Raw genomic sequence first — 115343 nt, forward strand, 5'->3', positions numbered from 1 at the left:
CGTCGACCTTGCCGTTGCGGAAGGCGCGCAGCGCCTGCTCGCGGGCGCCCTGGCCGAGGTCGCCGTGGACCGCGCCGGAGGCGAAACCGCGCCGCTCCAGCTGCTCCGCGATGTCCGCGGCGGTCCGCTTGGTCCGGCAGAAGATCATCGCGAGGCCGCGGCCCTCCGCCTGGAGGATGCGCGAGACCATCTCGGGCTTGTCCATGGAGTGCGCGCGGTAGACGTGCTGCTCCGTGTTGGCGACGGTCTGCCCGGCGTCGTCGGGGGAAGTCGCGTTGATGTGCGTGGGCTGCGACATGTAGCGGCGGGCCAGGCCCACGACCGCGCCCGGCATGGTCGCCGAGAACAGCATCGTCTGGCGCTTGACCGGGAGCATGCCGATGATCTTCTCGACGTCCGGGAGGAAGCCGAGGTCGAGCATCTCGTCGGCCTCGTCGAGCACGAGGGCCCGTACGTGCGAGAGGTTCAGCTTCTTCTGGCCGGCGAGGTCGAGCAGGCGGCCCGGGGTGCCGACGACGACGTCGACGCCCTTCTTCAGGGCCTCGACCTGCGGTTCGTAGGCGCGGCCGCCGTATATGGCGAGGACCCGCACGTCGCGGGCCTTCCCGGCGGTCTGGAGATCGTTGGTGACCTGCGTGCACAGCTCGCGGGTCGGGACGACGATCAGCGCCTGCGGGGCCTCGGTCAGCTGCTCGGGCCGGGCGCGCCCGGCCTCGACGTCGGCGGCGGTGATGACGCGTTCCAGCAGCGGAAGACCGAAGCCGAGGGTCTTGCCGGTGCCGGTCTTGGCCTGGCCGATGACGTCGGAGCCGGCCAGGGCGACGGGGAGGGTCAGTTCCTGGATGGGAAAGGGGTGGACGATGCCGACGGCTTCGAGGGCCTCGGCCGTCTCGGGGAGAATCCCCAGATCCCGGAAAGTCTGCGTAGTCAGGGTGTTGCCTCTTCTGTGAGGCGGAACGAGGCGAACGCGGGGGTCTTGTTACCGTGCCACGAACCGCCGGCCGCTATACGGGGACGGGCCGGGTCGCGCGGGACCACTGCCGACGCTCAGAGCGCTCGTTACCGCTGAGGGCCCCTCCGCCGCCGCACGCGCTGGGCGCACCGCCGGGAGGGCTGTCGGGGGCGGAGCCGATCGGGCCACCGACCGGGCATCCTCATACGTACTCACAAGCGTACTCATCAGTACAGGCTCGCCGAATATTCGGCGGGCGCTTTACCACTGTACCCCCAAAACACCCAGCCGTGCCGGGTGAACGCCGGACGTCGTGGTCGTCACACTCTCCGGCGCGCTCGGCCCGGCCCTCTCCCAGCGGGCTATTGTGCGCTTCATGGAGACGCCTGACACCGCCGCCGCACCCACCACGATCGCCGCCCGGAACTGGGCCGACAGCTCGGCCGACCCCCGCTACCGGGACGCCGTCGTGGACCTCCTGGGCGCCCTCGCGTACGGGGAACTGGTCGCCTTCGAGCGGCTCGCGGAGGACGCCAAGCTCGCCCCCACCCTCAAGGGCAAGGCCGAGCTGGCGAACATGGCCACCGCCGAGTTCCACCACTTCGAGCAGTTGCGCGACCGGCTGTTCGCGATCGACGCGGTGCCCGAGGAGGCCATGCAGCCCTTCGCGACCGCGCTCGACGCCTTCCACCAGCAGACGGCCCCCTCGGACTGGCTGGAGGGCCTGGTCAAGGCGTACGTCGGGGACTCCATCGCGAGCGACTTCTACCGCGAGGTCGCCGTCCGGCTCGACAGCGACACCCGGGATCTGGTGCTGACCGTCCTCGCCGACACCGGACACGCCCACTTCGCGGTGGAGAACGTACGGGCCGCGATCGAGGCCGACCCCCGGGTGGGCGGCCGGCTCGCGCTGTGGGCCCGCCGGCTCATGGGCGAGGCGCTGTCGCAGGCCCAGCGGGTGGTGGCCGAGCGGGACGCGCTCTCGACGATGCTGGTGGGCGGGGTGGCCGACGGCTTCGACCTCGCCGAGGTCGGCCGCATGTTCTCCCGCATCACCGAGGCCCACACCAAGCGGATGGCCGCCCTGGGGCTGGCCTCCTGAGGCGGCTGAGGGCCGCGGTGCGGGCCGCTCGGCCCTGAGCGGAGCCCGGCCCCGCCCCGGCTCAGGCCGCCGAGGCCGAGCGCGGGTGCGGGCGGCGCCGGCGGGCCGGGCGCAGCAGCAGGGACAGCAGCGCCGCCGTGAAGGCGACCGCCCCCAGCAGCGTGAGCGTCACGTGGCCCGGACCCAGCGAGGTGTGCGTCACGAAGGCCCCGAAGGCGCCGCCGACGCCGCCGGTGGACAGCACGAGCGAGCGGTGCGGCAGCCGGTGTGCGAGCCGGTGCAGGGCGAGCCAGGCCAGTGCGAGACCGACTGCGACGGAGCCCAGCGTTTCCACGATCATGCGGTTTCCTCCCGGACGCCTGTAGAGGGGCAATTCGGTCGTAGCCGTCCTACCCGAGGCCAACGGGGAACAATCCTCCCCGGCCGGTGGATACGGACCGCTGACTACCGGCTGCCCCTTCAGCGTCGATTCATGATCGGAAGGGGTCGCGGATCGACCGTAAGCCGGGCCGCCGGAGCCCGCACGCGCACACGGCAGAAGGGGTGGTCCCGGCCGGGACCACCCCTTCTGTGCTGTTGCGCTGCCGGGCTCACCCGGCCGCCCGTCCTCTCAGAGGACGCCGAAACCGACCTTGCGGACGGTCGGCTCGCCGATCTCCACGTAGGCCAGCCGGTCGGCGGGGACCAGGACCTTGCGGCCATGGTCGTCCTCAAGGCTGAGCAGCGGGGCCTTGCCCGCCAGGGCCTCCGACACGGCCTGCTCGACCTCCGCGGCGGACTGCCCGCTCTCCAGAACGATCTCGCGAGGCGCGTGCTGCACGCCGATCTTGACCTCCACGGCTTTTGTCCCTCCGACGGTCACCGATGTGCGCGGCTGTGCGCGCCGTACACGCCACACATTAGCCCGGAGGGAGGTCACCCCGGCCGCGCCCTCCGCACGCCGTCAGCGAACACCGGCCCGCGGGGGTGGCGGGCTCAGGCGCTCTCGGCGCCGTGCAGCGGGAAACCGGCGATACCGCGCCAGGCCAGCGAGGTCAGCAACTGCACCGCGGTGTCCCTGGGCACGCTGCGGTCGCTGTGCAGCCAGGAGCGCGCCACGACCTGCGCGAGACCGCCCAGGCCCGAGGCCAGCAGCATCGACTCGTCGCGCGAGAGGCCGGTGTCCTCCGCGATCACCTCGCAGATCGCCTCCGCGCACTGGAAGGTGACCCGGTCCACGCGCTCGCGCACGGCCGGCTCGTTGGTCAGGTCCGACTCGAAGACCAGCCGGAAGGCGCCGCCGTCGTCCTCGACGTACCGGAAGTAGGCGTCCATCGTGGCCTCGACGCGCAGCTTGTTGTCCGTGGTCGAGGCGAGCGCCGCGCGCACGGCCTGGAGCAGCGCCTCGCAGTGCTGGTCGAGCAGGGCCAGATAGAGGTCGAGCTTGCCCGGGAAGTGCTGGTAGAGGACCGGCTTGCTGACACCGGCCCGCTCCGCGATGTCGTCCATCGCGGCCGCGTGGTACCCCTGCGCGACGAAGACCTCCTGCGCCGCGCCCAGCAGTTGGTTACGTCGTGCGCGGCGCGGCAGTCTGGTGCCCCGCGGGCGTGCTGCCTCTGTCTGCTCGATGGCGCTCACGCCGCCTCCCAGGATCGTTGCGAACGCGGGACGGTGCCCGCGCCCGCCATCGTACTTTTCGGTAACCGTGCCGTGCGCGGCGTGCGCGCTCAATTCACCGGCCGGACACGGGATAACCGCAGGTGAGAGGTGGTACGAGGGGCTACGGGAGTTTCAGCGGTATTCGTCTTCCTCCTCCTCCACGACGAGGGACTGCTCGGCCCGGTCCGCCTCGTCCGCGGGCTCGCCCTCGCGGCGGGCCAGCGGATCGGCGCTCTCGGCGGCCCCCTCGTCGATGTCCTGAAGGTCGTCGGGCTCCGGAGCCTCCGGATCGTAGGGGCCGCCCGGGTCCTCGAAGGTCTCGGGCTCCTCCGGGTCGACGCCGCTCCCGGCGCTCCCGGCGGGGCTGACGGTGGTGCGGGGCTGGATGTCACGGGGGTCGTTCGTCATGGAACTCGCCTTTCCCCGGCTGCCGCGTCCGACACGGGCGGGTGTGTGGTGGTCGGGCGGAAGGGCGCGGACGGGTGGTGCGGAGGCGGTGGGCGGCGCGCGGGCGACAGCGGGCCGACGCCCTCCGTCCGCGTGCTCCCTGTGCTCCCGAGCGTAGGAGCAAGCGGCCCGGACCGCTACGTGGTGCCCGCGGCGGCCGGGCGGCCGTATGGCGCTGTGACGGCCATTACACCGACCAGCGGTGTGATCGTCTCGTAACATTGCGACGTGTCCTCCGAACTGCCTCCCGTACCCGCCGCCGCCGAACCCAGGGTGAGCGCCGTCCGGGTCGCTCCGGGCGAGGAGCTGACCACGGTCGAACTGCCCGGCCGCACCCTCGTCGTGCGCTCCCGGCCCCCCGCCCGTGCCGGACTGCCGCCCGCGCTGTTCGTACACGGCCTCGGCGGTTCCTCGCAGAACTGGTCGGCGCTCATGCAGTCCCTCGCGAACGAGCTGGACGCGGAGGCCCTGGACCTGCCCGGTTTCGGCGAGTCCCCGCCGCCCGACGACGGGGACTACTCGATCACCGGTCAGGCCCGCACCGTCGTACGGCTCATCGAGGCGCGTGGCCGGGGCCCGGTGCACCTCGCGGGCAACTCGATGGGCGGCGCGGTCGCCACGCGGGTCGCGGCGGCCCGCCCCGACCTCGTGCGCTCCCTGACCCTGGTCTCGCCCGCGCTGCCCGAGATACGCATCCAGCGCACCGCCGTGCCCACCGGACTGCTCGCGCTGCCCGGAGTGGCCTCCCTGTTCTTCCGCATGACGAAGGGGTGGACGGCCGAGGACCGCACCCGGGGCGTCCTCTCCCTCACCTACGGCGACGCGCGCCGGGTCGACGAGGAGGGGTACCGGCACGCCGTCCACGAGATGGAACGCCGGCTCGCCCTCCCCTACTTCTGGGACGCGATGACCCGTTCGGCCCGGGGGATCGTCAACGCCTACACACTCGGCGGCCAGCAGGGCCTGTGGCGGCAGGCGGAACGCGTTCTGGCCCCTACCCTGTTGGTGTACGGCGGCCGGGACCGGCTGGTCTCCTTCCGCATGGCGCGCAAGGCGGCCACCGCCTTCCGGGAATCGCGGTTGCTGACCCTCCCGGACGCCGGACACGTCGCAATGATGGAATATCCGCATATCGTCGCCGACGCGGTCAGGGAACTGCTCGCACAGACCGCGGAACTCCCCGAAGGGGAGGGCAGGACCGTGACCGGGCCGCCCGGCCGGGAGACGCACACAGGAAGCTGAGGGGGCGCGTGGGACGTCACAGCCGTCCGTCGAGTCCGGGGGGACAGGAACAGGAGCGGCGCGCCGCCGCGCCCGAGGTGGCGGCTCGCCCCGCGCCCGGCGCGGCCGGCGCGCGGCCGACGCCTCCACCGGGGACGGGCCGGCGTCGCGCCCCCGATCCCGCCGGGGCCACCGCGCACGGTCGTGGGACCGCCCGGGTGACGGGGGCGGCCGGTGGCGCCCCGGGGGTCCGCGGTGGCCACCCGGAACACCCCGAACACCCGCGGCCCGGGGCCGTGTTGAGTGAGGAACCCGGTCACGAGGACGCCTTCCTGCCCTTCGGCCCGCTCGACGCGCGCGACTCCCGCTCCGCCTCTCCCGAGGCCCGCGGGCTGCGGGTACCGCACGCCGCGGAACAGCCGGAGAAGGCGGAGCGGCCGGTCCCTCGGGAACAGCGAGAACAGCGGGAGCAGCCGGACCGGCGGGAGCACGCGCCGGGGCGCAAGGAGCGGGAGCCCGGACGTTTCGTACGGGACACGACGGTCCCCGCCGCCCCGCGCGTCGCCGAGAAGGCCGCGACACCTCCCGTCGCGGCCGCCCGGCCGCCCGTGCGGGAGCCCGGGGCCGGGATGCCGGGGCCCCGGCACGAGTATCTGGCGGCCTTCGACGAGGAGCCCGCCGGTGCGCGGGGCACCACACCGCCGCCCCCGGCCGTCCGGGACCAAGGGGCCGAGGAGGGGGACGGGGACGGGGGCGACCTGTTCCGTCCCCGCGTCCCCCTCACGCGTGAACCGGAGCGGCGCTCCGCCCCCGACGCCGCCGGGGCCGACGCCGTCCCACCCGCCGGTCCGGGCGCGCCCGGGGGACCCGGCGGGCCGCACGGCACGGCCGCCTCCGGGGTTCCCCGGCGCCGCCGCCTGAGCCGGGCCGGACTCGTCACCGGGGCCTGTGCCGCCGCCGTCACTCTGGGCCTGGGCGTCGTGGTCTCCGGGCAGGGGACGGGGTCCGGCAAAGCCAAAATCATGGCCGGGCAGGACGGCTCCCCGAGGACGAAACTCGACGCGAAGCGGCCCACTCCGAGCGAGAAGCCCGCGCGCCCGAGACGGGCCACCTACGAGGAGTTGATGGGGCGTACCTATCCGCTCGCCGCCGACCTGCACGCCTCGGGCGCCTTCACCACGGTGCCCGGCTCGGCCGCCGCCCCGCGCTCCGGCAGGCAGCTGCTGCGCTACCGCGTCGACGTCGAACGCGGACTCGGCCTGGACGGGGCCCTGTTCGCGGACGCGGTACAGAAAACCCTGAACGACGACCGTAGTTGGGCGCACGGACAGGAACGCGCCTTCGAGCGGGTCTCGACCGCGCGGGCGGACTTCGTGGTGACGCTCGCGAGCCCGGGTACCACGGCCGACTGGTGCGCCAAATCGGGCCTCGACACGACCGTGGACAACGTGTCCTGCGACTCCGCCGCCACCGAGCGCGTCATGATCAACGCCTACCGCTGGGCGCAGGGTTCGGTGACCTACGGGGACGCGATCCACCCGTACCGGCAGATGCTGATCAACCACGAGGTCGGGCACCGGCTCGGGCACAACCACGTGAGCTGCGCGGTGGACGGCTCCCTGGCCCCGGTGATGCAGCAGCAGACCAAGTTCCTCGACCACGACGGCATCCACTGCCTGCCGAACGCCTGGCCGTTCCCCAAGGAGTGACCCTTCCGCCGGGGCGGTCCCGCCCGGGGACTGTCCCGCCGGGGCCGCGCGGCCCCGGCGTGCGCCGTGACCGCCCCGCTGTGCGATATGACCAGTTATGGGTGGTGGCTGATCCGCAACGCGTTGACAACGGTCCGGATATCGATCATATTTTCCCGCATGTCAACCCGTCGCGTACCGCCGCACGCCATTGAGCTCGCGCTCATCGGCGTGACCGCGCTGTGCGTGGCCGACATCATCTGTAGCTGAACCACCTCGCCCGCCCGGCCGTTCCAGGCCCCCGCGTGGCCCCCTTCCCCTTCCCGTCCGCGGTCCGGCACGCCCGGCTCCGGACGCGGCACCCTCCGCCCCGGCCCCGCGCACCCCGCGCGGCCCCGGGTCCGGACCCCCATGCAGCTCTCCGCCGCCCCCTGTCGGCGGCACGTCCAAGGGAACACCGCACATGCGCCGTCCATCGTCCTTCCCCACGCGCGGTCTCGCCGCGCTCACCGTGAGCCTCGTCCTGGCCGGTGGGCTCGCCGCCTGCGGCCCCGAGGACTCCGGTACGACGGCCTCCTCCGGCGACAAGGCCACGTCCGCCGCCTCCGGCGCCCCGCACAAGGGCGGCACCCTGACCGTGCTCAACGCCGAGCCGCTGCAGGACTTCGACCCCGGGCGGCTCTACACCTCCGGCGGCGGCAACATCCCCTCGCTCGTCTTCCGCACGCTCACCACCCGCGCCCGTCAGAGCGGCGCGGCCGGCGCCAAGGTCGTCCCCGACCTCGCGACCGACACCGGTACACCCAGCAAGAACGCCACGGTGTGGACGTACCACCTCAAGAAGGGCCTCGCCTACGAGGACGGCTCCCCGATCACCAGCGCCGACATCAAGTACGGCATCGAGCGCTCCTTCGCCGGTGAACTCTCCGGCGGTGCGCCCTACTTGCGGGACTGGCTGATCGGCGGCGCCGACTACCAGGGGCCGTTCAAGGACAAGGGCAAGGGGCTCGACTCCATCGAGACCCCCGACGAGTCCACGATCGTCTTCCATCTCAACAAGCCCGAGGGCGAGTTCCCCTTCCTCGCGACCCAGACCCAGTTCGCGCCCGTTCCCCAGGCCAAGGACACCGGCACCAAGTACGAGAAGCACCCGGTCTCCTCCGGCCCGTATCAGGTCGTCAGGAACGAGAACGACGGCGAGCGCGTCGTCCTCAAGCGCAACCCGCACTGGTCGGCGAAGACCGACGACCAGCGCAAGGCGTACCCGGACCGCATCGACGTGCGCTCCGGCCTCGACTCGGCCGTCATCAACCAGCGGCTGTCCGCGAGCGCCGGGGCCGACGCCGCCGCCGTCACCACCGACACCAACCTCGGCCCCTCCGAACTCGCCAAGGTCACCGGCGACAAGAAGCTCGCCGCGCGGGTGGGCACCGGGCACTTCGGCTACACCAACTACCTCGCGTTCAACCCGAAGGTGAAGCCCTTCGACAACCCCAAGGTGCGCGAGGCCGTCGCCTACGCCGTGGACCGCTCCTCGGTGATCAACGCGGCCGGCGGCTCCTCGCTCGCCGAGCCCGCCACCACCTTCCTGCCCAACCAGAAGTCCTTCGGCTACACCGGCGCCGACCCGTTCCCGGCCGGGGAGAGCGGCGATCCGGCCAAGGCGAGGAAGCTGCTCGCGCAGGCCGGGTACAAGAAGGGCCTCACCATCACGCTGACCCACAACAACGCGAAGAACTTCGCGACCAGCCCGGAGATCGCCACCGCGCTCCAGGACGCCCTGAAGAAGGCCGGGATCACGGTCAAGCTCAAGGGCATCGACCCGGGCAGCTACAGCGACACCGTGTACAACGTCAAGACGCAGCCGGGGGCCTTCCTCGCCGGCTGGGGCGCCGACTGGCCCTCCGGCGGTCCCTTCATCGGCCCCGTCTTCGACGGACGCCAGATCGTCAAGGACGGCTACAACTTCAACAGCGCGCGCCTGAACGACCCGGCCGTCAACAAGGAGATCGACGCGATCAACAAGGTCACCGACCTCGGCGAGGCCGCCAGGCGCTGGGGCGCCCTCGACGACAAGATCGGTGCGAAGGCCCTGGTCGTGCCGCTGTTCCACCCCGTCTACAAGCGGCTGGCCGGCACCGCCGTCAAGAACGTCGTCATCAGCGACTGGACCGGCGTCCTCGACGTCTCCCAGACCGCGGTCAAGTAACCATGTCCGAAGCACTGCTCGCCACCGAGACCGGGGCGGACGCGCTCGCGCCCGCCCCGGCCCCGGGGGCCCGGACCTTCTGGCGGCGGCTGCGCGCCCGCAGGAGCGCGCTCCTCGCCGCCGCCGTCGTCGCGCTGCTCGTGCTCGTCGCTCTCACCGCGCCGCTGCTCGCCGCCCTCGAAGGCCAGGACCCCAACACCTACCACCCGCACCTCGTCGACTCCGCCTCCGGCGGCGTCCCCCTCGGCTCCTTCGGCGGGATCAGCGGCAGCCACTGGCTGGGCGTCGAACCCCAGACCGGCCGCGACCTGTTCGCCCGGCTCGTCTACGGCGCCCGCGTCTCGCTCGGCATCGCCCTGTGCGCCACGCTCTTCCAGGTCGCCCTCGGCGTCGTCCTCGGCCTCGCCGCCGCCCTCGGCCACCGCCTGCTCGACCAGATCGTCGGGCGGCTCACCGACATCAACGTGGCCCTGCCCGTCAACATCCTGGCCCTCGCGCTGCTCGCGGTCGCGCCCGACTCGGTCCCGCGCCCCGTGCTGCTCGCCGTCATCATGGGCCTCATCGGCTGGGCCGGCACCTCCAAGCTCGTGCGGGCCCAGGCGCTGAGCCTCAAGGCCCTCGACCACGTCGCCGCCGCCCAGCTCAGCGGCTGGAGCACCTGGAACATCGCCCGCCGTGAACTGCTGCCCTCGCTCGCCGCGCCCGTCCTGACCTACGCGGCGCTGCTGTTCCCCTCCAACATCGGCACCGAGGCGGCCCTGTCCTTCCTCGGCGTCGGCATCAAACCGCCCACCCCGTCCTGGGGACAGATGATCACCGACGCCAACACGTGGTACCAGGCCGCGCCCACCTACCTGCTGCTGCCCGCCGGGCTGCTGTTCGTCACCGTGCTCTCCCTGACCGTCCTCGGCGAGGGCGTGCGCACCGCGCTCGACCCGCGCGCCGAGTCCCGTCTGAGCGCCGGCGTCCGCAGGGCCCGCAAGCGCCCGCGCCGGCCGGGGGCCGCCGTATGAGCGCCTTCCTGCTGCGCCGCCTCGGCGGCGCCCTCCTCGTGCTGTTCGCGCTGACCGTCCTGGTCTACGGGCTCTTCTACGTCATCCCCGCCGACGTCGCCCAGACCGTGTGCGGACCGCGCTGCTCGCCCGCCCAGGTCGCCCAGGTCCGCGACCAACTGCGCCTGGACGACCCGGTGTACGTCCAGTACGGGCACTTCCTCCAGGGCCTCGTCGCCGGACGGGACTTCTCGACCGGCACCGGCAGCGAGCACTGCGCGGCGCCCTGCCTCGGCGTCTCCTACCAGAGCGGCCAGCAGGTCACCACGCTGATCACGGGGAAGCTCCCGGTCTCCGCCTCGCTCCTGGCCGGCGCCTTCGTCCTGTGGCTGCTCATCGGGGTCGGCACCGGCATCCTGTCGGCCTGGCGGCGCGGCGGGCCCACCGAACAGCTCCTGACCGGGCTGACCCTGGCCGGCGTCGCGACCCCCGTGTTCGTGATCGGCCTGGTCCTGATCATCCTGTTCTGCTCGACCCTCCAGTGGCTGCCCTTCCCGACGTACGTGCCCTTCACCCAGGACCCCGAGCAGTGGGCCTGGAACCTCGTGCTGCCCTGGGTCTCGCTCGCCCTCATCGAGTCCGCCAAGTACGCGCGGCTCACCCGCAGTTCCATGCTGGAGACGCTCGCGGAGGACCACGTGCGCACCTTCCGCGCCTACGGCGTGTCCGAACGCTCCCTCGTCATGCGGCACGCCCTGCGCGGAGCCGTCGCCCCCGTCGTCGCGATGAGCGCGCTCGACGCCGGGACGGTGCTCGGCGGGGCCATGCTCACCGAGTCGCTGTTCGGCATCCCCGGCCTCGGCCGCGCCCTGGTGCAGAGCGTCCAGGTCTCCGACCTGCCGGTCGTCGTCGGCGTCGTCCTCGTGATGGGCTTCTTCGTCGTGCTGGCCAACGCCCTCGCGGACATCCTGTACGCGGTGGCCGACCGAAGGGTGGCGATCGCATGAGCCTGCTCGAAGTCACCGACCTGACCGTCGACTTCGGCTCCGTGCGAGCCGTGGACGGACTGTCCTTCTCACTGGAGGCCGGGGGCGCCCTCGGCATCGTCGGCGAGTCCGGCTCCGGCAAGAGCGCCACCGCCTACGCCCTGCTCGACCTGCACCGGGGCACCGGCGCCCGGGTCGGCGGCAGCGTGCGGATCGAGGGCACCGACGTGCTCACCGCCGAGGACCGCGCGCTGCGCCGCCTGCGCGGGGGCACCGTCGCGATGGTCTTCCAGGACCCGCTGTCCTCGCTCGACCCGTACTACGCGATCGGCGACCAGATCGCCGAGGTGCACCGGCTGCACAGCGGGGCCACCCGGCGCGCCGCCCGCGCCCGCGCCGTCGAGGTCCTCGACCGGGTGGGCATCCCCGACGCGGCCCGCCGCTCCCGCTCCCGCCCGCACGAGTTCAGCGGCGGCATGCGCCAGCGCGCCCTCATCGCCATGGCGCTGGCCTGCGAACCCGCGCTGCTCGTCGCCGACGAGCCCACCACCGCGCTCGACGTCACCGTGCAGGCCCAGATACTCGACCTCCTGCACGAACTGCGCGCCGACACCGGTCTCGGCCTGATCCTCGTCACCCACGACGTGGGCGTCGCCGCCGGAAGCGTCGACGAGATCCTCGTCATGCGGCACGGACGCGCCGTGGAGCGCGGACCGGTGGCCGAGGTGCTCGGCGGCCCGCGCGAGGACTACACCCGCGCGCTGCTCGCCGCCGTACCCCGCGTCGACGGCCCCCTGCGCCCGCCCGTCCCCACGACCGGGACCGTCCTCGAAGCGCGCGGTGTCACCAGGAAGTTCGGGCGCGGCGCGCGCGCCGTGACCGCCGTGTCCGAGGTCTCCCTCACCGTCCGGCGCGGGGAGACCCTCGGCATCGTCGGCGAGAGCGGGAGCGGGAAGACCACGCTCGGCCGGATGCTCGTCGGCCTGCTCGAACCGAGCGCGGGCAGCGTCGAGTTCGCCCCTTCCGCGCGGCGCCCGGACGGCCGGCCCGCCGTCCAGATGGTCTTCCAGGACCCCGCCTCCTCGCTCAACCCCCGGCGCACCGTCGGCGAGTCCGTCGCCGACCCGCTGCGCGCCCGGGGCGACCGCGACGAGAAGGCGATCCGGGCCCGCGTCGGGGAGCTGCTCGAACAGGTCGGGCTCGACCGGGAGTTCCAGGACCGCTATCCGCACGAGTTCAGTGGCGGACAGCGCCAGCGCGTCGGCATCGCCCGCGCCCTCGCCCCCGAACCCGCCGTCATCGTGTGCGACGAGGCGGTCTCCGCGCTCGACGTCACCACGCAGGCCCAAGTGGTCGAGTTGCTGGCCCGGTTGCAGCGCGACACCGGGATCGCCCTGGTCTTCGTCGCACACGATCTCGGCGTCGTACGGCAGGTGAGCGACCGCGTCCTCGTCATGCGCGGCGGACGGGTCGTCGAGGAGGGCACCGTCGAGGAGGTCTACGCGGCGCCCAGCGACCCGTACACCCGGGGGCTCCTCGCCGCCGTGCCCGTACTCGACCCCGAGACGGCGCGGCAGCGGCGCGCGCGGCGGACCGCGCTCCCCGGGGAGGCGCTCCCCGTGGCCTGAGCCCCGCCGACGACCGGGCACAGCACGTCAACCCCGCTACGTCGCGGTCAAACGTCCGCGCCACGGATTGGTTACGAGGCTTCACCCCTTCTGATGGCGCGACGGACAACCGTCCGTCGTGCGCCCCCTCACCCGCATACCTTCGTCCCGCTGCGGGTCGTCCTCGCCGAGGACGGCCCCGTCACCGGGAGATCGGGGGTGTGCTGTGCGCGTAGGACTGCTGACCGACGGCGGCTATCCGTACGTGAGCGGAGAGGCCGGACTCTGGTGCGACCGGCTCGTACGGGGCCTGGACCACCACGTGTTCGACGTCTACGCGCTCAGCCGCGGCGCGCACCAGGAACAGCGGGGCTGGGTCCCGCTTCCCGAGCACGTCGGCCGCGTGCGCACGGCGGCGCTGTGGGACGAGCCCGAGGAGGGCGAGCGGCTCGGCCGCCGCGCCCGGGGCGAGTTCCTCCGCCACTTCGAGGCGTTCGCGGCGGCCGTCTGCTCCGCCGACAACGCACGGGCCGGAGCGGGGGCGGGAGCCCGCGCGCGGACCCCGCGACCCGTGGCCGCCGTCCGCGCGCTGCCCGCCGCCGGCCCGGAGCGGAAGCCCGGCGCGCGCCCCGGCACCGGCGTCGGCGCGCTCCTGGGACTCACCGCGCTGGCCGGTATGACGGCCGGGGAGCCCGGGACCGGCGCCGCGCCCGGCCCCTCCCACTCCCACCGCGACGGACGGGCGCCAAGCCCCCTCGCCCCCGGGACCGGCGCCTTCGGGGCCGCCCTGCGCGGCCTCGCCGAACTCGCGCAGGAGACCGGCGGACTGCCGGGGGCGCTGCGCTCCGAGACCGCCGTACGCGTCCTGGAACGCGCCTGCCGGGACTCCGGCGCGCTGCCCGCCGCCCACCGCGCCCGGGTCAGCGACCTGCTGCTCCTCACCGACCTGCTGGAGCGCGCGCTGCGCCCGCTCTCCCTCGACTGGTACGCCGAGGACGGCCTCGGCGCCGTGGACCTGTGCCACGCCACCGCGGGCGGGCTCGCCGCGCTGCCCGGACTGCTCGCCCACCACTTCGGCGGCGTCCCGCTGCTCGTCACCGAGTACGGCGTACGGCTGCGATCGCTGTACCTCGGCGCGCACCCGGCGCCCGGCGCGGCGGACCCGGACGGGGCGGCGGCGGAGCGGCCCGCGCCCAGCGCCCCCGTACGCGCCGTGCTCGGCGGCTTCCACCGCGAACTCGCCGCCGAGGTCTACCGGGTGGCCGCCCTCGTCACCCCGGGCAACGCGCACGCCCGGCGCTGGCAGGAGCGGTGCGGGGCCGACCCCGCCAGACTCCGCACCGTCTACCCCGGCATGGACGCGACCCGCTTCGCCGAGGTGGGGGAGGCCGCCGCCGGGGCCTCCCTGTGCGGCCGCGCAGGCCGCGCAGGCCGTGCGGGCGGCGACGGCGCGGAGCGCGGCGGCTGGGACCTCGTGTGGGTCGGGCGGTTCGAGGAGGCCAAGGACCTCGCGAGCCTCCTGCGCGCCTTCGTGACCGTGCACGCCGCCGAACCCCGCGCCACCCTGCGCCTGTTCGGCGCCCCCGCGGCCGACGAGAGCGAGGCCGCCTACCGCGCGGACTGCGAGGAGCTGGCCGCCGCCCTCTTCCCGCCGGGGCCCGGGGGAGAGCCCCGCCCGGTCCGCTTCGAGCAGCCCGGCGCGCCGGACGCGCCGGGCCCGGAGCTCGCCGAGGTGTACGCGGACGCCGACGCCGTGGTCCTCTCCAGCGTCGTCGAGGGCTTCCCGGTCAGTCTGGTCGAGGCCATGTTCTGCGGCCGGGCCACCGTCTCCACCGACACGGGCGCCGTGGTCGAGGTGGTCGGTGGCACCGGGCTCGTCGTCCCGCCGCGCGATCCGCGGGCCCTGGCCGGGGCCTGCCTGGAGCTGCTGCGCGACCCGGAGCGCCGCCGAACGCTCGGCGCCGCCGCCCGGACCCGCGCCCTCGAACTCTTCACCGTCGAGCAGAACGTGGCCGCCTTCGGCGACATCTACCTCGACATCCTCACGCGCTGCCCGGTACCGCGCGAACCGCTCGACGACCGGGGGGAGCCGCTGCCCTTCGGCCGCCCCGCGGAGACGGTCCTGCCCACCGCTCCCGCTCCGGGCCCGGGTGGGGGCTCCGGGACGGCCGCGGCGCCCGCCTCGCACCGCCCCTTGGAGGCGGCCCGATGAGCCCCCGGCCCGCCCCGCACCGCGACACCCACGCCCACGCCCACACCCACGACTGCGACGACCGCAAGGAGGCGGCCCGATGAGCGCGTACACCCCCACCGGGCCCGGAGCCCGCCCGGAACCGGGCGGGGAGACCGGGGCCGACCCGGTCAAGGCCCTCATGGAGACCCACCACGACCTGTGCGCCCGAGCCGTGGACCCGCTGGAGATCGCGGCCGGGCTGGAGGCGCGCGGAGTCACCGACCGCACCGCCCGCCACTACCTGCACCGGGACGTCTTCGCGCTCGCCGAGGAGATGTTCGCGCGCGTGCCCCGGCACACCGACCGCGCCCGCGCCGAACTCCTCACCGACCGCGCCCCGTTCACGGCCGCCCCGGTGACCGGGCACCGCGGCCCGGGTGCCCTCCTCGTCCCGCTGCCCGGCGCCCTCGCCCTCGGCATCCTCCTCGCCCTGCCGCACACCGGCGGACACCCCCGCGCCGCGCTGCTGGGGACCGGCCTGCTCGCCCTCGCGCTGAGCCTGCGCGCCTGTCTGCGGCACGGCCCGCTCGGCAGCCGCGTCCCCGCCGCCCCCGGCACCACGCTGTACGTCCTGCTCCTGCTCGCCGGGGTGCTGTACGGCGACGGACTGCTCTCCCAGGCGCTGAGCGGCGGCCCCGACCACGGCTGGAGCCCGCACACCGCGCCCGCCCTCGCGCTGCTGTGCGCCCTCGTCCCCGGCGCCCTGTGCGCGCGGGCCTTCGCGTACGGGGCGCGGCGGCGCCTCGCGCTCAGCCGCTCCCTCGACGACTTCGTCCTCGCCGTCCGCCCCCTGCTGCTCGGCACGTTCCTGCTGTTCCTGTGCTGCCTGTGGACCCTGCTCGGACTCAGCGCGGCCGCGCTCCACCAGGCGAGCGGCGGGCTCTGCGCCGGGGCGCTGGGCGGGCTCCTGCTGCTGGCCCGGCTCATGATCCAGTACGGCTGCGCGCGGGCCGCGAGGACCGCCCTGCTCACCGCCTGCGGACTCCAGTTCGCCGCCCTGGCCGCCGTGTTCACCGCCCGGCTGCCCGGCGCCCGGTCCGTGTCCGCGCCCGTCGAGGCGCTCACCGCACTGGGCGGCACCGGGGCCGTCCCCGCGCTGGCCTGCGTCCTCACGGTGCTCACCCTGCTGGCCCGGGGCCTGCCCGTCCTCTCCCGCGCCTCGGCCCACGCGGCGCGGGCCGGCCTGACCTGACCCGGGGCCCCCGGTCACCCCGCCGTCGGGGCACCTGACACACCCCCTCCCGCGCAGCCGGCACCGCGCGGCACCACCTCCCGCGCGGCCGGCAGCGCGGGCCGCACCAGCGACCCACGGCACGACCCCCAGAAGGAGACACACGATGACCAGCCCCCGCCGCCCCTCGGCCCCCACCGGAGGTGCCCGATGAGGGTGCTGCTGATGGGAGCAGGCGGCTACCTCGGCCGCTTCGTCGCCGACCGGCTGCTCGCCGACCCCGCCGTCCAGCTCACCGTGCTGGGCCGGGGCGACGACGCCGATGTCCGCTTCGACCTCGCGGGCGGCTCACCCGGAGCGCTCACCCGGTTCTTCGACGCCGTCCACCCCGGCGTCGTCGTCAACTGCGCCGGTACCGTGCGCGGCGGGGCCCGGGACCTGACCCGGCACAACACCGTCGCCGTCGCCACGATCTGCGAGGCGCTGCGCCGCTCCGGCTGCGGGGCCCGCCTGGTCCAGCTCGGCTGCGGCGCCGAGTACGGGCCGAGCCAGCCCGGCTCCTCGACCGCCGAGGACGCCGTGCCCCGGCCCGGCGGACCGTACGGCGTCAGCAAACTCGCCGCGACCGAACTCGTCCTCGGCTCCGGGCTGGACGCCGTCGTCCTGCGGGTCTTCTCGCCCGTCGGGCCCGGCACCCCGGCCGGTTCCCCGCTCGGGCGGCTCGCCGAGGCCATGCGGCGCGCGATGCAGGCCGGGGACACCGAACTGAAACTGGGCGGACTCGGCGTGCAGCGCGACTTCGTCGACGTACGCGACGTGGCCCGCGCCGTGCACGCCGCCTCGCTGTCCGCCGCCCAGGGCGTCGTCAACATCGGCTCGGGCCGGGCGGTGCGGCTGCGCGAGGCGGCCGCCGTGCTCGCGCGGGTCGCCGGGTTCGGCGGGGCGCTGCACGAACTGGAGTCACCGCCCGGCTTCGGCCCCGGACTGCCCGTCCGCGACCCGCACCTCGGGCACGGGCTGCGCTCCACCATCGGGCACCCGCGCGGCGGCGACGGCGAGCACGTCCTCGCCGCGCCCGCCGCCTCCCACCCCTATCCGGACGGCTGCGGGACCTGGCAGCAGGCCGACGTGCGCACCGCGCGCGACCGGCTCGGCTGGCGCCCCCGCATCAACCTGGAGGAGTCCCTCGCCGACATCTGGATGGAGGCGGCGTGCCGCATGTGAACCACGGCGGCGGTGGTCCGGCCACGCGCGGCGGGGCCACCGCCGCCGTGGCCGCCCACGGAGCGGCCCCCCTCGGGCTGTCCGGCGGGCGGGCGGTACCGGGCCCGCCGCCCATCCCGGACCGCGCCGGGCTCGCGCTGCCGGGCCTCGCGCACCCGCTGCTCGCGCCCGGGGAGTGGGCGCAGCCGTTGCGCGCGGACGTCCCCGTCCACTGGACGGCCCTCTCGGTGGACGACGGGCCCGGCGTCCGGCCCGATCCGCGGTGCCTGGAGGCCGCGGGGCGGATCAAGAACGCCGGGCTGCGGGCCGCCCCCGGTCAGCCGCGCCCGGCGGGCCTCCTCCTCGGCCGCGTCGACCTCGGTCACGGCGCCCGCCCGGCGCGCGCCGTGCTCGACGAGGCCCGCCGCTACCGCGACTGGTACCGCGTGGACGGCTACCTGCTGCACCGCTGCCCCCGCGAACCGGCCGCGCTGCCGCACGTGGCCCGGCTCACCACCGCGCTGCGCGGACTGCTCGACGGCCCGGCCCACCTCGTCCTCGGACACGGCGCGCACCCGGACCCGGGCTACGCGCCGCTGGCCGAGCAGCTCATCACCTTCCTCGGCCCCTGGTCCCGCTACCGCTGGGCGCAGGCGCCCGAGTGGACCGCCGCGCTCCCGCCCGGACGCTTCTGCCACCTCGTGCACGGCGTCCCCCGCACCCACCTGGAGGAGGCGCTGCGGCTGGCCCGCTGGCAGGGCGCGGGCACCGTCCTGCTCACCGACAGGACCGCGCGGGCCCGCGACGGCGAGCGCGACGAGGACCCGACAGCCGTGCATTACCGGGCATTTGAGACACTGCCCGGCTACTGGGACGAAATCGTCTCGCGGATCGGACGCGGTGTCTCGGAATGAAAAGCGGCGTGGCAGTGTTACGGACAGAACCAGTCTTCCGAAGAACCGACCAACGGAGTTGCCGTGTCGCTGCCACCCCTGGTCGAGCCAGCAGCTGAGCTCACCGTCGACGAGGTCCGCAGGTACTCGCGCCACCTGATCATCCCGGACGTCGGGATGGACGGGCAGAAACGGCTGAAGAACGCCAAGGTGCTGTGTGTCGGCGCCGGCGGTCTGGGCTCGCCGGCCCTCATGTACCTGGCCGCCGCGGGCGTCGGCACGCTCGGCGTCGTCGAGTTCGACGAGGTCGACGAGTCCAACCTCCAGCGCCAGATCATCCACAGCCAGGCCGACATCGGCCGCTCCAAGGCCGAGTCCGCGCGGGACACGGTCAAGGGCATCAACCCGTACGTGAACGTGATCCTCCACGAAGAGCGGCTCGAAGCCGAGAACGTGATGGACATCTTCAGCCAGTACGACCTGATCGTGGACGGCACGGACAACTTCGCGACGCGCTACCTCGTCAACGACGCGTGCGTGCTGCTCGACAAGCCGTACATCTGGGGTTCCATCTACCGTTTCGACGGCCAGGCGTCCGTGTTCTGGTCCGAGCACGGCCCCTGCTACCGCTGCCTCTACCCGGAGCCCCCGCCCCCCGGCATGGTCCCCTCCTGCGCCGAGGGCGGCGTCCTCGGCGTGCTGTGCGCGTCGGTGGGCTCCATCCAGGTCACCGAGGCGATCAAGCTGCTCGCCGGCATCGGCGACCCGCTGGTCGGCCGCCTCATGATCTACGACGCGCTGGAGATGCAGTACCGCCAGGTCAAGGTCCGCAAGGACCCCGACTGCGCGGTGTGCGGCACGAACCCGACGGTCACCGAGCTGATCGACTACGAGGCGTTCTGCGGCGTCGTCTCCGAGGAGGCCCAGGAGGCCGCGGCCGGCTCCACGATCACTCCGAAGCAGCTCAAGGAGTGGATCGACGACGGCGAGAACATCGACATCATCGACGTCCGCGAGCCGAACGAGTACGAGATCGTCTCCATCCCGGGCGCCCGACTGATCCCGAAGAACGAGTTCCTGATGGGCAACGCGCTCCAGGACCTCCCGCAGGACAGGAAGATCGTCCTGCACTGCAAGACGGGCGTGCGCAGCGCCGAGGTGCTCGCCGTCCTGAAGTCCGCCGGTTTCTCGGACGCGGTGCACGTGGGCGGCGGCGTCATCGGCTGGGTCAACCAGATCGAGCCGTCGAAGCCGGTGTACTAGACCGGTACCGCTGAAGTCGTTCGCTCAGGCGCCGGACGCGCCGGGAGAGTCTCTCCCCGCGCGTCCGGCGCTTTCGCGTGGGCCGGGCGGGAGGGCCGGGCTCACGGCGCCGAAGCGGGACGGCGGAGTGCCGAAGGCCCGGGTGAAGGCGGCGGTGAAGGCCGCGGGGGAGGCGTAGCCCAGGCGGCCGGAGACCTCGGTGACCGAGCGGGTCCGCAGCAGCGGTACGGCCGCGAGCAGCCGCGCCCGCCCGCGCCAGACAGCGGGACTCTCCCCGGCCTCCGCGCGGAACCGCCGGGTGAAGGCCCGCTCGCTCATGGCCACCCGCCCTGCCCAGTCGGCGTTGCCGACCCCCGCGTCGGGACGGGCCAGGTAGTCGCGGCACAGCGCGGCGAGGTCCTCGGAGACCGGGATGCGCACATGGAACGGGAGCGGGACGCCGGCCGCCAGCTCGTAGATCTCGTGCAGTAGGAGGGTGGCGATGACGCCCTCCCGCCCGGACAGGTCGTAGTCGGCCCCGAAGTCGACGGCGGCGGCGAGCAGTTCGCGCAGCAACGGCGCGACGTCGACGACCGTGCAGGCGGCGGGCCACCAGGGGACCGCGTCCGGCTCGATGTACAGACTGTGGGTCCGCACGCCCAGCATGCGGACCCGGTGCCGGGTGACGGCCGGGATCAGGACGGCCCGCTCGGGCGGCACGGTCCAGTTGCCCCGGGCGGTGTCCACGATCATCACGCCGGTGGCCCCGTAGAGGAACTGCGCCCGCCGGTGCTCGTGCCAGTCGAGCAGCCGCCCCGGCGGGTAGTCGGTACCGATCGGCAGGACGGCCCGGCCGCTGCCGTCCACCTCGTCCAGGGAAACGTTCCGCACCGGACCACCGTACGACGGCGGTGGCCGGGACGCGAAGGAATCCAGCCGACCATCGCATGCCCGACACCCCCGGCGGCTGGTGAGCTGGGGGCATGGACGTGGTGACCCTGCTCGGGATCGGGCTGCTGACCGGGCTGACGACGGTGCTCTTCGGGTTCGGTGGCGGTTTCGTCACCGTGCCGGTCGTGGTGTGGGCCGACTCCGCCCTCGGCGCGGACGCGATGCGGGTGGCGACGGCCACCTCGGCCCTGGTCATGGTGGTCAACGCGGGCTTCGCGACCGCCGTCACCCCGCGCCGCACCCTCGCCGCCCTGCGCGGCAGCGTCCCCCTGGTCCTCCTGCTGGCGGCGGGGGCCTCGATCGGGGCGCTCGCCGCGGGGCTGACGCCGCCGGGCCCCGCGCACTGGGCCTTCGTCGCGTACACCGCTCTCACCGTCGTCGACGTGCTCCTGCGCCCCGGCTTCCTGCGCCCGCCGGACGAGACGGCCACCACCGCCCCGCGCCCCCTGCCGACCGTCTCCGGCGCGCCCATCGGCGCGCTCGCCGCCTTCCTCGGCGTGGGCGGCAGCGTCATGACGGTCCCCGCGATGCGCCGTGCCGGCCACCCGATGCGCGTGGCCACCGCCCTGGCCAACCCGCTGACCCTGGCCATCTCCCTGCCCGCGGCAGCTGTTTACCTGACCGGCCCGACCGTGGCTCACCCGAGGACACCATCCCTGGCGGGCCTGGCCGACCTCCGGGCCGCCGCGTTCCTCCTGGCCGGAGCCCTACCGGTGATCGCGCTCCTGCGACGCCGCCCGCCCCGCATCCCGGACCGTGTGCACGCCTGGGCGTACGTCGGCCTGCTCGCGGTGGTGACGGCGGCGATGGTCGTGCTGGGCGGGTAGGGGCCTGGACGGGGACCCGTGCGCACTGTCGTCCCTGGCACCGCATCGAGCGGCGCGGGGCGTTCCCTCGGCGGTCGAGATTCCCGTTCGTTCACTCCGGCCTCCCTCCCGAGCAGTCGTCCGCCTCCTGGTGGCGCCGCAGAAGTACGCGGCTGTCCGTCGCCCGCCTGGTACGCCGCCTGCCCGGCGATCAGCATCCCGGACTCGCGGGCCTCGACATCCGGCGCCGCCTCCGGCCTCGCGGGCGCGTCCTTCTTCGCGAGGGCGGGTGAGGACGGCGCCTCCCCGACCGGCCCCGCCTCGTTTCCCGAAAGGAGGCGTGAACCGGCCGTCCCGCACGGCGTTTTCCCGAAGGTTCCCGACCGGCCCGGATCGATAGCATGCGGCGCATGGCCATCAGACTTGAGAACGTCGGCATCGCCGTCCGCGACCTCGAAGCAACGATCTCCTTCTTCACCGACCTCGGCCTCACGGTCATCGGCCGTGACACGGTCAGCGGGGAGTGGACCGACACCGCCGTCGGCCTGGACGGCAACCACGCGAAGATCGCGATGCTCCAGACGCCGGACGGGCACGGTCGCCTGGAGCTCTTCGAGTACATCCACCCCGAGGCGATCGAGTCCGAGCCCACCCGCCCCCACGACATCGGCATGCACCGCGTCGCCTTCTCCGTCGACGACATCGACGCGGCCCTGGAGACGGCCGCGAAGCACGGATGCCTTCCGCTGCGCGGGGTGGCGACCTACGAGGACGTGTACAAGCTCACGTACCTCCGCGGCCCCAGCGGCATCCTCGTGATGCTCGCCGAGGAGCTGAAGAAGGACTGAGAGACGGCGCGAGGAGCCCCCCGCCCCGGCCGGGAGGGCGTCGCCTCACTGGCACACCTTCCCGCTCCGCGGCACCTTCCCGTCCAGCAGGTACGCGTTGACCGTGTCCTGGACGCAGGGGTCGCCGCTGTCGTACGAGCCGTGGCCCTGGCCCTTGTAGGTCAGTTCGACGCCCACGCCCTTGCCGAGGGCCGCCGCCATCCGGCCCGCCCCCGCGTAAGGGGTGGCGGGGTCGCCGGTGTTGCCGATGACCAGGATGGGGGCCGAGCCCTTCGCCGAGACGTCGGGGTGGTCGGCGGCGCCGGGGACGGGCCAGTCGGTGCAGCTCACCATCGACCAGGCCAGGAAGTCGCCGAAGACCGGGGACGCCTTCCGGAACCTCGGCAGCCGCTTCTGGATGTCGGCCATCGAGTAACGCGGCTTGTCGTCGGCGCAGTTGATCGCGACGTTCGCGGCCTGGATATTGCTGTACGTGCCGTTCTCGTTGCGGCCGTTCATCGCGTCGGCGAGCGCCATCAAAACCCGGCCGTCACCCTCGTACGCCTGGGACAGGCCCTCGCGCAGGTACGGCCAGTAGTCCTTCGAGTAGAGCGCCTGCGCGATGCCGCCGGTCGCCGCCGACTGGGTCAGCTCGCGCTCGCCCAGGCCGGGCAGCGGTTTGCCGTCGAGGCGCTTGAGGAACTGCGCGATGCGCCTCTCCACGTCCTTCGCGGAGCCGCCGATCGAGCACTGGTCCTTCTGCTTCACACAGTCCCGCGCGAAGTTGTCCAGCGCGAGCTGGAACCCCTTCGCCTGTCCCAGGGAGCCCTGCTCGGAGTCCTCCGTCGGGTCCACGACCGCGTCGAACACCGCGCGGCCCACCCGCTTCGGGAACAGGTGCGCGTACACGCCGCCCAGCTCCGTGCCGTAGGAGATGCCGAAGTAGTTCAGCTTCCTGTCGCCCAGCACCTGGCGCATGAGGTCCATGTCACGGGCGGCGTCGGTCGTCGAGACGTGCGGCAGGACCGCCCGCGCGTTCTTCTCGCAGGCCGCGTTGAAATTCTTCGTACCCGTCACGAACTCGTTGCGCTCGGCCTCGTCGTCCGGGGTGTTGTCCTGCTGGAAGTACTGGTCGAGCTGCTTGGCGCTCTCGCACTCGACGGGGGAGCTGCGGCCCACCCCGCGCGGGTCGAAGCTCACGAGGTCGTAGCGGGTGCGCAGCTTCTCGTAGTCGGTGCCGAAGGCCGGCAGGGTCGAGACGCCCGAGCCGCCCGGTCCGCCGAAGTTGAAGACCAGCGAACCGATCCGCTCGCCCTTGTCCTTCGCCGTCGCGCGGATCAGCGCGAGGTCGATCGTGCGGCCCTTCGGCTTGTCCCAGTCCAGCGGCGCCTTCATGGTGGCGCACTGCCACTTGGTCCCGCCCGGCAGCGGGGAGGGCTTGTCACCCGAGCCCTGCGTGTCGTTCGGGGCCGGGCAGTCCTTCCAGCTCAGCTTCTGGGCCTTGGGGTCGCCGCCACTCGGCGCCCCGGCGGCCGAGGAGCCGTCGTCCGAGGTGCACGCGGTGAGTGCGGCGGCCAGGGTCAGGGTGAGCAGGGCCGCGGCCCCGGTCCTCAGAGCCGCGCGGGGCTGGGCGGGAAATGACATGGTCCCATCCTCGTTGTGGGTGATCCGGGACGCTCGGGGCGGGGTCCGGTCGGGTGACTTCCCGCTCGCGTCGGCAGTACTCCTCCGGCGCCCGGAACCGCCGTCAGAGCGCCCCCTTTCTGGTGAGCTGGTTGAAGCACAGCCAGCCCGGCAGGACCGGCAGCCACAGCGTCAGCAGCCGGAAGAGCAGGACGGCGGGCGCCGCGACCTCCTTGGGCAGGCCCACCGCGATCAGGCCCAGCGTCAGCGTCGCCTCGACCGCCCCGACGCCGCCCGGGGTCGGCGCCGCCGAACCCAGCGCGTTGCCCGCGAGGAAGACCACCGCGACACTCGCCAGCGAGAGGTGCGCCGACTCGTCGCCGAAAGCCCGGATGGAGGCGTCCAGGCACATCACGAAACACGCCGTCAGCAGCAGCATCCCGCCGATGCCGGTCAGCAGCTTCTGCGGACGCTGCAACACGTCGAGCATGCGCGGGACCACCCCCGCGAACAGCGACCTGACCCGGGTGACCACGAACTTGCGCAGGAACGGGACGGCCGTCACCACGAGGACCAGTACCGCGACCGTCAGCAGACCCGCGATGACCGTCCTGGACGGCGAGAGCGAGGGCGTCTTCTCCGTCCCCGTCAGATAGCCGAAGGCCAGCAGCAGGACGACGTGCGAGGCCAGCCCGAACAACTGCGAGGCGCCCACACTCGCCACCGCGAGCCCCGGACGCACCCCCGAGCGCTGCAAAAACCGCGTGTTCAGCGCGACCCCGCCCACCGCGGGCGGCGCCACGACCTTCACGAAGGAGCCCGCGACCTGCGCCTGCACCGTACGGCGCAACGACACCCGTTCCGGTACGAAGCCCAGCAGGCTCATCGCGGCGGCCACGTAGCTCAGCGCGGAGAACGCGACGGCCGCGATCACCCAGCCCCACTGCGCCTGGTCGACCAGCTTGCCGAACTCGATGTGGGTCAGCTGCGTCAACAGGAAGTACGCGCCGATCGCGCCCGCGATGAAACTGATCAGGGTGCGTGGCCTGATCCGCTCCAGCCGGGCCGGTTCCACCGGGGCCTGCGGCCGGATGCGGAGCACCTGATGGCGGATCTGGGTCAGCAGATCGTCCTCGCGGGCCTCGTCCAGGGCTTCGTCGATGGCCCGTTTCTCGGCCTGCTTCTCGGCCCGCGCCGCCTTGCGGTCCAGCCCCGCCTCCCCGGCCGCCGCGCGCGCCCGCTTCGTCTCCCGGGACGCGTCGAGCACCGCCTCCCGCTCGCGCTGCGAACGCTCCCTGGCCAGCCGTCGCAAAGTCGCCCGGGTGGACCGGGTCAGCGCGATGGGCTGGAGCAGCGGCAGCGAGTCGGCGACCGCGTCCGGGCCCAGCACGTCCAGCGCGGCGTCCACCGCGCGCCGCGCGCCGACCCGCAGACCGAAGGTCGCGAGCAACTGGCTCACGTCCATGCGCAGCACGAGATCCCCGGCGGCGATCTCCCCGCCCCGCAGATCGGTCAGGATCACCGTGCCGGAACGATCCACCAGGATCGCGTCCCCCGCGAGCCTGCGGTGCGCGATCCGGCGCGACTGGAGCGCCTGGACCTGGCGCCAGGTGTCCCGCATCAGCGCGTCCGTGATCTCCTCGTCGGCCAGCGTGTCCAGCGAACGGCCCCCGGTGTGCTCGTACACCAGCATGACCGCGTCCGGGCCCAGCTCCGAGGTCGCGATCAGACGCGGGGCGTTCGCCCCCGCCGCGATCGCCGCGTACGCGAGCAGCGCCTCCTGCTCCAGCGCCTGCCGCAGCGACTGGAGACTCCGGCTCGTCGTGACCGAGCGCAGCGTCAGCCGCCGCCACACCCGGTAGAAGAAGCCGTGCGCCTGCTGCTCCCGGTCCACGACCGTCACGTCCAGCGGCGGACCGTCCTCCAGCGTCACGAAGTAGCGCCGGCCCCGGTCCGCGTGCTCCGGCGCGTCCGGTACGTCCTCGGCGCGGGCCGCCGACACCGGGTGGAAGCCGACGTGCCGCAGCCCCGCCAGCAGGGTGCGCCCGGTGGGCCGCACATTGGGGGAGCCGACCGCGTACAGCGTGCCGTAGGCCACGCTCCAGCCGATCAGCACGGTCAGCGCGATCGAGAAGGGGGTCGTGTAGCCGACGACGAGCATCGCGAAGGCGTCGAGCAGCAGCACCACCCACAGCACGACCCGCCAGCGCGGCCGGCGCGCCATCCCGACCGCCGTCATGTACGCGATGACCGGCGCGAGATAGCCGTGCACCGGGTCGGTCAGCGCGTGGACGTCGGAGGGCGAGGGCTGGGTCAGCGCGTCCTGGATCGAGTGCGGGGCCGACTTCGCGACCCACAGGTCCGTCGCGAGCGTCACCCCGTGCGCGAGGACGGCGGCCAGCACCCCGTCCGCGATCCGCAGACCGTCCCGCTTGATCAGCCGCTCGATCGCGAAGGCCACCGGGACCAGCAGGACCGCGATGCTGGAGGCCAGCCCCGCGAACTTGATCAACAGGTCGGGTGCGCGCCCCGTACCCTTGCTGATGTCCTGTTCGAGCCCCGAGGTCGTGCCGTGCGCGAAGGCCGCCACCGCGAGCAGTACGGCGATGGCGAGGACCCCGGCGAACAGGCGCACCAGATCGTAGGGACGGTGCACACGGGCCGGGAGCAAGGGCTCGTCGCCCTCGACCTGATCGGCGCGCACGACCCTCTCCTCGTCGTCCCGCACCCCGGCGCGGGAGACGGCGGTCGCGCCGGACAACTCCCCGGCCGCCTTCGCCCGCTCGGCGGCCGCGACCGAGGGGGCCTCGCCGGGGGCCGCGGCCGGGGGCGCCTCGCGGGGGGCTGCGGCCGGGGGCGCCTCGCGGGGGGCTGCGGCCGGGGGGCCCTCGTCGGGGGCCGTGGCCGCGGCGGACTTCGCCGGCCCACTCGTGCCCGCCGGCGTTTCCTCCGGTCTTCCGGCGGGCGTTCCGGCCGGTGTTCCGGCCGTTCCGGCCGGTGTTCCGGCCGGTGTCCCTTCCCGGGGGGCGGTGGTGGCGGGGGTGGGGGGCTTCTGCTGAGGCTCGGTGTTCTCGGGAGCGGGGGCCTTCTCCGGGGGCTGCTCGGTGCGCACGGAGTCGGGGGTCTTCTCCGAGGGCTCGGTGTTCTCAGGAGCGGGGGTCTTCTCCGGGGGCTCGGTGTTCCCCGGGGCGGGAGTCCTCTCCGGGGCCCCCGAGGGTTCCGAGGGCGGGGACGCGGGGGACGCGGGGGACGCGGACGGGCCGGAGCCCGGACGCGGGGGAGTGCCGGCAGAGCTGTCCGGCTCTTCGGAACGCACGCTCTGCCGCCTCGCTGTCTCAGGGAACTCTTGCTGTCGTCGGTCCCGCCTCACGCGTCACCGCCCGCACGATGGTGGCACGGCCCGGTTTCACCAAGGGGCATCAGGGTGCATTTCGGGAGCGTGTGGTCGGGGGGCGTGCGGTTCGGGGGCGTGGGGTTCGGCTGCGCGTGATCCGGGGGTGTGCTGTTCGGGGATGTGCCGTTCGGGGGTGCGCTGTTTCGGGGTGCGCTGTTCCGGGGTGTGCCGTTCGGGGGTGCGCGGAAGGACTCCCGCGCCCCCGAGCGCGCCCGAACACCCTGCGCCGAGGTGGCGGCGGACTGTCGGAGGCATGCGGCAGGATGGTCCGGATGAGCGAGTCGAGGGAGCAGCACCCCGGGCCGCCCGGTCGCCCCGGACCGCCCGAGTACGTCGAACGGGTCCTGGAGGCCGCCGAACTGATCCCGCCCGGCCGGGTCATGAGCTACGGGGACGTCGCCCGCCGCCTGGAGGAGGAGCGCCGGGAGCAGGAAGCCATCACCGGCCGGGGCACCGGCGGCAGCCGCGTCGGTCCCCGGCAGGTCGGCCGGGCCATGTCCCTGTACGGCGGGACGGTGCCGTGGTGGCGGGTGGTCCGCTCCGACGGCGTCCTGCTGCCCGGCCACGAACTGCGCGCCCTGGAGCGGTACCGCGCCGAGGGCACCCCGCTGCGCCCCGCCCCGCGCGCCGCCGAGGGCCACGTGCCCCGGCTCGACATGCGACGGGCGAGATGGCTGGGGGACGAGGGGCAGGAGGAGTCTCAGTCTCACATCTGACAGCTTCGGCCATCGGACACCGGCCCGTCGTCCGGAATACCGCGTGCGCGTCCGCGCCGGTGCGTGTTCCCCGGGGCGTCCGGCGCGCACCCGGCGGACGGACCGAGCGCCTGGCCGCCGCCCTTGGCGTACTCCTGACATGTGCCTTGTACGGGCAACGCTCACGGCGTGAGCACTGCTCTCGCTGTGGGGGCTGTGGGGCCGGTGGGGCCGGTGGTGGGCGTGAGGGCCATGAAGGCAGTCGGGGACATCGGGGACGTCGGGGACGTTGCAGGGGAGAGCGGTGCTCTCGGTGTTGGCGCGGTGCGCGGTGTCGCCACGGTGCTCGGTGTTGCCGTCACTGCGGCTGAGAGCGGTGCTCCCGGTGTCGCCACGGTGCTCGGTGTTGCCGTCGCCGCACCCGAGAGCACTGCTCTCCTCATCGGTCCCGTGCCAGGAGAGAGCGCCGCTCTCGTTGTGGATCTCCCCGTGGAGGGGGGCGCTGCTCACGCTCCCGCCGACACCGCCCGCGAGAGCAGTGCTCTCGCGGGCAGTGCGACCGAAAGGGCTGTTGGGTGGAGCGGTGCTCTCTCTTGGGGCGGGTGTGGCAACAAGAGCAGTGCTCTCTCCGGCAGGAGCAACGAGGGCGAGAGCAGTGCTCTCCTCCATGTTGGCGCCCACAACGAGAGCAGTGCTCTCCCCTGGGGCGTGTGCGACAACAGGGGCAGCACTCTCGCCGTCGGCCCCGTCCCAGCAGAGAGCACCGCTCTCGCCGCGCCCCCCGAGTCCTCCACGCCCCGCGCGCCCCGCGCGTGCGCAAGACCACACCCGGGAAGCCTCCGCTTCACTGGGGAACACACGCCCCGTCGGCGTAGCGTCGAAGGCCGTCGTACGAGTCGTACGAGTCGAACGAGTTGTTCGAGCGGCCCGGGACGGCGGCAGCCCCGGGCCCGGGGCCGGGCCGACCGGCCCGACGCTGCAGCCCGAGCCGCCCGCGCCACCCGAACCAGCCACCGCACCCCGCCCGTACTCGTTCCTCCGACCGTGACCCCACCCGCACCTCCACCAGGACCGGCGAACCACGTGAGCTCCTCCTCCACCACCGTCCCGCACGCCGCGCACCCCGGGGCGCGGCGAGGGACCGCGGGCGGCTACCGACTGGTGCGTACCCCCCAGTCCCGGCCGGGACCCCTCTCCCTGGACGCCGCCCAGCGTGCGGTGGTTGACCACCGCGGCGGTCCCCTCCTCGTCCTCGCGGGGCCCGGCACCGGCAAGACCACGACGCTCGTGGAGTCCGTGGCCGCCCGGATCGAGCGCGGGGCCGACCCCGAGCGTGTCCTCGTGCTCACGTTCAGCCGCAAGGCCGCCGTCGCCCTGCGCGACCGGATGGCGCTGCGCATCGGGCCCGCCGCCGCGCCCCGCGCCACCACCTTCCACTCGTACAGCTACGCCCTGGTCCGCGCCCACCAGGACGGCGAACTGTTCACCGAACCGGTCCGCCTGCTGTCCGGGCCCGAACAGGACCTCGCCGTACGTGAACTGCTGGAGGGGCAGATCGCGCTCGCCGAGGACGGCCGCACCCGCGCCCACTGGCCGCAGGAGCTGCGCGCCTGCCTCACCACGCGTGGTTTCGCCGACGAGGTGCGCGCCGTCCTCGCCCGCAGCCGTGAACTGGGCCTCGGCCCCGACGCGCTCGCCGCGTTCGCCCGGCGCACCGGACGGCCCGACTGGGGCGCGGCCGCCGCCTTCCTCGCCGAGTACCTCGACGTCCTCGACATGCAGGGCGCCATCGACTACGCGGAACTCGTCCACCGCGCCGTCCTGCTCGCGCGCCGCCCCGAGGCCGCCGCCCGGATCGCCGCGCAGTACGACGCCGTGTACGTCGACGAGTACCAGGACACCGACCCGGCGCAGGTGCGCCTGGTGCGGGCCCTCGCCGGGGACGGGCGCACCCTCGTCGCGTTCGGCGACCCCGACCAGTCGATCTACACCTTCCGGGGCGCCGACGTGAACGGCATCCTCGACTTCCCCGACGCCTTCCCCACCGCGCACGGCGCCCCGGCCCCCGTCGCCGTCGTGCCCACCGCGCGGCGCGGCGCCCAGCGCGTGCTGGCCGCGACCCGGCAGCTCACCCAGCGCATGCCGCTCACCCGGCTGCCCGCCGACAAGGTCCGCGCCCACCGCGAACAGCGGCCCACCCGCAGTGGCGGACGCGTCGAGGCGTACACGTACCCGACGGCGGGCGCCGAGGTCGACAACATCGCCGACATCCTGCGCCGCGCCCACCTCGAAGAGGGCGTGCCCTGGGGCGAGATGGGCGTCCTCGTGCGGGCCGGAGCCCGGCTGCCCGCCGTCCGCCGCTCCCTCACCGCCGCCGGGGTCCCGCTCGACATAGACGGTGACGACCTCCCGTTGCGCCACGAACCCGCCGTACAGCCCCTGCTCACCGCGTTGCGGGCGGTCGCGAGCGAGGCGGCGGCGGCGCCCGCCGGGGACCGGGCGCGGGAGGACGCCCCCGCGTGGCTCGGCACCGAGACCGCGCTCGACCTGCTCACCTCCCCGCTCGCCGGGATGGACGCCGCCGACCTGCGGCGCCTGGGCCGGGCCCTGCGCGCCGAGGAACGCGCGGCCGGCAACCCCGTGCCGCCGCCCTCCGACGTGCTCGTCGCCCGTGCCCTCGCCGAGCCCGAACGCCTCCTCGTCCACGAGGACCGCTACGCGCGCGCCGCCCGCGACCTCGGCCGGCTGCTCGGCGCCACCCGCGAACTGCTCGCCAAGGGCGGCACCGCCGAAGAGGCCCTGTGGCGGCTGTGGAACGGCACCGAGTGGCCGCGCCGCCTCGAACGCTCCGCCCGCCGGGGCGGCGCCGCCGGACGCAACGCCGACCGCGACCTCGACGCCGTGTGCGCCCTGTTCGCGACGGCCGCCCGCGCCGAGGAACGCACCGGAGGCCGGGGCGCCCTCAACTTCCTCGCCGAGACCGAGGCGCAGGACATCGCCGCCGACACCCTCAGTGGCCGCGCCGTACGCCCCGACGCGGTACGCCTCATGACCGCGCACCGCGCCAAGGGCCTGGAGTGGAGCCTCGTCGTGGTCGCCGGGGTCCAGGAAGGCGTGTGGCCCGACCTGCGCCGGCGCGGCTCACTCCTGGAGGCCGACCGCATCGGGCGCGACGGCCTCGCCGAACCCCTCACCCCCGGCGCCCTGCTCGCCGAGGAACGCCGCCTGTTCTACGTCGCCGCCACCCGGGCCCGCGACCGGCTCGTCGTCACCGCCGTGAAGGCCCCCGCTGAGGACGGCGACCAGCCCTCGCGCTTCCTCACGGAACTCGGCGTGCCCCCGCAGGACGTCACCGGACGCCCGCGCCGCCCGCTCGCCGTGCCCGCCCTGGTCGCCGAACTGCGCGCCACGACCGTCGACCCGCACGCCACGCCCGCGCTGCGCGAGGCCGCCGCCCGCCGGCTCGCCCGGCTCGCCGCGCTCACCGACGAGGACGGGCGTCCCCTCGTGCCCGCCGCGCACCCCGACCGCTGGTGGGGCCTCAACGAGACCACCGGCAACGACACCCCCGTACGTGATCCGCAGGCGCCCGTCGCGCTGTCCGGCAGCGCCCTCGACCAGCTCGTCAACGTGTGCGCCCTCCAGTGGTTCCTGGGCCGCGAGGTCAAGGCCGACGCCCCCGCCACCGCCGCGCAGGGCTTCGGTAACGTCGTGCACGTACTCGCCGACGAGGTCGCCTCCGGGCGCAGCCCCGCCGACCTCGACGTCCTCATGGAACGGCTCGACACCGTGTGGGACGGGCTGTCCTTCGACGCGCCCTGGAAGTCGCTCCAGGAGAAGGAGAACGCCCGCGCCGCCCTCGAACGCTTCCTGCGCTGGCACGTCCTGGACCGCTCCGGGCGCACCCCCGTCGCGAGCGAACAGCCCTTCGACGTGACGCTGGAGGCCGGGGGCCACGAGATCCGCGTCCGTGGCTCCATGGACCGCGTCGAGACCGACCCCCTCGGCCGCGCCTACGTCGTCGACTTCAAGACCGGCAAACACGCCCCCGCCTCCGCCGAGGTCGCCCACCACCCCCAGCTCGCCGTCTACCAGCTCGCCGTCCGGCAGGGCGCGCTGGACGAGGTCTTCGGCGGAGTGCGGCCCGAGGCGGGCGGCGCCGAACTCGTCCACCTGCGTCAGGGCGCGGCCAGGAAGGACGGCGGCGAGAGCCTCCCGAAGATCCAGGCCCAGGAGCCGCCCGAGGGAGACTGGCTCCCCGGACTGCTCGGCGAGGCCGCGGGCCGCGTCCTCAACGAGCGCTTCCTGCCCGCTCCCGGCGGCCACTGCGCGCACTGCTCCTTCCGCTCCTCGTGCAGCGCCCAGCCGGAGGGACGGCAGGTGGTCGAGTAGCGCCGCGCCCCGGTCGCGGCTCGTGAGTGACCCCGGGCCCGGCTTGTGCGTGCCGTCGGTCCCGGCTTGTGAGTGCCCCCGGCCCCGGTTCATCGGGCGTCCCGTCGCGGGCGTCCCGCCGCGGGCGTCCGGCGGCACTGTCCGAGCGCCCGGTTAACCTCGTCAAAGTGACCGCACGTCTCACCCACCCGGCCCAGCTCAACGACCTGCTGGGCATCCCCTTCACGCCGGAGCAGACGGCCTGCATCACCGCGCCGCCCGCTCCGCAGGTCGTCGTGGCCGGGGCCGGATCGGGCAAGACGACGGTCATGGCCGCCCGCGTCGTCTGGCTCGTCGGGACCGGAGCCGTCGCCCCCGAACAGGTCCTCGGGCTGACCTTCACCAACAAGGCCGCCGGGGAACTCGCCGAACGGGTGCGCGCCTCCCTCGTCAAGGCCGGGGTCATGGACCCCGACCCGGACCCGGCGAGCGCCGCCGAGCCGCCCGGCGAACCCGTCATCTCCACCTACCACGCCTTCGCCGGACGGCTGCTGACCGACCACGGGCTGCGCCTGGGCCTGGAGCCCTCCGCGCGGCTGCTCGCCGACGCGACCCGCTTCCAGCTCGCCGCCCAGGTGCTGCGCGAGGCCCCCGGCGCCTACCCGGCCCTCACCCGCGGCTTCCCCGATCTGGTGAGCGACCTGCTCGCGCTCGACTCCGAACTGTCCGAGCACCTCGTCGACCCGGCCGCGCTCACCACGTACGACAAGGACCTCCTCGACCGTCTCGAAGGTGTCCGGCTCAGCAACGCCGACCTGCGCAAAGTCCCCGAGACGGCAGCCGCGCGGCTCGCCCTCACCGGCCTCGTCCACCGCTACCGCGCCGCCAAACGCGAACGCGACCTCCTCGACTTCGGCGACCAGATCGCCCTGTCCGCCCGCCTCGCCCGCGAGCACCCCGAGGTCTCCGCCGCGCTGCGCACCGAGTTCCGCATCGTGCTGCTGGACGAGTACCAGGACACCTCCGTCGCCCAGCGCGTCCTGCTGTCCTCCCTGTTCGGGCGGGGCAGCGGCCACCCCGTGACCGCCGTCGGCGACCCCTGCCAGGCCATCTACGGCTGGCGCGGCGCCTCCGTCGCCAACCTCGACGACTTCCCCCAGCACTTCGCGCACGCCGACGGCCGCCCCGCCGACCGCTACGCGCTCAGCGAGAACCGGCGCAGCGGCGGCCGCCTGCTCGACCTCGCCAACACCCTCGCCGCACCGCTGCGCGCCCTGCACGCCGGGGTCGAGGCCCTGCAACCCCCGGCCGGGAAGGAACGCGAGGGCGCCGTGCGCTGCGCGCTCCTGCCCACCCACGCCGAGGAGATCGACTGGCTCGCCGACTCCGTCGCCCACTACGTCCGCACCGGCACCCCGCCGCAGCAGATCGCCGTCCTGTGCCGCACCGCGACCGACTTCGCCGAGATCCAGGGCGCCCTCGTCGCCCGTGACGTACCCGTCGAGGTCGTGGGCCTGTCCGGGCTGCTGCACCTGCCCGAGGTCGCCGACCTGCGCGCGACCTGCGAGGTGCTCCAGGACCCGGGCGCCAACGCCTCCCTCGTCCGCCTCCTCACCGGGCCCCGCTGGCGCATCGGCCCGCGCGACCTCGCCCTGCTCGGCCGCCGCGCCCGCCACCTCGTACGGGACCGGGGCGCCGGCTCCGAGGACCCGGACCGGCGGCTCGCGGAGGCCGTCGAGGGCGTCGACCCGGCCGAGGTCGTGTCCCTCGCCGACGCCGTCGACACCTTCGTCGGAGGCGAGGGCACCGCCGAGAGCGAGGACGGCCTCAGCTTCTCGCCCGAGGCCCGTATCCGCCTGGCCCACCTCGGCCGCGAACTGCGCGAACTGCGCCGCAGCCTCGCCGACCCCCTCATGGACGTCCTGCACCGCGTCCTCGCGGTGACCGGCCTCGAAGTCGAACTCTCCGCCTCCCCGCACGCGCTCGCCGCCCGCCGCCGCGAGACCCTCTCCCACTTCCTCGACGTCGCCGCCTCCTTCGCCGCCGCCGACCCCGGCGCCTCCCTGCTCGCCTTCCTCGGCTTCCTGCGCACCGCCGTCCAGTACGAGAAGGGCCTCGACACCGCGCTGCCCGGCGGCGAGAACACCGTCAAGGTGCTGACCGCGCACAAGTCCAAGGGGCTGGAGTGGGACATCGTGGCCGTCCCCGGCCTCGTCACCCGGCAGTTCCCCAGCGAACAGGGCCGCGAGAAGTGGACGGCCCAGCCCAAGGTCGTCCCGCACGCCCTGCGCGGCGACGCCGCGACCCTCCCCGACGTGGCCGACTGGGACGGCAAGTCCCTGCGCGCCTTCCAGGAGGACATGCGCGCCCACCAGCTCACCGAGGAACTGCGCCTGGGCTACGTGACCTTCACCCGCCCCCGCTCGATCCTCCTCGGCTCCGGCCACTGGTGGGGCCCCAGCCAGAAGAAGCCGCGCGGCCCCTCCGGCTTCCTCACCGCGCTGTACGAGCACTGCGTGCGCGGCAACGGCGAGATCGAGGTCTGGGCCGACCCGCCCGCCGAGGACGAGGAGAACCCGGCACTCGGCGAGGACCGCGCCGCCCACGCCTGGCCGCTCCCGCTCGACCCCGAGGCGATGCGCCGGCGCCGCACCGCGGCCGCCCGCGTCCGCGCCCTCCTCGACACCCCGGCACCCGCCGCCGCGCCGCCCGGCCCCGCCCCGCGGCCGTACGACCCGGACTGGCCGCCGCCCCCGGAGGACCTGGACATCGAGGACGGGAGAGGGGCGGAGGGGACCGACGCGGGCGGCCCCGGCTTCGACGAGGCCGAACACGACCTCGTGCTCGACTGGGAGGAGCTGCCGACCGAGCGGCCCGCCGCCCCGGCCCCCGGCGCCCGGCCGACGGGCACCCTCCCGCGGCAGACGCGCCCCGCGCCGCCCCCGGAAGAGGGACCTCGGCCCCCCGGGATCGACGAGGACCCCTTCGCGCCCGACGAGGACCCCCCCGGGCCCGACGAGGACCCCTTCGCGCCCGACGAGGAGCCGCTCAGCCCCGAGGAGGTCCGCGCCGTCGCCTCCTGGGACCGGGATCTCGACGCGCTCGCCGGGGAGCTGCGCCGGGCCGCGGCGACCGTCCGCGAGGTCCCCGTGCCCGCCTCGCTCACCGCGACCCAGCTGCTGCGCCTGGCCGCCGACCCCGACGGTTTCGCCCGCGAACTGGTCCGGCCCCTGCCGCAGCCGCCGAAACCGGCCGCCCGGCGCGGCGTCCGCTTCCACACCTGGCTGGAGACCCGGCTCGGCGCCGGCTTCGAGGAGACGCCCCTGCCCTTCCCCGACGAGCCCGACCCCGAGGACGACCCAGACCTCCACGCGGACCGGCCGGACGCGGACGGCATCACCGACGAGTACGACCTCGCCGGCCTCAAGGAGGCGTTCGAACGCACCCCGTACGCGCGCCGCACCCCGTACCGCGTCGAGGTCCCCTTCCAGATGAGCCTCGCCGGGCGCGTCGTCCGGGGCAGGATCGACGCCGTCTTCAAGGACGGCGAGGGCGCCGGTGCCACGTACGAGATCGTCGACTGGAAGACCGGCCGCGACGAGCGCGGCGCCGACCCGCTCCAGCTCGCCGTCTACCGCCTGGCCTGGGCGGAACGCCTCGGAGTCGACCCCGGGAAGGTCACCGCCACCTTCCTGTTCGTACGCACCGGCCGGGCCGTGCGCCCCGGGGGGCTGCCCGGCCGCCCCGAACTCGAACGACTGCTGCGGGAACCGGAGCCCGCCCCGCCCGCCGGCGAGGACGGCGAGAACGCCTCCGGGCGAGGTCAGGGCGGCGGGCCGATAGGCTCGGGGACATGAGCACGCCCCCCGGTGGTGCCGACAGCGAGGTCGGCGCCGTACGCACGTACGTCCACAGCCACAGCGCCGCCTTCCTCGGCGAACTCGCCGAATGGCTCCGCATCCCCTCGGTCTCCGCCCAGCCCGAACACGCCGACGACGTACGGCGCGGCGCCGACTGGCTGGCCGGGAAACTGCGCGACACCGGCTTCCCGGTCGTCGAGATCTGGGACACCCCCGGCGCGCCCGCCGTCTTCGCGCACTGGCCCGCCGAGGACCCCGCCGCCCCCACCGTCCTCGTCTACGGCCACCACGACGTGCAGCCCGCCGCCCTGGCCGACGGCTGGCACTCCGAGCCCTTCGCCCCCGAGATCCGCGACGGAAAGCTGTACGCGCGCGGCGCCGCCGACGACAAGGGCCAGGTGTTCTTCCACACACTCGGTCTGCGCGCCCACCTCGCCACCACCGGCCGCAGCGCCCCCGCCGTCCACCTCAAACTCCTCGTCGAAGGGGAGGAGGAGTCCGGCTCCCCGCACTTCCGCGCCCTCGTCGAGGACCGCGCCGACCGCCTCGCCGCCGACACCGTCGTCATCTCCGACACCGGCATGTGGGACGAGACGACGCCCACCGTGTGCACCGGCATGCGCGGCCTCGCCGAGTGCGAGCTCGTCCTGCACGGGCCCGAGCAGGACATCCACTCCGGCTCCTTCGGCGGCGCCGTGCCCAACCCGGCCACCGCCCTCGCCCGCGTCGTCGCGGCCCTCCACGACGAGGAGGGCCGCGTCACCGTCCCCGGCTTCTACGACGGGATCACCCCGCTCACCGAGTACGAACGGCGCCTCTTCGCGGAACTCCCCTTCGACGAGGAGGACTGGCTGCGCACCGCGAAATCCCGGGCCACCGCGGGTGAATCCGGTCACACCACACTGGAGCGCGTCTGGGCCAGGCCCACCGCCGAGGTCAACGGGATCGGCGGCGGCTACCAGGGCGAGGGCAGCAAGACGATCATCCCGTCCTCGGCCTTCGTGAAGCTCTCCTTCCGGCTCGTCGAGGGCCAGGAGCCGGAGCGGATCGAGCAGGCCGTACGGGACTGGGCGCTGGCCCGCGTCCCCGAGGGGCTGCGCGCCGAGATCTCCTTCGCCGCGTCCACCAGGCCCTGTCTGACGCCGCTGAGCCACCCCGCGCTCCAGTCCGTCGTCCGCTCCATGGAGAAGGCGTTCGGCCGGCCCGTCCGCTTCACCCGCGAGGGAGGCTCCGGCCCCGCCGCGGACCTGCGCGACGTCCTCGGCGCCCCCGTCCTCTTCCTCGGCGTCTCCGTCCCCTCCGACGGGTGGCACGCCCCCGACGAGAAGGTCGAACTCGACCTCCTCCTCAAGGGCGCCGAGGCCAGCGCCCATCTGTGGCAGGACCTCGCCGACCACTGGAGCGAGGCACACTGAGAGACGGAGCCCCACCGCCCCGCCGCCCGAACCGTGACCACCGCACCATCGCACCTTGGGGGAGTTGGAAGTACCTGTGACCACCCGGAACGACCGCACCACCGACACCACCGCCCGGCCCATCTCCCTCACCGCGCCCAGCGGCATCGACCGCGCCGCCCACCACCGTCTCGACGAGGCGTGGCTGGCGGCGGCCTGGAGCCACCCCAGCACCCGGGTCTTCGTCGTGTCGGGCGGCCAGGTGCTCCTGGACGAGACCGAGGACGGCCGCACCGAGATCGTCATGACGCCGAGCTTCGAGGCGCCCATGACCGAGGCACACCGCTACTTCCTGGGCACCGACGAGGACGGGGTCTGCTACTTCGCGCTCCAGAAGGACAGCCTGCCCGGCCGCATCGACCAGTCCGCCCGCGCGGCGGGACTGCGTGAGGCCGGGATGCTGCTGTCCGACCGCGAGGCCGGCCTCATGGTGCACGCCGTCGCCCTGGAGAACTGGCAGCGACTGCACCGCTTCTGCTCCCGCTGCGGCGAACGCACCGTCATCGCCGCCGCCGGGCACATCCGCCGCTGCCCCGCCTGCGGGGCCGAGCACTACCCGCGTACCGACCCGGCGGTGATCATGCTCGTCACCGACGAGGAGGACCGCGCCCTGCTCGGACGCCAGGTGCACTGGCCCGAGGGCCGCTTCTCGACCCTCGCCGGTTTCGTCGAACCCGGCGAGACCATCGAGGCCGCCGTACGCCGCGAGGTGTTCGAGGAGGCCGGAGTGACCGTGGGCCCCGTCGAGTACGTCGCGAGCCAGCCCTGGCCCTTCCCCTCCAGCCTCATGCTCGGCTTCATGGCCCACGCGACCTCCCCGGAGATCACCGTGGACGGCGAGGAGATCGAGGAGGCCCGCTGGTTCTCCCGGGAGGACCTGCGCTCCGCGATAGAGGCCGGAGAGGTCCTGCCGCCCTTCGGCGTCTCCATCGCCGCCCGCCTCGTCGAACTCTGGTACGGGAAGCCGCTGCCGAAGCCGCTCAACCGGGGCTGACGCGACCCCGGCCGCCCCTGCACCCGTACGGCGGCCCGGCCGGCGCGCGTGACCCGCGTGAGCGGCCCGGGACGCACGGAGCCCCCTGCCGGACGGATACTCCGGCAGGGGGCTTCGGTGTTCCCCGGTCGGGGCCGGCGCGCGGCGGCCCCGGGCCGTGGTCAGGCGCCGAGGGCCTGCTTGACCTGGGCCAGCGAGGGGTTGGTCATGACCGACTCGGTGCCGGACTCGGCCGTCACCAGCACGGTGGGCACGACCTGATTGCCGTCGTTCACCTTCTCCACGAACTCGGCCGACGCGGGGTCCTGCTCGATGTTGATCTCGCTGTACGCGATGCCCTCGCGGTCCAGCTGGCCCTTGAGCCGGCGGCAGTAGCCGCACCAAGTGGTGCTGTACATCGTCACGGTGCCCGGCATGTCTCTCGTACTCCTTCGCCCCTCGGGTCGCGGCCTCCCATGAGGTCGACGCACACAGTGAACGTAAGCCACGCCCCGGCCATTCCCGGGAGCGGGGCCGGGCACTCAGTCAGGTCGTACGACCGCGGAGGGTGGCCTGTGGACAAGGACGCCGCCCCCCGGGGCCGACCTGAGACCATGGCGGAGTGACAGCAGCACCGCAGGCATCCCTCTTCACCCCGGCCCCGCAGGTTCCCCAGGTCCCCGAAACCGCCGACGCCGTCCTCGAAGGGCTCGACCCCGAGCAGCGCGAGGTGGCGACGGCCCTCTCCGGCCCGGTGTGCGTCCTCGCGGGGGCCGGCACCGGCAAGACCAGGGCGCTGACCCACCGCATCGCCTACGGGGTCCGCACGGGCCGTTTCAAGCCGAGCACGGTGCTCGCCGTCACCTTCACCAACCGCGCCGCCGGAGAGATGCGCGGCCGGCTGCGCCAGCTCGGCGCCCAGGGCGTCCAGGCCCGCACCTTCCACTCGGCGGCGCTGCGCCAGCTCCAGTTCTTCTGGCCGCGCGCCGTCGGCGGAGACCTGCCCCGGCTCGTCGAACGCAAGGTCCAGCTCGTCGCCGAGGCGGCCGCCCACTGCGGAATCCGCCTCGACCGCAGCGAACTGCGCGACGTCACCGGCGAGATCGAGTGGGCCAAGGTCACCCGCACCGTCCCCGCCGACTACGCGGCCGCCGCCGCCAAGGCCGACCGCCGCCCGCCCCGCGACCCGGCCGAGATCGACCGTATCTACCGGCGCTACGAGGAGTTCAAGCGCGAACGCGTCCTCATCGACTTCGAGGACGTCCTGCTGCTGACCGTCGGCATCCTCCAGGACCACCCCGAGGTCGCCGTACAGGTCCGCTCCCAGTACCAGCACTTCGTGGTCGACGAGTACCAGGACGTCAGCCCCCTCCAGCAGCGCCTGCTCGACCTGTGGCTCGGCGAGCGCGACGACCTGTGCGTCGTCGGCGACGCCAGCCAGACGATCTACTCCTTCACCGGCGCCACCCCCGACCACCTGCTGAACTTCCGGGTCCGTCACCCCGAGGCCAAGGTCGTCAAACTCGTCCGCGACTACCGCTCGACCCCGCAGGTCGTGCACCTCGCCAACAACCTGCTCGCCCACGCCAGGGGCCGCGCCGCCGAGCACCGGCTCGAACTGGTCGCCCAGCGCCCCAAGGGCCCACGCCCGCTCAGCACCGAGTACGCCGACGAACCCGCCGAGGCCGAGGGCACCGCCCGCCGCGTCAAGGAACTCGTCGCCTCCGGGGTCCCGGCCGGGCAGATCGCCGTGCTCTTCCGCACCAACGGCCAGTCCAGCCTCTACGAGCAGGCCCTCGCCGACGCGCAGGTCCCCTACCAGCTGCGCGGAGCGGAGCGTTTCTTCGAACGCGCCGAGGTCCGTGAAGCGCTCACGGGCCTGCGCGCCGCCGCCCGCTTCGGCGGCAACGACAGCCGGCACGACGACACGGCCGGCCTGCCCTCCCAGGTCCGCGCCGTCCTCTCCGGCCGCAACTGGTCGCCCGTCCCGCCCGCCGGCTCCGGAGCGGTCCGCGACCGCTGGGAGTCCCTCGCCGCCCTCGTCCGTCTCGCCGAGGACCTGAGCGCCGCCCGTCCCGCCGCCGCCCTCGGCGACCTCGTCGCCGAACTCGACGAACGGGCCGCCGCCCAGCACGCCCCCACCGTCGAGGGCGTCACCCTCGCCTCGCTGCACGCCGCCAAGGGGCTCGAATGGGACGCCGTGTTCCTGGTCGGCCTCACCGAGGGCATGCTGCCCATCACCTACGCGAAGACCGACGAACAGATCGAGGAGGAACGCAGGCTGCTGTACGTCGGCATCACCCGCGCCCGCGTCCACCTCTCCCTGTCCTGGGCGCTCTCGCGCACCCCCGGCGGCTGGGGAGGCCGCCGCCCCAGCCGCTTCATCGAGACCCTGCGCTCCGGCGCGACGGCCGCCCCCCTCGGTTCCTCCGCCGGAGTCCCCGGAGCCACCGGCGGGCGACCCGACACGAAGGCGGGCGAGGATTCCGGGCAGGACGGCTTCCGGACCGCTCCCCGCCGACGGGCCCCCGCCCGTTGCCGGGTCTGCGGACGCACCCTCACCGAGGCCGGCGAGATGAAGCTGATGCGGTGTGAGACCTGCCCCTCGGACATGGACGAGGGCGTCTACCGCAGACTGCGGGACTGGCGGGAGACCCGGGCCCACCAGCTCGGACAGCCCGACTACTGCGTCTTCACGGACAAGACCCTCGTCGCCATCGCCGAGGCCGTCCCGGAGAGCGAGACGGACCTCGCGCGCATCCCCGGAGTCGGGGCCCGGAAATTCCGCGCCTACGGCACCGACGTCCTCGCCATCTGCGCAGGTGAGGACCGTGCGGTGGCCCAGGACGAGGGCGGAGCGAGGGCTGAGCGAAACTCGTCGGAAAAATAGTTTGCGCATGCCCGGCCACGCCCCATAGGTTCTTAGGCACGGGAACGGACGGCTTCTCCGAAGCCCCCGAACCGTGCTGTGCTCGAACAGTCGTAAACCGCAGGACAGGCCCCGTGCCGGTCCCCCGAGACGCCGAAGGGAGGCGATTGAAGTGATCAGCATTCCGAACACCACCAAAAAGACCGATCTCTCGGTCGTCGCCTCTCGTTCCCTCAGCGTCTCCGTCCTGGGCACCGGACTGTCCGGCGTCTCTGTCGCACGCATGGCCGGAGTCTCCTTCGTGGGCTCCCTCCCCGTGATCGAGCGTAATGAGCGACCGATCCAGGCACCGGCGGCAGCAGTAGCGAAGGCACAGGTCTCGGCCTATTCCTTCGCGGCGGCCGGTGCCGAAGGCCGGACGAAGCAGCACCAGCACCACACGATGTGGGCCTTCCGTGGGCTCGAACCCTGGAGCGATCCAGTCTGACCGGCAGTCAGACAGGCTCCTTCAGGGCCGCGGAACCCCACTCGGGTACCGCGGCCCTTTTGTTTTGCCCAGACACCTGAGGCAGAGCACGAAGGAGCCACGGGCCAGGCAACACCCGGTACCAGCCACCACCGGCCACCAGCCGGACTGACCAGACGAGGAACCAGCAACCGTGCACACCGAAACGCACGTCCCGTCCGTACCGCCCTCACCCGCCAGTCAGCCGCCCGGCTCCACGGAGGACTCCGCCTTGACCGCGCTCAGCCCGCTCACCCCGCTCACCGCTCTCGACGAGGCCATCGAGAACCTCGGCACCCCGGTGCCCTGCCGCGCCTACGACCCCGAGGTCTTCTTCGCGGAGTCCCCGGCCGACGTCGAGTACGCCAAGTCGCTCTGCCGCACCTGCCCGCTCGTGGAGGCCTGCCTCGCCGGCGCCAAGGAGCGCCGCGAGCCGTGGGGCGTCTGGGGTGGGGAGCTCTTCGTCCAGGGCGTCGTCGTCGCCCGCAAGCGGCCGCGTGGCCGCCCGCGCAAGAACCCGGTCGTGGCATGAACATCACCGGAACGATCGATCGACCTCGGACGCACAACCCCCAGAAGCAGGACCCGATGAAGTCCACCGCAGCGGAGCCCATGGGCATCGCCTTCGCAGAAGCCACTCGTACCGGCGAGACCGCCGGACCGCAGAACAGGACCCGAGAGATGCAACTCATCCCAGAAGCCATGGCACGTGCGCATATGCACGAACGCCTGCGCGAGGCGGAAGCGGCCCGTCCGGCCGCCCGCCTCCTGGCCGCCCGGCGCCTTCAACGCCGGGCCGAAAGAGCCTCGATGAGGGCCCGCCGCGCCCTCGCGCTGGCCGTCATGCAGTGACCGAGACCCCGTGACGTGAGACGGCGCCCCCCTCCCCGGGGCGCTGTCGGCCCGGTACGCGACCCGTGAAGTGATCATCGCGTCCCGCCGGAAGCATCCGGCGGGACGCCGTGCTTGTCAGAGGTGTTCTCGCCTGCCGCGGGGCCGCCGGGCCGGGGGCCGCCGGGCCGGACGCGGGGCCGTGGGGCTGGACGCGGGGCCGTGGGGCTGGACGCGGGGCCGTGGGGCTGGACGCGGGGCCGCCGGGGCTCAGCCTCCGGCGGTCTCCCGCTCTCATCCGGCCACGAGGACCTCGACGCCGAGGGCCCTGAGCCGCTCGACGGCCGGGTCGTGGGGATCGGCGTCGGTGATCAGGCCGGTGATCTTCTCCCACGGCAGGACGCGGTACTGCGAGGCCGTGCCGACCTTCTCGGAGGAGGCGAGGACGTAGGTGTCCCCGGCCCGCGCGGACAGGGCGCGTTTCATCGCCGCCTCGTCGGCGTCCGCCGTGGTCAGTCCGGCCTCGGGGTGCACTCCGGTGACGCCGAGCAGGCACAGTTCGGCGGAGACGTTCTGCGCCGCCTCGACCGCGGCGGCGCCGCTGGTGACCGCCGAGTGCTTGAAGACGCGCCCTCCGAGCAGGAAGATCTCCGCCCGCGGGTGGTCGATCAGGGCCGTGGCGATCGTCGGGCTGTGGGTGATCACCGTGCAGGCCAGATCCCCGGGGAGCGCCCGCGCCACGGCGAGGGCGGTGGTGCCGCCGTCGAGGATCACCGAACCGCCCGGCCGCACCAGGGTGGCGGCCACTGAGGCGACCCTCCGCTTGCCGTCCGGGGCCACCGCCCGCCGGGCGTCGTAGCCCACCACGGCGGGAGACGCGGGCAGCGCGCCGCCGTACACCCGCTGGCACAGCCCCTCTCCGGCGAGGTCCCGTAGATCCCGCCGCACGCTGTCCTCGGAAATCCCCAGGTCGGCGGCGACGTCCTTGGCCACGATCTTTCCCGTACGGGCGAGCAGTTCGAGCAGGTGCGCGCGCCGTTCAGCAGCCAGCATTCACGGTCCTTCCTGTTATTGCGCGTTTTTACATGGATCTTAGCCGTCCTGGACGACAGGTCCCCGCTCGTCCTGATCGCCGGCCCGTACCGTCCCGGCAGCGACGGCGAACGGCAGGACACCGCCACGAAGTTCGCCGGCCGCGAAGGCGCGGCCCGGCCCGTCATCGTCGCCGGACACTCACCGGACACCTTCCCGTGGCCGGCGAGTGAATCGCCCTGCCCGCCCTCGGGCCCGCCGACACGGGGCCCCACCGCAACGCCCCCTCGCCGGGCAAGTGCTCTGCCCGACCGCGACCGGCCGCTCACCCACGTCGACGCCCTGCCGCGCCTCCCGGGCGCGTCCGCCGGCGCCGACCAAGACGTCGCCACCGCCCGCCGCCGCGGTCTGCCCGTCCACCGCGACGCAGTCGAGATGCCCCGCCGCGCCCCGCTGGAGACCACCTCGGGAGGGCCGGGCGCGAGACATCGCAGGCCGGTGGTCCGTAGCCGGTGGCTGGTGGCCGGTGGCCGACGCCGGGCCGGTGGGCCGGGCGTCTCCAGGAGGCAGGAGCGGATCGCCGTGGGACCACGGCGAAGCCCGGTTCGACCGGGAGCGTTCGACCGGGAGCGAGGGAGCGAGGGAGCGAGGGAGCACCGGGAGAGTCGCCGCGGGTGTGGTCAGAGCCTGTGCGACACGCTCAGCTCGTTCAGGTACCGCTTGGTCACCCGGCCGCCGTACCGCCGCTCGATCAGGTCCGCGACGCAGCCCAGCAAACCGTTCCTGGCCGCTTCCGGGAGGGCGCGGTGGTTGGAGTACGTCCGCAGCAGGTCCAGGTACTCCGCGGTGGTGTAGGTGAGGTCCCGCTCGTAGCGGCGCAGGGCCGTCGGGCCGAACCGGCCGCCGCGCGCCACCTCCCTCGCGTGGTCCGAGCCGTCGACCTCGGCGGCCTTCGGAGGACGCTGTCCGGGCCGCGTGCTCGGGTCGAAGCGTTCGTAGCAGCGCTGCACCTCGACGAAGAACCCCTCGGTGCCGCCCCGCACATGCTGGGTCCGCACCACGGCGAGCGCCCCACCGGGGCGCAGCGCCTCAGCCGCCCTCGTCACCCGCACCGACGGGTCGATCCAGTGGAAGGCCGTCGCCGAGACGACCGCGTCGAAGGGCTCCGCGGGCAGCGGCCAGCTCTCGAAGCGTGCCGTCACCACCTCCACCCCGGGGGACCCGGCGAGCTTGCGGCGCGCGACCGCGGCCAGGTGCGCTCCCGCCTCCACGGCCGTGACCCGGTACCCCCGGCCGGCCAGCGGCCCCGTCGCCTGCCCGGTCCCGCAGCCCACTTCGAGTACGCGGCTGCCGGGGGAGGCGCCCGCGAGTTCCGCGAGGTCCTCGTACAGCCTCGGCGGATACCCGGGCCTGATCCGGTCGTACAACTCCGCGTCCTCGTCGAAGGTGCGGCTCAGATGCTCCCGCCGCGACTCCTCCGGCCTGTCGTCGCGCCGCGAAAACGTGGGGTCCTCCGGTGTCCGGTTCTCCGGTGTGCGGCCCTCCGGCGTGCTGTCCATCGGCGTGCTGTCCTCCGGGTGCTGTCCTCCGGGTGCTGTCCTCCGGCGTGAGGAGCGGGCTGACGGGACCGGCCGGGCTCCGACCGGCACCAGACCGGCACCGGGCAGGCACCGGACCGGAGCCGTCCCGGCGCCCGTCGGCACCGGCGACGGGGTGCGGGACCGCGCGGCCGGGTCGGCCGCGCTCAGGTGGCCGGCTCCTCCTCCCACACGAAGCCCGGGAGTTCACCGTCGCTCGCGAAGCCGGGGAGCCAGTTCTCCAGTTCCTCGCGCAGGCGGACATGGGCGTCCAACTGGCACAGCACACCTATCGTGCTCAGCGTCACGCGATGGATCAGGAGGTAGGACGGGGGCAGGTTCAGCTGCCGGCCGAGGTGGTGCGCGGGTGACCTCGGGTCCGCGAGCCTGGCCGCCTGGCCGCGCAACCAGCCGCGCGTGAAGGCGAACTCCTCGGCCCCGGCCGGTTCGATGATCGGCAGGAGGAAATCGAGGACGGCCTGCGCGTCCAGCTCCACGGACTCCCTGATGAAGCCCTCGGCGCGCAGCGACTCGTGGACCTTCTCCGCCTCGCCCTCCAGGCTCAGCCGCAGCGAACGGCCGATGATGTCCGGCAGCCCACCCGGAAGCCGGTCCACCGTCCCGAAGTCCAGGACGCCCAGCCGCCAGCTGCCCTCCCCGTCGGGGATCAGGCGGAAGTTCCCGGGGTGCGGATCGGCGTGCAGCAGCCCGGTACGGGCCGGTCCGCAGAACAGGAAGTGCGCGAGCAACTGCCCGGCCCGGTCCCGCTGTTCCGCCGTCCCGGAGGCGATCACCTCGGACAGCGGCACCCCCTCCAGCCACTCCGTCACCAGCACCTGTTCGCGCTGGTGCACCACGTCCGGCACGACCACGTCGGGGTCGCCCGCGAACTCCGCGGCGTGTGCGCGCTGGGAGTCCGCCTCCAGCGCGTAGTCCAGTTCCTCGGCGACCCGCGCGCGCAACTCCGCGATCAGCGGCTTGACGTCGATACCCGGCACCACCGGCCCCAGGAGCCTGGCGAAGACGGCCAGCTGGTTCAGGTCCGACAAGAGGGCCCGGCCCGCCCCCGGATACTGGACCTTCACCGCGACGGCCCGGCCGTCCCGCCACACCGCGCGGTGCACCTGACCGATCGAGGCGGCCGCCGCCGGCCGTTCGTCGAACTCCTGGAACAGCGCGCGCCAGTCCTCCCCGAGGCGTTCGGCGAGCACCGCGTGCACCGTACTCGTCGGCATCGGGGGAGCGGCCTCCTGGAGCTTCGTGAGCGCCGCCCGGTAGGGGCCCGCGACCTCCTCCGGCAGGGCCGACTCGAAGACGGACAGGGCCTGCCCGAACTTCATGGCCCCGCCCTTCAGCTCGCCCAGCACCTTGAAGAGCTGATCCGCGGTGCGCTGCTGCAGTTCACGGCCGACCAAGTCAGCGGAGACGCCGCCGATCCGCCGCCCCAGGCCCCAGGTGGCGCGACCGGCGAAACCGAGCGGCAGTGTGGCCAGTTTGGCGGTCCTGGTCACCGCCTTACGGGGAAGATCAGACATAAGCCCTCCATGTCCCAGCAGGCCGCGCCGCGAACGGCGCCTACCCGGCCATTGTGTCCCCTCGCACCCGCGACCCCGACGGCTCCTCCCTCCCACCCCGTTTCCGGCTCCCGAGACGTTCACCCGCACGGGCCGCGTGGACCGTCTGAGCCGCCTGGTCCCCGTGAGCCGCGCGAGCCGCCTGCTTCGTGTGGGGTGTGCGAGGCGCCTGGTCCGCGTGACCGGTGCGGGCCCTCCGGTCCGCCTCGGGCTCCTGATCCACCCGGGCCGCGCGATCCGCACCGCACCCGCACCGTGGATGAGGGGGCAGGGAACAGGAGCGCCAGTCGGCGCCCGGCAGCGCCGCCTCCCAGCGTGCTCCGGTGCTCGCCGGAAGGCGGCCGTCCAGGAAGCTCAGCGCGTGCGCCGCCGCGAGCCCCGCCGCGGCGGCGGCCAGCGTCACATCCGCGGCCTCGGCCCGGTGCGCCCGCCCCGAACGCCACTGGGCCAGCAGCCGGGGCCAGCCCGGATCGCGGTCCGCGCGCCCCAGATCCAGACACCGGGCACAGCCGGTCGCCCCCGGCAGTACCAGCGGCCCCACCACCGCGCTCGTCTCGATCACCCCGGCATACAGATGCGGGGTGCCGGACGCGAGGAAGGGCTGCGCCGTCGCCGGGTCGGGGGCGTGCACGGCCAGTCCGTCCCGAGGGGCGAGCACCACGAGGGAGTACCGATCGGGCTCCCGCAGCCCCGCGGCGCGACCGATGCCCGCGCCGTCCTGCGCGCCGCCCTGGCCGGGCACCCCTCCAACGGCCGGTCCGTCCGGCGGCGCCTGGCGTCTGCCGCGGGCCGGCCCCACCTCCCGTACGAGACGGCGGGCCGCCTCCGTGCGCCGCTGCCCCACCGCTGTGGACGGCAGCCCTCCGGGCGAGACGTCCCCCGGGTCGACCCGGCCCCCGTCCATCACCTCGACGCGGCCCACGCCCGCCCCGGAGAGCAGGGCCGCGACCGAGGCCCCCACCCTTCCCGCCCCGCGCACAAGGACGCGAGCGCGGGCACGCGCCTCCAACGCCTCCAAGGCCCCGCAGGGGCGCGGATCGAGCAGCGAGAGGGACGCCAGGTCGGGCCGCAGCCGCTCCACGAGCGCCGAGTCCTCCCGCAGCCGGGCGACGCCCTCCCCGCCGCCGGTCGCGTCCTCCAGAAGACCCGCCCGCACCAGGCCGTCCAGCAGCCGGTTCACGTACCCCTCGCTCAGCCCCGCCCGCGCCGCCTCCGCGTACAGGAGGGGCAGACCGCGTGTCCCGTCCAGGAGCCGCAAGAAGGCGCTGGTGGCAAGGTCCAGTGGACCCAGGAGCACCGCGCGGGCCTCGGTGACGCCGAACTGCGTGTTGTTCAGGTCCCGCCAGCCCTGCCGCAGCGCCGGTTTCAGCGCGGGGTGCCCGAAGGGCGCCGCCGCGCCCGCCGTGACCTCCACGCCCCGCGCTGGAGACGTCGTGACCTCACCGCCCCCCGCTCGCGACGAAGTCCCCCGCGTGCCCGCCGGTGCCCTCGTCCCGTCTCGTGCCGTCATCCCGTCCCCGCTTCCCGGCGCCGCCCGACCCTCGGCCCCGCCACACTCGCTCACCCTGCGTGATCGAGCGATGCCATCATGCGACGTCCGCTCGTCGCGTGCGGAAAGTTGTCCACAGCCCCTGGCGTTTGTCGTACGACTGCGGCGGACGGTGGTGCGGCTCGCCACAGAAGCTGTCCGGAGGCGGGACGTCCACCCCTGACAGCGGGTAACGTCGAGGAATGTCCGGCGACCCTCCGCACCGCCCGGCCGGCGCCGCGCGCCGTGCGACCAGCCCCCCGCAGAGCCCGGCACGCACCGGCCCGGTGGAAGTGCGCCGCAGCACCCGCCGGCGGCGGACGGTCTCCGCGTACCGCGAGGGCGACCGGACCATCGTGCTCATCCCGGCCCGCATGTCCGAGGCCGAGGAGCGGCGCTGGGTCAACGTGATGCTCGACAAGCTCGCCGCCCAGGAGAGCCGCAGACGCCCCGGCGACGCGGAGCTGACCGAGCGCGCGGCACGCCTGTCGGAGCAGTTCCTCGACGGGCGGGCGCGGCCCGCCACCGTACGCTGGGTCACCAACCAGAACACGCGCTGGGGCTCCTGCACCCCCGCCGAAGGCAGCATCCGCCTCTCCCACCGCCTCCAGGGCATGCCCGAGTACGTCGTCGACTACGTGCTCCTGCACGAACTGGCCCACCTGCTGGTCCCCGGCCACGGTCCCCGCTTCTGGGCGCTGCTCGACGCCTATCCGCGCACCGAGCGCGCCCGCGGCTACCTGGAAGGCGTCGTGTCCGCCCTGCCGTCGCGTCCGGGGACCGGCGACGGAGCCCGCCGCACCGGGGACGAGGCCGCCGACGCGGACGATGTGAATGAACCGGACGAAGCGGACGAAGCGGACGATCACGGTGGCCGGGACATCCACGACGAGCCGCGGGACCTCTTCGGCGACTGAGGCGGGGGCCGCTTGGGCGAGTGCGGCGCCGGGCCGCTTGGGCGACTGAGACGCCGGGCCTCCTCGGCGGCCGGGACGCCGGGCCTCTTCGAACTGCGCGAGGCCCAACCTCTCCGCACGCGGAGTGGGGCCTGCCCGAACTTGGCGCGGGACCTGTCCGAGGACGGAGCGGGCCGCGAACTCCGCAGGTCACCGATGTGACGGGCGGTCACACGTGCCCGTCCCGCATCGATTGTGCGGCAGCTCTGTACCAGCCCTCGGCCCGCCCCTCGCGAACCGTTAGCCTGGCGCGACACACTGCTGCCCGGCTGCTCCCGCGCGAGGCCCACGAGCTGACGGCGGGCGGGACGGCGTCGACGCCGTCAGCCGGACGGACAGCACGCAGGGACAGCACGGAGACGGAAATGGGGGGCGGTCGGCAGGCATGTCCAGGCAATTCCAGCGCGGCCACAAGGCAAAGATCAGTGACCTCACCGCCGGGACGGATCTGTACGTCGGAGTACAGATCGCGGGGCCCGGCCTCAGCTTCGACATCAGCTGCTTCGGCCTCGACGCCGAGGAGCGGCTGTCGGACGACCGGTACTTCGTCTTCTTCAACCAGCCGAAGTCTCCCGAGGAGTCCCTCCAGCTGCTCGGGCCGCAGGCGGGCGACACCGAGTCCTTCCGGGTGACGCTCGATCGCGTGCCCTCCCACGTCCAGCGGCTCTCCTTCACCGCGACGATCGACGGCGCGGGCCAGATGTCCCAGATCGGTCCGGGCTATCTGCGGATCGTCGCCGGGGGCGAGGAGGTCGCCCGCTACCCCTTCGACGGCTCGGAGTTCACCACCGAGCGGGCCGTCATGGTCGGCGACTTCTACCTCAAGGACGTGTGGCGCTTCGCCGCCGTCGGCCAGGGCTTCGACGGCGGACTGGAGGCCCTGCTGCGCCACTTCGGCGGCGAGGTCGCGGAAGAGGAGGCGCCGCCCGCCCCCGAGGCCGCGCCCGCCACGGCGGCCCCCGGTTTCGCACCCCCGGCCTTCGCCCCGCCCGCCACGCACACTCCGGCCCCGGCCCCGCAGGCCCCGGCCCCGCCCGCTCCCGCCCCGCCGCCCGCCGCCGTCCCGGCACCGCAGCAGGCTCCCGCCGCCGCGCCGCCCCCGGCTCCGGCCCCGCCGGACGTGCACGCCGCGCCCACGGTCGTGGCGCCGATGACCGCGCCGCCCGGAGTCCCGGGACCGCCACCGCCGCCCGGACACGTCCAGCCCGGCCCCGGCCAGGCGGGGGCCGGGCCCTACCTTCCCGGACAGCCGCAAGCCCCCGGCCAGACCCTCGCGGAGCCCTCGGCCCCGCCCCCGCCCGGTTACGCCCAGCCGCCCGGTGGCTACCAGCCACCGTCCTACGGCGCGACACCCCCACCGGCGGGCGGGCCGTCCGGGGCCGCAGCCCTCGGTGGCATCCCGCGGGGCGGCGGCACCCCGGGTGTCGCCGTGGCCTTCGAGAAGTACCGCGAGGCGCCGGGCGGGCGCCGCTGGACCCAGCAGAACGGGCAGCTCGTCCGCGTGGACCTCGGCGCCGAGAGCGCACCCGTCCTCGCCCGCCAGGGCAGCATGGTGCTCTACCAGGGCAAGGTCGACTTCGGGTACAAGGGCGCGGGCTTCGCCGGCCGCGTCGTCGGCAACGCCACCGGCCAGGAACTCCAGCTCATGCGCTGCACCGGCAAGGGCCAGGTGTTCCTCGCCGACGCCGGAGCGCACCTGCACCCCATCGAGCTGCAGGGCGACGCCATCTGCGTGTCGGCCGAGGCGGTCCTGGCCTTCGACGAGTCGTTGCAGCGCGAGGTCCGCCGGATCGACGGGCACGGCATCCCCGGCGGCTCGCTGTTCACGATGCAGTTCCAGGGCACCGGCACCGTCGTCGTCAAGACGCACGGCACCCCCGTGGTCCTGCCCGTCACGCCCACGACCTTCGCCGACTGCAACGCCGTCGTCGCCTGGTCCGCCGCCTCCCAGGTGATCATCTCCAGCCAGGTGCGGCTGCGCCGCAACGCCTACCCCGGCCACAGCGGGGAGACCGTGAACCTCCAGTTCAGGGGCGCCCCGGGCAATTTCGTCATCGTCCAGCCGTACGAGATCTGAGGGGCAGCGCAATGTTGCAGCAGCAGCTCGCGGGCTTCGCGGCGACCCCCGTCGCGGCCCGCATGGAGAACCACGGCCACCACATGGCCAAAGTCGCGATGAGCAGCGGCCGGGACCTGTACGCCCGCAAGGGCTCCATGGTCGCCTACGAGGGCTTCGTCCAGTACGAGGCCAACCCGCCGTCCCTGCGGCAGATGGCCGGCAGCTGGGCCACGGGAGAGGGCACGCCCCTCATGAAGTGCTCCGGCGACGGACTGCTCTACCTCGCGGACTACGGGGCCGACGTCGTCGTCATCAACCTCGGCGGCGACGCGCTCTCCGTCAACGGCACCAACCTGCTCGCGTTCGACGCCCACCTCCAGTGGGGCGTGGAACGGGTCAAGGGCCTCGCCAAGTTCGCCGGGCAGGGGCTGTTCAACGTCAAGGTCGCCGGAGACGGCTGGGTCGCGCTGACCTCCCGGGGCACGCCTGTCGTGGTCGACTGCGGACGGGGCGAGGACGAGACCTACGTCGACCCCGACGCCCTCGTCGCCTGGTCGCCGCACCTCAAGGTCAAGGGAAAACGCAGCTTCAAGGCCGGTGCGATGATCGGACGCGGCAGTGGTGAGGCGTACCAGATGGCCTTCTCCGGAGAGGGGATCGTCGTCGTCCAGCCCAGCGAGGACAGCACCGACCGGCTCAGGGCCCGGGGCTGAGGGGGAGCGAGACACATCATGCAGAGCCCGCTTTTCGCGTACACCGAACAGCAGACCCAGGAACGCTGGACCGTCCAGAACCCGCAACTGCTGCGAGTGGCCCTCCACGGCCACGAGGACGTCCTCGCCCGCAAGGGCGCCATGGTCGCCTACCAGGGCCTCGTCGAGTTCGACGGCGAGTACGTCTCCCCGGGGCAGCGGCACGCCCGCAGACGGACCGGCGAGGGCCTCGACCTCATGCGCTGCTCGGGGCAGGGCACCGTCTACCTCGCCAACCTCGCCCAGTACACCCACCTCGTCGACGTCGACCACGAGGGCCTCACCGTCGACAGCGCGTACGTCCTCGCCCTGGACTCCGCACTGCACACCGAGGTGATCGCCGTCGACAGCCAGTTCGGCATCTCCGGTTCCGGCAAGTACCAGCTCAACATCACCGGCCGGGGCAAGGCCGCCCTCATGACCTCCGGGCAGCCGCTCCTGCTCCAGGTCACCGGTGAGACGTACGTCAACGTGGACGCCGACGCCGTCGTCGCCTGGTCCTCCGGGCTGCGCGTCCAGATGCAGGCGCAGACCCACTCCAGCGGGGTGTGGCGGCGCCGAGGCGGCACGGGAGAGGGCTGGGAACTCAGCTTCCTCGGCCAGGGGCAGGTCCTCGTCCAGCCCAGCGAACTGCTGCCCCCGCAGGGCGCCGCCCCCTCCGGCCCGGCCGGCCAGTACGGGGTCGGCCAGAACCAGGGCAACGCCTGGCAGTGAGCGGGAGCCGGCGGTCCGGTGGCGATAGCCGGCGGTCCGGTGGCGACAGGGGCCGGCCGGGCACGACCGGCCCCTCACGACGCCGCGCGGGACCGCACCGCCGCATGGGAGACGGTAAGGGGCGCTCATCCAGATGAGCGCCCCTTACCGATGCCGTCTACTGACGCCGTCTACCGATGCCGCCCTTGACGGCGTCCGGCCGGCCCCTCACAGCGCCGCGCGCGCCGCCTCCACGAGACGGACGACCGAGGTGTCGCTCACTGAGGCGACCTCCTCGTACGGGAACCAGCGCAGGTCGAGGGACTCCTCACTGATCCGCTCGGCCGCGCCCGGCGGCGCCACCGCCACGTACTGCACGTCGAAGTGCTGGGTGCAGGGCCCCGGGATGGAGTGCCGGTCCAGCCGTACCGGCCCCACCGGCAGCAGGCTCAGTCCGGTGATCCCGGACTCCTCCTCGGCCTCCCGCAGGGCGGCCGCCGCCAGGGTGCGGTCCCCGGGCTCGCAGTGGCCTCCCGTCTGGAGCCACATCCGCAGCTTCCTGTGCAGGGTGAGCAGGACCCGGCCGCGCTCCGGGTCCACCACCAGGGCGCTGGCCGTCACATGACCGGCGCCGCACGCCTTCCCCATGCCGTCCGGATGCGCCCGGAGGTGATCCAGGTACACCTGGCACAGCTCGGGCTGGCGGTCGTAGCCCTTGAGGACCGCGACCGCGTCTTCGAGCAGACTCACGCGCCCTCTTCGCCCCTGTCCTTGCCGTCCTTGCCGCCCTTGCCGTCCCCGTCGTTCTCCTCGACGGAGCCGGAGCCGGAGCCGGTGCCGGTGCCCTCGGCGCCGGCCACGTCCTCGGCGTCCCTCTTCTTCAGGTCGGCCTTCCCGGCCGCCTCGCCGAGCATCTTGTCCAGTTCGGAGAAGTCCAGCTGCTCGCGGTGGACGAAACCGTCCGGATCGTCCAGGTCCTCGGCGGTGGGCAGCATGTCGGGGTGGGCCCACAGGCCGTCCCTGCCGTCCACGCCGCGTGCGTCGGTGAGCGAGGCCCACAGCCGCGAGGCGTCCCGCAGCCGGCGCGGGCGCAGCTCCAGGCCGATCAGAGTCGCGAAGGTCTGCTCGGCGGGACCGCCCGAGGCGCGACGACGGCGCAGCGTCTCGCGCAGCGCGTCAGCCGCCCCCAGACGCGGTTTGGCCGCCGTGTGCACGACCGCGTCGACCCAGCCCTCGACGAGCGCGAGCGCCGTCTCCAGACGCGCCAGCGCGGCCTTCTGCTGCGGGGTGTCCTCCGGCTGGAACATGCCCTGCTGAAGCGCGTCCTGAAGCTGTTCGGGGTTGGACGGGTCGAGCTGGCCGACCGCGTCCTCCAGCTTCGAGGTGTCCACCTTGATGCCGCGCGCGTAGCCCTCGACCGCGCCGAACAGGTGCGAGCGCAGCCACGGCACATGGGCGAAGAGCCGCTGGTGGGCGGCCTCGCGCAGCGCCAGGTACAGACGCACCTCGTCCTTCGGTACGCCCAGGTCCTTGCCGAACGCCTCGATGTTGACCGGCAGCAGCGCGGCCTTCCCGGCCGGGCCCAGCGGCAGCCCGATGTCGGTCGAGCCGACGACCTCGCCCGCGAGGGTGCCCACGGCCTGCCCGATCTGGGTGCCGAACATCGCGCCGCCCATGGACCGCATCATGCCGAGCAGCGGGCCCGCCATGGCCTGCATCTCCTCCGGCAGCACATCGCCCATGGCCGCACCGACCTGCTCGGCGACCGGGTCCACGAGGTCCTTCCACACCGGGATGGTCGCCTCGACCCACTCGGCGCGGCTCCACGCCACCGCCGAGCCGGCCCCGGAGGGCAGCGAGGTCGCGTCGTCCAGCCACAGATCCGCCAGCCGCACGGCCTCCTCGACGGCCGCACGCTCCGCCGGGCCGACGCTCGCGTCCTTCGCGCCGTCGGCGGTGCCCTGGGAGACCGTCTGCCGGGCGATCTGCTTGGCCATGTCCCAGTTCACCGGGCCGCCCTCGTACGAGAGCATCTGGCCGAGCTGCTGGAAAGCCGCCCCGAGGTCGTTGGGGTTGAGCGAGCCGAACATCGCGGCGAAGGGGTTGTCACCCCCGGCGCCGCCCGGTCCGCCCGGCCCGATGCCGAACGGGTTCCCCGGGCCGCCCCGGCCGAAGCCGGAGCCGGAGCCCTGGCCCCCACCGGGGGTGCCCTTCTTGTTGCCCTCGTCGCCGTCGTCCGGCTCCTCCGGCGGAAGGCCGAATCCGAATGGGGTGTCACTCACGGGTTTCCTCGGCTGGTAAGGCCGCCGGTCACGAAGCCGGCGGCGGCTGCCCTGCAACACCACCCAGCGTAGACACCGCAGCCGCGAAGGGGCTCGGTGCTCCGCCGACACGTGGCCTGCGGCAGGATGGACGCCACCTGGTACGTACGCGTGATTCCCGCACGTACTGAAGACAACCGCTGGAGACGCCTGGTGAGTTCCCCAGATCCGCAGGTTCGCGCAGCGCGAAACCCGTCCGCCGCCTCGCGCGGTCCCGTCGTCGCCGTGACCGGCGCGGCCTCGGGCCTCGGCGCCCTACTGGTCGAGCGACTGGTGGCCTCCGAGGAGATCAAGCAGGTCATCGCGCTGGACGAACGGCGCGGTGACTGTCCGCAGGCGCAGTGGCACACCCTGGACATCCGCGATCCGGCCGTCGCCGGGAAACTGCGCGGCGCCGACGTCGTCGTGCACCTCGCCTTCGACCTCGACCTGGAGACCGACCCGGCCGCCCGTACGGCCTACAACGTGCGCGGCACCCAGACGGTGCTGACCGCCGCCGCGGCGGCCGGGGTGCACCGCGTCGTGCTGTGCACCTCCGCCATGGTCTACGGGGCGCTGCCCGACAACGACCTGCCGCTGTCCGAGGACGCCGAGCTGAAGGCGACCGCCGAGGCCACCGGAGTCGGCGACCTCCTGGAGATCGAGAGGCTGGCCCGCCGCGCCCCGCGCGCCCACCCCGGGCTCAACGTCACGGTGCTGCGCCCCGCCCTCCTGGTCGGCGGCACCGACACCGCGCTGACCCGCTACTTCGAGTCGCCCCGGCTCCTCGTCGTGGCCGGCTCGCGGCCCGCTTGGCAGTTCTGCCACGTCGAGGATCTGGTCATCGCCCTGGAGTACGCGGTACTCGAGAAGGTCGAGGGGGAACTCGCGGTCGGCTGCGACGGCTGGCTGGAACAGGAGGAGATCGAGGAACTGAGCGGCATCCGCCGTATGGAGCTACCCTCCGCCGTCGCGCTCGGCGCCGCCGCCCGGCTGCACCGCATCGGTCTCACACCCTCCCCGGCCGGGGACCTCGCCTACACGATGAACCCCTGGGTGGTCAGCGTCAGCCGGCTGCACGACGCGGGCTGGCGTCCGCGGTGGACCAACGAGGAGGTGCTCGCGGAGCTGCTGGAGGAGGTGGCCGGGCGGCGCACCGTCGTCGGCCGCAGGCTCGGCCGCAAGGACGCGACGGCCGCCGGAGCGGCGGGCGCCACCGTCGCCCTGCTCGGTACGGCCGCGCTGGTGCGCCGGGCCCGCAAGGCGCGCCGCCGCATCTGAGACCGGGGGGCGGGCGTCCCGCCCGTGTCCCGTCCCCGCGCGGCGTGCGGCACCATGGGCGGCATGGCAACCACCTCTGAGCACCCGGGCGAGCGGCCGTCCCAGGACCCGGTGCGGCTGCTCGCGATCAGGCAGACCCCGCTCTCCGTCGACGAGGTCTTCGCGGCCGTCGGCGACGCGGCCGCCGGCGGTACCGCCCTGTTCGTCGGCACGGTGCGTGACCACGACGGCGGGGCCGGCGTCAGCGCGCTCGGCTACTCGTCCCACCCCACCGCCGAGACGGAGCTGCGCCGGGTCGCGGAGAAGGTCGCGGCGGACTACCCGGTGCGGGCCCTGGCCGCCGTGCACCGCGTGGGCGACCTGTCCGTCGGCGACCTCGCGGTGGTCGTCGCCGTCTCCTGCCCGCACCGCGCCGAGGCCTTCGCCGCCTGCCGCCGTCTCATCGACGACCTCAAGCACGAGGTGCCGATCTGGAAGCACCAGACCTTCTCGGACGGCACGGAGGAATGGGTGGGCGTGGGCGCCTAGCGTCCGCCGGGTGCCGGGTGCCGGGTGCCGGGTGCCGGGTGCCGGGTGCCGGGTGCCGGTGTCCGGGTGAGGCGGCGGCTCCAACCGTGGGAGAGGTGCTCCGGTTGCGTAACCGCACCCCGCCGGAGAGCGTTGCCTCAGCAGCTCGTTAATCTGCTGATCAGTCAGTCGGGGACACTCTCGGGGAGTCGGAGGTCGGCATGGCCGCTCTTGCGTGGTTGCTGATTCCGTTCACGGCCGCCGTCGGCGCGGGGCTCTGGGGTTCCTGGGCCGCGCGCAGCCGCCGTACGGGCGACGGGCCGGAGCTGGCGGGGTACGCCAGGTTCCGCGCCGCGATGGAGAAATCCGCCTCCGCCGCCGAGCGCTGAGACCCCCTCGGGCGCGGGCCCGGCCCGACCCCCGTACGGACCGGCCCCGAGGGTGCGTCCCCGTTCCCGTCCCGTACTGTCGTTCCATGCCACGCCGCACCGCGACGATGCTCGCCTCCACCCTGATGCTGATCGCGTTGTTGTGTGCCGGTGTGCTCATCTCGGTGCCGTACGCCGAGATGTCCCCGGGCCCGACGGTGAACACCCTCGACGAGCACGACGGCGAACCGGTGCTGCAGATCACGGGTCGCAGGACCTACGAGGCGAGCGGGCACCTCAACATGACGACGGTCCGGGTCACGAGCCCCGGCTTCACGATGAACCTGCCGCAGGCGGTCGTCGGCTGGCTCTCCCGGGACGCGATCGTGCTCCCGCACGACAACCTCTACCCGAAGGGGCAGACGGAGGAGGAGTCGACGCAGGAGAACGCGGAGGAGTTCAGCGAGTCCCAGGAGAGCGCGAAGGTCGCCGCCCTGAAGGAGCTGCACATCCCGGTCACCGCGCGCGTCGTCGTCGCCTCCGTCGGCAAGGGCACCCCGGCCGAGGGTGCCCTGCACGCCGGTGACGTGATCAAGTCCGTGGACGGTACGGCGGTCAGGGCCCGCGAGGACGTCGCCAAGCTCGTCACCCGGCACAAGACGGGCGACAAGGTCGTGTTCGCGGTCGTCCCGGCGAAGGAGGCCGCGGCGGCCGAGAAGGCCGGCAAGGACCCGATGAACACGCGGAACGTGGTCGTGGAGACCGTCGACTCCCCCAAGGGGGAGGGCGAGCGGCGGCCCGTCGTCGGCATCACGGCGGGGACCGACCACACCTTCCCGTTCTCGATCGACATCAAGCTCGCCGACGTGGGCGGCCCGAGCGCCGGGCTCATGTTCGCCCTCGGCATCGTCGACAAACTGACCCCCGGCGACATGACGGGCGGCAAGTTCGTGGCCGGCACCGGCACGATCGACGACGCAGGGAAGGTCGGCGCGATCGGCGGCATCGGGATGAAGACGGTGGCCGCGCGCGACGCGGGGGCCCGCTACTTCCTGACCCCCGCCGACAACTGCGCGACCGCCGCCCAGGACACCCCGGAGGGACTGCGGCTCGTCAAGGTCCGCACGATCGACGACGCGACGCGGGCCCTCAAGCACATCAAGGCCGGCCAGGACGACGCGCTGCCGAGCTGCTCGAAGGGCTGACGGTCCCCGCCGCGCGGGACGGACGGGCCCGGACGGACGGGCCACGAGGCCATGAGCGGACAAGCCCGGGACAGACGGGCCCGGGACAGACGGGCCCGGGACAGACGGGCCATGGACGGACCGGCCCGGGACGGACGGCCTCCACGGGCCTGAAGGCCCCGCCCGCCGCCCCGCGAACACCGGTCCGGCGGGGGCGGGGCCGCGGGCTCACTCCGCGAAGGTGGTGGCGAGCGCCTCGGCCAGACCCGGCACGAGACCGGCGCCCGTGAGCACCTCCACGGCCGAGTCCTTCTCGCGCAGCCGCAGCGCCGACTCCCGGGTGCCGTCGCGCAGCACCGCGACCGTCATCCGGACCTCCTGACGCTCCGGGTGCTTGGCCACCCACTTGTTCAGGGCCGCCTCGTCGAGCCCCTCCGGCACGCTCGCCTCGGCGCCCGCGGGCAGCATCAGCCGCTCCACGGTCAGCGCGCAGCCGGCGACCGAACCCGGCCAGGCGATCGTGGCGAGGAACTCGTCGAGCGGGTTCCCGGCCGGGATCTCCTCCTGCTCGATCGGGGTGAGGGAACCGGCCGGCTGCTCGGAGTCGAGACCGAGACGGCGGGCCAGGGAGGGCTCCTCCTCCTGTAGACGTCCGGTGTCCACGAGGGCGAAGAGACGGGCGGGCTGATCCCAGCCCAGGCCACCGACGTACTCGTCGATCTCCAGTACGGCACGGGTGAGCGGGGTCGCGGCGGGCGGGGGGCTGGCGGGGGAATCTTGGGACATGGGCAATATCCTGCCTGGTTCAGGGCCCCGGACGGGAACTGAGTAAAGCTTCAGTAAGTTGCATGAGTGGGCCCTACGATCGCTGGGCCCGCACATTCACATCAAAAACACCGAACTTCGAGGTGCGCACCTTGGCTTTCCAGATGCCGGACCGCGGCGGAGGCCCGACGGGGCCACGGATCAGAGTGGGCCGTCCCTCCCGGCGTGTCCGCACCCTGCTCATGACACTGGGCGTGCTGGCCGTACTGGTCATGGCCTTCGTCATGTTCTCAGGGTTCTGGACGGACTGGCTCTGGTACCGCTCGGTCGACTACTCCTCCGTCTTCACCAAGACCCTCTGGACGAAGATCGGGCTGTTCTTCGTCTTCGGCCTGCTCATGGCGGCCGCCGTCGGCGTGAACATCTGGCTGGCGCACCGTCTGCGCCCGCCGCTGAGCGCCATGTCGATGGAGCAGCAGAACCTCGACCGGTACCGCATGGGCATCGCGCCCTACAAGAAGTGGCTCCTGTTCGGGATCGTCGCCCTCGTCGGCCTGATCTCGGGCGCCTCCGCGGCCGGACAGTGGCGCACCTGGCTCATGTGGGTCAACGGGCAGCCCTTCCACCAGACGGACCCGCAGTTCCACCTCGACGTGTCCTTCTACGCCTTCGACCTGCCCTGGTACCGCTTCCTGCTCGGCTTCGGCTTCGCCGCCGTCGTGCTGTGCGTGATCGCGAGCCTGCTCACGCACTACCTGTACGGCGGCCTGCGGATCACCAGCCCCGGGGCGCGCGCCACCAAGGCCGCCACGGGCCACCTGTCGGTGCTGCTCGGCGTCTTCGTCTCGCTCAAGGCGGTGGCCTACTGGCTGGACCGGTACGGGCTCGCGGTCAAGTCCAGCGACTTCAAGGCCACCGGCAACTGGACCGGTCTGCGGTACGTCGACGCCAACGCCTACCTGCCGGCCAAAACGATCCTCTTCTGCATCGCGGTCATCTGCGCGCTGCTCTTCTTCGCGACGCTGTGGCGGCGCACCTGGCAGCTGCCCGTCATCGGCTTCGGCCTCATGGTGCTCTCCGCGATCCTCATCGGCGGGCTGTACCCGGCCATCGTGCAGAAGTTCCAGGTCCAGCCCAACGAGCAGGCCAAGGAAGCCCCGTACGTCGAGAAGAACCTCAAGGCGACCCGCGAGGCGTACGGGATCGACGACACGAAGGTCAAGGAGTACCCGGGCAAGAGCGAGACGGACGACAAGGCCAAACTGCGCGCCGACGCCAACGAGGCGGCCAGTATCCGGCTCATCGACCCGAACGTGGTCTCCCCGACCTTCCAGCAGCTCCAGCAGATGAGGAACTACTACGCGTTCCCGTCCAACCTGGACGTCGACCGCTACAAGGACAAGGACGGCAACGACCAGGACACCGTCATCGGCCTGCGCGAGCTGGACCTGAACGGCATCCCGAAGAACAACTGGATCAACGACCACTTCCGCTACACCCACGGCTACGGGGTGGTCGCCGCCAAGGGCGACGACGCGGCCTCCGGCGGCAGCCCGGTGTTCACCGAGTCCGACCTGCCCTCCCAGGGCGAGCTGGGCAAGTACAACCAGCGCATCTACTACGGCGAGAAGACGACGCAGTACTCGATCGTCGGCGGTCCCCAGAAGGAGATCGACTACGCCAACGACGACGGCGAGAAGACGACGAGCTACCAGGGCAAGAGCGGCGTCAACCTCTCGAACCCGCTCAACCGCGCCGCCTACGCCGTGTCCTTCGGCGAGCCGCAGATCCTCTACTCCGGAGCCATCGGCGACGGTTCGCGCATCCTGTACAACCGCACCCCGAAGGACCGCGTCGAGGCCGTCGCGCCCTGGCTGACGATCGACGGCGACTCCTACCCGGCGGTCGTGGACGGCCACATCCAGTGGATCGTCGACGCCTACACGACCACCAACGGCTATCCGTACGCCTCGCGCACCACGCTCGGGGACACGACGGCCGACTCGCTCACCGCGGCCAACAACCAGCGGGCGGTGGTGGCCCAGCAGAATCAGGTCAACTACATCCGCAACTCGGTCAAGGCCACCGTCGACGCGTACACCGGCGAGGTCAAGCTCTACCAGTGGGACACGAAGGACCCGGTCCTCAAGACCTGGATGAAGGCCTTCCCGGACACGGTCGAGAAGCGCTCGACGATCAGCCCCGAGCTGATGGCCCACCTGCGCTACCCGCAGGACCTGTTCAAGGTCCAGCGCGAGCTGCTGACCCGCTACCACGTGAAGACCGCGCAGACCTTCCTGAGCGGCAGCGAGGTGTGGCAGGTCCCGGACGACCCGACCAACAAGTCGGGCAACGCGATCCCGCCGTACTACCTGAGCATGAAGATGCCGGACTCCAAGGAGCAGGACTTCTCGCTCACCACGACGTTCACGCCGAACGGCCGTGACAACCTGAGCGCCTTCATGGCGGTCAACGCCGAGGCCGGGACCCCCGACTACGGCAAGATCGACATCCTGAAGATGCCGTCCGCCGAGACCATCGACGGACCCAAACAGGTGCAGAGCAAGTTCAACTCCAACGAGACCATCGCCGAGAAGATCCGGCTGCTGCGTGGTGGTGACTCGGAAGTCGAGTACGGCAACCTGCTGACCGTCCCGCTCGACGGCGAGCTGCTGTACGCCGAACCGGTCTACGTACGCGGTGGCGGCCTCAAGTACCCGCTGCTCAAGCGGGTGCTGGTCACCTACGCCGGGAAGACGGCCTTCGAGGAGACGCTGGACAAGGCGCTCAACGTGGTCTTCGGCGCGGAGGACGAGACGCCGCCGGGCGACAGCGACGACACCACCAAGCCGCCGCCCGCCACCGGGAACAACAGTCTGCAAGGAGCCCTGGACGACGCCGAGAAGGCGTTCAAGGACGGCCAGTCCGCCCTGAAGGACGGCGACTGGGAGGCGTACGGCAAGGCGCAGAGCGCCCTGCAGGACGCCCTCCAGCGCGCCGCCGACGCCCAGGACGCCGCGAAGAAGAAGCAGGGCGACGACGGGAAGGCCGGCGACAAGCCGCGGGCCGGAGGGAGCGCCACCCCGAAGGACGCGGCCGCCGACGAGGGCTGAGCGGGCCCACCCCGCGCCGTGATACATTGTGATCACAACGGCGCGGGGTGGAGCAGCTCGGTAGCTCGCTGGGCTCATAACCCAGAGGTCGCAGGTTCAAATCCTGTCCCCGCTACTGATCGAAGAGGCCCGGGTCCCGAAAGGGACCCGGGCCTCTTCGTGTGCGCCGTGCCGTCGCGCACCCCCGCCCTCACGGCGTCGCTCATCCGGGGCGAACTGAGTACGGCTACTCACCCGTTCCGGGGGCAGCCTGATAGAGGCTGGAAGCGGCCGGCGGACGGCGGAATCGAGGAGATCCTCGGGTCTCCCGTGTGTCGGCTGTACCGGGCGGACCGGATCGGACAGCCTCCGGATGTGAAATGTGTTCGGTCCGGGGGTAGTTGAGCATGGCAAGTTTGATGTGTCTCTCTGTGGGCATGTCGATAAAACGCTGTAGAGACCTCATTTGACTGCCGGTTACGAGGTGTACCCGGGTTGCGGGTGGTGCGACGATGGACGTTATGGGGGACAAGGCGACTCTGCGTGAGTCCGGGAGGCGTGCGCGGTCCGGTGCGCACGACCTGAGTGCGGAGACGACCGGTGCACTCGCCGGCGCGCGCGCGGCCCGGGAATTCCACGCCGAGGCGCGGTCCGGCTCCGGGCGGCTGCCGCTCCAGCCCGGCCGGGGCACCCTGTCCGCCGTCCCCGGATACGTCGGCGTCGGCCCCGAGGACGCCCCGGCCCCGTCCGCTCCCCGCACCCCCGGGGGGACGGGCGCCGAGCCGGGCGCCGCCACCGAGGCCCGGCTGCGCGCCGCGGCCGAGGGGGACATCGCCGCGATGAGCGAGCTGGGCGCGATGCTGCTGCGCCGCGGAGAACTCGACGAGGCCGAACCGCACCTGCGCGCCGCCACCGGCGCGGGCGACCGGGCCGCCGCCAACAACCTCGGCGTCCTGCTGCACCAGCGCGGCTACCCCGAGGAAGCGGCCGGCTGGTGGCGGGTCGCCGCCGTCGCGGGCTCCGCGGCCGCCGCGCACGCCCTCGGCCGCCACCACCGTGAGCGCGGCGACGAACCGGCCGCCGACTACTGGCTGCGGCAGTCCGCGGAGCAGGGCCACGTGCTGGGCGCCTACGCCCTCGCCGACCTGCTGGAACACCGGGGCGAGCCCGAGGCCGAGCGCTGGATGCGCAGCGCAGCCGAGCGCGGCCACCGCGAGGCCGCCTACCGCACCGCCCGCATGCTGGAGCAGCGGGTGGCCGACGAGGCGCGCCGCGAGCGCGGTCCCGTCCTGCCTGGTCCGCGCCGCGCCGGCCGCGCGGCCGCGGCCCCGGCGCTGTCCATCCCCGGCCCGCGCGACGGCGCGGCCCCCCTGGCCGCCGCGCGGCGGCAGCCCGCCGAGCCCGCGAAGAGCGGCCCGCGGGCGGACGGGCTCACCCCCGCCCAGGAGGCCGAGCAGTGGTACCGGCAGGCGGCCGCGCGCGGACACCGCAAGGCGGCGCTGCACCTCGGCGCGATCCTGGAGCAGCGCGGTGAGCTGAAGGAGGCCGGGCGCTGGTACCTGACCTCCGCCAAGGACGGCGAGGCGCGGGCGGCCTGCGCCCTCGGCTTCCTGCTGCGTGACGCCGGAGACCAGGAGAGCGCCGCCGTGTGGTGGCTCAAGGCCGCCCAGGAGGGCGACGGCAACGCGGCCAACGCGCTCGGCGCCCTGCACGCGGAGCGTGAGGAGCCGCAGACCGCCGAGCGCTGGTACCGGGCCGCGATGGACGCGGGCGACGACAACGGCGCGTACAACCTCGCGCTGCTCTGCGCCGAGCAGGGCCGTACCGCCCAGGCCGAGCAGTGGTACCGCACCGCGGCCTACGCGGGGCACCGCGAGGCGGCGAACGCGCTGGCCGTCCTGCTGCTCCAGGCCGGGGACGCCGCCGGGGCGGAGCCCTGGTTCTCCAAGGCCGCCGAGGGCGGCAGCGTGGACGCCGCCTTCAACCTGGGCATCCTGCACAGCGGGCGGGGCGACGAGGAGGGCGCCCTGCGCTGGTACGAGCGCGCGGCGGCGGCCGGGCACACCGAAGCGGCCCTCCAGGTCGGCATGGCCCTGCTGCGCGAGGGCGACGAGCAGTCCGCCGAGCGGCACCTGCGCTGCGCGGCGGGCGGCGGCAGCGCGGAGGCCGCCTACCGGCTCGCCTCCGTACTGGACGCCAGACGCCCCCCGCAGGGCCCGCCGGTGCTCGGCGAGAGCGTCCTGAGCGAACGTGACGAGTGCGAGGAGTGGTACGAGCGCGCCGCCGACCAGGGGCACCGGCGCGCCCAGGTGCGGGCCGGGATGCTCGCCGCGGCGCGCGGCGACATAGTCCTCGCGGCGCGCAGATACCGGGAGGCGGCCGAGGCCGGGAGCAGCAACGGCGCCTTCAACCTCGGCCTCCTGCTGGCCAGGGAGGGCAGCGAGCCGGAGGCCGCCCTGTGGTGGCGGCGCGCGGCGGAGGCCGGTCACGGCCGCGCCGCACTGCGGCTCGCGCTGCTGTTCGCCCGCAGGGGCGAGCTGGTCGAGAGCCAGGAGTGGTGCGACAAGGCCGTGCAGGCGGGCCCGGCCGAGGTCGCCGAGCGCGCCGCCCGGCTGCGGGACGCGCTCCAGCAGGAACTGAGCGCCTGAGCGGCAGCACGCCCGAGCGGCGCGGGGCCCGGCCGGCACGGAGCCCTGTGCGGCACGGAGTCCCGTGCGCTGCGCGGACCGAGCGGTACACGGCCCCTGAGCGGCGCGGAGGGACGTGTAGGTTGAGCCGCTCCGTTAGCAGTGGGTACTGCTGAAACTACGGATTCCATGGTGCGTCAGCAGTGGGCCGATCGGCTGATCTTGAGCAATCGTGTGGCCCGCCGGGACGGACCGTTGGACTGAGGTCCGGTGCAACAAGCCGGAGAACTCTCCCCGCTCCCCGGCGGGTGTCGCCGAGCTCATCAGTCTCCTCATGCTCGGCGACACCCAGCGTTTGCGGTGGTCAGGCCCGGGAGCGGGTCGCGGTGATCACGACGGACGTGTAGGGCATGGTGGCGTGGCCGCCGAGTTTGTCGATCGCGGTCCCGGCGCTGTCCAGGACCTCCGCCATTTTGTCTGCGGGGAGTTGGGTGAGGCCGCCGAAAGTGGGGAGCTGGTCGAGCCACTCCTCTCGGGAGTAGGTGCGCTCCCAGGCGAAGCGCCACTGTTCCGGCTCGCTGAAGCTGCCGGTCTGCCGGATCCCGTCGGCGATCTTCGCGAACAGCGGCTGGTAGGCGTCCACGGACGAGCCCCTGAGCAGGCCGGGGTTGAACGGGGAATCGGGAGCGACTCGTTGGAGTGCTTCGGCGAGGGCGTCGATCACCTCGGCCGGGAGCTGGGGGACGTGGTGGAAGGGGGCGAGTCGGCCGCCGGGCCTGAGCACCTGGGCCGCCTTGGCCGCGCCGGCGACGGGGTCCACCCAGTGCCAGGCGGTTCCGGCGATGACCGCGTCGAACTGCCGCCCGGCCGGCTGCCAGTCCTCGAACCTGGCGACCTCGACCTCGATACGGCCGCGTTGCGCGAAGGTGGCCATCCGCTCGTCGGGCTCGACGGCGAGCACCGTGCAGCCGGCCGCCTGGAACTGCCGGGCCTCGATGCCGGTTCCGGCTCCGACGTCGAGGATGTGCCGGCCGGGGCTTGCCGCGACGATCCTGTCCACCAGGGCCTGGGGATACGGCGGTCGGGCGCGGTCGTAGCGTTCGGCGTCCACTCCGAACGACTCGGCTGTCTGCCGGTGGCGGTGGGGCTCGGGGCCGGACGTGTCCGGCTGTCCCTGCGATAAAGTGGGCATGCGCCCACACTAATGGGCGGTTGCCCACTCGTTAAGGCGGGGCGGCGCGGAAGGGGAGATGATGCCGTCAGGGGTGCACATCCACAACGTGCGCGGCCAGTTGTTCGAAGCCGCCGAGCGTGTCCTGCTTCGGGACGGGCCCGACGCGTTGACCAGCCGGGCGATCACGGAGGAGGCGAACTGCGCGAAGGGGGTGCTGCACCGGCACTTCACCGACTTCGACGCTTTCCTGGCGGAACTGGTCCTCGATCGCGTCCGCGGCATCGAGGACCGGACCACGACTCTGCGCGCGGCCGTCGGGACCGGGAGCGTGGTGGACAACCTCACAGACGCGCTGCGGGACCTGTTCGGTCCGGTCACGGTGGCGATCGTCGCGCTCATCACCTTCCGCGACGGCCTCCGCGCCCGGCTGCGCGAGGCCGGTCTGACCGGCATCCCACTCGCCATGCAGGGCACTGCCATGATCGCCGCATACCTCACCGCCGAGCGGGAGTGGGGGCGTCTGGCCGGTGACGCCGACATCGACACGCTCGCCCCCACCCTCGTCGGGGCCGGGCACCTGCTGTTCGCCGACCGGACAAGCGCCCCACCGCAGCCCGACGCCGTCCGCAAGATGGTGACCACCGTCATCGCCGGCGCCTTGCGACCACCCCAGTCGTAGGCCGGGCCGCTGGTCAGGTGACGGAGGATTGCGCTGCGTCCAAGAGGCTGAGCAGGTGCTCTGCTTCGTGGATGAGAGCGGTGCCCGCGGGAGTGGCTGCGAGGGGGCTGGTCCGTTCGATCAACGGAACGCCCGCGGCCTTTTCCAGGGCATGCAGCTGATGCGTGAGCGTCGCCGGTAGCGTTCCGAGGCTTCTGGCGGCCGCGCAGAGGTTCCGTTGGCCGGGCAGTCGGACCAGGCGTCTGAGGCGTTCGGCGCAGTCGCGGACGTTGCTGACGGCTGCCATCGACGCGGACAGGGCCGGTGCGCCCGGCAGGAGCGCGAACGGGTTGCTGGTGGCGCTGTTCGGGCGGATCTCAATGCCCCACTTCTTGGCCGGCAGGTTGAGGCGGTGTGATGCTTATGGCCCTTCGCCGGCCTGACCCGCCGCCACGGCACGGACCCGTCGAAATTGCCCCGGCGCAGCTGGCTGAACTCCACGCTGCGTACCGAGTCGTCCTCGTACCGGATCGAAGCCCTCGCGGACTCCTGACTGCCGGCCCTCACGCTTGTACGCTTGGTGACCATGAGCCGACCGTAGGAAACCGCCCAGGACCAAGAGGCCGGATGACCGAGAAGTTCCCGGGACTGACCACCACCGGCCACAGGTGCCGCTAACGCGACCCGGAAGATTGCCAGCCGACTGCTGGAGATCGACCGACACTGCTGACGCGGACCCGGAACCTATCAGGACGCGAGAGAACCGATTTGCATGTGCGGCGCCCGGCCCCGTACAGTCGAGACATCGACGCGGGGTGGAGCAGCTCGGTAGCTCGCTGGGCTCATAACCCAGAGGTCGCAGGTTCAAATCCTGTCCCCGCTACTGAAGACCGAAGGCCCGGATTCCTCAAGGAATCCGGGCCTTCGGTGTATGCCGCCGGTACGGCTCCTGGGGCCGCCCCGCGCGCGGCGCGGGGCGGGGGTCAGGTGCCCGCGCAGTCCGGGCACAGGCCCCGGTAGGTGATCTCGACGTCGGAGACGGTGTAGCCGAAGCGTTCCGCCACCGGCAAGTCGGACAGCGGGTTCCCGGAGGGGCGGACGTCCTTGATCGCCCCGCAGCGCGCGCACACGAGGTGCTGGTGCGGGTGGTGGGCGTTGGGGTCGTAGCGCTTGGCCCGGTGGTCGGTCGCGACCTCCAGGATCTCGCCGAGCGAGACCATCTCACCGAGCGTGTTGTAGACCGTGGCCCGGGAGATCTCCGGCAGTCGCTCGACGGCGCGCGCGTGCACCTCGTCGGCGGTCAGGTGCATGTGGTCCCCGTCGAGGACCTCGGCCACGACGCGTCGCTGCGCAGTCATCCGCCAACCGCGTCCACGCAGACGTTCCAAAAGGTCGCTCATGTCCTCAAGCCTAACAGTCAGGGGCACTAGACCCGAACGTGTGTGAGGTTGGATGGTCGCTTGACTTAGACAATGTCCATTGTAGGATCGGGCTTGTCGCTCGCCAAGGGGAAGTCGTCAGGTCACACACCGGCGGCCGGGCGCGGCGGCTTCTTACTTCAGGGCCACTTTTCGCACCAGGGGCCGGGAACGACGCAGGAGGCGCACGTGACGCAGGGACCGCTCACCACGGAGGCCGGGGCTCCGGTCGCCGACAACCAGAACAGCGAGACCGCGGGCGTCGGCGGCCCGGTTCTGGTGCAGGACCAGGCGCTGCTGGAGAAGCTCGCCCACTTCAACCGCGAGCGCATCCCGGAGCGCGTCGTGCACGCCCGCGGCGCCGGCGCCTACGGGACCTTCACGCTGACCCGCGACGTCAGCCAGTGGACCCGCGCCAGGTTCCTCTCCGAGGTCGGCAAGCAGACCGAGACCTTCCTGCGCTTCTCCACCGTGGCCGGCAACCTCGGCGCGGCCGACGCCGTGCGCGACCCGCGCGGCTTCGCGCTGAAGTTCTACACCGAGGACGGCAACTACGACCTCGTCGGGAACAACACCCCGGTGTTCTTCGTCAAGGACGCCATCAAGTTCCCCGACTTCATCCACACCCAGAAGCGCGACCCGTACACCGGCTCCCAGGAGGCGGACAACGTCTGGGACTTCTGGGGCCTCTCGCCCGAGTCCACGCATCAGGTGACCTGGCTGTTCGGCGACCGCGGCATCCCCGCCTCGTACCGCCACATGAACGGCTACGGCTCGCACACCTACCAGTGGAACAACGCCGCCGGCGAGGTCTTCTGGGTCAAGTACCATTTCAAGACCGACCAGGGCATCAAGACGCTGACGACCTCCGAGGCCGCCGAGACCTCCGGCCTCGACCCCGACTCGCACCAGCGCGACCTGCGCGAGGCCATCGAGCGCGGCGACTTCCCGTCCTGGACCGTGCAGGTGCAGATCATGCCGGAGGCCGAGGCGGCCACGTACCGCTTCAACCCCTTCGACCTGACCAAGGTGTGGCCGCACGAGGACTACCCGCCGATCGAGATCGGCAAGCTGGAGCTGAACCGCAACCCGGAGAACATCTTCGCCGAGGTAGAGCAGTCCATCTTCAGCCCCGCCCACTTCGTGCCCGGCATCGGCCCGTCCCCCGACAAGATGCTCCAGGGACGGCTGTTCGCCTACGGCGACGCGCACCGCTACCGCGTCGGCATCAACGCCGACCACCTGCCGGTCAACCGTCCGCACGCCACGGAGGCGCGTACCAACAGCCGGGACGGCTACCTCTACGACGGCCGCCACAAGGGCACCAAGAACTACGAGCCCAACAGCTTCGGCGGCGCGGTCGAGACCGGGCAGCCGCTGTGGCAGCCCACCCCGGTGTCCGGGACGACCGGCAACCACGTGGCGCCCTCGCACGCCGAGGACAACGACTTCGTGCAGGCCGGCAACCTCTACCGGCTCCTGCCGGAGGACGCGAAGGAGCGCCTGATCGAGAACCTGGCGCAGAACATCTCGGGCGTCACCCGCGAGGACATCGCCGTGCGGGCCGTCAACAACTTCCGTCAGGCCGACCCCGACTTCGGCAAGCGGCTGGAGGCCGCGGTCCAGGCCCTTCGCGGCTGACCCCTCCGCTCACCGAACGCCGGACGCCCGGCCCCCGCAGCAGGGGGCCGGGCGTTCCGGCGTCCTCGGGGCGCGCGATTCAGTACCGCTGGTTCAGGTAGCTCAGCAACTCGTCGTGGAGCAGCCCGTTGGAGGCCGCCGCGTTGCCGCCGTGCACCCCGGCTCGTCCGTCCAGACCGGTGAAACTGCCGCCCGCCTCGGTCACCACGATCGCGTTGGCCGCCATGTCCCACAGCGACAGCTCGGGCTCCGCGCAGATGTCCACCGAACCCTCCGCGACCATCATGTACGGCCAGAAGTCGCCGTAGCCCCGGGTGCGCCACACCGCGCGGCTCAGGTCCAGCAGGCCGCCCAGCCGCCCCTGTTCCTCCCAGCCCGTCAGTGAGGAGTACGCGAAGGAGGCGTCGGCCATCCGGGACACCCCGGAGACCTTCAGGCGGCTCGCCGAGGTCAGGCTGCGGCCGGTGAAGGCGCCGTGGCCCTTCGCCGCCCACCAGCGCCGTTGCAGGGCCGGCGCGGAGACCACGCCGACCACCGGCTGCCAGGTGCCTTGCTCGCCGTCCTGGCCCGGCACGACCTCCATGAGCGAGATGAGGGTGGCCCACACCGGCACCCCGCGCACGTAGTTCTTCGTCCCGTCGATCGGGTCGATCACCCAGCGGCGCGGACCGGTACCGCGCAGCCCGTACTCCTCGCCGAGGATCGCGTCCCGGGGCCGGGCGCGCTGGAGGTGGCTGCGGATCAGTTCCTCGGCGCCCTTGTCGGCCTCGCTCACCGGCGTCATGTCCGGTTTCGTCTCGACCTTGAGGTCCAGGGCCTTGAACCGCTCCATCGTCGTCGCGTCGGCCGCGTCGGCCAGCACATGGGCAAGACGCAGATCATCGTGATAGTCGGCCATGGCGGAACAGTATCGATCCGCTTCGTCCCCGGGCCAGCGGGCGCGGCGCGCGCCGGGCCGCGGCCGGCGGGTGGGCGGGGCCCGCCCGCCGGGGACCGCGTCCGGGGGGCGCCCTCAGCGCTTCAGGAACTCCAGGAGGTCCTTGCCGAACCTCTCCTTGTCCCCGGGGACGAGCGCGATGCCGTGCGAGCCGCCCTCGTAGACCTTCAGCTCGGCGCCCGGCACGAGCTTCGCGGTCTTGCGGCCGGTCGCGTCGACCGGGACGATCTGGTCGTCGTCGCCGTGCACCACGAGGGTGGGGACGTCGAACCTCCTGAGATCCTCGTGGAAGTCGGTGGCCGCGAAGGCGTCCACACAGGCCACTCCGCCCTGGATCGTCTCCTCCATCGCCATGTACCAGAAGGCGTCCTTGTTGCCCTGGGTGACCTTGTTGCCCTCACGGTTCGCGGAGAAGAACCCGACCGCGGTGTCCTTCCAGAACTGGGAGCGCTCGGCGAGGATGCCCTTCTTGATGTCGTCGAACACGCTCTGCGGCACGCCCTCGGGGTTGTCCGGCCCCTGGAGCATGAGCGGGGTGATCGCCGACAGCAGGACGACGGACCTGACGCGGTCCGTGCCGTGCCGGCCGATGTAGCGGGCGAGTTCGCCGCCCCCCATCGAGTGCGCGACGAGCGTGACGTCCCGCAGGTCGAGCCGGGTGAGGAGGTCGTCGAGATCGTCGGCGAAGGTGTCGAAGTCGTAGCCGTCCCACACCGGGGTGGAACGGCCGTGGCCGCGCCGGTCGTGGGCGATACCGCGGAAACCGGCGTCCGCCACGGCCTTGAGCTGGTCCTGCCAGGCGTCCCCGTTCAGCGGCCAGCCGTGGATGAAGACGACCGGGCGTCCCTCGCCCCAGTCCTTGTAGAAGATCTCTACACCGTCGCGCGTGGTCACGATGGGCATACGTGTTCCTCTCGTGCGCCCCTGAGAGGCAGCGGGAGGGCGGACGGCGCACAGCGCACCCGTCCACCGGCGTTATGACCATTAGGGCATACGGGGAATTCCGCGGCGACCGGTCGGGGCGGGCGAGGAGGGCGGAGAGCGGGAACACGGCTCGTCCCTGTCCGACGCGGCCCACCCCTTCGCCCCGGGGGGCGGGTCACCCGTTCAGTGCGCCGACCCCGAGAGCTGGAGGCCGATGACCCCGGCGATGACGAGGGAGATCGAGACGATCTTCAGGACCGACACCATGTCGCCGAGGAAGGCCATGCCGTAGATCGCCGTCCCCGCCGCGCCGATCCCGGTCCACACCGCGTAGGCCGGGCCGATGTCGAGCTTCCTGAGCGCCAGCGTCAGCAGGCCGAAGCTGCCGAGGGCGAAGGAGGCGAAGGCGATCGTCGGCCAGATCCGGGTGAACCCGTGCGACAGCTTCAGGCAGACCGCGAAGCCCGTCTCCAGCAGCCCGGCCACGATGACCAGCAGCCACGCCATATGTGTTGCCTCCCCTTGCGTCCCGCGTGTCTCCCGCGTCCCGGGCCGTGGCGCGTGCCACCACCCCGCGCCCGGTGCGCCCGTGACGGGCCGTCGGCCGGGGGCCTGCCGCGATTATGCCTTTACCTTTTCTTTGGCGGGCACAAACCCCGGGGGATCAGTCGCCCTCGCGTCGCTCCCGGGTGGCGAGCAGCCGGCGCAGGGAGTACAGCCGGGACGGGTCGGCGTGCCCCTCGGCGACCCACGCGTCCAGCGCGCACTCCGGTTCGTCGTGCGAGCAGCCGCGCGGGCAGTTCGCCGTACCCGGCTCCAGATCGGGGAAGGCGAGCACGACCCGTGAGGGGTCCACGTGGTGCAGCCCGAAGGAGCGCACACCGGGAGTGTCCACGACCCAGCCGCCGCCCTCGGCGAGCGGCAGCGCGAGCGCGGAGGTCGTGGTGTGCCGGCCGCGACCGGTGACCGCGTTGACCACGCCCGTCGTACGCTGCCGGTCCGCGGCCACCAGGGCGTTGACCAGCGTCGTCTTGCCGACGCCCGAGTGCCCGACGAAGGCCGTGACCTTCCCCTCCAGCAGCGCGCGCACCCGCTGCGCCGCGTCCCCGTCGTACAGCTCCTCGCGGCTCGTGACGACGTAGGGCACGCCGAGCGGGGCGTAGGTCTCCAGGAGCGAGTCGGCCGAGGCGAGATCGGACTTGGTCAGTACGAGCAGCGGGGACAGGCCGCCGTCGTAGGCCGCGACCAGGCAGCGGTCGATCATGCGCGGACGCGGCTCGGGGTCGGCGAGCGCGGTGACGACGGCGAGCTGGTCGGCGTTGGCGACGACCACCCGTTCGTAGGGGTCGTCGTCGTCCGCCGTGCGGCGCAGGACCGAGGAACGCCCCTCGATCCGCACGATCCTGGCCAGGGTGTCCTTGGCCCCCGACAGGTCCCCGACCAGCGCCACCCGGTCACCGACCACGGCGGCCTTGCGGCCCAGCTCCCGGGCCTTCATGGCGAGCACCACCCGGTCCTCGACCAGGCAGGTGATGCGGCCCCGGTCCACGGTCAGCACCATGCCGCCCGCGGCGTCCTCGTGCTTGGGCCTGATGTGGGTACGCGGGCGGCTGCCCCGGCGGCCGGGGCGTACGCGGATGTCGTCCTCGTCGGGGTTCTTCCCGTAGCGGCGCATGAGAGTCCCGGCCGTCAGTTCCCGAGCATCCCGGTCCACAGATCGGGGAAGTCGGGCAGCGTCTTCGCGGTGGTCCCCACATTCTCGATCTCGACACCGGGAACCGCGAGGCCGAGGATCGCCCCGGCGGTGGCCATGCGGTGGTCGTCGTAGGTGTGGAAGACGCCGCCGCGCAGCGGGCGGGGCCGGATCACCAGGCCGTCGGCGGTCTCCGTGACGTCACCGCCCAGCTCGTTGATCTCCTTGGTGAGCGCCGCCAGCCGGTCCGTCTCGTGCAGCCGCAGGTGGGCGATGCCGCGCAGGGTGGACGGGGAGTCGGCGAGCGCCGCGACCGCCGCGAGACCGGGGGTCAGCTCCCCGACGTCGCTCAGGTCCACGTCGATGCCGTGCACCCGGCCGGAGCCGGTCAGGGCGAGGCCCTGCTCCGTCAGCTCGCAGGAACCACCCATCTCGGTGAAGATCTCCCGCAGCCGGTCACCGGGCTGCGTCGTGCGCAGCGGCCAGTCCGGGACCAGGACCCGGCCGCCCGTCACGAGGGCCGCCGCGAGGAAGGGCTGGGCGTTCGACAGGTCGGGCTCGACGGTCAGGTCGCGGCCCAGCAGGGCGCTCGGCGAGACCCGCCACACGTTCGCCTCGCCGCCCGTCTCCGGCTCGTCGACCTGCGCGCCGACACAGCGCAACATGTCGACGGTCATCCGGATGTGCGGCAGCGAGGGCAGCGAGGGGCCCGTGTGCCGGACCTCGACGCCCTGGTTGAAGCGCGGCGCCGACAGCAGCAGCGCGCTCACGAACTGGGAGGAACTGGAGGCGTCGATGTCGACCTTGCCGCCGTCGAGCGCGCCGCCGCCGTGCACGGTCAGCGGGAGCGCGCCGCGGCCCTCGTCCTCGATCCGGGCGCCGAGCGCGCGCAGCGCGTCGATCACGCCGTGCAGCGGCCGCTCGTAGGAGCGCGGGTCGCCGTCGAAGTGGACGGTGCCGTCGGCGAGCGTCGCGACCGGCGGGAGGAAACGCATGACCGTGCCCGCGTTGCCGACGTCCACCGTGGCGGGGCCGTGCAGGCCGGCCGGGATGATCCGCCAGGCCTCACCGCCGGCCGCCGGGTCCCCGGTCGCCGAGGAGCTGGAGGAGACCGTCTCCTCGATCTTGACGCCCATGGCGCGCAGCGCGCCCGCCATCAGGAGCGTGTCCCGGGAGCGCAGCGGGCGGCGCAGCCAGCCGGGCTCGGCGGCGAGCGCGGCGAGCACCAGCCCCCGGTTGGTGACCGACTTGGAGCCGGGCACCTGCACCGTCGCGTTGACGGGCCCGTCCGCGAGCGGGGCGGGCCAGAGGTCGGTAAGTGCTGGGGTCTCGGTCATGTCTTCACTTTAGTGGCTCCGGGTGAACCATCATCCTGATCAAAAGTGCTGAAACCGGACCGAAACAGAGAGATGGTAAGGGCATCCATCCTCCGCCGGCCCAGTCGTCGCCCCGTCCGCCCCGTCCGCCCCTGCCGTCCACCCGCCCGGCCGGGGCGGCGGCGGTTCCCGGGCCTCACAGATCCAGCAGCCAGCGCCCGCCGGCGACCAGGCAGCCGAGCGACACCGCGTGGAACAGCAGCAACCACAGCCCGGCCGGTACGTGGGTCAGTCGCGCGAGCTGGTCCGCGTCCGACTCCGGGGCCCCGCCGCCGCGCCGTTTCGCCTGGAGCTCGAAGGCCGGGCGCACCCCGCCCAGCAGCAGGAACCACACCGCCGCGTACGCGAAGAAGGACTGCACCTCCGGCTCGGTCAGCCAGGACACCAGGAGGAAGGCGCCGCCCGTGACGAACACCGTCAGCACCCCGTACGCGTTGCGGATCATCACCAGCATGAGCAGCAGCAGCGCGGTCGCCGCCCACAGCAGCAGCGTGATGTGGTGCGCGGCCAGCAGCCAGGCGCCGCCGAGTCCGAGCAGCGGGGGAGCGGTGTAGCCGGCCGCCGCCGTCAGGATCATGCCGATCCCGGTGGGCCGGCCCCGGCTCACCGTCAGGCCGGAGGTGTCCGAGTGCAGCCGGATGCCGTCCAGCCGGCGGCCGCTGAGCAGGGCGACCAGTCCGTGCCCGCCCTCGTGCGCGATCGTCACCGCGTTGCGGGACAGGCGCCATATCAGGCGCGGGCCCACCGCGAACAGGGCGAACAGCAGCGTCGTCAGGACGAGCCAGCGGGCGGGTTCCGGCTGGCTGCCGAACAGCCCGTCGGAGCCGTCCCAGAGTCCGGCGAGAGAGGTGGTGTGCATGGGGCGGAAGGCTCCTCGTGGCGCGCGCGGGCATGGCAGGCTGGCAGCTATGTGTGGACGGTATGCGGCCAGTCGTGGCCCCGAGGATCTCGCAGCCCTGTTCGAGGTGGAGAAGTGGGAGCCGGCCGAGACGCTCGCCCCGGACTGGAACGTCGCCCCGACCAAACAGGTCCCCGCGGTCCTCGCCCGCCCCCTGAAAGAGGAGGACGCCGATCCGCGCCGTCCGGTTCGCCAGCTGCGCCCCCTGAAGTGGGGGCTGGTGCCCTCGTGGTCCAAGACCCCGGAGGGCGGTGCCCGGATGATCAACGCCCGCGCCGAGACGGTGCACGAGAAGCCCTCCTACCGCCGGGCCTTCGCGGCCCGCCGCTGCCTCCTGCCCGCCGACGGCTACTACGAGTGGGTCACCGGCGCCGAGGAGCGGCAGCTGGAGGAGCGGGGGCGCAGGAAGCGGCCGCGGAAGCAGCCCTACTTCGTGACCCCCGCCGACGGCTCCGTCTTCGCGATGGCCGGGCTCTACGAGTTCTGGCGCGACCGGACCCTGCCCGACGACCACCCGGGCGCCTGGTGGGTCACCTGCACGGTGATCACGACCGAGGCCGAGACCGCGCCGCTCGCCGTCCCGCCCGCCGAGGGCCCCCGCTCGCTCGCCGACATCCACCCCCGTATGCCGCTCATGCTCACGCCCGACCGGTGGGAGGCGTGGCTGGACCCCGCCCGCACGGACGTCGACGGACTGCGGGAACTGCTCGCCCCGCCGCCCGAGGGCCTCATGCGGGCCTTCCCGGTCTCCACCGCCGTCAGCAACGTGCGCAACAACGGGCCGGAACTGCTCAAGGAACTGGAGGGACCGGAGGAGGAGACGCTGTTCTGACCCGCTCCTGACCCGCTTCTGAGTAGTTATGAGCGGTTCTGGGCCTCTCCGAGCCGCTCCGGGCCTTACAGGGTGGGGCCGCGCGGCCACGACCCACGTGCCGAGGAGGACCGCCGCGACCAGAGCCGGAGCGCGCCGGACACGACAATGGCGGGATGCACGAGGAAACCGTTCAGGCCCCCGCCGGGCCCGCCCGCGTCACCTGGCATCCCGCGCCGCGCCCCCGGCTCGTCCTCGCCCTCGGGCACGGGGCGGGCGGCGGTATCGAGGCACGCGATCTGCGGGCGCTGGCCGGGGCCCTTCCCCCGGACGGCGTCACCGTCGCCCTGGTGGAGCAGCCCTGGCGGGTGGCGGGGAAGAAGGTGGCGCCCGCGCCGAAGACCCTCGACGCGGGCTGGCACGCGGTGTGGCCGGCGCTCGCCGCGCCCGGACTGCCCGTCGTCGCCGGAGGGCGCAGCGCCGGGGCCAGGGTCGCCTGCCGGACGGCCGCCGCGCTGGGCGCCGCGGCCGTCCTCGCGCTGAGCTTCCCGCTGCACCCGCCGGGGCGCCCCGAGCGGAGCCGGGCGGAGGAACTGCTGGGCACCGGAGTGCCCACCCTCGTCGTGCAGGGCGGCAACGACCCCTTCGGGAAACCCGCCGAGTTCCCGCGCGGCGCGTACGAACTGGCCGGCATCCCGAACGGGGACCACGGCTTCGCCGTACCGAAGCGGGCGCCGCTGGGCCAGGAGGAGGCCGTGAGCCTGCTCACCCGCTCCGTCCGTCACTGGATCTCCGGCCTCGGTCGCGAGGCGTAGGGGCGGTCCCCGCGAGCACCCCCCGTGGGGCGGCGGAATAGTACGGGGACGACTCCTGTTGTGCCAGGCGTAGTTGCAGCCAAGCACGAGAGGAAGACCGCCGCATGGGATCCACCCTTTGCCCCAGTCGTAGGTCCACAGCCCTGGACTGGTCGGTCCTGCCCGCGGCGAAGACGACCCCTTTCAGCGGGCCGAGTGGCGTGGATCGTCCGGCCCCCCGGGCCGAAGGTCGACTATTCTCCGACACGAGCGCGCGGCCACTGAGGGGCGCCGCCACGGTGTCGGAGGAGGTGGGTCGGGTCACTGGGACCGACGCAGGGACGGAAGACGGCCAGGTGCGGCAGCCCGAGGAGTCGGCCGCCGAGCGCAGCGCGCGCTTCGAGCGGGACGCGCTCACGTTCCTCGACCAGATGTACTCGGCGGCGCTGCGCATGACGCGCAACCCCGCGGACGCCGAGGATCTGGTCCAGGAGACGTACGCGAAGGCGTACGGGTCGTTCCACCAGTTCCGCGAGGGCACCAACCTCAAGGCGTGGCTGTACCGCATCCTGACCAACACGTTCATCAACTCGTACCGCAAGAAGCAGCGTGAGCCGCAGCGCAGCGCCGCCGAGGAGATCGAGGACTGGCAGCTCGCGCGCGCCGAGTCGCACATGTCGACCGGGCTGCGCTCCGCCGAGTCGCAGGCGCTCGACCACCTGCCCGACTCCGACGTGAAGCGCGCGCTCCAGGCGATCCCCGAGGAATTCCGCATCGCGGTCTACCTCGCCGATGTAGAGGGCTTTGCCTACAAGGAGATCGCGGACATCATGGGGACACCCATCGGTACGGTGATGTCCCGGCTGCACCGAGGCCGCCGCCAGCTCCGCGGAATGCTGGAGGACTACGCCCGCGACCGCGGACTGGTCCCGGCCGGCGCCGGACAGCCGGACGACCTGAAAGGCTCGGGCTCATGAGCTGCGGAGAGCCGCACGAGACGGATTGCAGTGAGGTCCTCGACCACCTCTACGAGATCCTGGACCACGAGATCCCCGACGCCGAGTGCGTCAAGTACGAGGACCACTTCCAGGAGTGCAACCCCTGCCTGGAGAAGTACGGACTCGAACAGGCGGTCAAGCAGCTCGTCAAGCGCTGCTGCGGCCAGGACGACGTCCCCTCCGACCTGCGCGCCAAGGTCCTGGGCCGGATCGACCTGATCCGCTCCGGGCAGGCCGTGCCAGACCAGGACATCACGGCCTCCGTGGCCGACGTCCCGGGAACGGTCAAGGAGTCCTGAACCGTCGGCCGGGAGCGGACGGGCCGAGAAGGGCCGTGACCTCATGGGTCACGGCCCTTCCGCGCGTTCCGGACGGCCGCGCTCCCGCAGCCGCGGCGCGCCGGCGCCCCTCCCTCGCCTCCCCACACCGCGCGCCCGCGCACCCGGCATATGCCCGAGTGCGGCCGTACGCCCCCCGCTTCACCCGAACGCGTTAATCCCGGGCCGGGGAACGGGGGGAAGTCGCCGAAGCCGTCCTGAGCGTCCCGTCGCGCCCCTATTCTCCCCATCCTGTGGCCGGTGCGGGGCCGTCCCCCACCGGCCGGGGGCCGACGCGAGTTCGGCCCGGGGACCGGAGGGACCGGGCCCGCCGGGGGAGGCGCCATGAGGATGCTCACACCGTCCGCGCGGGTCCTCTCCCCGTCCGCGCGCGCCCTCGGCCTGGGCACCGCCCTGGCCGGTCTCGGCTGCGTCCTGCCCCTGCTCGCGACGCCGCTCGCGGTACGTCTGCCCTATCCGCAGGAACCCCCGTACTGGGGACGGATCGCGGTCCTCCTCGTGCTCCACGCGCTGTGCGAGCGGATTCCGCGCTGCCCCGTCCTCGGCAGCCGCGTGCCCCGGGGCATGGGCACCTTCTACCCCGTGCCGCTGTCCGGGGCGCTGCTGCTGCCCCCGGCGCAGGCCGCGCTGGTCGTCGTCCCCGGGGCGCTGCTCGCCGGGGCGGAGGGCCGGCCGGTGGCCGCGCGGAGGCTGTGGCGGCCCGCGCGGCTCGCCGTGGCCTGCGCGGCGGGCTCCTGCGCGCACCACCTGCTCGGCGGCCCCGGGGCCCTGTCGCGCGCCAGGCCGGACCTGCTGCTGCCCGCACTCGCCGCCGTCCTCGCCTTCTGGGCGGTCCTCGCCCTGCTCGACGGCGCGCTGCGCCGCAGCACGGACCGGCGGCCGGCGGCGGAAGCGGCCGCGCGGCGGGACGGGGCCGCGCTGCGCTCCCTCGCGGCCGTCCTCGTGCACGGCTGCGCAGCCCTCACCATGGCGCTGCTGTGGCTCAGCTCCTACGGACCACCGGCCGCGCTGCCCGCGCTGCTGCCCATGTACCTGTCCTGCTGGGTCTTCGCCCTCTACCACCAGGAACGCGCCGCGCACGAGGCCACGCTGCGCGCCCTCGTCCAGGCCGTCGACCTCAAGGACCGCTACACCCGGGGCCACGGACAGCGGGTGGGCCAGGCCGCCGCGATGATCGCGAGGGAGCTGGGCATGGACCCCGCGCGCGCCGAGGAACTGCGCCTCGCGGGCCTCCTGCACGACCTCGGCAAGCTCGCCGTGCCCACCCGCGTGCTGCGCAAGGACGGGCCGCTCACCGAGGAGGAGCGGGACCTGATCCGCCTGCACCCCGAGTACGGCCACGAGATGGTGCGCGACATCCGCTTCCTCGACGAGGCGCGGGCCGCGATCCTGCACCACCACGAGCGCTACGACGGCACCGGCTACCCGCACCGCCTCGGCGGCACCGGCATCCCCGAGGCCGCCCGGGTCGTGGCCGTCGCCGACGCCTTCGACGCGATGACCTCGACCCGCTCCTACAGCAGGGCCCGGCCCGTCGAGGTGGCCGTCGCCGAACTCGAACGCTGCGCGGGCAGCCACTTCGACCCGCGCGTGGTCGCCGCCTTCGTCCGCGCCCTGGCGAAGGAGGGCTGGCAGCCGGTCGTGCACGTCGGGCCGCAGACCCTCCCGCCGCCGCCGGGCGGGCCGGACCCGGCCGCCACCGAGGTACCGGCGGCCCGCCGCGACGGGCTCACCAGGAAGGGCGAGGCATGAACACGGCCGTGCCGCGCTCCGCGCCCCGCGCCCTGCTCCTGGTGTACGGCGCGGTGCTGGTCCTGGGCGCCACGGCCTGCGCCGGGACGGCGGCGGCCGGCGTCGACCGTCCGGGCACCGCGCTCGGCTTCGCGCTGCTGGTCGCCGTGGGCCAGGCCACCCGGCGCGAGAACGCCGAGGAGAGCGAACCGGCGCCGCTGGCCTCCGCCGCCGCCCTCGGCTACGGACTGCTCGCCACCGTCGCCGGGGCGCCGGCGCGGCACGGCGTGCTCCAGGTGATGGCCGTGGCCGTGACCGGGGCGCTGGCCGGCAGTCTCCCGCTGCTCGCGCTCGGCCGGGACCCCGGGCCCGAACGGCTCGCCCGCCGCCTGCTGACCCTCGCCTTCGTGGCGCTGCTGTGCCGCCCGCTGTACGCCGCGGGCGCCGCGCACGGGTACGAGATCGGCGGCGGTCCGCTGTTCGTGGCCTGGATCGTCCTCGTCGTCCTGCTCGCCGTCCTGTGCGACGCCACGCTCGCGGCCCTCCTGGAGCACGGCCGCACCCGCTGGCCGTACGGCGGACTGCTGCGCGAGGAGCTGCGCGCCCGGTGGGGCATCGGCTCCGCGGTGTGCGTGGCGGGCGCCGCGGCGGCCCTCGCGGTGGGCGTCGCCGGGGTGTGGGTGCTGCCGCTGATCGCCGTACCGATGTTCCTGGCACAGTTCTCCTTCGCGCGGTACGCCGCGGTGCGCGGGGTCTACCGGCAGACCATCGCCGCGCTGGCCCGCTCCACCGAGATCGCCGGGCACACCCCGCCGGGCCACGCCGCCCGGGTCGCCGCGCTGAGCCGGGCGATGGGCCGCGAGCTGGGACTGAGCGAGCGGCGGCTGACCGTCCTGGAGTACGCGGCGCTCATGCACGACATCGGGCAGCTGTCCCTGGTGGACCCGGTGCCGGGGGGCGCCACGAGCGGGCTGCCGGCCGCCCAGCAGCGCCGGATCGCCGTCCTGGGCGCCGAGGTGGCCCGGCAGGCCGGTGTCCCGGCCGAGGTCGCCGTCGTCGTGGAGCGGCAGGCCGACCCCTGTTACCGGCAGCCGCTGGGCGCGCGTATCGTGCGGGCCGCGAACGCGTACGACGAACTGGCCGCCGCCGAGCCCGGCGCGACCGGCGGGGCGGACGGGCCGGCCGGGTGCCCGCGGGCGCTGGAGCGGCTGCGCCGGGCCGCGGGGACCCAGTACGAGCCCGCCGTCGTCGAATGTCTGGCGAGGGTCGTGTCCCGAGGTGGCCTTAGCGGGCCCCGCACTGGGTAACCCATGGGTAATGAGCGGGCGTACGGCCGTCCGTGGTTGGATGCGAAGACAGGCGCCCGGGGGTGTTTGAGACCCCCTCGGACGCCGGACGTGCGGGAACAGGACCGTACGGAACCGGCCGGGAGAGCCCCGGGCGGCGAGGCCGGCCGGCCCGGGGGAACACGGGGGCGGCCGCCGGGAAGTCAACGGCAGCGGGGATGCAGGCGGGAATCGTGAGGATCTTCGGCAAGGGACGGCACAGGCCCTCCGCCTCCTGGCGGCAGGCCACGGACCGCGCGTTCACGCTGATCGGTGACGGCCGCTACGAGGACGCGGGAGCGCTGCTGACCCGCGCCGCCGACCTGGAGCCCTGGCTCTCGGAGTCGTGGTTCAACCTGGCGCTGCTGCACAAGTTCCGCCACGACTGGGAGCAGGCGAGGACCGCCGGGCTGCGCGCGGTGGCGCTGCTGGACCGTTCGGGCGGCGCCCCGGACTGGTGGAACGTGGGGATCGCCGCGACCGCCCTCCAGGACTGGCCGCTGGCCCGCCGGGCCTGGCAGGCGTACGGGCTGCGGATGCCGGCGAGCGCCGCCGCCGCGCCCGGTGAGCCGCCGACGGGGATGGACCTGGGCAGCGCCGCCGTGCGGCTGTCGCCCGAGGGCGAGGCCGAGGTGGTGTGGGGCAACCGTGTCGACCCGGCCCGGATCGAGGTGCTGTCGGTGCCGCTGCCCTCCTCGGGCCGCCGCTGGGGCGAGGTCGTGCTGCACGACGGGGTCCCCAACGGGGAGCGGACCACCGCGGGAGGCGAGTCCTTCCCGGTGTTCGACGAGATCGAGCTGTGGGCACCCTCCCCCGTGCCGACCTGGGTGGTGCTGCTCGAGGCGGCCACCGAGGAGGACCGGGACGCGCTGGAGAAGCTCGCCGCCGACGCCGGTTTCGCCGCCGAGGACTGGTCCTCCTCGGTACGGCTGCTGTGCCGCTCCTGTTCGGAGAGCCGGATGCCCAGCGAGGCGGGCGAGGGCGACCGCCAGGACCCGCACGACCACAGTGAGCCCGGTCACCCCGGGCCCCTCGGCCACCACAACCCGGGGGCCCGCTGGGCGCCCGAGCGGGAGTGCGGGATCGCCGCCCCCCGCGAGCTGGTGCGCGGGCTGCTGGACGGCTGGATCGCGGACAGCCCGGACTCCCGGGGCTGGCGCGATCTGGAAGAGGTCTGCTGAGGGCCGCACCGGGGCCGTAGGCTGTGCGGGCAGCAGAAGAGGGCTTGCGGGGCCGAGGCGGCCCGCGCGGCCCCGGGTTTCCAGGAAGGCAAAGCGGCGGACATGGCGCAGCAGGACACTGAGCAGGAGCAGGCGGAGCGGGGACAGGCGGGGGTGCTCCCGGTCGACGAGGAGGGCTTCGTCGTCGACACGGAGGACGCCGAGGAGCGCGAGGAGGCGCACCGCGCGCGCGGGACGGCCCGCCCGATCACCGTCGTCGGCAACCCGGTCCTGCACAAGGAGTGCCGGGACGTCACGGAGTTCGGCCCGGAGCTGGCCGCCCTCGTGGACGACATGTTCGCGAGCCAGCGGGCCGCCGAGGGGGTCGGCCTCGCGGCCAACCAGATCGGCGTCGACCTCAAGGTGTTCGTCTACGACTGCCAGGACGACGACGGGGTCCGCCACGTCGGCGTGGTCTGCAACCCGGTCCTGACGGAGCTGCCCGCCGAGCGCCGCCGGCTCGACGACTCGAACGAGGGCTGCCTCTCGGTGCCCACGGCCTACGCGGCGACCCCGCGTACCGACTACGCCGAGGTGACCGGGCAGGACGAGCAGGGGCACCCGGTCAAGGTGCGCGGCACCGGCTACTTCGCGCGCTGCCTCCAGCACGAGACCGACCACCTGTACGGCTACCTGTACATCGACCGGCTCTCGAAGCGGGACCGCAAGGACGCGCTGCGGCAGATGGCCGAGGGCACACCCCGCTACGAGACCGTGCCCAACGACTGACCGGTCGCGCCCGCGAGTGCGGCGCGCCCCTGACGAAGCGCCCGGCCGGGCCTTGCCTCCGGCCGGGCGCTTTGTCATATGCCGATAGTTCCTTTGGGGTTTACGAGGCGGAAGGAGGCGTGGAACTACCGATTCCGGTCAGTCCGGGGCGTGTTCCCGGCACCCGGAGATGATTCCTGGCCCAAATCTGTTCCCTTTCGGGTCAGTTGTAGGGCTGAATGGAAAGCGCTGTGTTTTACGACGGCCCGGACCGGGGACGGGGACCCGGTCCGAGCCGTCCGGCGCCCGAAAGGGGTTCGCTCGTGCCTGCTTTCCCGTCCAGTACTTCACCGACTCCGGCGGCGACGGTCCCTGCGGCCTTCCGGATCGCCGCGGTGGAAAGGGACTTCACTCGCCGTCTCCACGAGTATTGGCCAAAGCTTCAGGAGAAGTCGAGGCTCTGGGTCGTGGAAAAACGGCTCATGGACCCGGTCCGGGCCGAGGCCCACGTCGACGGGCTGCGCTACACCGACCTCGTGGCCGGCTACTACCTCGGCGCCTCCGAGGCGACGCTCAGCGCCATCGCGGACTTCAGCATCTGGTTCTTCGCGTGGGACGACCGGCACGACCGCGACGCGGTACACGGCCGGGACGCCGCCTGGAGCGCCCTGTGCGAGGACCTGCACCGCTCGCTCGACGCGCCCGCCTCCCACCTGCACCACGCCGACCCGCTGGTCGCGGCCTTCGCGGACTGCGTCCTGCGCATGGGCGCGTCGGCCGGGCCGGGCTGGCGTACCCGCTTCGCCCGCCACTTCCACCCGGTGATCGACGCCTACGACCGGGAGTTCGGCAACCGCACCGGGGCCACCGTGCCCACCGTGGACGAGTACGTGGCGCTGCGCCGGCTCACCTTCGGCCACGAGATCTGGCTCGACCTGCTGGAGGTGGTGGCCGGGGCCGAACTGCCCTGCGAGGTCCGCCACCACCCCGCCTACCGGGCCGCCGGTCTCGCCTGCCAGGACTTCTCGGCCTGGTACAACGACCTGTGTTCGCTGCCGAAGGAAATAGCGGGGGACGAGGTGCACAATCTCGGGATAAGTCTCATACGGCACGAGGAGCTGACCCTCGAAACAGCCGTCGCCGAAGTACGGAAAAGAGTCGAGGGCCGCGTCTCGGCATTCCTGGAAGCGGAAAGGGAGGTGACGGAGTTCGCGGAAACCCTCGCGGCCGGGGACGCCGGGGGCGGGGAACGGGGGGACGGTCTCCGCAATGCCGTTCTGTCATGCGTCGGGAATATGCGGAACTGGTTTCCGGCCGTCTACTGGTTCCACCACGAATCCGGACGCTACCGCGTGGACCACTGGAGCGATCCCGCCCTGCCGCCCTATGTGAACGACGACGACGGCCGCCCCGCCGCCCCGCGCCCGCCGGAAGGGGACCGCTGATGAACGACCGCCCCGTGCCCCTCGTCGGCGGCCGGCTCCCCGTGCTCGGCCACGCCCTGACGCTCGCCCGCGGACCGCTCGGCTTCCTCGCCGGACTGCGCGAGCACGGCGAAGTCGTCCGTATCGCGCTCGGCCCCAAGCAGGTCTACGCGGTGTGCGCCCCCGAACTGGTCGGCACCCTGCTCAGAAGCCCCGACTACGCGGTCGGCGGCCCCCTGTGGGACACCCTGGAGATCCTCCTCGGCAAGGGCGTCGCCACGAGCAACGGGGCGCTGCACCGCCGTCAGCGCCGTACGATCCAGCCCGCGTTCCGGCCCGACCGGATCGCCGCCTACGCCTCGGTCATGACCGAGGAGGCCGTCCGCACCGCCGAGGGCTGGCAGGAGGGTTCGGTCGTGGACATGGGCGCCGAGATGTTCCGCACCGGCGTCCGCATCGTCTCCCGCTCCCTCCTGGAGGTCGACGCGAGCGGCGAGCGCTCCGACCGGATCGCGGAGGCCCTGCACACCGTCTTCAGCGGCCTGTACCAGCGCATGGTCCTCTCCTTCGGACCGCTGCACCGGCTGCCGACCCCCGCCGCCCGGCGCTTCAACCGGGCCCTTACGGAACTGCACTCGCTGGTCGGCCAGATCATCGCGGACGGCAGGCGCGCGCACGAGGGCGGGGCCGAGGGCGACGGGGAGGACCTGCTCGCCGTCCTGCTGAGCGCCAGGGACGAGACGGGGGTCCCGCTGGCCGACCGGGAGATCCACGACAACGTCGTCTCGCTCGTCGTGGCCGCCGCCGAGAACGTCGCCGCGACCCTCGCCTGGACCTTCCTGCTGCTGACCGAACACCCCGAGTGGGAACGGCGGATAAGGGAGGAGGTGGATACCGTCGCACCGCGCCGCCCGGTGGATTTCGAGGATCTGCCCAAGCTCACGGCCACCCGGAATCTGCTGACCGAATCCATGCGGCTGCGCCCGGCCGCCTGGATATTCACCCGCAGAACAGTGGCGGAGACGGAACTGGGCGGCTACCGCATTCCGGCCGGAGCCGATGTGCTCTACTGCCCCTACGCCCTCCAGCGCGATCCGCGTTCCTTCGGGAATGCCACCGGCTTCGACCCGGACCGCTGGCTTCCCGAACGGGCCGCGCGGGTGCCGAAATACGCGATGATGCCCTTCGGGACCGGCAACCGGAAGTGCCCGGGAGACCACTACAGCCTCACCGAGACGGCGCTGGTCCTCGCCAACACCGTCCGCGACTGGCACGTCGAGACCGTCCCCGGGACGGTCAACGAGCCGAGGATCGGCATCACCCTCCAGCCCAAACGCGCCCTGCTGCGCCTGACCCGCCCCTGACCCGGCGAAGAGGAGCACGCGAAAGGCCCGTTCCCCCCGGGGGGAACGGGCCTTTCGCGGATCAGGAGGCGCCGGGCACGACGCGTACCCGGCCCGCCCGGAACCCGACTAGAAGTCGTCGTCGAAGGAGACCGAACCCTCGACCGCCACCTGATACGCCGAGGCGCGGCGCTCGAAGAAGTTGGTCAGCTCCTGCACGCCCTGGAGCTCCATGAAGGAGAAGGGGTTGCGCGAACCGTAGACCGGGGCGAAACCGAGCCGCTGAAGGCGCTGGTCGGCCACGCACTCCAGGTACTCCCGCATCGACTCCGTGTTCATGCCGGGCAGCCCCTCGCCGCACAGGTCACGGGCGAACTGCAGCTCCGCCTCCACGGCCTCGGCGAGCATGTCCTTGACCTCCTGCTCCAGGCGGTCGTCGAACAGCTCCGGCTCCTCCTTGCGGACGGTGTCCACGACGTCGAAGGCGAAGCTCATGTGCATCGTCTCGTCCCGGAACACCCAGTTGGTGCCGGTGGCCAGACCGTGCAGCAGTCCGCGCGAGCGGAACCAGTACACGTACGCGAAGGCGCCGTAGAAGAAGAGGCCCTCGATGCAGGCCGCGAAGCAGATCAGGTTGAGCAGGAAGCGCCGGCGGTCCGACCGGGACTGAAGCCGGTCGAGCTTCTCGACCTCGTCGATCCACTTGAAGCAGAACTCCGCCTTCTCACGGATCGACGGGATGTTCTCCACCGCCGCGAAGGCCGCCGCCCGGTCGTCCGGATCGGGCAGGTAGGTGTCGAGCAGCGTCAGGTAGAACTGGACGTGCACGGCCTCCTCGAACAGCTGACGGCTCAGGTACAGCCGCGCCTCCGGGGAGTTGATGTGCTTGTACAGCGTCAGCACCAGATTGTTGGCGACGATCGAGTCACCGGTGGCGAAGAAGGCCACCAGCCGGCCGATCAGGTGCTGCTCCATCGGCGAGAGCTTCGCGAGGTCGCTCACGTCCGAGTGGAGGTCCACCTCCTCGACGGTCCAGGTGTTCTTGATCGCGTCCCGGTAGCGCTCGTAGAAGTCCGGGTAGCGCATCGGACGCAGGGTCAGTTCGAAGCCCGGGTCGAGCAGGTTCTTCACGGCCTTGGCGCCGGGGGCGGCGGCCGCGGTGTTCTCTTCCGTGGGAGTGGTGGTCATTACTGGCAGGCCTCGCAGGACTCGGGGTTTTCCAGGGAGCAGGCGATCGCGTCCGCGTCGGGCACGGACTGCTGGGCGGGGACCGAGGCGGTGGCGGCCCCGGAACCGGCCGCGCGCGCGATCCGGGTCGCCGGACGCGAACGCAGGTAGTACGTGGTCTTGATGCCCTTCTTCCAGGCGTGCGCGTACATCGAGGACAGCTTCCCGATGGTCGGCGTCTCCATGAAGAGGTTGAGCGACTGCGACTGGTCGAGGAAGGCGGTCCGCTCGGCGGCCATGTCGATCAGCCCGCGCTGCGGAAGCTCCCAGGCGGTGCGGTACAGCTCGCGTACGTCCTCGGGAATCCAGTGGAAGCCGGCCACCGAGCCGTTCGCCTCGCGCAGCGCCTCACGGGTGCGCTCGTCCCACACGCCGAGCTTCTTGAGGTCGTTGACCAGATAGCCGTTGACCTGGAGGAACTCCCCGCTCAGCGTCTCGCGCTTGAACAGGTTGGAGACCTGCGGCTCGATGCACTCGTAGACACCGGCGATCGAGGCGATCGTCGCGGTCGGGGCGATCGCGAGCAGCAGCGAGTTGCGCATCCCGGTCCGCGCGATCCGCGCGCGCAGCGCCTCCCAGCGCTCCGGCCAGGTCCGCTCGACGTCGTAGTGGTCGGGGTGCAGCACCCCGCGCGCCGTGCGGGTCTTCTCCCACGCGGGCACCGGTCCGTGCTTCTCGGCGAGGTCGGCGGACGCCTCGTAGGCCGCGAGCATGATCCGCTCGGCGATCCGGGTGGACAGCGCCTTCGCCTGCGGGGAGCCGAAGGGCAGCCGCAGCTTGAAGAACACGTCCTGCAGGCCCATCGCGCCCAGACCCACCGGACGCCAGCGGGAGTTGGAGGTGGCGGCCTGGTCGGTCGGGTAGAAGTTGATGTCCACGACCCGGTCGAGGAAGGTCACGGCGGTGCGGACGGTCTCGTCCAGCCGCTCCCAGTCGATGTCCCCGTTCTCGACGAAGGCGCCCAGGTTCACCGAACCCAGGTTGCACACGGCCGTCTCGCCGTCGTCGGTGACCTCGATGATCTCCGTGCACAGGTTCGAGGAGTGCACGGTGTGACCGGGCTCGGCGGTCTGGTTCGCGGTGCGGTTGGAGTGGTCCTTGAAGGTGATCCAGCCCTGGCCGGTCTGCGCGAGGGTGCGCATCATGCGCCCGTACAGCTCGCGGGCCGGCAGCGTCCTGCGCGCCAGCCCGGCCGCCTCCGCCTCGCGGTACGCGGTCTCGAACTCCTCGCCCCACAGGTCGGTCAGCCCGGGGACGTCGGCCGGGGAGAACAGCGACCACTCGGAGTCCTCGGCGACCCGGCGCATGAACTCGTCCGGGACCCAGTGCGCGAGGTTGAGGTGGTGGGTGCGGCGCTGGTCCTCGCCCGTGTTGTCGCGCAGCTCCAGGAACTCCTCGATGTCGGAGTGCCAGGTCTCCAGGTACACCGCCGCGGCGCCCTTGCGCCGGCCGCCCTGGTTGACCGCCGCGACCGAGGAGTCCAGCGTCTTCAGGAAGGGCACGATGCCGTTCGAGTGGCCGTTGGTGCCCCGGATCAGCGAACCGCGGCCGCGGATACGGGAGTACGCGATGCCGATCCCACCCGCGTGCTTGGACAGCCGGGCCACCTGGAGGTAGCGCTCGTAGATCGAGTCCAGCTCGTCCTTCGGCGAGTCCAGCAGGTAGCACGAGGACATCTGCGGGTGCTGCGTACCGGAGTTGAACAGCGTGGGGGAGGAGGGCAGGTAGTCGAGGCGGCTCATCAGCCGGTACAGCGAGGCCACCTCGTCCACCGCGGCCGCCGACTCGTCCGCCGCCAGGCCCGAGGCCACGCGCAGCATGAAGAACTGCGGAGTCTCGATCACCTTGCGGGTGATCGGGTGGCGCAGCAGGTAGCGGCTGTAGAGGGTGCGCAGGCCGAAGTAGCCGAAGCGGTCGTCGCCCTCCAGGTCGATCAGCGCGTCGAGCCGCTCGGCGTGCAGTGCGCAGAAGCGGGCCGTGCTGTCACCGATCAGGCCCTCGCGGTGGCCGACGGCGACCGACTCGGCATAGGTGTGCGCGCCCTGGCTGCGGGCCTCCTCGGTGATGCCGAGGGTCAGCAGCCGGGCGGCGAGCCGCGAGTAGGCGGGGTCCTCCGAGATGAGACCGGCGGCGGCCTCGGTCGCCAGTTCGCGCAGCTCCGCCTCGTCGGCGTGGGCGCTGCGGCCGCGCAGGGCGGCGGCGGCGACCCGGCCGGGGTCGGTGTCGGGGAGATCGGCGGTGAGATTCGTCAGGGTCCGCAACAGGGCGGTTCCCGGAAGATCCTGTTCGGCCGTGACCGCTGAAGCGGGATCTGCTGGCGCGATGGTCACTGTGTGGCTCTCCCTCGCTCGGCTGTGGGCCGGCGGGAGGCAGCGGGGAGCGGCGCACGGGCCCGGGGCAGGGCGGGGCGACACATCCACCGGCCCACTCCGCGAGGCCCGGACGTCTGGGCGCCAGGGCCGGTCGGTCCTTGGCGCGCTGTCGGCAGGACCTCGGACTCGGGCGTGCAAAAGGCGCACCACACACCGTTGCGGGACAGTTCCGGATTCGCACCGGATTCCCCTGCGACGACAGCGAGACTGAGCATACATGTGGGGTGGGTGGGCTGAGGGAGACCCCAGATGTTGTGTCGAGGCGGGCGAAGGTCACGTACCGGCCAAGCCTTGTGGAGTGCCGACAAGGGGGCGTTCCCCGGCCCGCGCAGCGGCCCGACCCGAGGCCGCCGCGCGGTGTGCGGGCTCCACAAGCGGCCCCCGTCCCCGTCCGCGAAAACTCGGATCGCGGGAGGTGCGGGGCCGGGCCCGGCGGCCCGCGCGGACACCGGACGGGCCCGGAGGAGGAAGCCCGCGCCCCTCCTCCGGGCCCGTCCGTGAGGCCCTCCGGATCCCTGTGCCGGGGCGTCAGTGACCGGCCGGGGCTCCCGCCGTCGCGGGCGGCAGCTCCTCCCGCACGCCCGGGTCGCCCGCGTCCACGACGTAGTCCGAGGGAACCGTCTCGTCGACGCCGTCAGGGGCCTTCAGGGCCCGCAGGACGACCGTGAGGACCAGCGTGACGACCAGATTCAGCACGATGGCCGTCATGCCGATGTAGCCGATCTCTCCGAGCCCGGGAATCTCCTTCGAGGAGCCCCCGAAGTGGTCCTGGGTGGGGCTGGCCACGGTCCAGGCCGCCCACGTCCCGTAGGCCATGCCGACCGCCCAGCCCGTGAGCAGCGCCCAGCGGTGGAACCAGCGGGTGAACAGGCCGCCCACGAGCGAGGGCAGGGTCTGCAGAATCCAGATGCCGCCCAGCAGCTGGAAGTTGATCGCCACCGTCTTGTCCATACCGAGGACGAAGATCAGCGCGCCCACCTTGACCAGCAGCGAGACCAGCTTGGAGACCTTGGCCTCCTGGGCCGGGGTCGCGTCCGGCTTCAGGAAGTCCTTGTAGATGTTGCGGGTGAACAGGTTCGCGGCCGCGATCGACATGATGGCCGCGGGCACCAGCGCCCCGATTCCGATGGCCGCGAAGGCGACCCCGGTGAACCAGTCCGGGAACATGTCCTCGAACAGCTGCGGGATGGCGAGCTGCCCGTTGTCGACCTTCACGCCCGCCGCGATCGCCATGAAGCCCAGCAGGGCGAGCAGCCCCAGCATGAGCGAGTACAGCGGCAGGATCGTCGTGTTGCGCCGGATCACGTTCCGCTTGCTGCTGGAGAGCGTCGCGGTGATCGAGTGCGGGTACATGAACAGCGCTAGCGCCGAGCCGAGCGCCAGGGTCGCGTACCCCCACTGCCCCTTCTCCCCGGGGAAGAGCGCGCCCTTGGGCTGTCCGGTCGCCGGGTTCTTCTGGGAGAGCGCGTCGCCGGCCTTCGCGAAGACGTCGTCGAAACCGCCGAGCTTGACCGGGATGTAGATGATCGCGACCGCGATCACGAGGTAGATCAGCCCGTCCTTGACGAAGGCGATCAGCGCGGGCGCCCGCAGCCCCGAGGAGTACGTGTACGCCGCGAGAACGGCGAAAGCGATCAAAAGTGGCAGGTCCTTGACAAACCAGTTCGTGTCCTCCCCGCCGCCCACGCCCATGACGTCCAGGACCGCCTGGATGCCGACGAGTTGCAGGGCGATGTACGGCATCGTGGCGAGGATGCCGGTCAGCGCCACCGCGAGCGAGAGCCCCTTCGAGCCGAAGCGCCCGCGCACGAAGTCGGAGGTGGTGACGTAGCCGTGGCGGTGCGAGACCGACCACAGCCGCGGCAGGAAGGTGAAGATCAGCGGATAGACCAGGATGGTGTACGGCACGGCGTAGAAGCCGGCCGCCCCGCCCGCGTAGATCGCCGCGGGCACCGCGACGAAGGTGTACGCGGTGTAGAGGTCGCCGCCGAGCAGGAACCATGTCACCCAGGTCCCGAAGGACCGGCCGCCCAGGCCCCATTCGTCGAGGCTCTCGGTACTGGCCCGCCGCCAGCGCGCCGCCATGAAGCCCATGACGGTGACCGCGACGAAGAAGAGGATGAAGATCGTCAGAGCGACCCCGTTGACGCCGTCCTTCATCGGGGCTCACCTCCGCGAGCGGCACGCCGGGTGCGCTGGTCGTGCTGCCAGAGTTTGTAGGCCAGCAGGGTCAGCGCGCTGGAGACGAACACCCAGAGCATCTGGTACCAGTAGAAGAAGGGGATGCCGATGAAGGCCGGGTCGATCCTCGCGTACGAACCCACCCACAACATCGCCACGAACGGCGCGAGCAGGCACAGTCCGACCACGACTCTCAGCGGGGTCACGACGGGCTGCCGCACGCCACCTCCCCCCGGGTTCGGCTTTGTCTCCACTTCCCGCGCCATGTCCTGCTCCGTCCCCTCCGTCGCCCGCGCGCACTCCGCTGTGCGCCGGGTCGCCCCCGTCGATCAGGGCGCGACGGGCGAAATCTAGGCGACGTAAAGGCGTTGTGAAACCCCCGTACCGCATAACGGACGCCGCGCCGGGGGCGCCGGCGGGGGCGCCCGTGACGGGAGAGGGCGGGGCGGGCGGCGAGGGGGACCCGCCGGACCTCAGTCCGGGCGCTTGAGCCGGGCCACGAACTTGTAGCGGTCGCCCCGGTACACCGAGCGCACCCACTCCACCGGCTCGCCGCGTCCGTCCACCGAGTGGCGCGAGAGCAGGAGCATCGGCAGGCCCACGTCGGTGCCCAGCAGCCCGGCCTCGCGCGGGGTGGCCAGCGAGGTCTCGATGGTCTCCTCGGCCTCGGCGAGCCGCACGTCGTACACCTCGGCGAGGGCGGTGTAGAGCGAGGTGTACTTGACGAGCGAACGGCGCAGCGCGGGAAAGCGCTTGGCCGACAGGTGGGTGGTCTCGATCGCCATCGGCTCGCCGCTCGCCAGCCGCAGCCGTTCGATGCGCAGGATGCGCCCGCCGCTGGTGATGTCCAGCAGTCCGGCCAGGGTGTCGTCGGCCGTGACGTAGCCGATGTCGAGCAACTGCGAGGTGGGTTCGAGTCCTTGGGCCCGCATGTCCTCGGTGTACGAGGTGAGCTGGAGGGCCTGCGAGACCTTCGGCTTGGCGACGAAGGTGCCCTTGCCCTGGATGCGCTCCAGGCGCCCCTCGACGACGAGTTCCTGCAGCGCCTGACGGACCGTCGTGCGCGAGGTGTCGAACTCGGCGGCCAGGGTGCGCTCGGGCGGGACCGGGGTGCCGGGCGGCAGGGTCCGGGTCATCTCCTGCAAGTGCCGTTTGAGGTGGTAGTACTTGGGGACGCGAGCGGTCCTCGTCGCGGCCGTCGGCTCAGCCGCGCCCGGGAAAGTCGCCCTCGCTCCGGTCCTGCCCCCGTCGGTGCCCATCGTCTGCCTCTCCGGCCGCTGTCCACTGCCGCTCGCGAATCCCGCCCGCCGCGGGCCCCATCGTGGCACGATCCTGGGAGACCGCGTCCGCCGAGGGCGGCCCGGACCGTCTCCCCACTCCCGCGGTGACGGCCCGGGGCCCGGGTCCCGGACCGTCGGGCCGGGGGTGTGCGAGGCGGGTCCGCCCCGGGCAAGGTGTCGGTCCCATAACAGAGACCGCAGCCCCTCTTATACACCCTTGACACCCCTAAAGGTCTAGGCCAAGCTCCCGGTACTGGTCTACACCATTAATGATCAGGTCCCAGTCCCGCGAGCCGTACATGTCGTATGCCGTCGCAGTGGGTGGGGGGTTGAAGGCATCCCTGAGGAGGGTGGCGTGAAGCGCAAGCTCATCGCGGCGATAGGCGTCGCGGGCATGTTGGTCTCGATCGCGGCGTGCGGAAGCGACGACGGCGGGGACGGGGACAGCGGCAAGAAGGCCGGCGCCGAGGGCTACAAGGGTCAGACGCTGACCGTGTGGGCCATGGACGGCTCCTCGCCCGACGGCTGGCAGAAGGACCTCAAGGCCGCCTTCGAGAAGAAGACCAAGGCGAAGCTCAAGTTCGAGGTCCAGCAGTGGAACGGTATTCAGCAGAAGCTGACCACCGCCCTGTCGGAGGACAACCCGCCGGACGTCTTCGAGATCGGCAACACCCAGACCGCGTCCTACGCCGAGAGCGGCGGCCTGGCCGACCTGAGCGACCTCAAGTCCTCGATCGGCTCCGACTGGACTGAGTCGCTCAACAAGTCGGCCGTGGTGGACGGCAAGCAGTACGCCGCCCCGTGGTACATCGTCAACCGCGTGGTCCTCTACAACAAGAAGGTCTGGGCGGACGCCGGCCTCAAGGACACCCCCAAGACGCGGGACGAGTTCTACAAGGACCTCAAGCAGATCGGTGAGAAGACCGACGCCGAGCCGATCTACCTGCCCGGCCAGAACTGGTACCACTTCGTCGGCCTGACCGTCGGCGAGGGCGCCGAGCTGGTCAAGAAGGACGGCGACAAGTACGTCTCCAACCTGGCCGACCCCAAGGTCGCCGCCGCCATGGAGACCTACAAGAAGTTCCAGGCGCTCTCCAAGGCCCCCAAGGACAAGGACGAGGCCACCCCGCAGCAGGGTGAGGTCTTCGCCAAGGGCAAGACCGGCGCGTTCATCGGCATGGGCTGGGAGGCCGGTATCGCCATCAAGGCGAACCCGGCCATCGAGAAGGAGATCGGCTACTTCACGATCCCCGGTGCCACCGCCGACAAGCCCGAGGGCGTCTTCCTGGGCGGCTCCAACCTGGCCGTGGCCGAGGGCAGCAAGAAGAAGGAGCTCGCCAAGGAGTTCCTGAAGCTCGCGCTCTCCGACAAGTTCGAGGGACAGCTCGCCAAGGAAGGCGGCGTCATCCCGAACAAGACCTCGCTGGAGTCCAACCTCAAGGGCAACGCGGCCGCCGAGGCCGCCGCCCCGGCCGCCCCGGGCGGCGGCACCACGCCGCTGATCCCGGAGTGGGCCCCGGTCGAGAACGCGCCGAACCCGATCAAGACCTACATGACGGCCGTGCTCAAGGGGAAGTCCCCGGCCGCCGCCGCCAAGCAGGTCGAGGGCGAGTTCAACAAGCGCCTCTCGCAGGCGCAGTAACAAGGCCCCCGGCCGGGGGCGGGGAGGACCGGGTCCGGTACCCGGCGCGGTGACCACCGCGCCGGGTACCGGACCGGGCACGTGGCCGTGCCGCTCCCCGCCCCCGGCGCACCCATGCGCGGGGCGGTAGGCCCAGAAAAGAGATGGCGAGCATGACCGTGCAGACCCAACAGCCGGCCCCCGGTCCGGCGCAGGTCGTCAAGGAGTCCGGCGCCGGACCGGACCGGACGGGCGCCTCGGCACTGCGGCGCCGCAAGGGGATCACCCCCTATCTGCTGCTGCTTCCGGCAGTGCTGGCGACCGTGGTCTTCCTCGGCTGGCCGGTCGTCAAGAACGTGATGCTGTCGTTCCAGAACCTCAACATGAGGCAGTTCATCCAGCGCCTCACCGAGTGGAACGGCACCCACAACTACAAGGAGGTCCTCGGCAACGAGGACTTCTGGCGCGTGACCCTGCGCTCCCTGCTGTTCACCGCGACCAACGTCGTGCTGATCATGGTCCTGGGCGCGCTGGTCGGCCTCCTGCTGGCCCGCCTCGGCCGCCGGATGCGCACCCTGCTGTTGGTGGGGCTGGTCCTCGCCTGGGCCATGCCGGTCATCGCCGCGACCACCGTCTACCAGTGGCTGTTCGCCACCCGCTTCGGCGTCGTGAACTACGTCCTGGACAAGCTCGGCTTCCACTCGATGGCCGACTACAGCTGGACGGGGAGCCAGCTGTCGACCTTCTTCGTCGTCGTGGTCCTCATCGTCTGGCAGTCGATCCCCTTCGTGGCGATCAACCTGTACGCCGCGACCACGACCATCCCCAAGGAGCTGTACGAGGCCGCCTCCCTCGACGGCGCCGGGGTCTGGAAGTCCTTCCGGAACGTCACCTTCCCGTTCCTCAAGCCCTTCCTGCTCGCCACGACCTTCCTTGAGGTCATCTGGGTCTTCAAGGCCTTCGCGCAGGTCTTCGCCTTCAACGAGGGCGGCCCGGACCGGCTCACCGAGATCCTCCCGGTCTACGCCTACATCGAGGGCGTCGGCAACCAGCACTTCGGGATGGGCGCCGCGATCTCGGTGCTCACCATCCTCATCCTGCTGGGCATCACCTCGTACTACCTCCGGATCGTTCTGAAGCAAGGGGAGGACGAACTGTGAAGCGCTCATCGTTCGGCCGCATCTGGCCCAATGTCGTCGCCGTCCTCCTGTTCCTCGGCTTCGTCTTCCCCGTCTACTGGATGTTCTCGACGGCCTTCAAGCCGACCGGCGACATCATCAGCGAGTCCCCCGTCTGGTTCCCGACCGACGCCACCCTGGAGCACTTCAGGACCGCGCTCGGGGCGGACCACTTCTGGCGGCTGGTCGGCAACTCGCTGACCGTCACGGTCCTCGCCGTCGTCTTCTCGCTGATCCTCGCGCTCTCCGCCTCCTTCGCCCTGTCCCGGATGCGGTTCAAGGGCCGGCGCGGATTCGTCATCGGCTTCATGGTCGCCCAGATGGCGCCCTGGGAAGTCATGGTCATCGCGATCTACATGCTGGTGCGCGACGCGGACCTGCTCAACAGCCTGGTCCCGCTGACCCTGTTCTATCTGGTCATGATCCTGCCCTTCACGCTGCTGACGCTGCGCGGCTTCGTCGGCGCGATACCGGCCGAGCTGGAGGAGTCGGCCATGGTGGACGGCTGCACACGGCCCCAGGCCTTCCGCAAGATCATCCTGCCGCTGCTCGCCCCCGGGCTCATGTCCACCTCCATGTTCGGCTTCATCACCGCCTGGAACGAGTTCCCGCTGGTCCTGGTCCTCAACAAGGACCCCGAGGCGCAGACCCTCCCGCTGTGGCTCTCCCAGTTCCAGACCAACTTCGGGGACGACTGGGGGGCCACGATGGCGGCCTCCTCGATGTTCGCCGTGCCGATCCTGGTCCTCTTCGTCTTCCTCCAGCGCCGGGCCGTCTCCGGTCTCACCGACGGCGCCGTGAAGGGATAACCGCCCCATGACCACACTCACCCGACCCGCGGACACCCTGACCCGCGACGCCCTCACCGTGCTCCAGCCCGGGTTCACCGGGACCACCGCGCCCGACTGGCTGCTGCGCAGGATCGGCGAGGGACTCGCCTCCGTCGGCCTGTTCGGCCGCAACATCGCCGGGCCCGAGCAGCTCGCCGCGCTCACCGCCCAGCTGCGGGCCGAACGCGCGGACATCCTCGTCGCGATCGACGAGGAGGGCGGCGACGTCACACGCCTGGAGGTCGCGGAGGGCTCCTCCTTCCCCGGCAACCACGCCCTGGGCGCGGTCGACGACCCCGAGCTGACCTACGGGGTCGCCCGTGAGCTGGGCCGCCGGCTCGCCGAGTGCGGGGTCAACTTCAACTGGGCGCCCTCCGGGGACGTCAACTCCGACCCGGGCAACCCGGTCATCGGGGTGCGCTCCTTCGGCGCCGACCCGGCGCTGGTCTCCCGGCACACCGCCGCCTACGTCGAGGGGCTCCAGTCCGTCGGCGTCGCCGCCTGCACGAAGCACTTCCCCGGGCACGGCGACACCAACGTCGACTCGCACCTCGCGCTGCCCGCGATCGGCGCGCCCGCCGAACTGCTGCGCTCCCGTGAACTCGCCCCGTTCCTCGCGGCGATCGCGGCCGGCAGCCGCGCCCTGATGAGCGCCCACATCCTGGTGCCCGCCCTGGACCCGGAGCTGCCCGCGACCCTCAGCCGCCGCATCCTCACCGGGCTGCTGCGCGAGGAGCTGGGCTACACCGGGCTCATCGTGACCGACGGCATGGAGATGCAGGCCATCGCCTCGACATACGGCATCGAGCGCGGCAGCGTTCTCGCCGTCGCGGCCGGGGCCGACGCGATCTGCGTGGGCGGCGGACTCGCCGACGAGGCGACCGTGCTGTCCCTGCGCGACGCGCTCGTCGAGGCCGTGCGCGGTGGGGAGCTGTCCGAGGAGCGCCTGGCCGACGCCGCGGAGCGGGTGCGTGAACTCGCCCGCTGGACGAGCGCCGCGGCCCGCCCCGAACAGGCCCCGGCCCCGGAGATCGGTCTCGCGGCGGCCCGTCGCGCGGTGACCGTCACCCCCGCCGAGGGCTTCGCCCCGCTCACCGGGACCCCGTACACGGCCGTCTTCAACCCGGTCGCCAACATCGCGGTCGGCACCGAGACCCCGTGGGGGGTGGCCGGCGAACTGGCGCGGCTGCTCCCGGGCAGCGCGAGCGACACGTACGGAGCGGACGACGCGAGCGACGGACGGGCGCTGGCGGCCCGGGTGCTCGCGACGGCGGGGGAGCGGCGCGTGGTCGCCGTGGTCCGCGACGCGCACCGGCACACGTGGATGGCCGAGGCGCTGACCGCGCTGCTCGCCGCCCGTCCTGACACCGTTGTCGTCGAGATGGGCGTACCGCAGTCGGCCCCGGCCGGCGCCCCCTACCTCGCGACCCACGGCGCGGCCCGCGTGTGCGGGATCGCCGCGGCCGAGGTGCTCACCGGCGTACGCGCCTGAGAGCGGCCGGTCACGGGCCGGCCCACGACGAAGCGCGGGTGCCGGGTTCCCCACGGGGGGAGGAACCCGGCACCCGCGCTCCTGTCCGGCGCGGGGAGCGGTCTACAGCCCCTGCCAGTCCGGCTTCGCCGCCCAGGTCGCGCGGAAGTAGTCGGCGAGCTTGAGCTTGGAGGCCGCCGCCTCGTCCACGACGACCGTCGCGTGCGGGTGCAGCTGGAGCGCGGAGGCCGGGACCACGGCGGCCACCGGGCCCTCCACGGTCTGCGCGACCGCCTCGGCCTTGCCCTCGCCGGTGGCCAGCAGCACGAGGTGCCGGGCCTCCAGGATGGTGCCGATGCCCTGCGTGATGACGTGGTGCGGGACCTGCTCGATGTCGCCGCCGAAGAAGCGGGCGTTGTCCACCCGGGTCTGCTCGGTGAGCGTCTTGATCCGGGTGCGCGAGGCCAGCGAGGAGCACGGCTCGTTGAAGCCGATGTGCCCGTCGGTGCCGATGCCGAGGATCTGGAGGTCGACGCCGCCCGCGTCCCTGAGCGCCTGGTCGTAGGCGAGGCAGGCCGCCCGCACGTCCTCGGCGGAGCCGTCCGGCCCCAGGAAGGCGGCCGGGTCCAGGCCCAGCGGCTCCACGACCTCGCGCAGGACCGTGGAGCGGTAGGACTCGGGGTGCCCGGCCGGCAGGCCCACGTACTCGTCGAGCTGGCACACCCGGGCTCGCGAGACGTCGGCCGCGCCCGAGCGGACGAGACCGGTCAGGGCCTGGTAGACGGGCAGCGGGGTGGAGCCGGTGGCCACGCCGAGAAGCGCCTCGGGCTTGGCGCGCAACAGCTTCGCGATGGCGTCCGCGACGAGTGCGCCGCCCGCTGGGGCGTCCGGGACTATGACAACTTCCACGCTGGGCCTGCCGATCAGAGGAGTGACATGTGGTATAGACCAATTTAGCAGAGAGTGGCCTCCCTGCCGAGGGGCCTTCCGCCAGGTGGGACGGTGAGATCCCCCGCCCGCCCGCGCCCCCTCCCCTTCCAGCTAAACGCTCCCGCGACCCGAGGACCAGCCCACCCGGCCGAGGGCTCGGGTCGCCCCCCGGTCCGTCACGGAGCGATCACACCGAGCCGCCCGTGACGTCGATCCAGGCCCCCGTGACCCACCGGCTGTCGTCCGAGGCGAGGAAGGCCACGACGTCGGCGACGTCGGCCGGCTCGCCCACCCGGCCGAGGGCGGACAGGCCGGCGGCCTCGGCCCGCCCCTCGGCGGAGGCCAGGATTCCGGCCGTGTTGTCGGTCGCGATGATCCCCGGGGCCACCGCGTTGACCGTGATCCCGCGCGGGCCGACCGTGCGCGACAGATCCCGCGTGAAGACCTCCAGGGCGGCCTTCGTCATCGAGTACGTGACCAGATCCGGCATCACGGCGGAGTGGGTCAGTCCGGTCGAGACGTTCACGATCCGGCCCGTGTCCCGCATCCGGTCCAGGCCCAGGCGGGTCACGAAGAACGGCGCCCGGGTGTTCACCGCGAACAGTTTGTCGTAGTCCGCCTCGTCGATCTCCGCGTACGTGCCCGAGGTCCCGATCCCCGCGTTGTTGACCAGGATGTCCAGCTCCCCGGCCTCCCGGTCGAAGTTCTCCCACAGCCGCCGCGCGTCGCCGGGCGTGCCCAGCTCCGCGTGCACGAGGAAGGCGGAGCCGCCCGCCGCCCCGATCGCCGCGACCGTCTCCTTCGCCGAGGTCTTGTCGTGCCCGTAGTGCACCCCCACCCGGGCCCCCTCCCGGCCCAGCCGCTCGGCGATGCCCCGGCCGATGCCCCGGCCGCCCCCGGTCACCAGCGCGGTCCTGCCCACGAGCCTGCCCGTGTGAACGCCCATGACGCCGCCCCCTCCGTCCGCGGACGCACGGGTGTCCCGTGCCTCCGGTCAATGTGTAGCGGTCGCTACAGAAAGAGACCGTAGCCGCGCCCGGCCGATTTATCTAGTGACCGCTATAGAATCCCGTCATGGCCACCACCCAGCGCGGGCGCCCGCGCGCCTTCGACCGCGAACAGGCCCTCGAACGCGCCCTGCGCACCTTCTGGGAGCACGGCTACGAGGCCACCTCGGTCGCCGGGCTCACCCGCGCGATGGGCATCAGCCCGCCCAGCCTCTACGCCGCCTTCGGTGACAAGCGCGCCCTGTTCGAGGAGGTGCTGGAGGTCTACGGCCAGACCTACGGCGCCTTCACCGGCCGCGCCCTCGCCGAGGAGCCCACCGGCCGGGGAGCCGTCGCGCGCCTGCTGCGCGAGGCGGCCGCCGAGTACACCGTCGGCGGCCGGCCCGCGGGCTGCCTCGTCATCGCGGCGGCGGTCAACTGCACGAGCCCCGAGGTCGAGGAGGACCTGCGCGCGCGCCGCAAGGCGACGATCGCCCTCATCGAGCGCCGCGTACGGGAGGACGCCGACGCGGGACGCCTCGCGCCCGGGAGTGACCCCACCGTCCTCGCCCACTACATCGGGGCGGTGATCCAGGGGATGTCCCAGCAGGCCAGGGACGGGGCGAGCCGGTCCGTGCTGGAGGGGATCGCGGCGCTCGCGACGGCCGCCTGGCCGGCGGCTTCCTCCGGCGCCTGAGCCCGCGCCGCCCGCCCGCGCCCACGCCCGCCCCACCCCGGTGCGGTACGGCTCTTCCCAGCGGCAGCCCGGTGCGGGAGAGTGGTGCCACGGCCCCGTGCGCGGCCCCACCGGGAGACCGGGGCGCCCGTGCGGTGGCTCGTCCGGCCCGCGCATCCGGCCGCGCTCCCGGGCGTCCGCACCCCCGCACACGGAGGCCATGGACATCGAGAATGGTCTAGTCCAGAATGAGGACGAAGCTTCCGCCTCCCCCGCACAGGGGGGCGGACCGGAGGACCTGGCGCTCTCTGCCCTGACCGCGCCGGGCCCTCCACACCGGCCACCGGGCACCGCACACCCGGCGGCCTTCGACCCCCGGCTCCCGCACGAGTGGGGGGAAGCGACTCCGGGCCGCGGCGCCGGACGGGCTGAGGGTCCCGTCCCGGCTTCGCGGCCCGCGGGCTTCGCGGCCGTACGCGCACCGGCGGGACGCGGGACCGCGCCCCCGCCCAGCGTGTCCCGTACTCCCGTTCGGTCCGGGTACGCTCCCAGAGTGCCCTCCATGAACGACCTCGTACGCCAGCACACGGCCCTCAGCGACTCCGATCTCGAATGGCTGCACCTGCTGGTCTCGGAGTGGCAGCTGCTCTCCGACCTCTCCTTCGCCGACCTCGTCCTCTGGGTCCCCACCCGGGACGGGACGCGGTACGTCTCGGTGGCCCAGATGCGGCCCAACACGGGCCCCACCTCCTACCAGGACGACATGGTCGGCCACCTCGTGCCGCGCGGCCGGCGCCCCATGCTGGACGCCGCGCTCGACGAGGGCCGGATCGTGCGCGAGGGCGACCCCGAGTGGCGCGAGGAGGTCCCGGTCCGGGTCGAGTCCATCCCGGTGCGCCGCGAGGGCCGGGTCCTCGGCGTGATCGGGCGCAACACCAACCTGCTCACGGTGCGCACCCCGAGCCGGCTGGAGCTGAGCTACCTCCAGAGCGCCTCCGACCTCGCCCAGATGATCGCGGCCGGCTCCTTCCCCTTCCCCGACCAGCAGGTCGACATGGACGCCTCACCGCGCGTGGGCGACGGGCTGATCCGCCTCGACGCCGACGGGGTCGTCCAGTACGCCTCGCCGAACGCCCTGTCGGCCTACCACCGCCTCGGCCTCGCCGCCGACCTCGTCGGACTGCACCTCGGCCAGGCCACCGCCGAACTCGCCCCCTCCAAGGGCCCGGTGGACGAGGCGCTGGTCAAGCTCGCGAGCGGCTGGGCCCCCAGGGAGACCGAGGTCGAGGGCGGGGACGGCGTCATCCAGCTGCGCGCCATCCCGCTCAAACCCAAGGGCGTACGCATCGGTTCACTGGTCCTGCTGCGCGACGTGACGGAACTGCGCCGCCGCGAACGGGAGCTGATGACCAAGGACGCGACCATCCGGGAGATCCACCACCGGGTGAAGAACAACCTCCAGACCGTCGCCGCCCTGCTGCGCCTCCAGGCCCGCCGTATCGACTCCGAACGGGGCCGGGCCGGGCTGGAGGAGGCGGTGCGCCGGGTGGGCTCCATCGCGATCGTGCACGAGACGCTGTCCCAGAACCTGGACGAGCGCGTGGAGTTCGACGAGATCGCCGACCGGGTCCTGACGATGGTCGCGGAGATCTCCCCGGGCGCCGTCAGCGGCCGGCGCACCGGACGCTTCGGGATACTGGCCGCCGAGGTCGCGACCCCGCTGTCGATGGTGCTCACCGAGATCATTCAGAACGCCCTGGAGCACGGCTTCGGCCCCGGGGACACCGGCGCCGTCGAGGTCTCCGCGGTACGCGGCGGCGGCAGCCGGGAGAGCAGGCTGCTGATCACCGTGCAGGACGACGGGGTGGGCCTGCCCGAGGGCTTCGACCCGCACCGCTCGGGCAACCTCGGCCTCCAGATCGTCCGCACCCTGGTCGAGGGCGAACTCGGCGGCGGCTTCGACATGCAGCCGGCCCCGGGAGGCGGCACCCGCGTCGTGCTCGACATCCCCGTGGACCAGGACAAGTAGGCGACGGGGGAGGGGCGTTCACCCCCTCCCCGGCTGTTCCTCCCCGTCCGCACGCGGACAGCGCAAAGGCCCGGACCGGTCGTCAGTGACCGGTCCGGGCCTTTGTGTTCACATCGTTTTATGGGTACCGCTGTCGCGATGCTCGGGGAACATCGACGGGTGCTGCGCGCTGCGGCTCGGGGGCGGGTAGTGCGTACACGCTGTACGCGCCGCCAAGCTTCAGGCTCGTCGGGGCACTCAGGCGGTCGCGTTGCGCGCCCGGTTGCGAGCGGCGCGGCGCTTCATTGCGCGGCGCTCGTCCTCGCTGAGGCCACCCCAGACGCCGGAGTCCTGGCCGGACTCAAGCGCCCACTGCAGGCACTGCTCGATTACCGGGCAGCGACGGCAGACGGCCTTGGCTTCCTCGATCTGCAGCAGGGCAGGACCGGTGTTGCCGATGGGGAAGAAGAGCTCGGGGTCTTCCTCGCGGCAAACGGCGTTGTGACGCCAGTCCATGGCTGCTACCTCTCCTTGGTATTACATGCACGTTGCTTGTGAATGTGAACGCTTTCACGAATCCCCCCGCAAGGGAAGGGCCGACGAACCAGTTGCCTGGTGTGGTCCTGAAGGTGAGGAGGGGTTCTGGCTCTCCGTGGGGGCCACTGTGTGGGCCGTCCCGATCGCCATGTAGAGATTCGCAAACCTCGGCGCGGGATACAACCCCTTCCGGAAAGTTTTTTTTGATTCCTCGGTGTCGACTAGGTCACAGCCGTACTTCTATGGGGTGGATCGTGCTCTAAACGTTCGAGTGAAAGGACTTTCGCCGCTTCCACTCACACAATCACACGCAGTGCACGGCGTACGCCTGTGAACGTCACGCTCGTACGGAGCCCCAGATGGTCACCGTCCATCTGGAAAGGCAGGGGGACCTTCGAATGCAAGGTGAAGTCCGTGAGGTCGTGGAGCGATACCGCATGCTTACCGTGTGGCCCGCGATCGGGACTTGATGCCAGCAACTGGGTCCCGTATTTCGCGACCGCCGCCGTGGACAGCCGGCTCAGCCCCAGCACGTCGAGACCCGTGTCGAAGGAGGCGTCCGGGGAGGCGTAGAGCGGTCTGTTGCCCAGGTAGGTCCACGGAGAGGTGTTGCAGACTATCGACAGCACGAGATCCGTCACCGGGTCCTCGCCCGCCCGCTCCAGCGTGATCCGGCCGCTGCGACGGTGCGGTTCGTCCACGAACTGGCGCAGCAACTGGCGTACGTACAGTGCGTGCGTCGAGCGCTTCCCCCGCTCCCGCTTCTGTTCGACCCGGCCCACCACGCCCGCGTCGAAGCCGAGGCCCGCGTTGAAGGTGAACCAGCGGGGCGGTACCGCCTCGTCCTCGCTGCCCGGCGTCCCGGAGGCCAGCCCCAGCCCCACCGTGCGCTCACTGCGCTCGTGCAGCGCGTGCAGGATCGCCCCGGTCGCCTCGACCGCGTCGTTGGGCAGGCCCAGGGCCCGCGCGAAGACGTTGGTGGAACCGCCGGGCACCACCGCGAGGCCCGGCAAAGTCGCCGGATCGGGTCCACGGTGCAGCAGCCCGTTGACCACCTCGTTGACGGTGCCGTCGCCGCCCAGCGCCACGACCAGATCGATGTCCTTCGCCTCGGCGGCCTGCCGCCCGAGGTCCCGGCCGTGTCCCCGGTACTCGGTCGTCACCGCCTCCAGCTTCATCTCGCTGGCCAGCGCGTGGATCAGCACGTCACGCGTGCGCGCACTGGTGGTGGTAGCCGCCGGATTGACCACGAGAAGAGCACGCATGAAAGGCAGGGTACCCAGCGGTAGCCCGCCCACGGGGCCGAGGTGACCCGACTGACACCGAAGGGGGCCCGGGGACACCCGGCGGAGCCCCTGCGGCCCCCCGGGCTACCCTGCTGAGGTGAGTACTGAGCCGACCCCCACCTCCGAGGCCGGGCCGCGCCCCACGCGGCTGACCGTGGCCGCGCTGCTGTCCGCGCTGGAGGGCGCGGCGCTCCTCGCCGGCGGGCTCTACATGCTGGTGCGCGGACTCGCCGACAGCTCGGGGGACCGCGAGGGAGCCCTCACCGGCGGGGTGACCCTCCTGGCCCTGGCCGCCATCCCGCTGATCGCCGCCCGCGGTCTGTGGCTGCGCCGCCGCTGGAGCCGCGGTCCCGCCATGATCACGCAGATCATGGCGCTGCCGGTGGCCTGGACGCTGCTCCAGGCCGACAGCGTCCTGATCCCCGGCGGGATCGCGCTGGCCGCGGCCGCGGTCGCGGGCCTCGTGTGCCTCGTCAACCGGGCGACGACCGAGGCGCTCGGCATCCGGGCCCCCGGCGACACCGCCTGAGCCGCGCGGCCCGGCCTGCGCCCCCTCGTCCGTTCCTCGCCTATTCCTCGCCTATTCCTCGACGAGGAGCCGGTCGCGGAGCTGCGCGAGCGTACGGGCCAGCAGCCGGGACACGTGCATCTGCGAGATCCCGACCTCCTGCGCGATCTGCGACTGCGTCATGTTCCCGAAGAAGCGCAACAGCAGAATCCGTTTTTCACGGGGCGGCAGATCCTCCAGCAGAGGCTTGAGGGACTCGCGGTACTCGACGCCCTCCAGCGCCTCGTCCTCCGCGCCCAGCGTGTCCGCCACCGCCGGGGACTCGTCGTCGGTGTCCGGGACGTCCAGGGACAGCGTGCTGTACGCGTTCGCCGACTCCAGCCCCTCCAGGACCTCCTCCTCGGAGATCGCGAGGCGCTCCGCCAGCTCGTGCACCGTCGGTGAACGCCCGTGCAACTGCGACAGTTCGGCCGTCGCCGAGGTCAGCGACAGCCGCAGCTCCTGGAGCCGGCGCGGCACCCGCACCGCCCAGCCCTTGTCCCGGAAATGCCGCTTGATCTCGCCGACCACCGTGGGCGTGGCGTACGTGGAGAACTCGACGCCCCGCTCCGGGTCGAAGCGGTCCACCGACTTGATCAGCCCGATCGTCGCGACCTGCGTGAGGTCGTCGAGCGGCTCCCCGCGGTTGCGGAAGCGCCGGGCCAGGTGTTCGACCAGCGGCAGGTGCATACGCACCAGCCGGTTGCGCAACTCCGCGTACTCGGCCGAGTCGGCCGGAAGCTTCCGCAACTCCACGAAGAGCGCCCGCGCCCCGCTGCGGTCCGCCGGCTCCTGCCGTCCAGGGTGCTGGTGCTCACTCATCCGTCCCGCCCGCTCCACCGCGTCCGTGGGGCTCGGAAGGCCCCGTCGCTCGTTCCCCCGTCGCCGGCGGTCAGGACCGGGCGGCTCCCCGGGCCCCGGCGCCCCGGGGCCCGGGGAAGCCTCGGCCCCGGGGGCCCGCTCCGCCGGCGGATGCCGCCTGGCCTGCTGCGGCAGACCGGCCGGCCGTACCGCCGGTCCCCCCTCGCTGCCGCCGGGACGACCCCATGCGTCACGCTCTTCGTCGCGCACCGGCCCGCCCTCGTTCCTCATACCGGACCGGGTCCGGCACCGCGTTGTTTGTAGAGGCAGATGGAGACGGTGTTGTCCTCGGCGACCGTGGACTCCACCTTTCCCGCGAGAGCCGAGAGCACCGTCCACGCGAAGGTGTCCCGCTCGGGCGCCCGGCCGTCCGTGGTCGGGGCGGACACGGTCACCTCCAGCGCGTCGTCGATGAGCCGGAAGACACAGCTCAGTACGGAGCCGGACACCGCCTGCTGGAGGAGGATCGCGCACGCCTCGTCGACCGCGATCCGCAGGTCCTCGATCTCGTCGAGGGTGAAGTCCAAACGCGCCGCGAGGCCGGCCGTCGCCGTCCGCAGCACCGACAGGTAGGCACCCGCAGCCGGCAGCCGGACTTCCACGAAGTCCTCGGTCCCGGGCTCGCCTGCGATAGGGGACACCCTCACCTCCAAGGTGGTACAAGCTCTTTCGGGCCCCGGAGGAAACCCCCCGGGACACGCGCCACGTCGTTCAGCGGTGACGCTACCGCGCACCCCCACCCGCTGTCCCGGGGACCCCCGGCCCTCACGTCACCCGCGGTCAGGACCCGGACGCGGACAGTGGCCCGGAATCGGGACGCCTCGGCGTACCGAAGACCCGGCGCCGGGGTGACGTACCCACAGCTCAGACGATCGAACCGTCGACATAGCACCAACGCCAGCCCTCACCCGGTTCGAAGGACCGCATCACGGCGTGTCCCGACTCCTTGAAGTGCGCCGTCGCGTGCTGGTGCGGGGAGGAGTCGCAGCAGTTCACCTGCCCGCAGACCAGGCATTTGCGCAGCTGCACGGGATGGCTGCCCACCTTCTGGCATTCGAGGCAGGTGTCACTCAACGGCTCCGGCTCGGGGTGCGGCAGTTCGTGCAGGTGCGGGCAGTCCTTCATGATTGCCAGACTACGACGCTTCCGGGGGAAGGGAACGGCATCCGCCATGGACGCTCTGCCACTGCTGCTGCTGATCGCGGGCAGCGCCGCCGTGGCCGGGGCCGCGCGGCGCACCCCCGTGCCCGCCCCGCTTCTCCTGGTCACCGTGGGGCTCGCCGTGTCCTACGTACCGGGGCTGCACTACAGCCTGGACCCCGAGGTCGTCCTCCCGCTGCTGCTGCCGCCCCTGCTGTACACGGCGGCCGCCGACAGCTCGTACCTCGATTTGCGGGCCCAGGCGCGGGCCATCGGACTGCTGTCCGTCGGCTACGTCCTGTTCGCGACGCTCGCGGTCGGCTGGGTCGCCTATCTCCTGGTGCCCGAACTGCCGCTCACCGCGGCGCTCGTCCTCGGCGCGGTCGTCGCCCCGCCCGACGCGGTCGCCGCGACCGCCGTCGCCCGCCGCGTGGGACTGCCCTCCCGCATCACGACCATCCTCCAGGGCGAGTCCCTGGTGAACGACGCGACCGCGATCACCGCCTTCAAGGTCGCCGTGGCCGCCGCGATCGGTGAGGGCGCGAGCTGGAGCGGCGCGGTCGGCGAGTTCCTGCTCGCCGCCTTCGGCGGGGTCGGTGTGGGACTGCTCCTCATGGTCCCCCTGCACTGGCTGCGCACCCACCTGCGCGAGTCCCTGCTCCAGAACACGCTGTCCCTGCTCACCCCGTTCTTCGCGTACGCCGTCGCCGAACAGGTGCACGCCTCCGGGGTGCTCGCCGTGGTCGTCGTCGCGCTCTACCTCGCGCACCGCTCCTGGCAGGTGGACTTCGCCACCCGGCTCCAGGAGGACGCGGTGTGGCGGATGGTCGCCTTCATCCTGGAGTCCACCGTCTTCGCCCTCATCGGCCTCCAGCTGCCCGTCGTCATGGAAGGGCTCGCGCCCTACGACAGCCCCGTCGTCGTCTGGTACGCGCTGGCCCTCTTCCTCGCGGTGGTCCTCGCCCGCTTCGTCTGGGTCTACCCCGGGACCTTCCTGCCCCGTGTCCTCTCGGCGCGCGTCCGCCGCAGGGAGCCCCAGCCCACCTGGAAACAGCCCTTCGTCATCGGCTGGGCCGGGATGCGCGGCGTCGTCTCGCTCGCCGTCGCCTTCTCGATCCCGCACGAGACGCACGACGGGACGCCCTTCCCCGGGCGCAACCTGATCCTCTTCCTGACCTTCACGACCGTCATCGGCACCCTCGTCGTGCAGGGCCTCTCGCTGCCCCCGCTGATCCGGCTCCTGCACCTGCCCAAGCGCGACACCTACCGGGACACCCTGATAGAGGCACAGGCGCAGAGCGAGGCGTCCCGGGCCGCCGAGGAGCACCTGGAGCACGCGCTCGCCACCGACCGCGACTTCCTGCCCGGCCCCCTCGCCGACCGGCTGCGCACCGTCCTGGAGCGCCGCAGGAACGCCCCCTGGGAGCGTCTGGGCGCCGTCAACGAGGAGACCGGCGAGAGCGCCGACGACACCTACCGGCGGCTGGCCCGCGAGGTGATCGCGGCGGAACGCCAGGTCTTCGTCGAACTGCGCGACCGCCGCCGCATCGACGACGAGATGCTCCGTACGCTGCTGCGCCGGCTGGACCTGGAGGAGGCGGCCGCGATCCGGGAGGACGGGCCGGTGTGAGTCGCGCCGGCCCCGAGCCGTGGCGGCCCGCGGGCGGATGCCGCTCGCGGGCTCAGCCCCCGGATCCGGTGCCCGCCCCCGGCTCCGGGGCGCCCGTGACGACGGCGGCCACGCTCGTGCCCGGGGCGAAGGCCCCCTCGGCGGCCAGGCGGGTCAGGGCGTACAGGAGTTTGGCGACGTAGCGGCGCTCCACGGCGAGCCCGTGCCGGTCCTCGAAGTCCTGTGCGAAGCTCTCCAGCGCCGCGGGGACCCGGCCGTAGCCGCCCCCGTGGAAGCGCTCGTCCAGACTCCAGCGGCCGGTCCTGCGCCCGAAGGCCGCGCGTTGCAGCGCCTCGATCTCGCCCTCAAGGAAACCGCCGCGCAGCACGGGGACGCCGAGCGTGGCGCCCCCGGTGAACCCGGCCGCGAGCCCGGCCAGGGTGCCGCCCGTCCCGCAGGCGACGGCGACGAGATCGGCCCGCCCCGCCAGTTCCCGGCCCAGTTCGGCGCAGCCCCGGACGGCCGCCGCGTTGCTCCCGCCCTCCGGCACGACGTACGGCCGCTCGACCCGCGCGGCGGCCAGGAGCGAGTCGAGGACCTCCGGCTCGGTCTTGCGGCGGTACGCCGAGCGGTCCACGAAGTGCAGCCGCATCCCGTCCGCGAGACACCGCTCCAGCGAGGGGTTGGGCGGACGCGAGGCCAGTTCCTGCCCGCGTACGAGGCCGACGGTGGGCAGGCCGAGCAGCCGGCCCGCCGCCGCCGTGGCCCGCAGGTGGTTCGAGTAGGCGCCGCCGAAGGTCACGAGGGTGTGCCCGGCGGCCCCCGCCAGGTTCGGCACGAGTTTGCGCCACTTGTTCCCCGGGATCTCGGTGTGCACCAGATCGTCCCGCTTCAGCAGCAACCGCACCCCGTACGCGGAGAACCGGGAATCCGCCACCTCCTGAAGAGGCGAGGGCAGCCGCGGCCGTCCCAGCGGGCCGGCGAGAGCCGCGGCGGTGGATATCGGGCCGTGGTCGGCGTCTTGGGGCATACGGCCATTGTCGGGTGCGCTGGGCGGCGGCGCGGGGCGGGGGAGGGCCGCACGGGGCGAAACCGATGGAGCGCCGGGGCCGCCCTCCCCACGGTGGCGTGACTCGGCCGGCGAGGACGAGGGCCTGCCGGGCCACCCGCGGGCCGACGACACCCACCGGTCGCCGGGCGAGGTGGCGGACGAGGCCGTGCGGCACTTCGGCTCGCGGCGCGGGGCGGGGGCCGCACGGGAGCCCCCGGGCGGGGCGGCGTCCGCCTCCGCCCGGGACGCCCTCGGCTCAGCCGTGCAGGAAGCCGTCCCCGTGGGTGGCGGCGTGCGCCTCGACGGCCGCCAGGGCGCGCTGGGTGGCGGCCGGGTCACCGCTTCCGTGGCGCTCCGCGTAGTAGGCGGCGCCGAGCTTCTTCAGCAGGTCCGCGCCGGTCCGCTGGGTCTGCACCTCGTCGTACTTCTGTTTGCCCTGGGCGAGCCCACGCTGTGCCTGTTCCTTCGCCCGGTCGAGAAAGCCGGCCATGGGTCTCCTTCGTCGCGTTCGCTTCGATGTGTCCGTTTCCGGATGTGTCCAGTCCAACGGTCGCCCACAGCGGCGAGTTCCCGGCCGGCGACGCCCGCGGGCGGGGTCCGGCGGGCGTGCGTCAGTCGGCCGGGATTCCGGCGGCGGGGGCGGGCTCCCCCTCCAGCAGACCGAGGCGGCCGATGAGATAGCCCGCCTGGAGGCGGTTGCGGGCGCCGAGCCGGTGGAGCAGTTCGGAGATGTGGCGCTGGCAGGTCCGCTGCGAGATGCCGAGGCGCCGCGCGATCACGCCGACCTCCAGCCCCTCCACGAGCAGCCGCATGATCGACTGCTTCACCGCGTCCGAGCCCTCGACCACCTGTTGCCGCTCGTAGCGGGCGGGGAAGGGGTGGCTCTCCGACCAGGCCCGCTCGTACGCCTGGACGGCGAAGTACACGACGTGCGGATCGCGTACCAGGAGCGCCCCGTCGGTGTCGTCCCGCAGCGAGATGAGGGCGGTCTCACGGTCGAAGACGAGCAGCCGCATGAAGGCGTCGTCCACCGTGTGCACCTGCGCCCCCAGACCGGTGACGAAGCGGACGAAGTCCACCGTCACCGGGCTGAACTGGGCCGAGCGCTGGTACAGCGTCCGCATCGCGATCCCGCGCCGCAGCATCTCCTCGGTCCGGCTGCGCGACTCCTGCAACTGCTCCTGGGGGCGCGGCCCGCCCGGCTGCGAGGTGAGTACCTCCTGCCGGGCCTGCGCGGAGAGTTCGGTGATCGTGCGCTGCACCGACTCCAGGTTCACCAGCAGCTCGACGGGCCCCTCGCCGCCCGCGCCCTGCCGGGGGCCGGGCCCGAGCGCGGCAAGCACCGAGGTGAGCCGTCCGAGCTGCTGCTGGCCCTCGGCGAGGGTGCTCTGGAGGGTGCGGCTGATCCGCAGCAGGGCGTTGGCCGGCCCGGCCGCGTACAGACGCCGGTCCCCGGTGATCGAGGAGTGCTCCAGCAGCCCGAGGGCGAGCAGTTCCCCCGCCGCCCGGTCGAAGGACTCCGGGCTCAGGCCGAGGTTCCCCCGCAGCTCCTCCCAGGAGGTTCCTGGCGCGGCGAGCGTCGCGCAGTAGAGCGAAACGGTGTCCGCACCACGCGGTGACACCTCTTCGGGCTGTGCATTCAGACCGTTACGCACCCTATCCACCCCTCCTGAATGTGCCACGGGCCTATAGGAGCCCTGACAGGCGGTGATCCTGCGGTTCCGCCGTGTCAAAGTAATGCCGCGCGACAGTGCAGAGGAGCTTTCCCTGGGGGGAAACATGCTTGTCAAGAACGTCATGGACGCTTTCCGGCCAGCTTCCGCCGGGGTACTGCCCACCGGCCGCGGCGCGTTCAGGACCGTTCCTCGCGGATGTCCGGTGGCCTGGGGGGCCACCGGTGCCGACGGCCCCGGGTTCACCGGCAGCGGTGACCTCGGCTGGGGCTGACAGGTCCGGACGGCCCCGGCCGTTCCCAAGGATTCCCGTTCCCGACCGGGACCGGGTACGCCCGAACAAGGAGAGGCAGGTGATTCCCATGTCGATCAAGATGACGACCGTGACGGCCAGCGTGGCCGGCGTCGGCGCCGAGGGCTGAATGCCCCGGTGAGACGAGCGTCGCGACCGGCGAGCGCCCCAACTGCCCGCCGGTCGCGGCCCGGGACCTCCGGGGCCGGTGCCACGGCACCCCGCCGCGCGAGGCCGGCGGCCCTTGCCCGGCCGCCTGGCGCGCGGAGCCAAGTTTCCAGTATCTCACAGGAGTTGTCGTGTCCCTTCCCGACGGGGTCCGGCCCCAGCTCAAGCACATGAACGCCGTCTACGGCTCCGGAGAGAACGTCCTGATCAACGGGTTCGGCGAGGTCACGACGGTCCACGACCCGACCGGCGCCGTACGCCGCCTCCTGGCCCTCCTCGACGGCAGCCGCACCGTCCCCGAGACGCACCGGGACCTCGTCGCCGAGTTCCCCGAGGTGACCGAGGAGGACGTACGCGCGGCCGTGTCCGAGTTCGACGCCGCCGGCTTCCTCATCGACGCGGCCGTCTCGCCCGAGGGCGTCCTCGACGCGTACGAACAGAAGCGCTGGGAACGCAACATCAACTTCTTCGGGTCCTACGCCCGCCTCGGCGACGACAAGTACGCGATGCAGCGCCGGCTGCGCGACTGCCGGGTGACCCTGCTCGGGCTCGGCGGACTCGGCTCCCACCTCCTGTTCGACATGGCGGCGGTCGGTATCGGCCATATCCGCGCCGTCGAGTTCGACCGGGTCGAACTCTCCAACCTGAACCGGCAGATCCTCTACCGCGAGAGCGACGTGGGGCAGCCCAAGCTCGCCCGCGCCGTCGAGCGCATCAAGGAGTTCAACTCCCGCCTCGACATCGAACCCGTCGAGAAGCGGCTCGGATCGGTCGAGGACGTCTCCGCCGTCGTCGAGGGCGCCGATGTCGTGGTGTGCGTCGCGGACCGGCCCAAGACGGAGATCATCCCCTGGGTCAACGAGGCGTGCGTACGCGCCTCGGTCCCCTTCACCACCGGCGGGCTCGACACCCAGCGCTCCATCTACTACACGGTGCTGCCCGGACAGACCGGCTGCGTGGCCTGCTGGCGCCGGCACGTCTTCGAGACCGACGCGACCTCCAAGGCCCTGCTCAGCGAGAAGACCGAACGGCAGATCGGCGGGGACAACGCGGCCTTCGGGCCCCTCGTCACCATGACGACCGGTTTCCTGCTCGGCGAGGTCGTCCGCCTCGCGACCGGCGTCGCCCCGCCCGTCGCGACCGACCGCCTCATGGAACTGCGCTTCGCGGACTACGCGACGACCGCCGTCGAGCACTGGAAGCGGCTTGAGGACTGCGAGGTGTGCGGCACGCCGGTGAGCGCGCCGCGCCCGGTGGCCGTACCCTCCTGAGTCGAGGGCGCCCGTACCCGGAAACCGGTACCGAGACCGGTCAACTCCGGCGTACCGGCGCCCTCTTCATGTACAGGCCACCAGAACGACCGTACGAATGGGCTGATATGGGCAAGCGCTACCACCTCCTGCTGGGCGCCTACGTGACCTCGTCGCTCGGCAACTGGGTCTACCGGATCACCCTGCCGCTTCTCGTCCTGCACCAGACCGGCTCCGCGCTCAGCACCAGCCTCGTCTACGTCGTCGAGTACCTGCCCTTCCTGCTGCTCTCGCTGCCCGGCGGCGTGTGGGCCGACCGCTTCGACCGGCGGCGCATCCTCGTCGGCGGGGACCTCGCCGCCGCGGCCGTCGCGGGCGTCCTCGCCGTGCTCGTCATCGCCGACGTCCACTCCCTCGGCGTGATCCTCGTCGTCGCCCTCGTGCTCGGCTGCGTCGAGCCCGTCTACCACCCGGCCTTCCAGAGCTTCCTGCCCGAGATCCTGCCCAAGGACAAACTCGCCCAGGGCAACGGGCGGCTTCAGTCCGGCGACAACATCATGGGCATGGTCGGCCCCGTCATCGCCGGTGGCGCCATCGCGGTCCTCGGCTACGAGGCCACCATCACCTTCAACGCGCTCTCCTACCTCGTGTCGGCCGGCGCCATCCTCCTGATCGGCGACAGCGGCGGGCAACGCGCCCCGCGCACCGGCAAGCGGCCCACCTTCCGCCAGGACCTCGCCGAGGCCGGGCAGTACATCTTCCGCCGCAACCGGCTGCTGCTGGCCGGCTCGCTCCTGTTCACCGGGACCAACTTCGCGACCTGGATCGTGCAGGCCAACTTCGTCTTCTACCTGACGAGCTACCGCCACCTCAGCCCCTCCCAGATCGGCGGCGTCCTCGCCTGCCAGGGGGCCGGTGCCGTCCTCGGCGCCGCCGTCGCCGGACGCCTCAACAAGCGCTTCGAGGCCGGGCGCATCATCATCTGCACGACCGCCGCCGCCGGTTGCCTCACCCTCGTCCTCGTACCGCTGCGGGAGACCGTGGTCATCGGCCTGCTGTGGGGCCTCGTCTTCGCGTGCGCCTCCGTCAACATGGTCTCGTGGTTCACCCTGCGCCAGCGGATCGTCCCCGGACACCTGCTGGGACGGGTCGTCGCCGCCACGCGGATGCTCGCCTTCACCTCCATCCCGGTCGCCGCGCTCGTCGGCGGGTTCATGGAGAGCGCCCTGCACAACGTCTACCTGATCATCGCCCTGAGCGGGGTCGTACGGCTCCTCCTCGCGGTCTTCGCCTGGTTCACCCCGATGCGCGGACCCGCCCCCACGAGCCCCGCCGAGGCCGAGCGCGCCGAGCCCGCGGGCCCGGCCGCCCCGCCCGTGGAGCAGACCTCGTGAGCCCGGACGGGATCGAGGTCTGCCTCGTCGGGGCCGGACCCCGCGGGCTGTCCGTCCTGGAGCGGCTGTGCGCCCGGCTCCGCCGCGCGCCCGCCGCCACCTCGGTCCTCGTCCACCTCGTCGACCCCGCCGAGCCCGGCGCGGGAGCCGTGTGGCGCACCGACCAGTCGCGCCACCTCCTCATGAACACCGTCGCCGCCCAGATCACCGTCTGGACGGACGCGAGCGTCACCCTCGAAGGACCCGTCGAACCGGGCCCCTCCCTGTGGGAGTGGGCCCGCGAACCCGTACCGCCCGGCACCGAGGACGATCCGGCCGCGCGCGCC

At 72.8% G+C, this 115343-nt stretch carries 97 protein-coding genes, 2 tRNA genes, 1 pseudogene and 1 riboswitch (2 of these 101 running past the window's edge); of the genes and pseudogenes, 59 read left to right on the forward strand and 41 right to left on the reverse strand.

Annotated features, from left to right (window positions below; genetic code table 11):
- Positions 1-931: the 5' portion of a DEAD/DEAH box helicase gene (locus ACFYMP_RS03875; RefSeq protein ID WP_388850980.1), read on the reverse strand. 728 nt of this gene lie to the left of the window's left edge; the window shows 931 of its 1659 coding nt (coding positions 1-931); it begins with the start codon at positions 929-931; its stop codon lies beyond the left edge, outside the window.
- A 397-nt stretch (positions 932-1328) separates the two neighbouring features.
- Here ACFYMP_RS03875 and ACFYMP_RS03880 point away from each other — a divergent pair, with 397 nt between their 5' ends.
- Positions 1329-2054 carry a ferritin-like fold-containing protein gene (locus ACFYMP_RS03880; protein ID WP_388850032.1) on the forward strand — a complete coding sequence of 242 codons (726 nt, stop codon included), beginning with the start codon at positions 1329-1331 and terminating at the stop codon, positions 2052-2054.
- A gap of 61 nt (positions 2055-2115) precedes the next feature.
- Here the strand turns inward: ACFYMP_RS03880 and ACFYMP_RS03885 are convergent, their stop codons facing one another.
- From ACFYMP_RS03885 to ACFYMP_RS03900, 4 genes are all read right to left on the reverse strand, one after another.
- On the reverse strand, positions 2116-2394 hold the full coding sequence (locus ACFYMP_RS03885) for a hypothetical protein (RefSeq protein ID WP_388850035.1): 279 nt from the start codon (positions 2392-2394) through the stop codon (positions 2116-2118).
- A gap of 270 nt (positions 2395-2664) precedes the next feature.
- Positions 2665-2892, reverse strand: a complete 228-nt coding sequence (locus ACFYMP_RS03890; protein WP_388850037.1) for a DUF3107 domain-containing protein — start codon at positions 2890-2892, stop codon at positions 2665-2667.
- A gap of 137 nt (positions 2893-3029) precedes the next feature.
- The gene (locus ACFYMP_RS03895; RefSeq protein WP_388850040.1) at positions 3030-3671 is read right to left on the reverse strand and encodes a TetR/AcrR family transcriptional regulator; all 642 of its coding nucleotides are present in this window, start codon (positions 3669-3671) and stop codon (positions 3030-3032) included.
- A gap of 153 nt (positions 3672-3824) precedes the next feature.
- Positions 3825-4100 carry a hypothetical protein gene (locus ACFYMP_RS03900; protein WP_388850043.1) on the reverse strand — a complete coding sequence of 92 codons (276 nt, stop codon included), beginning with the start codon at positions 4098-4100 and terminating at the stop codon, positions 3825-3827.
- 267 nt (positions 4101-4367) lie between these two features.
- Between ACFYMP_RS03900 and ACFYMP_RS03905 the strand changes: the two genes are divergently transcribed.
- From ACFYMP_RS03905 to moeZ, 12 genes are all read left to right on the forward strand, one after another.
- Entirely contained in the window at positions 4368-5381 is a 1014-nt protein-coding gene (locus ACFYMP_RS03905) for an alpha/beta fold hydrolase (protein WP_388850046.1), read from the forward strand.
- A gap of 275 nt (positions 5382-5656) precedes the next feature.
- The gene (locus tag ACFYMP_RS03910; RefSeq protein ID WP_388850049.1) at positions 5657-7069 is read left to right on the forward strand and encodes a DUF3152 domain-containing protein; all 1413 of its coding nucleotides are present in this window, start codon (positions 5657-5659) and stop codon (positions 7067-7069) included.
- 159 nt (positions 7070-7228) lie between these two features.
- Positions 7229-7318 carry an Ms4533A family Cys-rich leader peptide gene (locus ACFYMP_RS03915; RefSeq protein WP_363148636.1) on the forward strand — a complete coding sequence of 30 codons (90 nt, stop codon included), beginning with the start codon at positions 7229-7231 and terminating at the stop codon, positions 7316-7318.
- 193 nt (positions 7319-7511) lie between these two features.
- Positions 7512-9257 (forward strand): ABC transporter substrate-binding protein, encoded by a 1746-nt coding sequence (locus ACFYMP_RS03920; protein ID WP_388850053.1) that lies wholly within the window; start codon positions 7512-7514, stop codon positions 9255-9257.
- A 2-nt stretch (positions 9258-9259) separates the two neighbouring features.
- The gene (locus ACFYMP_RS03925) at positions 9260-10270 is read left to right on the forward strand and encodes an ABC transporter permease (protein ID WP_388850056.1); all 1011 of its coding nucleotides are present in this window, start codon (positions 9260-9262) and stop codon (positions 10268-10270) included.
- Positions 10267-11256: an ABC transporter permease gene (locus ACFYMP_RS03930; RefSeq protein ID WP_388850059.1), complete on the forward strand. Its 990-nt coding sequence runs from the start codon at positions 10267-10269 to the stop codon at positions 11254-11256. Before ACFYMP_RS03925 ends, ACFYMP_RS03930 begins: the two co-directional genes overlap by 4 nt.
- Positions 11253-12863, forward strand: coding sequence for a dipeptide ABC transporter ATP-binding protein (locus ACFYMP_RS03935; RefSeq protein ID WP_388850062.1), 1611 nt, complete (start codon positions 11253-11255; stop codon positions 12861-12863). Before ACFYMP_RS03930 ends, ACFYMP_RS03935 begins: the two co-directional genes overlap by 4 nt.
- 205 nt (positions 12864-13068) lie before the next feature.
- Positions 13069-15054, forward strand: a complete 1986-nt coding sequence (locus tag ACFYMP_RS03940; protein WP_388850065.1) for a DUF3492 domain-containing protein — start codon at positions 13069-13071, stop codon at positions 15052-15054.
- 79 nt (positions 15055-15133) lie between these two features.
- Positions 15134-16267: a hypothetical protein gene (locus ACFYMP_RS03945; RefSeq protein ID WP_388850068.1), complete on the forward strand. Its 1134-nt coding sequence runs from the start codon at positions 15134-15136 to the stop codon at positions 16265-16267.
- Between the two features lie 189 nt (positions 16268-16456).
- A complete protein-coding gene (locus ACFYMP_RS03950) occupies positions 16457-17470 on the forward strand; it encodes an NAD-dependent epimerase/dehydratase family protein (RefSeq protein WP_388850070.1) in 1014 nt (337 codons plus the stop codon).
- A 77-nt stretch (positions 17471-17547) separates the two neighbouring features.
- Positions 17548-18363, forward strand: a complete 816-nt coding sequence (locus ACFYMP_RS03955; RefSeq protein WP_388850983.1) for a spherulation-specific family 4 protein — start codon at positions 17548-17550, stop codon at positions 18361-18363.
- 63 nt (positions 18364-18426) lie between these two features.
- A complete protein-coding gene (moeZ, locus tag ACFYMP_RS03960) occupies positions 18427-19605 on the forward strand; it encodes an adenylyltransferase/sulfurtransferase MoeZ (RefSeq protein WP_388850073.1) in 1179 nt (392 codons plus the stop codon).
- Between the two features lie 24 nt (positions 19606-19629).
- On the opposite strand, the gene ACFYMP_RS03965 is transcribed toward moeZ, so the two are convergent.
- A complete protein-coding gene (locus ACFYMP_RS03965) occupies positions 19630-20475 on the reverse strand; it encodes a helix-turn-helix domain-containing protein (protein WP_388850076.1) in 846 nt (281 codons plus the stop codon).
- Positions 20476-20567: 92 nt separating this feature from the next.
- On the opposite strand from ACFYMP_RS03965, the gene ACFYMP_RS03970 reads away from it, so the two are divergent.
- Both ACFYMP_RS03970 and ACFYMP_RS03975 read left to right on the forward strand, forming a co-directional pair.
- Positions 20568-21362, forward strand: coding sequence for a sulfite exporter TauE/SafE family protein (locus ACFYMP_RS03970; protein WP_388850079.1), 795 nt, complete (start codon positions 20568-20570; stop codon positions 21360-21362).
- Between the two features lie 389 nt (positions 21363-21751).
- Positions 21752-22189, forward strand: coding sequence for a VOC family protein (locus tag ACFYMP_RS03975; protein WP_388850082.1), 438 nt, complete (start codon positions 21752-21754; stop codon positions 22187-22189).
- A 45-nt stretch (positions 22190-22234) separates the two neighbouring features.
- Here ACFYMP_RS03975 and ACFYMP_RS03980 read toward each other — a convergent pair whose 3' ends face one another.
- Together ACFYMP_RS03980 and ACFYMP_RS03985 are read right to left on the reverse strand one after the other, a co-directional pair.
- Complete coding sequence (locus ACFYMP_RS03980; RefSeq protein WP_388850085.1) at positions 22235-23812, reverse strand: alpha/beta hydrolase; 1578 nt, start codon at positions 23810-23812, stop codon at positions 22235-22237.
- 103 nt (positions 23813-23915) lie between these two features.
- Complete coding sequence (locus tag ACFYMP_RS03985) at positions 23916-26903, reverse strand: lysylphosphatidylglycerol synthase domain-containing protein (RefSeq protein ID WP_388850088.1); 2988 nt, start codon at positions 26901-26903, stop codon at positions 23916-23918.
- A gap of 554 nt (positions 26904-27457) precedes the next feature.
- Here ACFYMP_RS03985 and ACFYMP_RS03990 point away from each other — a divergent pair.
- The 5 genes from ACFYMP_RS03990 to nudC all read left to right on the forward strand — a co-directional run bounded on the left by ACFYMP_RS03990 (position 27458) and on the right by nudC (position 38559).
- A complete protein-coding gene (locus ACFYMP_RS03990) occupies positions 27458-27901 on the forward strand; it encodes an MGMT family protein (RefSeq protein WP_388850091.1) in 444 nt (147 codons plus the stop codon).
- Between the two features lie 1062 nt (positions 27902-28963).
- Entirely contained in the window at positions 28964-32272 is a 3309-nt protein-coding gene (locus ACFYMP_RS03995) for an ATP-dependent helicase (RefSeq protein ID WP_388850094.1), read from the forward strand.
- A 167-nt stretch (positions 32273-32439) separates the two neighbouring features.
- Positions 32440-36108, forward strand: coding sequence for a UvrD-helicase domain-containing protein (locus ACFYMP_RS04000; protein ID WP_388850097.1), 3669 nt, complete (start codon positions 32440-32442; stop codon positions 36106-36108).
- Positions 36105-37526 carry a dipeptidase gene (locus ACFYMP_RS04005; protein WP_388850100.1) on the forward strand — a complete coding sequence of 474 codons (1422 nt, stop codon included), beginning with the start codon at positions 36105-36107 and terminating at the stop codon, positions 37524-37526. The genes ACFYMP_RS04000 and ACFYMP_RS04005 overlap by 4 nt, the downstream gene beginning before the upstream one ends.
- Positions 37527-37602: 76 nt before the next feature.
- Positions 37603-38559 carry an NAD(+) diphosphatase gene (gene nudC / locus ACFYMP_RS04010; protein WP_388850103.1) on the forward strand — a complete coding sequence of 319 codons (957 nt, stop codon included), beginning with the start codon at positions 37603-37605 and terminating at the stop codon, positions 38557-38559.
- Positions 38560-38720: 161 nt separating this feature from the next.
- Here nudC and ACFYMP_RS04015 read toward each other — a convergent pair whose 3' ends face one another.
- The gene (locus ACFYMP_RS04015; protein ID WP_388850106.1) at positions 38721-38975 is read right to left on the reverse strand and encodes a mycoredoxin; all 255 of its coding nucleotides are present in this window, start codon (positions 38973-38975) and stop codon (positions 38721-38723) included.
- A 185-nt stretch (positions 38976-39160) separates the two neighbouring features.
- Between ACFYMP_RS04015 and ACFYMP_RS04020 the strand changes: the two genes are divergently transcribed.
- From ACFYMP_RS04020 to ACFYMP_RS04035, 4 genes are all read left to right on the forward strand, one after another.
- A complete protein-coding gene (locus ACFYMP_RS04020) occupies positions 39161-41428 on the forward strand; it encodes an ATP-dependent DNA helicase UvrD2 (protein WP_388850109.1) in 2268 nt (755 codons plus the stop codon).
- A gap of 151 nt (positions 41429-41579) precedes the next feature.
- Entirely contained in the window at positions 41580-41894 is a 315-nt protein-coding gene (locus ACFYMP_RS04025; protein WP_388850112.1) for a hypothetical protein, read from the forward strand.
- Between the two features lie 172 nt (positions 41895-42066).
- Positions 42067-42444, forward strand: coding sequence for a WhiB family transcriptional regulator (locus ACFYMP_RS04030; protein WP_363148666.1), 378 nt, complete (start codon positions 42067-42069; stop codon positions 42442-42444).
- Positions 42441-42764, forward strand: coding sequence for a hypothetical protein (locus ACFYMP_RS04035; protein WP_363148667.1), 324 nt, complete (start codon positions 42441-42443; stop codon positions 42762-42764). The genes ACFYMP_RS04030 and ACFYMP_RS04035 overlap by 4 nt, the downstream gene beginning before the upstream one ends.
- A 273-nt stretch (positions 42765-43037) precedes the next feature.
- Here ACFYMP_RS04035 and ACFYMP_RS04040 read toward each other — a convergent pair whose 3' ends face one another.
- From ACFYMP_RS04040 to ACFYMP_RS04060, 5 genes are all read right to left on the reverse strand, one after another.
- Complete coding sequence (locus ACFYMP_RS04040) at positions 43038-43796, reverse strand: DeoR/GlpR family DNA-binding transcription regulator (protein ID WP_388850116.1); 759 nt, start codon at positions 43794-43796, stop codon at positions 43038-43040.
- A gap of 39 nt (positions 43797-43835) precedes the next feature.
- The gene (locus ACFYMP_RS04045; RefSeq protein WP_388850119.1) at positions 43836-43976 is read right to left on the reverse strand and encodes a hypothetical protein; all 141 of its coding nucleotides are present in this window, start codon (positions 43974-43976) and stop codon (positions 43836-43838) included.
- A 479-nt stretch (positions 43977-44455) separates the two neighbouring features.
- A complete protein-coding gene (locus tag ACFYMP_RS04050; protein WP_388850122.1) occupies positions 44456-45334 on the reverse strand; it encodes a class I SAM-dependent methyltransferase in 879 nt (292 codons plus the stop codon).
- Between the two features lie 185 nt (positions 45335-45519).
- Positions 45520-46887 carry an ABC1 kinase family protein gene (locus ACFYMP_RS04055; protein ID WP_388850125.1) on the reverse strand — a complete coding sequence of 456 codons (1368 nt, stop codon included), beginning with the start codon at positions 46885-46887 and terminating at the stop codon, positions 45520-45522.
- Between the two features lie 40 nt (positions 46888-46927).
- Complete coding sequence (locus tag ACFYMP_RS04060) at positions 46928-48340, reverse strand: ThiF family adenylyltransferase (RefSeq protein WP_388850128.1); 1413 nt, start codon at positions 48338-48340, stop codon at positions 46928-46930.
- Positions 48341-48657: 317 nt separating this feature from the next.
- On the opposite strand from ACFYMP_RS04060, the pseudogene ACFYMP_RS04065 reads away from it, so the two are divergent.
- From ACFYMP_RS04065 to ACFYMP_RS04080, 4 genes and pseudogenes are all read left to right on the forward strand, one after another.
- A pseudogene (locus tag ACFYMP_RS04065) lies at positions 48658-49233 on the forward strand (M48 family metallopeptidase); the annotation flags it as partial.
- A gap of 562 nt (positions 49234-49795) precedes the next feature.
- Positions 49796-51487: a TerD family protein gene (locus ACFYMP_RS04070; RefSeq protein ID WP_388850131.1), complete on the forward strand. Its 1692-nt coding sequence runs from the start codon at positions 49796-49798 to the stop codon at positions 51485-51487.
- A gap of 14 nt (positions 51488-51501) precedes the next feature.
- Positions 51502-52182 carry an AIM24 family protein gene (locus ACFYMP_RS04075; protein ID WP_388850986.1) on the forward strand — a complete coding sequence of 227 codons (681 nt, stop codon included), beginning with the start codon at positions 51502-51504 and terminating at the stop codon, positions 52180-52182.
- A gap of 18 nt (positions 52183-52200) precedes the next feature.
- A complete protein-coding gene (locus tag ACFYMP_RS04080; protein WP_388850134.1) occupies positions 52201-52935 on the forward strand; it encodes an AIM24 family protein in 735 nt (244 codons plus the stop codon).
- A 207-nt stretch (positions 52936-53142) separates the two neighbouring features.
- On the opposite strand, the gene ACFYMP_RS04085 is transcribed toward ACFYMP_RS04080, so the two are convergent.
- Together ACFYMP_RS04085 and ACFYMP_RS04090 are read right to left on the reverse strand one after the other, a co-directional pair.
- Positions 53143-53664 carry an NUDIX hydrolase gene (locus tag ACFYMP_RS04085; RefSeq protein WP_388850137.1) on the reverse strand — a complete coding sequence of 174 codons (522 nt, stop codon included), beginning with the start codon at positions 53662-53664 and terminating at the stop codon, positions 53143-53145.
- Positions 53661-55196, reverse strand: coding sequence for a zinc-dependent metalloprotease (locus tag ACFYMP_RS04090; protein ID WP_388850140.1), 1536 nt, complete (start codon positions 55194-55196; stop codon positions 53661-53663). Before ACFYMP_RS04090 ends, ACFYMP_RS04085 begins: the two co-directional genes overlap by 4 nt.
- Before the next feature lie 192 nt (positions 55197-55388).
- Between ACFYMP_RS04090 and ACFYMP_RS04095 the strand changes: the two genes are divergently transcribed.
- From ACFYMP_RS04095 to ACFYMP_RS04110, 4 genes are all read left to right on the forward strand, one after another.
- Positions 55389-56495, forward strand: a complete 1107-nt coding sequence (locus ACFYMP_RS04095) for an SDR family oxidoreductase (RefSeq protein ID WP_388850143.1) — start codon at positions 55389-55391, stop codon at positions 56493-56495.
- A gap of 63 nt (positions 56496-56558) precedes the next feature.
- On the forward strand, positions 56559-57023 hold the full coding sequence (locus tag ACFYMP_RS04100) for a molybdenum cofactor biosynthesis protein MoaE (RefSeq protein WP_388850146.1): 465 nt from the start codon (positions 56559-56561) through the stop codon (positions 57021-57023).
- A gap of 200 nt (positions 57024-57223) precedes the next feature.
- Positions 57224-57391: a hypothetical protein gene (locus ACFYMP_RS04105; RefSeq protein ID WP_388850148.1), complete on the forward strand. Its 168-nt coding sequence runs from the start codon at positions 57224-57226 to the stop codon at positions 57389-57391.
- 86 nt (positions 57392-57477) lie between these two features.
- On the forward strand, positions 57478-58575 hold the full coding sequence (locus ACFYMP_RS04110) for a PDZ domain-containing protein (RefSeq protein ID WP_388850151.1): 1098 nt from the start codon (positions 57478-57480) through the stop codon (positions 58573-58575).
- Between the two features lie 207 nt (positions 58576-58782).
- Here the strand turns inward: ACFYMP_RS04110 and ACFYMP_RS04115 are convergent, their stop codons facing one another.
- Entirely contained in the window at positions 58783-59340 is a 558-nt protein-coding gene (locus ACFYMP_RS04115) for a PPA1309 family protein (RefSeq protein WP_388850154.1), read from the reverse strand.
- Positions 59341-59483: 143 nt separating this feature from the next.
- Between ACFYMP_RS04115 and ACFYMP_RS04120 the strand changes: the two genes are divergently transcribed.
- From ACFYMP_RS04120 to ACFYMP_RS04130, 3 genes are all read left to right on the forward strand, one after another.
- Complete coding sequence (locus ACFYMP_RS04120) at positions 59484-62432, forward strand: UPF0182 family protein (RefSeq protein ID WP_388850989.1); 2949 nt, start codon at positions 59484-59486, stop codon at positions 62430-62432.
- 41 nt (positions 62433-62473) lie between these two features.
- Positions 62474-62547, forward strand: a tRNA-Met gene (locus ACFYMP_RS04125).
- Between the two features lie 376 nt (positions 62548-62923).
- Positions 62924-65059: a tetratricopeptide repeat protein gene (locus tag ACFYMP_RS04130; protein WP_388850156.1), complete on the forward strand. Its 2136-nt coding sequence runs from the start codon at positions 62924-62926 to the stop codon at positions 65057-65059.
- Between the two features lie 343 nt (positions 65060-65402).
- On the opposite strand, the gene ACFYMP_RS04135 is transcribed toward ACFYMP_RS04130, so the two are convergent.
- Complete coding sequence (locus ACFYMP_RS04135) at positions 65403-66230, reverse strand: class I SAM-dependent methyltransferase (protein ID WP_388850159.1); 828 nt, start codon at positions 66228-66230, stop codon at positions 65403-65405.
- Between the two features lie 61 nt (positions 66231-66291).
- Here ACFYMP_RS04135 and ACFYMP_RS04140 point away from each other — a divergent pair, with 61 nt between their 5' ends.
- On the forward strand, positions 66292-66891 hold the full coding sequence (locus ACFYMP_RS04140) for a TetR family transcriptional regulator (RefSeq protein WP_388850162.1): 600 nt from the start codon (positions 66292-66294) through the stop codon (positions 66889-66891).
- Between the two features lie 13 nt (positions 66892-66904).
- Here ACFYMP_RS04140 and ACFYMP_RS04145 read toward each other — a convergent pair whose 3' ends face one another.
- Positions 66905-67177, reverse strand: a complete 273-nt coding sequence (locus ACFYMP_RS04145) for a LysR family transcriptional regulator (RefSeq protein ID WP_388850165.1) — start codon at positions 67175-67177, stop codon at positions 66905-66907.
- A gap of 502 nt (positions 67178-67679) precedes the next feature.
- On the opposite strand from ACFYMP_RS04145, the gene ACFYMP_RS04150 reads away from it, so the two are divergent.
- Positions 67680-67753, forward strand: a tRNA-Met gene (locus ACFYMP_RS04150).
- A 100-nt stretch (positions 67754-67853) separates the two neighbouring features.
- Here ACFYMP_RS04150 and ACFYMP_RS04155 read toward each other — a convergent pair.
- The gene (locus ACFYMP_RS04155) at positions 67854-68270 is read right to left on the reverse strand and encodes a Fur family transcriptional regulator (RefSeq protein ID WP_388850168.1); all 417 of its coding nucleotides are present in this window, start codon (positions 68268-68270) and stop codon (positions 67854-67856) included.
- 207 nt (positions 68271-68477) lie between these two features.
- On the opposite strand from ACFYMP_RS04155, the gene ACFYMP_RS04160 reads away from it, so the two are divergent.
- The gene (locus tag ACFYMP_RS04160; RefSeq protein ID WP_388850171.1) at positions 68478-69929 is read left to right on the forward strand and encodes a catalase; all 1452 of its coding nucleotides are present in this window, start codon (positions 68478-68480) and stop codon (positions 69927-69929) included.
- 79 nt (positions 69930-70008) lie between these two features.
- On the opposite strand, the gene hisN is transcribed toward ACFYMP_RS04160, so the two are convergent.
- From hisN to ACFYMP_RS04190, 6 genes are all read right to left on the reverse strand, one after another.
- On the reverse strand, positions 70009-70827 hold the full coding sequence (gene hisN / locus ACFYMP_RS04165) for a histidinol-phosphatase (protein WP_388850174.1): 819 nt from the start codon (positions 70825-70827) through the stop codon (positions 70009-70011).
- A gap of 114 nt (positions 70828-70941) precedes the next feature.
- Positions 70942-71769, reverse strand: a complete 828-nt coding sequence (locus tag ACFYMP_RS04170; RefSeq protein ID WP_388850177.1) for an alpha/beta fold hydrolase — start codon at positions 71767-71769, stop codon at positions 70942-70944.
- A gap of 204 nt (positions 71770-71973) precedes the next feature.
- The gene (locus ACFYMP_RS04175) at positions 71974-72297 is read right to left on the reverse strand and encodes a DMT family transporter (protein WP_388850180.1); all 324 of its coding nucleotides are present in this window, start codon (positions 72295-72297) and stop codon (positions 71974-71976) included.
- Between the two features lie 157 nt (positions 72298-72454).
- Positions 72455-73465, reverse strand: coding sequence for a ribosome small subunit-dependent GTPase A (gene rsgA / locus ACFYMP_RS04180; protein WP_388850183.1), 1011 nt, complete (start codon positions 73463-73465; stop codon positions 72455-72457).
- Between the two features lie 14 nt (positions 73466-73479).
- Complete coding sequence (gene aroA, locus ACFYMP_RS04185; protein WP_388850186.1) at positions 73480-74820, reverse strand: 3-phosphoshikimate 1-carboxyvinyltransferase; 1341 nt, start codon at positions 74818-74820, stop codon at positions 73480-73482.
- 175 nt (positions 74821-74995) lie between these two features.
- Positions 74996-75718 (reverse strand): M50 family metallopeptidase, encoded by a 723-nt coding sequence (locus tag ACFYMP_RS04190; RefSeq protein ID WP_388850189.1) that lies wholly within the window; start codon positions 75716-75718, stop codon positions 74996-74998.
- A 49-nt stretch (positions 75719-75767) separates the two neighbouring features.
- On the opposite strand from ACFYMP_RS04190, the gene ACFYMP_RS04195 reads away from it, so the two are divergent.
- From ACFYMP_RS04195 to ACFYMP_RS04240, 10 genes are all read left to right on the forward strand, one after another.
- Entirely contained in the window at positions 75768-76589 is an 822-nt protein-coding gene (locus ACFYMP_RS04195) for an SOS response-associated peptidase (protein ID WP_388850192.1), read from the forward strand.
- Positions 76590-76744: 155 nt separating this feature from the next.
- Entirely contained in the window at positions 76745-77383 is a 639-nt protein-coding gene (locus tag ACFYMP_RS04200; RefSeq protein WP_388850195.1) for an alpha/beta family hydrolase, read from the forward strand.
- 290 nt (positions 77384-77673) lie between these two features.
- Positions 77674-78339 carry a sigma-70 family RNA polymerase sigma factor gene (locus ACFYMP_RS04205; RefSeq protein ID WP_363148693.1) on the forward strand — a complete coding sequence of 222 codons (666 nt, stop codon included), beginning with the start codon at positions 77674-77676 and terminating at the stop codon, positions 78337-78339.
- Positions 78336-78659, forward strand: a complete 324-nt coding sequence (gene rsrA / locus ACFYMP_RS04210) for a mycothiol system anti-sigma-R factor (RefSeq protein WP_388850199.1) — start codon at positions 78336-78338, stop codon at positions 78657-78659. Before ACFYMP_RS04205 ends, rsrA begins: the two co-directional genes overlap by 4 nt.
- Positions 78660-79022: 363 nt before the next feature.
- A complete protein-coding gene (locus ACFYMP_RS04215) occupies positions 79023-80450 on the forward strand; it encodes an HD-GYP domain-containing protein (RefSeq protein WP_388850202.1) in 1428 nt (475 codons plus the stop codon).
- On the forward strand, positions 80447-81736 hold the full coding sequence (locus tag ACFYMP_RS04220; RefSeq protein WP_388850205.1) for an HD-GYP domain-containing protein: 1290 nt from the start codon (positions 80447-80449) through the stop codon (positions 81734-81736). Before ACFYMP_RS04215 ends, ACFYMP_RS04220 begins: the two co-directional genes overlap by 4 nt.
- A gap of 197 nt (positions 81737-81933) precedes the next feature.
- A complete protein-coding gene (locus ACFYMP_RS04225) occupies positions 81934-82935 on the forward strand; it encodes a tetratricopeptide repeat protein (RefSeq protein ID WP_388850208.1) in 1002 nt (333 codons plus the stop codon).
- Positions 82936-83037: 102 nt separating this feature from the next.
- Positions 83038-83703, forward strand: a complete 666-nt coding sequence (gene def, locus ACFYMP_RS04230) for a peptide deformylase (RefSeq protein WP_388850211.1) — start codon at positions 83038-83040, stop codon at positions 83701-83703.
- Between the two features lie 302 nt (positions 83704-84005).
- On the forward strand, positions 84006-85127 hold the full coding sequence (locus ACFYMP_RS04235; RefSeq protein ID WP_388850214.1) for a multidrug MFS transporter: 1122 nt from the start codon (positions 84006-84008) through the stop codon (positions 85125-85127).
- Positions 85127-86470, forward strand: coding sequence for a cytochrome P450 (locus tag ACFYMP_RS04240; RefSeq protein ID WP_388850217.1), 1344 nt, complete (start codon positions 85127-85129; stop codon positions 86468-86470). The genes ACFYMP_RS04235 and ACFYMP_RS04240 overlap by 1 nt, the downstream gene beginning before the upstream one ends.
- A gap of 108 nt (positions 86471-86578) precedes the next feature.
- On the opposite strand, the gene ACFYMP_RS04245 is transcribed toward ACFYMP_RS04240, so the two are convergent.
- The 5 genes from ACFYMP_RS04245 to ACFYMP_RS04265 all read right to left on the reverse strand — a co-directional run bounded on the left by ACFYMP_RS04245 (position 86579) and on the right by ACFYMP_RS04265 (position 93488).
- Complete coding sequence (locus tag ACFYMP_RS04245) at positions 86579-87637, reverse strand: ribonucleotide-diphosphate reductase subunit beta (RefSeq protein ID WP_388850220.1); 1059 nt, start codon at positions 87635-87637, stop codon at positions 86579-86581.
- Complete coding sequence (locus ACFYMP_RS04250) at positions 87637-90006, reverse strand: ribonucleoside-diphosphate reductase subunit alpha (protein WP_388850223.1); 2370 nt, start codon at positions 90004-90006, stop codon at positions 87637-87639. The genes ACFYMP_RS04245 and ACFYMP_RS04250 overlap by 1 nt, the downstream gene beginning before the upstream one ends.
- A gap of 135 nt (positions 90007-90141) precedes the next feature.
- A riboswitch (cobalamin riboswitch) is annotated at positions 90142-90275 on the reverse strand.
- Positions 90276-90576: 301 nt separating this feature from the next.
- Complete coding sequence (mctP, locus tag ACFYMP_RS04255) at positions 90577-92208, reverse strand: monocarboxylate uptake permease MctP (RefSeq protein ID WP_388850226.1); 1632 nt, start codon at positions 92206-92208, stop codon at positions 90577-90579.
- A complete protein-coding gene (locus ACFYMP_RS04260) occupies positions 92205-92495 on the reverse strand; it encodes a DUF3311 domain-containing protein (RefSeq protein ID WP_388850229.1) in 291 nt (96 codons plus the stop codon). The genes mctP and ACFYMP_RS04260 overlap by 4 nt, the downstream gene beginning before the upstream one ends.
- Before the next feature lie 207 nt (positions 92496-92702).
- Positions 92703-93488: a GntR family transcriptional regulator gene (locus tag ACFYMP_RS04265; protein ID WP_388850232.1), complete on the reverse strand. Its 786-nt coding sequence runs from the start codon at positions 93486-93488 to the stop codon at positions 92703-92705.
- 376 nt (positions 93489-93864) lie between these two features.
- On the opposite strand from ACFYMP_RS04265, the gene ACFYMP_RS04270 reads away from it, so the two are divergent.
- From ACFYMP_RS04270 to ACFYMP_RS04285, 4 genes are all read left to right on the forward strand, one after another.
- Complete coding sequence (locus tag ACFYMP_RS04270) at positions 93865-95151, forward strand: extracellular solute-binding protein (RefSeq protein WP_388850235.1); 1287 nt, start codon at positions 93865-93867, stop codon at positions 95149-95151.
- A 152-nt stretch (positions 95152-95303) separates the two neighbouring features.
- On the forward strand, positions 95304-96290 hold the full coding sequence (locus ACFYMP_RS04275; protein WP_388850238.1) for a carbohydrate ABC transporter permease: 987 nt from the start codon (positions 95304-95306) through the stop codon (positions 96288-96290).
- Entirely contained in the window at positions 96287-97117 is an 831-nt protein-coding gene (locus ACFYMP_RS04280; protein WP_388850241.1) for a carbohydrate ABC transporter permease, read from the forward strand. Before ACFYMP_RS04275 ends, ACFYMP_RS04280 begins: the two co-directional genes overlap by 4 nt.
- A gap of 7 nt (positions 97118-97124) precedes the next feature.
- A complete protein-coding gene (locus ACFYMP_RS04285) occupies positions 97125-98630 on the forward strand; it encodes a glycoside hydrolase family 3 protein (protein ID WP_388850244.1) in 1506 nt (501 codons plus the stop codon).
- A gap of 102 nt (positions 98631-98732) precedes the next feature.
- On the opposite strand, the gene nagB is transcribed toward ACFYMP_RS04285, so the two are convergent.
- Positions 98733-99518 (reverse strand): glucosamine-6-phosphate deaminase, encoded by a 786-nt coding sequence (gene nagB, locus ACFYMP_RS04290; RefSeq protein WP_388850247.1) that lies wholly within the window; start codon positions 99516-99518, stop codon positions 98733-98735.
- A gap of 208 nt (positions 99519-99726) precedes the next feature.
- The gene (locus tag ACFYMP_RS04295; protein ID WP_388850250.1) at positions 99727-100485 is read right to left on the reverse strand and encodes an SDR family oxidoreductase; all 759 of its coding nucleotides are present in this window, start codon (positions 100483-100485) and stop codon (positions 99727-99729) included.
- A 128-nt stretch (positions 100486-100613) separates the two neighbouring features.
- Here ACFYMP_RS04295 and ACFYMP_RS04300 point away from each other — a divergent pair, with 128 nt between their 5' ends.
- Both ACFYMP_RS04300 and ACFYMP_RS04305 read left to right on the forward strand, forming a co-directional pair.
- Positions 100614-101222: a TetR/AcrR family transcriptional regulator gene (locus tag ACFYMP_RS04300; protein ID WP_388850253.1), complete on the forward strand. Its 609-nt coding sequence runs from the start codon at positions 100614-100616 to the stop codon at positions 101220-101222.
- Between the two features lie 541 nt (positions 101223-101763).
- Positions 101764-103230, forward strand: coding sequence for a PAS domain-containing sensor histidine kinase (locus tag ACFYMP_RS04305; RefSeq protein ID WP_388850256.1), 1467 nt, complete (start codon positions 101764-101766; stop codon positions 103228-103230).
- A 237-nt stretch (positions 103231-103467) separates the two neighbouring features.
- On the opposite strand, the gene ACFYMP_RS04310 is transcribed toward ACFYMP_RS04305, so the two are convergent.
- Together ACFYMP_RS04310 and ACFYMP_RS04315 are read right to left on the reverse strand one after the other, a co-directional pair.
- The gene (locus tag ACFYMP_RS04310) at positions 103468-103725 is read right to left on the reverse strand and encodes a WhiB family transcriptional regulator (protein ID WP_008745686.1); all 258 of its coding nucleotides are present in this window, start codon (positions 103723-103725) and stop codon (positions 103468-103470) included.
- A gap of 317 nt (positions 103726-104042) precedes the next feature.
- Positions 104043-105011, reverse strand: a complete 969-nt coding sequence (locus ACFYMP_RS04315) for a diacylglycerol/lipid kinase family protein (RefSeq protein ID WP_388850259.1) — start codon at positions 105009-105011, stop codon at positions 104043-104045.
- Between the two features lie 118 nt (positions 105012-105129).
- On the opposite strand from ACFYMP_RS04315, the gene ACFYMP_RS04320 reads away from it, so the two are divergent.
- The gene (locus tag ACFYMP_RS04320; RefSeq protein ID WP_388850262.1) at positions 105130-105561 is read left to right on the forward strand and encodes a hypothetical protein; all 432 of its coding nucleotides are present in this window, start codon (positions 105130-105132) and stop codon (positions 105559-105561) included.
- Positions 105562-105612: 51 nt separating this feature from the next.
- Here the strand turns inward: ACFYMP_RS04320 and ACFYMP_RS04325 are convergent, their stop codons facing one another.
- The 3 genes from ACFYMP_RS04325 to ACFYMP_RS04335 form a co-directional block, all read right to left on the reverse strand.
- Positions 105613-106671 (reverse strand): RNA polymerase sigma factor SigF, encoded by a 1059-nt coding sequence (locus ACFYMP_RS04325; RefSeq protein WP_388850265.1) that lies wholly within the window; start codon positions 106669-106671, stop codon positions 105613-105615.
- Positions 106668-107081 carry an anti-sigma regulatory factor gene (locus tag ACFYMP_RS04330; protein ID WP_388850268.1) on the reverse strand — a complete coding sequence of 138 codons (414 nt, stop codon included), beginning with the start codon at positions 107079-107081 and terminating at the stop codon, positions 106668-106670. The genes ACFYMP_RS04325 and ACFYMP_RS04330 overlap by 4 nt, the downstream gene beginning before the upstream one ends.
- Before the next feature lie 223 nt (positions 107082-107304).
- Positions 107305-107565, reverse strand: coding sequence for a UBP-type zinc finger domain-containing protein (locus tag ACFYMP_RS04335; protein ID WP_388850271.1), 261 nt, complete (start codon positions 107563-107565; stop codon positions 107305-107307).
- 46 nt (positions 107566-107611) lie between these two features.
- Here ACFYMP_RS04335 and ACFYMP_RS04340 point away from each other — a divergent pair, with 46 nt between their 5' ends.
- Entirely contained in the window at positions 107612-109210 is a 1599-nt protein-coding gene (locus ACFYMP_RS04340) for a Na+/H+ antiporter (protein ID WP_388850274.1), read from the forward strand.
- 52 nt (positions 109211-109262) lie between these two features.
- Here ACFYMP_RS04340 and ACFYMP_RS04345 read toward each other — a convergent pair whose 3' ends face one another.
- The 3 genes from ACFYMP_RS04345 to ACFYMP_RS04355 form a co-directional block, all read right to left on the reverse strand.
- The gene (locus ACFYMP_RS04345) at positions 109263-110219 is read right to left on the reverse strand and encodes a 1-aminocyclopropane-1-carboxylate deaminase/D-cysteine desulfhydrase (RefSeq protein WP_388850277.1); all 957 of its coding nucleotides are present in this window, start codon (positions 110217-110219) and stop codon (positions 109263-109265) included.
- 277 nt (positions 110220-110496) lie between these two features.
- A complete protein-coding gene (locus tag ACFYMP_RS04350) occupies positions 110497-110730 on the reverse strand; it encodes a hypothetical protein (RefSeq protein ID WP_388850280.1) in 234 nt (77 codons plus the stop codon).
- A 121-nt stretch (positions 110731-110851) separates the two neighbouring features.
- Complete coding sequence (locus ACFYMP_RS04355) at positions 110852-111895, reverse strand: response regulator transcription factor (protein WP_388850283.1); 1044 nt, start codon at positions 111893-111895, stop codon at positions 110852-110854.
- 609 nt (positions 111896-112504) lie between these two features.
- Here ACFYMP_RS04355 and ACFYMP_RS04360 point away from each other — a divergent pair.
- The 3 genes from ACFYMP_RS04360 to ACFYMP_RS04370 form a co-directional block, all read left to right on the forward strand.
- Positions 112505-113644 carry a HesA/MoeB/ThiF family protein gene (locus ACFYMP_RS04360; protein WP_388850286.1) on the forward strand — a complete coding sequence of 380 codons (1140 nt, stop codon included), beginning with the start codon at positions 112505-112507 and terminating at the stop codon, positions 113642-113644.
- 107 nt (positions 113645-113751) lie between these two features.
- Complete coding sequence (locus tag ACFYMP_RS04365; protein WP_388850289.1) at positions 113752-115017, forward strand: MFS transporter; 1266 nt, start codon at positions 113752-113754, stop codon at positions 115015-115017.
- Positions 115014-115343, forward strand: partial view of an FAD/NAD(P)-binding protein gene (locus ACFYMP_RS04370; RefSeq protein ID WP_388850292.1) — the 5' portion only. Its footprint extends 1638 nt past the window's final position; the window shows 330 of its 1968 coding nt (coding positions 1-330); its start codon is at positions 115014-115016; its stop codon lies beyond the right edge, outside the window. Before ACFYMP_RS04365 ends, ACFYMP_RS04370 begins: the two co-directional genes overlap by 4 nt.

The organism is Streptomyces sp. NPDC007088, assembly GCF_042869355.1.
GTDB lineage: Bacteria > Actinomycetota > Actinomycetes > Streptomycetales > Streptomycetaceae > Streptomyces.

Coding starts and splice junctions, on each gene's coding strand:
- ACFYMP_RS04120 (WP_388850989.1), top strand. CDS start 59,484: ATGCCGGACCGCGGCGGAGGCCCGACGGGGCCACGGATCAGAGTGGGC.
- ACFYMP_RS04345 (WP_388850277.1), bottom strand. CDS start 110,219: ATGCCCCAAGACGCCGACCACGGCCCGATATCCACCGCCGCGGCTCTC.
- ACFYMP_RS04055 (WP_388850125.1), bottom strand. CDS start 46,887: ATGTCTGATCTTCCCCGTAAGGCGGTGACCAGGACCGCCAAACTGGCC.
- ACFYMP_RS04365 (WP_388850289.1), top strand. CDS start 113,752: ATGGGCAAGCGCTACCACCTCCTGCTGGGCGCCTACGTGACCTCGTCG.
- ACFYMP_RS04295 (WP_388850250.1), bottom strand. CDS start 100,485: ATGGGCGTTCACACGGGCAGGCTCGTGGGCAGGACCGCGCTGGTGACC.
- ACFYMP_RS04305 (WP_388850256.1), top strand. CDS start 101,764: ATGAACGACCTCGTACGCCAGCACACGGCCCTCAGCGACTCCGATCTC.
- ACFYMP_RS04195 (WP_388850192.1), top strand. CDS start 75,768: ATGTGTGGACGGTATGCGGCCAGTCGTGGCCCCGAGGATCTCGCAGCC.
- ACFYMP_RS03935 (WP_388850062.1), top strand. CDS start 11,253: ATGAGCCTGCTCGAAGTCACCGACCTGACCGTCGACTTCGGCTCCGTG.
- ACFYMP_RS04350 (WP_388850280.1), bottom strand. CDS start 110,730: ATGGCCGGCTTTCTCGACCGGGCGAAGGAACAGGCACAGCGTGGGCTC.
- ACFYMP_RS04080 (WP_388850134.1), top strand. CDS start 52,201: ATGCAGAGCCCGCTTTTCGCGTACACCGAACAGCAGACCCAGGAACGC.
- ACFYMP_RS04130 (WP_388850156.1), top strand. CDS start 62,924: ATGGACGTTATGGGGGACAAGGCGACTCTGCGTGAGTCCGGGAGGCGT.
- ACFYMP_RS04325 (WP_388850265.1), bottom strand. CDS start 106,671: ATGAGGAACGAGGGCGGGCCGGTGCGCGACGAAGAGCGTGACGCATGG.
- ACFYMP_RS03915 (WP_363148636.1), top strand. CDS start 7,229: ATGTCAACCCGTCGCGTACCGCCGCACGCCATTGAGCTCGCGCTCATC.
- ACFYMP_RS04285 (WP_388850244.1), top strand. CDS start 97,125: ATGACCACACTCACCCGACCCGCGGACACCCTGACCCGCGACGCCCTC.
- ACFYMP_RS03970 (WP_388850079.1), top strand. CDS start 20,568: ATGGACGTGGTGACCCTGCTCGGGATCGGGCTGCTGACCGGGCTGACG.
- ACFYMP_RS04140 (WP_388850162.1), top strand. CDS start 66,292: ATGCCGTCAGGGGTGCACATCCACAACGTGCGCGGCCAGTTGTTCGAA.
- ACFYMP_RS03925 (WP_388850056.1), top strand. CDS start 9,260: ATGTCCGAAGCACTGCTCGCCACCGAGACCGGGGCGGACGCGCTCGCG.
- ACFYMP_RS04265 (WP_388850232.1), bottom strand. CDS start 93,488: ATGGGCACCGACGGGGGCAGGACCGGAGCGAGGGCGACTTTCCCGGGC.
- ACFYMP_RS04310 (WP_008745686.1), bottom strand. CDS start 103,725: ATGGACTGGCGTCACAACGCCGTTTGCCGCGAGGAAGACCCCGAGCTC.
- ACFYMP_RS04170 (WP_388850177.1), bottom strand. CDS start 71,769: ATGCCCATCGTGACCACGCGCGACGGTGTAGAGATCTTCTACAAGGAC.
- ACFYMP_RS04225 (WP_388850208.1), top strand. CDS start 81,934: ATGCAGGCGGGAATCGTGAGGATCTTCGGCAAGGGACGGCACAGGCCC.
- ACFYMP_RS04115 (WP_388850154.1), bottom strand. CDS start 59,340: ATGTCCCAAGATTCCCCCGCCAGCCCCCCGCCCGCCGCGACCCCGCTC.
- ACFYMP_RS04100 (WP_388850146.1), top strand. CDS start 56,559: ATGGCAACCACCTCTGAGCACCCGGGCGAGCGGCCGTCCCAGGACCCG.
- ACFYMP_RS04335 (WP_388850271.1), bottom strand. CDS start 107,565: ATGAAGGACTGCCCGCACCTGCACGAACTGCCGCACCCCGAGCCGGAG.
- def (WP_388850211.1), top strand. CDS start 83,038: ATGGCGCAGCAGGACACTGAGCAGGAGCAGGCGGAGCGGGGACAGGCG.
- ACFYMP_RS04190 (WP_388850189.1), bottom strand. CDS start 75,718: ATGCACACCACCTCTCTCGCCGGACTCTGGGACGGCTCCGACGGGCTG.
- ACFYMP_RS04050 (WP_388850122.1), bottom strand. CDS start 45,334: ATGGACAGCACGCCGGAGGGCCGCACACCGGAGAACCGGACACCGGAG.
- ACFYMP_RS03975 (WP_388850082.1), top strand. CDS start 21,752: ATGGCCATCAGACTTGAGAACGTCGGCATCGCCGTCCGCGACCTCGAA.
- ACFYMP_RS04110 (WP_388850151.1), top strand. CDS start 57,478: ATGCCACGCCGCACCGCGACGATGCTCGCCTCCACCCTGATGCTGATC.
- ACFYMP_RS04105 (WP_388850148.1), top strand. CDS start 57,224: ATGGCCGCTCTTGCGTGGTTGCTGATTCCGTTCACGGCCGCCGTCGGC.
- ACFYMP_RS04200 (WP_388850195.1), top strand. CDS start 76,745: ATGCACGAGGAAACCGTTCAGGCCCCCGCCGGGCCCGCCCGCGTCACC.
- ACFYMP_RS04175 (WP_388850180.1), bottom strand. CDS start 72,297: ATGGCGTGGCTGCTGGTCATCGTGGCCGGGCTGCTGGAGACGGGCTTC.
- ACFYMP_RS04245 (WP_388850220.1), bottom strand. CDS start 87,637: ATGACCACCACTCCCACGGAAGAGAACACCGCGGCCGCCGCCCCCGGC.
- ACFYMP_RS03990 (WP_388850091.1), top strand. CDS start 27,458: ATGAGCGAGTCGAGGGAGCAGCACCCCGGGCCGCCCGGTCGCCCCGGA.
- ACFYMP_RS04240 (WP_388850217.1), top strand. CDS start 85,127: ATGAACGACCGCCCCGTGCCCCTCGTCGGCGGCCGGCTCCCCGTGCTC.
- ACFYMP_RS04220 (WP_388850205.1), top strand. CDS start 80,447: ATGAACACGGCCGTGCCGCGCTCCGCGCCCCGCGCCCTGCTCCTGGTG.
- ACFYMP_RS04155 (WP_388850168.1), bottom strand. CDS start 68,270: ATGAGCGACCTTTTGGAACGTCTGCGTGGACGCGGTTGGCGGATGACT.
- ACFYMP_RS04315 (WP_388850259.1), bottom strand. CDS start 105,011: ATGCGTGCTCTTCTCGTGGTCAATCCGGCGGCTACCACCACCAGTGCG.
- rsrA (WP_388850199.1), top strand. CDS start 78,336: ATGAGCTGCGGAGAGCCGCACGAGACGGATTGCAGTGAGGTCCTCGAC.
- ACFYMP_RS03980 (WP_388850085.1), bottom strand. CDS start 23,812: ATGTCATTTCCCGCCCAGCCCCGCGCGGCTCTGAGGACCGGGGCCGCG.
- mctP (WP_388850226.1), bottom strand. CDS start 92,208: ATGAAGGACGGCGTCAACGGGGTCGCTCTGACGATCTTCATCCTCTTC.
- ACFYMP_RS03880 (WP_388850032.1), top strand. CDS start 1,329: ATGGAGACGCCTGACACCGCCGCCGCACCCACCACGATCGCCGCCCGG.
- ACFYMP_RS04275 (WP_388850238.1), top strand. CDS start 95,304: ATGACCGTGCAGACCCAACAGCCGGCCCCCGGTCCGGCGCAGGTCGTC.
- ACFYMP_RS04035 (WP_363148667.1), top strand. CDS start 42,441: ATGAACATCACCGGAACGATCGATCGACCTCGGACGCACAACCCCCAG.
- ACFYMP_RS04340 (WP_388850274.1), top strand. CDS start 107,612: ATGGACGCTCTGCCACTGCTGCTGCTGATCGCGGGCAGCGCCGCCGTG.
- hisN (WP_388850174.1), bottom strand. CDS start 70,827: ATGGCCGACTATCACGATGATCTGCGTCTTGCCCATGTGCTGGCCGAC.
- ACFYMP_RS04300 (WP_388850253.1), top strand. CDS start 100,614: ATGGCCACCACCCAGCGCGGGCGCCCGCGCGCCTTCGACCGCGAACAG.
- ACFYMP_RS04135 (WP_388850159.1), bottom strand. CDS start 66,230: ATGCCCACTTTATCGCAGGGACAGCCGGACACGTCCGGCCCCGAGCCC.
- ACFYMP_RS04215 (WP_388850202.1), top strand. CDS start 79,023: ATGAGGATGCTCACACCGTCCGCGCGGGTCCTCTCCCCGTCCGCGCGC.
- rsgA (WP_388850183.1), bottom strand. CDS start 73,465: ATGCGCCGCTACGGGAAGAACCCCGACGAGGACGACATCCGCGTACGC.
- ACFYMP_RS03950 (WP_388850070.1), top strand. CDS start 16,457: ATGAGGGTGCTGCTGATGGGAGCAGGCGGCTACCTCGGCCGCTTCGTC.
- ACFYMP_RS03930 (WP_388850059.1), top strand. CDS start 10,267: ATGAGCGCCTTCCTGCTGCGCCGCCTCGGCGGCGCCCTCCTCGTGCTG.
- aroA (WP_388850186.1), bottom strand. CDS start 74,820: ATGACCGAGACCCCAGCACTTACCGACCTCTGGCCCGCCCCGCTCGCG.
- ACFYMP_RS04005 (WP_388850100.1), top strand. CDS start 36,105: ATGAGCACGCCCCCCGGTGGTGCCGACAGCGAGGTCGGCGCCGTACGC.
- ACFYMP_RS04015 (WP_388850106.1), bottom strand. CDS start 38,975: ATGCCGGGCACCGTGACGATGTACAGCACCACTTGGTGCGGCTACTGC.
- ACFYMP_RS03920 (WP_388850053.1), top strand. CDS start 7,512: ATGCGCCGTCCATCGTCCTTCCCCACGCGCGGTCTCGCCGCGCTCACC.
- ACFYMP_RS04040 (WP_388850116.1), bottom strand. CDS start 43,796: ATGCTGGCTGCTGAACGGCGCGCGCACCTGCTCGAACTGCTCGCCCGT.
- ACFYMP_RS04070 (WP_388850131.1), top strand. CDS start 49,796: ATGTCCAGGCAATTCCAGCGCGGCCACAAGGCAAAGATCAGTGACCTC.
- ACFYMP_RS04145 (WP_388850165.1), bottom strand. CDS start 67,177: ATGGCAGCCGTCAGCAACGTCCGCGACTGCGCCGAACGCCTCAGACGC.
- ACFYMP_RS04260 (WP_388850229.1), bottom strand. CDS start 92,495: ATGGCGCGGGAAGTGGAGACAAAGCCGAACCCGGGGGGAGGTGGCGTG.
- ACFYMP_RS03885 (WP_388850035.1), bottom strand. CDS start 2,394: ATGATCGTGGAAACGCTGGGCTCCGTCGCAGTCGGTCTCGCACTGGCC.
- ACFYMP_RS03900 (WP_388850043.1), bottom strand. CDS start 4,100: ATGACGAACGACCCCCGTGACATCCAGCCCCGCACCACCGTCAGCCCC.
- ACFYMP_RS03945 (WP_388850068.1), top strand. CDS start 15,134: ATGAGCGCGTACACCCCCACCGGGCCCGGAGCCCGCCCGGAACCGGGC.